Raw genomic sequence first — 115,343 nt, forward strand, 5'->3', positions numbered from 1 at the left:
GAAACGATGCTCACCCGATGGCAATGCTATGCGGCACGGTAGGAGCGATGTCTTCATTTTATCACAGTGATTTGGATGTTTCGGTAGCCGAAGAGCGTGTACGCAGTGCACACCGTTTGATTGCAAAAATGCCAACATTAGTGGCCATGTGTTACAAATACAACGTTGGACAACCGTTTGTTTATCCACGTAACGACCTGAGCTATGCAGCAAACTTTTTGAACATGATGTTTTCAGTTCCTGCTGAAGAATATGCGGTGAGTCCCGCAGTCGAAAGGGCTATGGACAGGATCTTTACGTTGCATGCAGACCATGAACAAAACGCATCAACCTCTACTGTTCGTTTGGCGGGCTCCTCGGGTGCGAACCCTTATGCATGTATCGCTGCCGGCGTTGCTTCCTTATGGGGTCCAGCGCATGGTGGTGCGAATGAAGCCTGCCTGAATATGCTGGAAGAGATCGGCAGCGTGGATCGTATCCCTGAATTTATTGAAAAAGCTAAAGATAAAAATGATCCTTTCCGCCTAATGGGCTTCGGTCACCGTGTTTATAAAAACCATGACCCGCGCGCGACCGTTATGCGTGAAAGCTGCCATGAAGTATTGGATGAACTTAAGATTGAAGATCCACTGTTAGATGTAGCGATGGAACTCGAGCGTATTGCTTTAAACGATGCTTATTTCAAAGAGAAGAAGCTCTTCCCTAACGTAGATTTCTACTCTGGCATCATTTTAAAGGCAATTGGTATTCCTACTAATATGTTTACCTGTATTTTTGCATTGTCCAGAACGGTGGGATGGATTTCTCACTGGCATGAAATGATGAGTGATCCTAAACAGAAAATTGGCCGCCCTCGTCAACTGTATACGGGCGAGAATCAACGTAAATTTACGCCAATCAAAAAGTAAATACGTTTGTAGAGTTAAAAATAGCGCCTAAGAAGGCGCTATTTTTTTACTCGTTATTACTCATCCCTGATAATAGCGAGTAACTCAGCCGTTTTTGTTTCCATAAGCGGAATGTCACCTTTTGACTCCACGTTTAAGCGTATCACCGGTTCGGTATTCGACTTACGTAAATTGAACCGCCAAGAAGCAAACTCAAGACCAATACCATCGGTTTCATCAATATGAGTCGCTTCTTTTTTGTATTTTGCGAGCACTCTCTCAAGCGCCGCGTCAGCGTCCTTAAGTTTGCTATTGATCTCACCAGATGACGGGTAGGCTTTGATCCTCTCAGAAACCATATCGGCAAGCGACTGCTTTTTAGTGCAGACTAATTCGGCAACCAGTAACCAAGGGATCATACCTGAATCACAATAGGCAAAATCTCTAAAATAATGGTGGGCGCTCATTTCCCCACCATATACTGCATCTTCTTTACGCATGCGCTCTTTGATAAACGCATGCCCCGTCTTCGATTTGACAGGGACGCCATTTTTAGCCGAGATAATTGCTTCAGTGTTCCAATATAAACGGGGATCGTAAATTATTGACGCACCCTGCTCTTTTTCTAGAAACGCTTCGGCTAGCAAACCGACAATATAATATCCTTCAATAAACTGCCCCTGGGCATCAAAGAGAAAGCAACGGTCAAAATCGCCATCCCAGGCAATGCCAAAATCGGCGTTATGTTGGATGACCGCATTGGCCGTATCGGAGCGATTCTCGGGAAGCAGAGGATTTGGAATGCCATTAGGGAAATTCCCATCGGGGGCATAATTAACCTTAATAAACTCTATCGGTACACTTCTAGCTTGAAACGCTTTTTCAAAGGCATCTAACACCTTGCCAGCTGCACCGTTTCCCGCATTCACCACCAGTTTCAAAGGACGGAAATGTGAAAGATCCACATACGAGAGTATGTGCTCCACGTATTCTTCGAGCACAGCTTGCACGCTATATTTACCCGTTGCGTGCAACACACGCGTTTTAACGTGAGCTGTACCATTGACAAATGCATCCGAATTGATTTTCTCACCGTCAGTGAAATAGTCTAACCGGCGTGTTACTTCATCGGTGGAATAGGTTTCCGCTTTCTCTTTGATCGCATGAAGGCCCGTATCGCCACTTATCGGCACTGATTTAGCCTTCACCATTTTCATTCCGTTATAATCAATAGGATTATGACTGGCAGTCACTTCTATCCCACCATCGACGTTCAAATGAGAAGTGGCAAAATAAATTTCTTCTGTCCCTGCCATTCCTATATCAATTACCTTTGCACCGCCATCGATAAGTCCCGCCGATAACGCTAATTTCAATGGCGCCGAGGTTTTACGAATATCTCCTCCTACCACAACGGAGTTGGCATTGAGTTCTTCAGCAAACGCGCGACCTATGCGATAGGCAACCTCTTCATTAAGTTGCGAGTTTAATTCTCCGCGTACGTCATACGCTTTAAAACATGTTATTGCTTTATTCACCCACTACCCCTTAATTCGTGCGGCCATAGCGATCAGAGAAACGCACGATGTCATCTTCTCCAAGATAAGCCCCTGATTGAACTTCAATTAACTCAAGTGGGATTTTTCCTGGATTTTCTAAAGCATGGACATCCCCTATGGGAATGTATACCGATTCGTTTTCAGTAACTAATTTAGTGGTTTCTCCCACGGTCACTTTCGCCGTACCAGAAACGACGATCCAATGTTCAGCGCGATGATGGTGCATCTGTACAGAAAGCTTTTCACCGGGTTTAACCGATATTCTTTTTACCTGAAAGCGGGCCCCGTTATCAATGGAATCGTAACTGCCCCACGGGCGAAAGACTTCGCGGTGAAATTCAAATTCGGGGCGTTTTTCCTTTTTAAGCCGGCTGACGACATTTTTAATTTCTTGTACCTTATCCTTATGGGCGACCATCACCGCATCTTTCGTTTCCACCACTACCACATCTTCCAAACCAATTACGGAGATAAGGCGCTCTTCTGCGTTGATATAGCTGTTTTTCACGTTTTCTAATATCGCATCGCCGATAACGACATTTCCGTTAGCATCTTTTTGGTCTGCAGTCTCCCAAAGTGAACTCCAACTCCCAACATCTGACCAGCCTGCGTCAAGGGGAACCATTGCAGCCATCTTGGTCTTCTCCATCACAGCATAATCGATGGAATCGTCAGGGCACTGCTTAAACGTCTCCGGGTCAATACGAATAAAATCCAGATCCTTCGTTTCTGAATCGACCGCCGCGCGGCAGACTTTCAAGATGTCCGGCTGATATTTTTCAAGTTCCTCGATATATCGGCTGGCCTTAAACATAAACATACCGCTATTCCAAAAATACTGCTTCGTAGAAACGTATTTTGTTGCCGTCTCCAAATCTGGTTTTTCGACGAATTCTTCCACCAACATTCCGTTTTCGACAGCACTTCCCGCTCTGATGTATCCGTAGCCAGTATGTGGCACATCAGGCACAATCCCGAAAGTAACTAAGTAGTCTTTTAATGCGAGTGAATTCGCACTCTCGATTGCTTGGTGGAATGCTGAATTATCCTTTATCAGGTGGTCGGCGGCTAACACCAACAGCACAGGATCTTCGCCGTCCTTTATCGCGTGCAATGCGGCTAATGCGATTGCTGGCGCAGTGTTGCGACCCATTGGTTCAAGCAAGATACCACCATGTTGAATGTTTTGCATACGCAGTTGCTCAGCAACTAAAAACCGGTGGTTATCGTTGCAAATAACAATAGGCTTTTCTGCACTGGTACCGCTTAGCCTGGTTATGGTTTCCTGAAGCATCGTCTTGTCAGACGTTAAGGCTAAAAATTGTTTCGGCAGCGCCGCTCGTGATTTTGGCCATAAGCGGCTACCGCTACCGCCAGCTAAAATAACCGGTTTCATCTATTTTCCTTTTAATATTACCGTCGGGCTCAATTTTTGAACCACTTAATTATATAGATAGTATCTTGAATATACTTTGATTTTAAGACTGCACGCAATTCCGCGCCCAATTTTCCTTAAATAAAGGAAAAATGATCAACGTATTTCATGGTTTAGTATTCATTATCATGAAAAATAGTTTATTGATTTGATGTGAAATTTACGTACTCATTTTAAATATTTGCAAGCGCACCTATAAAAACACAAAAAGAAGGCTTTTTATGCACAAACCGTACCTCAAAATATTGGTCCTTATTTGTTTAAGCTTCGGCTTAAATTTGTTCGTTTATGCTCAGAGCGAGTCAAGTTCAGCCCCCACCCTGTCTATTGGTACAAAGATCGCGCCTCCTTTTGTAATGAAGGGCGATAATGATCAACTGACGGGTATTAGCATTGATTTATGGGAACAAATCAATGAACAATTGAACCTTGAATATGAGTTCAAGGAAGCTGACCTAAGTACCTTATTAAAAGGGGTAAACGAACAAACGTTTGATATGTCTATTGCCGCTGTGACAGTAACGGCGGAACGTGAAAAAGAGGTAGACTTTTCTCATCCCTACTTTACGACCGGGCTGGCTATTGCCGTAAAGGAAGCTGATGGGCGATTGATGGCAGCTATCTCCCGATTTTTTTCCTGGGAATTTTTTGTGGCATTGGGCGGTTTATGTTTATTGTTATTCGTCGTTGGCACCCTACTTTGGGTATTCGAACGTAAACATAACGTTGAACAATTTGGCGGCGGAACGTCAAAGGGGTTAGGTTCAAGCTTTTGGTGGGCGGCAGTTACCATGACTACGGTCGGGTACGGTGACAAAGCCCCCATTACCCTCGGAGGTCGCGTCATTGGTTTTATCTGGATGTTCGCTGCAATCATCCTAATAAGCAGTTTTACCGCGGCTATCGCTACCAGTTTAACGGTGAGCCAGCTTTCAGAATCCGTTACGGGGCTTGAAGATCTGCCCACGGCGAAAGTCTATACCATTGAGAATTCAGCAAGCGCCAGATTTCTTGATGCTAATAATATCAATTATAGAAAAGCTGAAAATCTTGATAAGGCACTAACTGCACTTTCTGAAGGAAAGGTGGATGCGGTAGTTTACGACAAACCGATCCTTCAGTACCTGGTTAAAAACCACTTTGCTGATGATTTATATATCTTGCCCGAAATTATAGAAAGGCAAGATTACGCCATTGCGCTTCCCGAAAATAGCCCAAGGCGCGAGCAAATAAACACTGCGCTGTTGAGGGTGATAGAAAGCGACAAATGGAAATCTACCATTAATGAATATTTGGGTACCAAGGAATAATCCAGAGCAAAACTGCCTCCGCGCGGCCAGCGCTCAATAGTTAGAGATGATTCCGGCCGTGCGGGCGATCCAGCTGTAAATCGGGCCCCACTGAAACAATCTGGGTCGGATTTATCATGGTATGGCTAAAGTAGTAATGATGTTTGATATGCTTGAAGTTTACCGTGCTAGCAACATTTCTATATTGATACAACTCTCGCATATATCCTGATAGCGCCGGATAATCGGAGATACGTTTAATATTACATTTGAAATGACCGTGATACACCACATCGAACCGAATTAAAGTGGTAAATAATCGCCAATCGGCTTCAGTCAGGATATTTCCTACAAGATAACGCTGAGCAGATAGTCTTTCTTCTAAATAATTTAACGTATCAAATAGTTCTGTGACTGCCTCTTCATAAGCGTCTTGCGTAGTCGCAAACCCCGCTTTATATACACCATTATTTATTTTGTCGTAAACGCGTTCATTTATTTGATCAATCTCTGCGTGGTATTGAATGGGGTAAAAGTCCTGGTCATTCCCAGTAATCTCGTTAAAAGCTGAATTGAAAATGCGAATAATGTCAGCAGATTCATTATTTACTATCGACGCGGTTTTCTTGTCCCATAAAACAGGCACCGTAACGCGAGTCGTGACATCCGGAACAGCTCGCGAGTAAAGCTGACGCAAAAAAACGAAATCAAATAATTTATCCTTAGTCGCCCCCGGAAAGGGAAGAAAAGTCCATCCATCTTCCAACATTTCTGGACTAACGACCGAAACATCGATCACATCCTCTAGCTGCTTCAGTTGTCTGAAGATTAAAGTGCGGTGCGCCCATGGACAAGCCAACGACACATATAAGTGATATCGCTTTTGTTCGGGTTTATAGGTGGCATCAGCTTCGTTGCTAATCCACTCTCTAAATTGTGAAGCTTGCCGTTTGAATTTCCCTTCATTGCCATCAGTATCATACCATTTATCTTTCCACTCACCCTCTACCAACAAGCCCATTTATTTCTCTCCACACTTTGAATTAGTTCAATGTAGCATAACGAAAACCAGTTGCAGGATTAGATACTTGAACAATCCGTTCTATTATTTAGAACGTCATTGCAAACAATGCCACAACTTAACCCAATTGGCTGACTATCGATTTTGCTATGGGTATTGCGCTGGTTGCTGCAGGTGAAGGGGCGTTTCCAACATGAAGGGCTCTGTCACTTTTGACAAATTTAAAATCGTGCACCAGTTTACCATTCAAAGAAACAGCCTGAGCTCTTATGCCCGGCCGGTAAGGTAAAAGATCATCTACATTGATCATTCGACAGTAGCGATTTATCTGTTTTACATATTGCTGCTTACTCAGACTTGTTATCAACTCTGACACTACACTACGTTTATATTGCCAAAGTAATTTATACAATCCGGGAAAAGACATCATCCTCCACCACTCTTGTGGGCAAATATTCAGGCCCGCATACGCTTCTCTGCCAGCCGCTAACACCGCATTGGGTCCCACGGTGGTATATCCTCCAATCATTTTTGTCAGGTGTACGCCTAAAAAAGGCATGCTCGGGTCCGGGACAGGATAGATTAGCCGTTGCGACACCCCGTCAAAGCGCGAGTTTAGGCGATAATATTCGCCTCTGAAGGGAACGATTCTGAAATCACAGGACAACCCTTGCAGATGAATTAATTCATCTGCAAAAACACCAGCGCAACTGATTAGATAATCCCCTTTAATAGTTCGTTGCCGCCCATTATTTTGTATAGTGACGGCGATATTGTCAGGCTCTTCGTTAATTTGGCACACCCTGGATGAATAAAGAAAAGTGACAGGTGCTTTGCCAGTTGCATTCTCAAATAAACAATCCGTTACCTGCTTAAAATCTGTAATACCCGTTTGCTTCACCCACATCCCAGCAACACCATTGATATGCGGTTCTTTTCGTACAATTTGCTTAGCGGTTAACATTTGCGGATTTAAGCTATTTTTTGTGCAGCGCTCGTAAAGGTGGGCCAAATGCTTTTCTTCTTGCTCATTGGTCGCAACCACGATTTTTCCACATTGCTCAAATGGAATAGAGTATTGCTTACACAAACTGATTGTGGCATCTAATCCTTCTCGGCAAAATTGTGCTTTTAAGCTACCCGGTTCATAATAAACCCCGGCATGAATGACGCCCGAGTTCCTCCCGGATTGGTGGTATGCGGGACCCGCTTCTTTTTCAATTACCACAATAGATTTACGAGGAAATTTGCAGGCTAATTCTCTTGCGACCGCAGCACCTAAGATACCTGCACCGATAATGATAAAATCAAACTGTGCCTTCACTTATTACACTCGAAAACTGATAGATTGAAATAATTCGGTTAGAATACCGCCCTACTGACATTTTCGTTTAATTTTCTGGAATTTTTCTTTTTGTATGAGTGAATCACAACGCTTTGGTGGTATAGGGCGTTTATACGGCCAATCTTCGCTAGCGACTTTTTCAAAAGCTAATGTATGTGTAATAGGAATAGGGGGGGTTGGTTGCTGGTCAGCAGAAGCCCTTGCTCGCACAGGCATTGGACACCTTACCTTGATTGATTTAGACGACATTTGTCTAACTAACACTAATCGCCAACTGCATGCCCTAACTGATACGGTCGGCTGTGCTAAAGTAGACGTGATGGCGCAACGCATCTCGCTGATCAATCCAAACTGTGTGGTAACGCCAATTGAAGATTTTGTTACCCCGGACTCGGTAGCTCAGTACCTCTCCTGTTTTGATGCAGTAATTGATGCCACCGACAGCGTAAAAGCAAAAGCGTCAATTATTGCCCACTGTAAAAGAAATAAGATACCTGTAGTAACGGTTGGCGGCGCAGGAGGGCAACTCGATCCCGCGCGGATCACGCATGGTGATCTGGCTAAAACGACGCAGGATCCACTAGCTGCAAAGGTACGCAGTGAATTACGTCGTAATTATAACTTTTCTACTAATCCTAAGCGTCGGTTTGGGGTTGAGTGTGTCTATTCCACCGAACAACTGAGATATCCCCAACCTGATGGACAGGTATGTTTTAACAAGTCTACAATGAATGGAGCGACTCGTTTAGATTGTGCGGGAGGCTTTGGTGCAGTGGTGACAGTGACGGCAACTTTTGGCATGATTGCCGCAGCTCGGGTGATCAATCGTTTAAGTGGAGTTAAGTGATCATTTCATCCATACTAAGAAATTATGCAGTACTAGGAGAAACACGTGCAACAACACGAACTTGATCAGTTGATGAAAGAATGCGCCAGTGACGCAGTGCAGACAGCGCAAGAGGAATTTAATGTAAAACTGGACCTGACTCAAGAGAGTTTAGGGAGTGTTGACAATGTGTTGCTTTCTTTTGTGGATAAATATCAAGATAAGGCACTGGAAGACAATGCGGTTTTTACCATTTGTAACATCTATGGGGCTTATATTGGTGAAGTATTCAAAAAAATAGCTGGGGGCACCTGGCGGTACGATCAAAGTAATCCTGATGCCCCATTTGTGGTACTTGACGTGGGCGAGCGCTCATATGCATTTTCCGGTATCTGCTACGAAAGATTAGTCAATAATAGTGCTATCAGTGTCAAAAACTATTTTGAAAAAGCACTGGCAAATCAAACTCAGTAACCTATTTCGCTGTGTCTGGATTGATGTGTCGCCAATCGCTAAGCATCAATCCTATATGTAAACTCCGCAACAGTAAGAGTCCCAGTAAGAGATTTAGGACGAGCCTATAGGCTTGCAGTAAAGCAAATTCCCAGTCTCGATGATTTAACTGCCAAATGGTCGAGACAAATGACAATGCAATGCCGGTAAACATTAGGGGCATTATGGCTTTCGACCATCGACCCCATCCTTTTCTCCATAAGCGACCGCGATTGCCTAGTAGCAATAAAGTGATAATAAATGGGACGGTAACGAGCAACTGAATCACCAACAGCTGACGATTTGGATAGAACAGATTAAGCAGTAAGGTAGTATGCTCCCTCAGTGCAAGGGAAAATATAACAACCACCCAATCTATGCACACGCATAGTAATAACCAGTAGAACCATTTCGGTGGCTTTATGACGCCGCCCTCATCATAACAATGTAGCGGCAACAGCAAACGGCGACTCACTCCGCCCATTCCAAAGCAAAGTGGTGACTGGTTATATCCATCTTATGACGCAAATAGAATCGATGTGCCGCAAACCGTTGCACGCCAGAATCAAGATGCAAACTCTTACAGCCATTCGCTTTCGCATATTCTATGCAGAAGTTTAAAAGACGCTCTCCCACTCCCTGCGAACGCATTCCTTCACGGGTAACGAAATCATCAATATAAAAGTGCTTACCCCACGCGAGCTTTTCCCCAACAAGACCACCTGCAACAGCCACGCACACTTCGTTTTCAAACGCACCAAAAAGCACATATCCATTAGCTTGCTGGCGTAAAATCTGCTCTATAACCTTGTCTGCGGTAAAGGCGGGGCGCAATTCAAGCATAACCCTGGCCGCCTTTTTGAGGGCAGTTTCCGATTCAATACGTTCAACGATAATCATTTAACTATTCGGGCACCTTATTTATAGCGTAAGTTCGCAATTGTAACTACTTCAAGGGATAATGACAAAATACGATACTGTTCGATTTTTATACACTGACGTGCTGTATTTATCGATGCGCTCGTGTATAATCCGCCGATTTTTACACCCATCACCTTAACCATAATTGTCAGCGAGGCATAATGACAGTCAAAACATTTACCCCAAACCAAACCACCACACTTGAAACTCCTGTAAAAGTGTTGGAAGAAAGTCGCAACGTAAATGTTGACGCGCAAGGTACACGGATTGGTTTTGTTAGTCTTGGCTGTCCAAAGAATCTGGTTGATTCAGAGCGTATTCTGACGCAGTTACGCACTGAAGGCTATGATGTGGTGCCTACTTATAATGACGCAGATTTAGTCATTGTTAATACGTGTGGGTTCATTGATTCAGCCGTTCAGGAATCACTTGATACCATTGGTGAAGCGCTTGCAGAGAATGGCCGCGTCATAGTCACGGGCTGTCTGGGTATAAAAGACGACGAAATCCGCGAAGTGCATCCAAATGTATTAGCGGTGACCGGCCCTCATGCCTATGAAGAAGTTGTGAATCAAGTTCACACACATTTACCCAAGCCCGCACACAACCCCTTTTCTGATCTTATACCCGATCACGGCGTGAAACTCACACCCCGGCATTACGCTTATCTAAAAATTTCTGAAGGGTGTAACCATAGATGTACCTTTTGTATTATTCCATCAATGCGTGGCGATTTAGTGAGCCGCTCAGTTGGCAGCATTCTTGATGAAGCAAAACGTTTAAAGGCTGCGGGGGTAAACGAACTGCTCGTTATTTCTCAGGACACAAGCGCTTATGGAGTGGACTTAAAGCACCGTACAGGATTCTGGGATGGCATGCCTGTTAAAACACATATTCAGCAACTCAGTGAAAAGCTAGGCGAGTTGGATATGTGGATACGCTTGCATTATGTTTACCCTTATCCGCACGTAGACGATCTTATTCCATTAATGAATGAAGGAAAAATATTACCGTATCTGGACATCCCCTTTCAGCATGCTAATAAACGCATTCTTAAACTGATGAAACGCCCAGGCAGCGCGGATCGTACCTTGGAACGTATAAAAAAATGGCGCGAGATCTGTCCGCAGTTGATTATTCGCTCTACGTTTATCGTTGGTTTTCCGGGTGAAACGGAAGAAGACTTTGAAGAATTGTTGGACTTTATCAAAGAAGCACAGCTTGACCGGGTTGGATGTTTTGCATATTCACCTGTTGAAGGCGCTAAGGCTAACGATTTACCGGACCCCATTGCTGAAGATGTAAAGCAGGAGCGCTTAGCGCGGTTCATGGAAGTACAAAGTGAAATCAGTAAAGCGCGATTACAACAACGTATTGGTAATGAGTATCAAATTGTCATCGATAGCGTAGACGCTGAAGGTGCGGTGGGCAGAACGTACGCAGATGCACCCGAAGTAGACGGCGTAGTACATTTAAACGGTGTATATCATCTAAAGCCTGGTGATAAAGTGTGGGCGGAAGTGATTCATTGCGATGAACATGACTTATGGGCGATATTGTCTGAGAGCGATGATGAAGATGAAGTGGACGAATAAAGTTTAAGTGTATTAGCCCATATCTAATCTGACACTTTTGATCGAGAGTTTCGACCTAACCTGACAGGCAGCTACAGACAAGGAACGAACGGTCAACGTTGAGCTAAAGGGCAAAGACACAATGCCATAATCGCGAAGCGGCATTGTGTTTTTATCCCAGCGACCCGCATTGTGGGGCGCGTTTTAAGCGTGTTGTTATACGCCGTCAATACGCCATGTGGAAACGTATAAACCAAATTTTGACTCCTTCACACTCAACCTCACTCTAGCTCTCGTGGTTATACTTGAAAATTCATTTGCCTCAATGCAGAGCTTTAACTCATTGAAAATTCCATTGTTAAATTCCTCACTAACCAAATACTTAGTACACCAAGTTCTAACACTTTTGCTGTACTTGACGGTCATTAATACCTCTTTATCAGGTTTAGCAATTCCATATAAATGAGTCAAAAGTAAGCCAACTCCTGAATTTAAAGCTTTATGTGCGTAGAAAAAAGAAAAGAGAGGGCAATAAATAAAAACAACAAAAATGCTAGCAACTAACTTCTTTTTGTACTTTACCTCTTTGTTTTTTGGTAGCCATACAAAGAACTGATACCTGAAAAGTAAATATGATATGAGAGAGGCGACTACTACCCCGAAAACTGTATCGTATTTGTCAAAATAACCAAAATATATAAAACTTTGATTAAATCCATAGAAGCCTAATAGACCTATAGTAGACACCAAAAAAATCAGTAAAAATTTTTCGAATTTGCTCATTTTTCAACTAAGGCTTATAACGCTTTGAATATGGGGCAAATGCGAGTGCTTTGGCCGAAGGCCAGCGAGTATTTGTCCCAGTGAGGTTACGAATTTTATTATTCATTTGTTATATGCCCGAACTAAACTCTGAACTTCGTAAATATTGCTCTCGCAACCAAAAGTACAATTGAATAAATACAAACTAAACTCACAAGTATTCCCGACAATCCCAAGACAACGATATGCGCTGGCATTTCCCTTAACGGTTTGTCAACATCAACTCCTAATACATCTCCCACATAGTGAATAAAATACACTAATGAGAAAGAGGCTAAAGATATAAGAATCGTATATACGATATTACGGATTACCTTAGCCTTGGAGTTAGGGGTTGCGTCAAATCTAAAGTTAAATTTATTCAAGTTTTTACGAATCCCTGTAGGGCATATAACACCCGCATAACGGGCAAAAATACGTAGGCTATAATACCGAGATAATTGGACTCCCCCAACTCGGTGAGCTGGGTTAATATTTTAGTTCTCACACAAAAATATTATGGAGTCCAACATGTACAATATAATCACAGGTGTTGATTTAGCGAAAGAAGAAATTCAGGTTTGCGTTTGTAAACGCTACAAGGTGCAGTCTAATCAGGCGATGATACCGACAGAATTCGGTTCTTGGCTAGCCTTGTCTAAACCAATGATAATTGTCTTTGAAGCATGTAGTACATCAAACTATTGGAAGCAAAAAGCACTGGAATATGGGCATGATGCTCGATTAATTTCAGCAAAGTTAGTTGCCAGTGTGAGGCAAAACCAAAAAACAGATAAAAACGATGCCTTAGCGGTTGCACAAGCGGCGCAACTTACTGATGTTTCGTTTATTAACGGCAAATCGAAAGAGCAGCAAGAGTTACAAACCCTGGTTCGCCTACGGGAGCTGGCCGTTAAACATAAAGTCGCCATGCAGCAACAAATCAAATCCTTATTGTTAGAGTTTAATATCCGGGTGTCTTCCAGTCAGGGTGGGCTAAGCGGCGTTGTTGAAGGTGTTTTGGAAGATGCTGAAAACGGCTTTTCAATGGTTTTTAGGCAGGCCCTCAATACAAGCTGGCAACAACTCCAACGGGGTATCGAATCGATAAAACAGTACGATCTGTACTTGGAAAAAGCAGCAAACCAACACAAAACGTGCAAATCGTTACAAGCCCTAGAGGGCGTTGGCCCGTTAAACGCCGTTAAACGCCGTGAATCTCTACATGGCACTGGGCTGTGGAGAGATGGGGCAATTTGAAAAAGGTCGCGATGCGTCTGCGTGTATTGGTTTAACGCCTATTCAGCATTCATCAGGCGGTAAAGTGAAACTAGGCTCGGTGGGCAAGTACGTTAAAAACAATATGCTCCGAAGTTACTTAGTTAGCGGTGCGATGTCGGCGGTTAATCAGGCGATGAGAAGACCAGCAAAAACTAAAAAAGAGTTGTGGATCCAGCAAATGGTTGAACGAAGGGGTAAGCGCTGTACAGCGGTCGCATTAGCGAATAAAACAGTCAGAACGGCATTCGCTATGTTAGCAAATGGAACAGAGTACAAAGCAGAATTATTGACTGCTTAATCGAGGTTTTGGTAACAACAAATATGCTCAATAAAAGATGAAAATCAGCTTGTTTAGTCAGTGCTTCGCTCAGAGTTTCGAGCTCGCTATCGAGATTTGACAACAAGTCCGCGTAAATATCATAGAGCCTGGGATAGCTTCCCTATTAGAGCTCGTACATAAGCACGCATTTATTCTTCAATTGACCATTAATGTTGTTGACAAAGGGGGAGTCCACATAAGCGAAGCGAGAGCCTTAAGTGGTTTGTTAGGTTTCATTCCTAGCAACTAACTTTGTTATCCTGAATCCACAATGACCACCGTATTGCAATGTAATTTGGCTTTCTATCGTATCTGTTGAAATTATATCTACAGTAGCAACCTCTTCTTCAAAGTCGATATTTAGCCCAGCTATCAAAGCAGGACTATCGTCGTCTAGCATCACTAAAAAAGCTGAATCTAACTCCGAGCCATTTATTTTTTTTTGTGTTTCAAGCTTGAACGTAAACTCGCCATCCCCCCCAAAATCCTCAACGGTTACTTTAACTAAATGACCGAGTTCTTCGCTAACGTCGCTTCCAAGGCAAACCGAAGTGCCATGAGCAACCTCTGATAAAAACAAAAAAGCTGTTAAAAGAAAATACCGCATTAGAGGACCTTTGAAAGCTAACGCCGCGCACATGGGCGACCAAATAAGCGCAGCGTTTTGGGCGTCCCAGCGACCAGCGGGAGCGAATGTTGCGGTTTGTTAAGTGTGGCTAGCACTTTGCCCATTAGTAGACACCAGCAGATGCATCAATGACGAATTGAGCTTTGTTTTCAACGCACCATGCCTCAAGCTCCAGCCTTAAATGAGGCCAAAGATTCTGTGCCCAACTTGGACCTTTCTGTTCCCACGCTGAGTGTGTTGGAAGATAAGCAGTAAGGATTCCCATGGGAAGCTCAAGAATAAATGAACCGCCTGGACCAGTAACGACTAGCTCTTCTTTCCATCTTGGCTGAAACTTGAAAATGCTCATCGAAAATTACACTTAACATCTTATTATGTAGACCTCACAGTAACACGCATAGACTTTCACTGCTGGTCTCCACAATTCTTTATTGATATCACTAGCTTACTTTAAAAATTCAGTGTTTTACCATCAGAATTTCTGCGTATTACTGAGACTTCTCAGTAAGCCCGGCCTCAAAAAAATGTTAATCTTATATTTTTCAATTAGTTATATATATTTAACACTCATTATCTGCACTTAGTGAGACTTCACAGTAATTACATACCCAAATCTGAACCCAAAACCATACCTAGTAAAGGCTACAGCGCACTCATGACGATTTTATAATGCGTATTACTGAGAACTCTCAGTAATTACACACAAAACAAAATTGGATGTATTTCATGGCACAAAGTCCGTTTCTAGAAACTATACGCAAAATAATGAGGACCAAACATTATTCTATTCAGACTGAGAAGACTTATCTTCTATGGATAAAGCGATTCATTCTTTTCAACCAAAAACGTCATCCGAATGAATCGCCACTAGTTAAGTAGACACATCATAACCATACTTTGGGGTGGAACTGAAACCTATTTTCTAATGGCTGCTTCACGTACACAAGGGACTGTCAGAATTGATTCAGCTCTTTAGTTGAAAGTGTCAGTTCAAATGATGACTAATTCAGTTTAAGTCATTATTTATATAGATAATACGGTGCGGTATTGCACCGTATTATCGACGGATAAATTTGGTGAATTTAAGGGACAAATTTCACCACGGCAGCTTTTGTTTTTCTGGCCCCCGGCTGTGCCGCTCCGCCTATAATCCAGATTTCGCTATTCCAATAAACAGCTCCAAGTCCATGTGTTGCCATAGGCATACTACTGACCACTTTCCATCTATCCCGTTTAACTTCGTACCGTAACACATCAGAGTAAAGGCCCCCGCCATTATCAAAATATTCGCCACCGAATACATAAATATACTGGGTGTCTGTTGCACAGGCTATCCCCCCACGCGCTTCTGGCATAGGCGCCAACTTCTTCCAACGTTTGGTTTTATCATTGTAAACTTCATGCACATCCACGTTGCCGCCGTTAACCGTCCTGCCCCCTATAACATGCCAATCATCGTTGATCACGACTGAACAAGCGCTATTACGTGAGGTAGGGACTGGAGCTAAGCGTTTCCAAACGCCGCTTTTTTCGTCAAAAAAGGCGTGCCAATCGGTGTCGATATGGTCACTCCATCGCCCATTATCTTCAGCTTTAAGTGTTCGGCCCGAGGCAAGATGAATATTTCCGTTCAACACTGCAGAGACCGTTTCAGATAATTTAAGCGGCAAAGGATTGCGTTTTTCCCATTTGCCTGACTGGGTACGCAATACCATGACGGTATCAGTATTGGTCCACTGCCCTTTCTCTGACTCGACAAAACCGCCGAATGCCCATATAGCGTCACTTTGTTGTACCAACATGACGTGGTGGCGTGGCTCAGGCAACGCTGGCAGGGTGGACCAGCTTTTTGATTCGTGTTCTAGCTGGTAAACGTCAGCGGAAACCGAGAGCTTTTCTCTTTCCCCTTCTGCGAGACCACCTGCAACCACAAGACGATTACCCCACAATGCAGGATATATTTCCTGGAGGGGGCTGGGCATGTTTGGTGCGCTTTCCCATCGGTAGGGCTCAGCAGATATGGATACTGCGATGTTGAAGAATAATAGAGCGACAGTCCAGTTCTTCACCATGGCAACTTATCACCATTTGAATGGCGAAACTGGCCGCTATTGTCAAGACTCAGCTCATCAATGCGGGCGGCGAGTCTTTCTGCAGCAGTTCTAGCGCTAATGTCACCATTGCCGTTGACCATCTCTGTCTGTACAAAGCCGGGATGAAAAATGCCCACAGCGATATTGTATGGGCGTAAATCATGCGCCAGAGAAACTCCCATCGCGTTTAGAGCCGCTTTAGACATTCGATAACCATAATAGCCTCCGGAACCATTGTCTTCCATAGAGCCCATTCGGCTAGTGATCAAACACACTTTACTGCTCTCATTAAGACATGCGCGTAAGGTTTGGGTAACAAGCAGAGGACCTAACGCATTAATGCGGAACTGGTAGTCGATGGTATTAGGATCCCAGTCATCTAATGACTCTCTGCCAAGTACGCCCGCATTGTTAATTAATATATCGATTTTTAACTCTTTTAATTGCGCCAGTTTGTCGCCTAATAGATCCGGCTGAGCAAGATCGACTCCAGCGATAACAGTACAGCCACTCTGCCGCAATTCATCGCTACTATTTCTGCAAACACCGAATACTGAATGACCTTGTGCTATATAATATTTGACTAAGGCCAGCCCTATGCCTCTATTTGCACCAGTAATAACTACATTCATATTTTCACACTTCCTTTTTATGCACTTGTCTGCAATCTCTGTACTAATTTGGATAAATCTTCCGGTGTATCGATACCGGTTGGAGGAGTTTCCTTAGCGATGTCCACATGAACTACGTCGTTATACCAAAGCGCACGAAGTTGCTCCAGCGATTCCATTTGCTCCAACTTCGTCGGCTGATAACTGATGTACTGCTTTATATAACCTGCTGTATAGGCATATAACCCTATGTGACGCAAATAGAGTGTCGTGTCAATTTCACGTGTATCCGCGTAGTCTGTACCGCGTACAAACGGAATGATCGCTCTGGAAAAATACAACGCTGTACGATCTTCCGCCAACACCACTTTGACACAATTTGGATTTACTACCTCTTCCGGATCATTGATTACACAGGCTAATGTGGCGATAGCGGGTTTGTTTACCGCTAAATTCTCCGCAACTTGCCTGATATTTTGGGCAGGAACAAACGGCTCATCCCCCTGCACATTGATAATAATTTCAGCATCATCAATGCTAAGTATGGATATCACCTCTGCCAGCCTCTCAGTCCCAGACGTATGTACTACAGAGGTCATGCACACTTCACAGGCCTGTTGAGCAACCTGTTTGATTCGCTCATCATCGGTGGCGACAATTACCCGCGAGGCGCCCGCCTCTTTTGCTCTGTCAACGACATGCAATATCATGGGTTTACCACCGATATCTGCCAGTGGCTTACCAGGAAAACGCGTTGAACCAAATCGCGCTGGGATAATAACGGTAAATTTCATTTCGCCGCCTTTACCTGATTGATTCTAAATCATCGAGGGACAGTTGTTTTGCCTTCTCTTCAATCAATACCGGTATGCCATCTTGTATAGAAAATTGCAGGCGGTCAAATCGACAAACCAACGCTTGGCCGTCAGTTAATAAAATAAGTTTTCCTTTGCATACGGGGCATGCAATTACATCCAAAAGTTTCTTATCAAACGCCATCTTGCGACCTTAATTGTTTAATCGGTTGGGGTAAGGCTTTTTCAAGTTGTAAGTAAAACGAATCGGGAAGCTGCGCCACAATGGGTAAGTACCAACATTGATCATGCCCGATACTTTTTACCTTAACTGCATCTTTTTCCGTCATCAATACGACTCCATTGGGTATGTCAGCTCTTTCAAAGCTATGGTGATCATTAAAGCTGACTTTTTTCTGCGCATGGAGATTATGCTGGGCCAGATAGTTAAAAAAACGTTCGGGAGCACCGATACCGGCCAGAGCGGTAAATCGCGCATAATCTTCACGGAATTTATCAATACTTATAATGTGACTGCTATCCATCACACTCACACAGTTTTGCGCAAGCAAAGACATAGGATACTGCGGCACAGAAACGGAATTAAGTATACCTGCTTGCCTCTCCCCGTGATTATTAAGAATAATGGCATCTACGGTGTTTAATCGCCACTGCCCTTCTCGCAAGGGGCCCATGGGTAACAATTTGCCGTTACCTACACCGCGATTATCCATCACCACCAGCTCGAAATCCCTTTTTAAGGCATAATGCTGAAGGCCGTCATCACATAGAATGACATCACAGTTAAACTTATCTTTTAAATATGCCGCCCCTCGCGTACGGGTCGGATCTATCACCACAGGAACGCCAGTTCTGTTTGCGATAAGTTTAGGTTCGTCGCCAACCAAATACGCAGGATCTGTTGCGTTTACGCTATGCGGAAATGAGGTCGCATTTCCCCCATAACCTCGGCTTAGCACCCCTACTCGTATATTTCGTTGCTGGAACCAATTGGCAAGCGCAATGACTACAGGTGTTTTACCATTTCCACCCACAGAGATGTTGCCAATTACAATGATAAAAGCATCAGGTTTTGAGGAAGATAAAATCCCGCTACGATAGCACCACCGGCGAAGGCTTGAAAGTAACCAGAAAAGGATGGCTAAAGGCAGTAAACCCCATACCCACCATGCTCCTTTGTACCACGCCTGCGACAGCTTGCTCACTATTTCTCACCAAATTGAAGAGCGTGTAACTGAGCGTAATGACCCTCTTTGGCTAACAATTCATCGTGCTTTCCTCGCTCGATAATTTCTCCCTGTTCAACCACCATAATTAAGTCAGCTTTTTCGATGGTGGATAAGCGATGCGCTACCACTAAACTAGTACAGTTTTGTTGTAACTTCTCGAGGGCATCCTGAATTAACCGCTCAGACTCAGTATCGAGCGCTGACGTAGCTTCATCGAGAATGAGAATCGGTGCATTTGTTAATACTGCTCTGGCAATTGCAATTCGTTGTCGCTGCCCACCAGAAAGCATCAATCCATTTTCACCCACAATCGTGTCGAGCCCCTCTGGCAGCTGAGTTAAAAATTCATCCACATGAGCAATCTGCGCAGCACGCTCAATCTCAGCCCTGCCAACCTCGCTCGTAGTCCCATAAGCAATGTTATTAGCAATGGTATCGTTAAATAAAACTACATGTTGAGAGACTAATGCGAATTGTTGACGAAGATTTTTTAAGTCAAAGTCAGTAATAGGTTTACCATCAAGAAGTATTTCACCCTGTTGAGGGTTATAAAAGCGGGTTAGTAATGATGAAATGGTAGATTTACCGCTCCCTGATCGCCCTACTAACGCCACTGTCTGGCCAGGCTGAATGGTAAAACTGACATCTTTTAAAGCTAGTGTAGTTTTTCCAGGATAGGCAAATGACACCCTGTTAAACTCAATTTCACCCTTAACTCGAGACACTTCATTTGCCCCGTTATCGATTTCATCGTGTTCATCCAGAATGGCAAAAATACTTGTACAGGCTGCCATCCCTCTTTGGAATTCATTATTTACCGTAGTAAGTTGTTTCAGAGGTTTAAGAAGCATCACCATACACAATACCACATTGGTAAAGACCCCAGCGGTAAGCCGTTCTACCATTTCGGGGGTGCTCGCGATATAAAGAACAACCGCAAGCGCAATAGAAGCAATCACCTGAATGGACGATACACTCAATATTTGGGTGACCGCCAACTTCATATTTTGCTGTCGGTTAACATTGTTTTTCTGTGCAAAGCGGGCCTGCTCGACTTTTTGCCCGCCGAACATTAACACTACTTTGTGACCTTTCACCGCTTGCTCTACAGCTGAAGTCAAATTTCCCATAGCTGTTTGTATACTTCTACTCACCACCCGAAAACGTTTACTCACATATGCCACAATTACGGCTACGACAGGCCCTATGAGCAGAAATATAAGTGACAGTTGCCATGAATAATAAAACATTACGAATAACAGACCGATGACCAGTGCGCCCTCACGAACAAGGGTAAGTAAAGCATTGCCGGCTGCATTAGCAACCTGTTCGGTGTCATATGTGACCTTACTGATAAGTGCGCCAGTAGAATGTTGATCGTGAAATGAGACCGGTAAATGAATATATTTTTCGAACAATTGCTGGCGCATGCGCATTACTACTTTCGCGCCTATCCATCTTAGGGTGTACGTTCCCATGAAATTACACAGGCCGCGGACGATAAACAGCGGCACAATTGCATAAGCCGCCAGACGTAAAAATTCGTGATCGTTTTTACCAAAAGATTCATCTATTAGCGTTTTAGTTTGACCAATAACGAATGTATCTACAGCGGAATATCCGATCATGCCGATAATGGCAACAAAAAAGGGTAATTTGTATTCGCGCAAATAGTTTAAAAATCGTTTTAACTGCGCTGCGTCAGGGTCTGCTGGCTGCATGTAAACTCACCTGTAACAATCAATGCGGCTATTGTAGCTCGTTAAGCGGCAAATCCCTAGGTTATGGTGCTAATTTGCGAGTAATTCAATACATTAGCGGTATTGAAATTGGCATCTCTTCATCTGATTGCTGTAAATACCAGCGCTTATGAAAATTATCTCTAAAATTTTTCACTCGCATTTCACGCTTATCCAACACTATCTGCAAATAACCGTGCGCAGCTGTATTCAATTGTTTCGATCCTGCTCTCTTATAGCGAGAGATCACTTCATCGGCAGGAAAACCCCACCGGTTCCTAAACCCTGTGGTATGGATCACCCACCTGGGGGATACGGAATTTACAAAAATCTGAGTAGATGACGTGGCGCTGCCGTGATGCGGCGCAATAAGTATATCGGATCTTAGATCGCGATGCTGATAGAGCATTCCATACTCAGCCGTACTTTCAATATCGCCTGGAATTAATACGGTATACTGAGTATCAGATATTTTAAGTACACAGGAAAAATTATTGCCTCTTGAGGCAGGCGCATGGGGCCATAACGCTTCAATCGACAGCCCCCTCCAGAGCCACTGCTCACCAGCAATACAGCCCGACTGGCTAGAGTAGATGGTTGGTTGGTTGCCATTTTGCTGTGCAAAATAGTGCACAAAGTCCTCCTTGCCCCCTGCATGATCATTGTCGCTGTGGCTGATAAACAGAGTTTCCACCCGTTGTATGTTAAGTGCTCGCAAGGCGGGTATAACCGTATTTCTCATCATGCTAAAACGCCCTTGAATACCAGCCCCTGTATCGAATAGAACAGCCTCTTCTCCGCGGGAAATAGCCAAGGATGTCCCCTGTCCTACATCGAAAACATGTAGTTTCCAGTTGTTGGCAGATGGCGGAATTAAAAGACTTAGCGAGGGGAAAAGACACACAATCTGCACCGTCTTTTTGTAAGGGACTGGTGGTAAAAATATTAATACCACACACAATAATAAAAATATGACGGCTGCCAAGGGTACCGATAAACTATCATTTGCTATGGCAAAAGTAGCGATATACGACATCAGTTCAAAAATCCAGGTCATCATCTGATCCGCAATACGCAACAACCCTTGCTCAGCAAAATCATTAAAATAGTCAATTACGAGGGCAAGCAAAAAAAAAGGGAGAGTGAACGAAATTAATGGGACCAATAGCAAATTGGCTACGGGAGCAACCCAACTGAATTGTCCAAACCAAAGAATGGTCAAAGGCAACATAAGCCCACAAAGACAGAACTGCATGATCAGTAACTGTTTTATTTTATCCCCCATACGGGTAGTCACTACATTAAAACGCCAGAGCAGAAACCAAATTGTCATTACTGCACCAACACTTAGATAGAATGAAGCACTGAATAGGGAGAAAGGAAAAATAACAATACAACTTGCCACCATAATCAGGGCTTTATCTAATCTACCCCAGCTGATGCGAGTAGTTTGCAGTAACAGATACAGTGAAATAAGTAACCATGCGCGTATCACCGGCAACGCTGAGGTTGCCAGCACCGCATACCCACCAGTAAAAATAATAAGCGGCCAAAGTAGACATGTGGTGAGGTTGAAGCGCGGGGAAGTTGGAAACGCACATTTTTGTATAAGTGTAAGCAGTGCAGCAAGTGATCCGTAACACCAAGCAAATATAACCCCCATGTGTAATCCTGAGATACTGAATAAATGTGCCGTACCCGTGAGCTGTAATATTTCCCAATCTTGCCTGGATATTTCATCTCGGTTACCAATAAGTAGGGCTTTTAACCACCGCCCGTTCTCAAAATAGGGTTGGCTTAAAAATTCTGATAATCTGCTGTGTAGAGAAAATGAGGGGGCGATAACTCGTATATGGTCAGGTTGTGTAATATTACCGGTGGCTACAATTGCCTGGCTTAACAACCATTGTTGTTTAAGGGCACTACCTGGATTTGCCAGCCCGTATGCAGGTTTTAATTTAGCTTTAAGGGTAACCTGTTGATGCCGTCGTAAGCGGATTCCTGGCTTATACCAATATAACAGAACATTCGGTGCGAAAAGGGTCGGTTTATTATCGATGAAGTCGACCTCCATCGTTATTTTTCCGATGGCATCTTCCGATGAAGTGCTTATTATCTTACCGCTCAATATGACATCGTGTTGATATTTGCTCACGGTGTGTTGCCAACTGGTGTACCAATGCCCTACACTCGCCATCCAGATGGTGCCTAACGCTAGACCGTGGACACACACTAAGACCATATTGACCAAACCATGATTAATTTGAAATCTTTTTAGTCCGAAAAATGGTACACAAGCATATATTGGACGTTTCAGGATAAATAAAGAAGCACTGCTGATGACAAAGAAGAGCAAACAACTAGGTAAGGATGGTAGTACCGGCCATACGGTGGCGGACAGTGCTCCTGCACAGAATCCAATCAGCCATCGTGCTATATTTTGCATCCCTTCGCTTATCTCCTGGATATGTGGTTAAGAAGTCGCTATGCCAAGAAAATTTATTCAACGATTTTTACCTGATCATCAGACCATTAAAAATCAACGTGCTTTACAGATGTTCGGCAGTATTCTTCACGAACCTAATTTATGGCATTTAAATAGAAGGTCTGCGTCGCGGGCATTTGGCATTGGCCTATTTTTTGCCTTTTGGCCTGTACCTTTTCAAATGTGGTTAGCCGCGGCTACCGCCATCCCCGTCAGGGCGAATCTACCCCTGTCCGTGGCCACGGTGTGGATAACCAATCCATTCACTATGCCGCCTATATTTTATGGTGCTTATAAAGTTGGAACTACTGTACTTGGGGCACGGGAACAAAAATTCGATATTCAGTTCAGCCTCGAATGGTTAATGCAAAGTCTTGGAACTATTGGCCCTGCGTTACTGTTAGGTAGTTTGATATGTGGGGTGTTCTTTGGAGTATTGGGCTATTTTGGGCTCAACTGGATATGGCGGTTTTCAGTACAAAAGTCATGGGATGCGCGCAAACTCAGACGGCTTGCGCGAAAAAAAAATTAATTCACTAATTGGTGTTGGCGAAGTAATTCCAGTAATTTATCTTCGTCCCACACATCCACCCCTAACGATTGCGCTTTCGTAAGTTTGGAACCAGCTTTGTCGCCTGCCACGAGTACGTGAGTATTTGTCGAGATTGATCCTGATACTTTCGCGCCAAGGGTTTGTAAATGAGCTTTGGCATCATTCCGAGCCATTGAGGTTAGTGTCCCTGTTAATACCCACGTTTGCCCTGCCAGCGGGGCATCCTCCAGTTCGACTCTTTCCACATCTGGCCAGTTGACACCTACGGCAATCAAGCGTTCGATGACATCATTATTATGCTCTTCCGCAAAGAAATTGACGATATGCTGAGCCACTACTGAACCAATATCCTGCACACTGATCAGCGCCTCCTGTGTGGCACCTCTAATTGCCTCCAGACTTCCAAAATGGGTAGCCAAATTTTGTGCGGTGGTTTCGCCCACTTCTCGAATCCCTAGGGCGTATAGAAAGCGAGGTAACGTGGTAGTTTTCGCTGCATGTAGCGAAGCTAATAAATTTGCCGCTGACTTTTCTGCCATACGTTCCAGACCCACCAGTTTTTCCATAGTTAAATGGAAAAAGTCTGCCGGGTCCTTAACCAGATCAGCTTCTACTAATTGCTCTACTAATTTATCGCCAAGACCATCGATGTCAAACGCCTTACGCGAAGCAAAGTGCTTAAGTGCTTGTTTTCGCTGGGCAGCGCAATATAAGCCCCCCGAACATCTGGCGACGGCTTCCTCAGGAAGTTTCTCAACTTTGGAACCACATACCGGACATACAGAGGGGAAGTGGATGGGTTTAGTGTGGTCTGGACGGTTTTCAACTACCACAGAGACCACCTGGGGAATCACATCACCCGCACGACGAATTACCACTTGATCGCCAATTCGTACACCCAACCTGATGATCTCATCATCGTTGTGTAACGTGGCGTTAGATACCGTTACGCCGCCTACAAATACAGGTTCCAGACGGGCAACAGGAGTAATCGCACCGGTACGGCCTACTTGAAACTCTACATCGTGCAATGTGGTAATTTCTTCTTGCGCTGGGAACTTCTGAGCAATGGCCCAGCGTGGCGCACGCGAGACAAAACCTAATGTGTGCTGCAACGTGATTTTGTCCACTTTGAATACCACACCATCAATATCGTATGGGAGCTTCTCCCTTGATTTGAGGATTTGGTGGTAATATTGCAGACAGCCCGTTGCTCCCGTTGCAGTACCTATTTCGGGACACAATGGCAGGCCCCACTCCCCTAGCAATCGTAACCGCTGTGAATGAAACTCAGGTAAAGAATAGGAATCGGGTAGAACAACCCCTAAAGAATACGCGTAGAATTGTAGTGGACGTTTTGCTGTAATGCGTGAATCCAATTGCCGCAAGCTTCCTGCCGCTGCATTTCGCGGATTAGCAAACACTTTGGCGCCATGTTTTTTTTGACTCTCGTTTAGTTTGATAAAGCCCGAACGAGGCATAAACACTTCGCCTCTCACTTCTATACGTTCTGGCCAGTCACTTCCCCTAAGCGAAAGCGGTATATTGGCTATAGTACGCACGTTTGCAGTAATATTTTCACCCACACGGCCATCGCCCCGCGTGGCTGCTCTTACTAACTTACCCTTTTCGTATAGTATGCTAACCGCAAGTCCATCGAGTTTGGGTTCGCAACTGAACGTTAATTCAGTGTCTTCTTTCAAACGATCGTGCAAACGTTTTTCGAAGGCAAGCAGTGATTCTTCGTCAAATGCATTGTCCAGCGAAAGCATTGGGACCTCATGCTGAACCTGACTGAATGAGGAGAGCGGCGCCGCGCCTACTTTTTGTGAAGGCGAGTCGTCTGTCACCAAATGTGGATGCGCTTTTTCTAACTCAAGAAGTTCGTTGAATAAACGATCATATTGCGCATCCGGCACACTCGGATCATCCAGTACATAATACTGGTAGTTATACTCATTTATCGTTTGACGCAGTTCTAAAATTCTGGATTCAGAACGTGAAGAATCATTCATTACAATACCGACTTAAAAAATTTTCAGTGAATATCCAGGTAAATGACTAGCGTTTTACCATGCGCAAGCGCTCAAATTCGCGAATACGTTCTATATACTGCTGTAATCCCTGCTTAGTCATCACACTTCTACGACCGTCCAGCACCTGAGCACCGAATTCATCCGCTATTTTTCGCGCTGCATTATGCATCATATTGAATACTTGATGTGCATCGCCCTCAATAGGAAGAATCATAAATAGCGAGACCCCTTGCGTGGTAAAGGTTTCTAGATTATCAATGTCAAATACCCCGGGCTTAAACATATTTGCCAGTGAGAATAGTACGGGCCCTTTTCCATTGGAATTAACATGGCGATGAAAAATATCCTGCTCACCAAATTTGAAGCCCAGCGTTAATAGCATAGGTAGCAACGCTGCGCCTGAGATGGGTGCATCTTCAGCAGCTTTAACATTCAATACCAATACTTCTTGCTCTGGCAATGTGGATTGCTGACTAGCATCATGCCCCGCGCTTTCTACCTCTTCAGGGTCTGCATGATCATGCGATTTCTCAGCGGAATCATCGAAATCAATACGCATCTGATCATCGCCAAACTTCGGTTCCTGACGCCCTTTTTTAGTAGAAGGTTTACTGCGTTTACGTGACATAAACCGACGAGCTTGCTCGGTAAGGCTTTCACCCTCTGCCTGTTCTTTTTCGTTAGCCTCATTCATATGTATGGGAGCAGGTTGAGAATCTAAACTAAAGTCATCGACCTCTGCTTCCTGCTCGCGCATTTTCGGAGCGGGTGTAGAGTGTAGATCAGGCGTAGAATTTTCAGTATTTTGGTTATGCGCTGCTTCTTTTTTTAATAAAAAACCGGGCGGTGCGGGAATATCATCTTTTTCACTTTCTCCTGCATGACGCGGGTTTTGCATGTGCGGTTTCGGGTTTGACACCACCGAACCATATAGTTTTATTTCAGGCTCTGCAGTGGCAGGTTTCGACGCTTTTTCGGCGGGTGGTTCCATCTCCTGCTCGCCAGATAGAGCTTTATCGCCTTCTTTTCCTTCAACAATACGTGATGAGGGATCATCTGCATTTGGTTTAACCACACGCACTTTACCCACTCCTAGCTCATCGAAGTCTTCTCCCTGTTGAGAAGCGCGAATTGATTCGCTGCGGCGCCCCATATCTTCTTCGCGCCATGCCCCTTCATCCGCATTAAGTTCGTCATCATCGTCAATGTCCCACGAGCGCGGCTCAAGACGGGATTTCTTCTCTTCTGGCTTACTTTGTTTACGAATTTTCCACATGCCATGCGCAAAAATGGCAATTATAAATAGTGTACCAGCGATTAATAAAGACAGGCGTAATTCATCTTGCATTGACTTTGATTGCCCTTTGTTATGTTTCAGCGAACGAGATGGCTTCATCCACATCTACCGCGACCATTCTCGAAACCCCGGGTTCCGCCATAGTAACACCAGTAAGGTGGCTAGCCATTTCCATCGCTATCTTATTATGGGTAATGTAAATAAATTGAACCGTTTGAGACATCTCTGAGACCAGATTACAGAACCGGCCCACATTAGCATCGTCAAGCGGTGCATCAACCTCGTCCAGTAAACAAAATGGTGCTGGATTGAGTCGAAATATAGCGAATACCAATGATAAAGCGGTTAGCGCTTTTTCTCCACCGCTTAACAGATGAATTGTACTATTTTTCTTGCCCGGCGGTCGCGCCATAATTGTGACTCCGGTTTCAAGATAATCATCATCGGTTAATGCCAGATACGCAGAGCCACCTCCGAAAACCTTTGGAAACAGCGTTTTAAGGTCATTGTTAACTTGCTCAAAGGTTTCTGCAAAACGTTGGCGCGTTTCCTTATCAATTTTTCTAATCGCGCTTCTCAAAGTATCAAGGGCATCATTAAGGTCTTCGAACTGCGTATCCAAATGATGTTTACGTTCAGACTGAACCTCAAATTCATCCACTGCTGCCAGGTTTACCGCACCCAGTCGACTTATAGCAGCTTGGGTGGATTCCAGTTCACTTTGCCAGGTTGATTCTTCCGCGTGCTCGTCCAGGGTCTCCAGCACAGCTTTAAGGTTTTGTCCTGTGTCCTGTAGTTGCTCTATCACCGCAGCAGCGCGCACGCGATAGCCTTCAACTTCTAATCTTAGACTTTCTAGCGTGGCTTGGCGCTGATTAATCTGCTCCATAATTCCGTGTTGGCCTTGCTTTGCTTCCTGAAGCAATTTATGCATTTCGTTCAAGTCGCTTTGACGTTGACTAATTAACGCTTCGAGCTCTTCACGCATAGTCAACAATTCTTGAAGCTGTGCTTGTTGCGTCGCCATTGGTGCCGAAAGGTTTTCTCTTTCATTTTCCAACGATGCGCACCGATTACGCAGATTCTCCCGCTGCATCTCGTTACGCGTAACCTGTTGAGTATAAAGTTCGTACTGACTTTTCTGCTGTTGTAACGATAATTCAATTTGATGCCGCTGGCTTATTTGTCTTTCCAGATTCTGTCTGATATCTACAATGGCAGCTTCAATCAACTCACGTTTCTCGTCATTCTTTTGATTCTGCTCTTCAAGTTCAACTTGCTTTAACGACGCTTCTTCAAGTTTTATCGACACTTCTTCCTGTTGCAATTTTTCTTCTTCCAGGCGCTCTTGTTGCCGGGTTAACTCGTCGGTTAACTTACGCCGCCGCTGTTCACTGTTTTCCCACCGCATGCGAGCGAACTTCGCATCATTTTGAAGCGCCTGTTGAGCAGTTAGCAGCTCATTCAATGCGTGCTGACGTTCCGCTAACGTCTCTTCATGAATACTGAGCTGCTGCTGTTGAGCTGCACATTGCTCTTTTTGCTCGCTAAACTTAGCCATCAGTCCCTGCGATTGCTCATTTAATTCGCGCAGTCGGTTTGTTTGCGCAAAAGAACCTTCACCTTGCACTCTATGCTGATTGATCGCCCAGGAATGCGAAAGCCATTGCCCTTGTTTAGTGATGACTGTTTGATGGGGCAATAAACTGTCAAGTTTACGATTAGCCTCTTCTAGCGTATCGACAATAAAGATATGATTGAAAAATTCGTAATGTGGGCCGGCGGTGATCCGTTCAGCTAAACTACCTTTTTCTACGTCCTGCTTAACCGCATCAAACGCCACAACGCGTTGTCCTAGTGGTAAGCTAGCGACTTCGGCGGGTATCGCATGAGATGCCATCGCCTGGCTAACCAATGGCTGTGATAATCCCTCCAACACTACTTCAAAGCATTTTTCATAGCCGGAGGCCACTTCGACCTGCTGCCAGATAGACGTCAAATTCTCATTAGTACCTTGAGCTGCAGCACGTTCGGTTTGCATTGTCTCAATAGCTGAGATGCTAGCTTTCACAGTGTTTATCTGTTCTGAGATAGTGGAAAGGACATTTTGATGTTCAGCTAAGGTAGTCTCTGCCCTTTCTTTAAGCAAAAGCAACTCCTTGACCTGCCCTCGCTGATAGGAAATCTCGCTTTCCTTTTGCGTACATTCAGCCTCAAGTTGGTTAACCTCAGTCTGCAATGTTTGTCCCTCAATCTCACGCAGCTCTTCTTCCACTTCACCTATACGCTGAGTAGTGCGAAGCTGCATGTCCATCAATGCCTGAAGTTGGCTATGGCAGGTTTGTACCTGGTTTTTTAATTGATGATATTGTGCCTCGTGATTTCTGGTATGTTGATTAAACTCTCTCAACTCAGCTTCTTTGCAGACTTTTTGCTCTTCAGCCTGTTCAATTGCCAACGTTAGCATTTCATTTTCAGGTTCCAGCTGCCGAATTAAGTCAGCGGACATATCCTTTGCCTGAGAAGCTTGCGTAATGGCATGGTCAATTTCATCAATTTGATGGGTTAAATCGCTTAATTCAGTCGAAATTTGAGATTTACGTTGCTGACTGTGCAAATTACTTTGCTCAATTCGTGTGATGGCTGTACCGGTGCTAAATCGTTTCTGCTGTAAATCATCTAACGATTGGGTAAGTTCATCTGCTTTTTGCTGATATTTAACTATACCCGCTTCATCACCCCTTTGTTGGGCTATCAACGCTTCTAACTCTGTTTCTTGTTTTTGCTTTTGCTGGTTTAACTTTTCCATTTTTTGAGAATGCTTAAGCCAGCGAATCACGCTAAGCTCGGCTTTTAATGTTCGTTCGCTTGCTTTTAATGTTTTATAGCGATTTGCCGCCGCGGCTTGTCTTTGCAGTTTCTCAATTTGCTGTGCAAGTTCCCCTCGCACATCTTCTAGACGTTCGAGGTTTTCTACGGTGTGACGAATTCTATTTTCAGTTTCTCGTCGTCTTTCTTTATAACGAGAGACGCCCGCAGCTTCTTCAATAAAAACCCGAAGATCCTGGGGTTTAGATTCTATAAGCCGCGAGATCATCCCTTGCTCGATTATGGCGTAACTTCGCGGGCCCAGTCCCGTTCCCAAAAACAAATCGGTTACGTCACGACGGCGACATTTAGTCCCATTTAAGAAATAAGTCGACGTTGCATCACGGGTCACCAACCGTTTAATGGATAATTCATTGTACTTGGCAAATTCGCCCTCGATGCGGCCACTACTGTTATCAAACACCAGTTCTACACTGCATTGGCCAACTGGTTTCCTGGCGGAAGAGCCATTAAATATTACATCCGTCATCGCATCGCCACGGAGGTTCTTCGCTGAGCTTTCTCCCAAAACCCAGCGTACCGCATCGATTACATTGGATTTTCCACAACCATTAGGGCCAACGATTGCCGTCATTTCTCCTGGGAACGGAATGGAGGTGGGATCTACAAAAGACTTAAAACCCGCTAACTTAATTTTCTTCAGCCGCATGCAGACCTCACGGCTTGAACGAGAGGCAAATGTAGTAGAGTATCGATACCTACTTTCGTACCGGTGAATATTGACCGATTAACAATCACAGTTTTTGCGCGCTGAATTTAATAATTATTATCTCGCGACTCTACCAAAACTCATAGCCTGTAACAATTGTGATTTTTTTGGGGGAGGTAAAAGCGGTACAATCTGCTGTGAGTGTTATCAGGAGAATAAAAATGCCAGCGAAAAGTGGGATCAGTTATTTTGTGATGGGATTCGGTCTTATCAAAACAAAAGGGTTGAAACGGTTTGTGTTAATCCCTTTAACGGTTAACTTGATTTTATTTGCGACCGCATTCTATTTCTTGTTTGGACAGATTGAATTAGGGATTACATGGTTAATCTCGAGTATCCCTGATTGGTTAGGGTGGATGAAGGATGTGCTGGCGTTTATTCTCTGGCCTATCGCTGTTATCAGTGTTTTACTTATCTTTGCGCTGATATTTGGAACATTAGCGAATTGGATTGCTGCACCATTTAACGGCGTTCTTGCCGAAAAAGTCGAACGTCACCTTACCGGACAACCCCTTGGAGACGAGGGTGTATTAAGTTTGATCCGGGACATACCTCGCGTACTTGGTCGCGAGCTATCGAAGCTGATGTGGTATATTCCTAGAGCGATTGGTTTTTTCCTCATCTTTTTATTTGTTCCGCTTATCGGTCAGGCAATATGGTTTTTGTTCAGTGCGTGGATGATGGCCATTCAATATTGCGATTACGCATACGATAATCACAAAATCAAATTTTCTTCTATGCGCGACCACCTTGGTCAACATAAAGGTTCGGCGCTGTCTTTCGGTTTTATGGTAAACATTTTCTCTTTAATACCAATAATCAATTTCATCGTTATGCCGGTGGCGATTTGCGGAGCCACGGCTATGTGGGTTGAGAAACTACGCCCCGATTTAGACAGGCGAATTAATCAGACGAGGCCTTAAGGCTAACATTTGAATGGATGGTGGTTTGCTTTGACCGTTCATATTTTCGCAACCAGATATCAGCTTGTGTCGCCTGCCCGTTACGATAAAACGATTGGAATAGGTTCATGTAGATGGGCCTGGAAGCAGTGGGATCTTTCAATTGTTGCTCCCACAGCTTTATATACACAGGAGGAATTTTCCCACTGTCGTGATGTTCCAAAAAGGTAATGTCGTTAGTAGGCTTGTAGGCCTTTATGTCAGCATTTGCACAGGTTTTTGCTTGCCAAATACCTGAGAACTCAGGTTGGTTTTGCCATCGGGTGAGGGTTTCAATTGGCGCATACGTTAATTCACCGTCGAAAATAAGATTGGGGGCTTCCTGGCGATTACAATAACGATTTGCCATTCCATTGGATAATGGGTATTCATCAATAAAACCAGCAAAGTGGGCGAGTTCGTGTACAAACACATCGTAGCTATCTGTCACATCTAAAAACATAACACCATTATTGACATTCGCTTTTCCTGATTGAGAAAAGATAACAGCATGGGTGAGGTCTCTGGTCTTCACAGCAAACGAGAGGGGTCGTATATCACACCCAAGGCGACCACTCTTACGCCAATTTTCGTTACAACTCAGCGTCTCCGCTTTAATCCTTACCGGCCTTTGAACACAGATGGGTAATGCCATCAATCTTTTATCACTAGTGAAATGCTGGTAAATATCGTTCGCTCGTTCGGTGGTAGCAAGAGATGTGGTAAATAGTTGAATACGTTGTAAACATTGTTTATGTGTGGGCCAATCGACCGGCCCAATGGAGTCTACCGTGCGCTGAGGATATTTTTCAATTAAATCTAACCAATGCTCTGCTTCTGGGTGACCCTCTTCGACTGCCCGGAGCAAAACCTCTAAGCCTTGCTTATGTTTCCCTTCATCAATGAGAATTCGGCCAAGATAAAACGCACTTTGGGTGAAAGCACCTTGTGTTTTCTCAAGCAGCGGACGCGCTTTTTTTACGTTACCCTTTAGGAGATACCAATCTGCTAGCGCAGCTTGAGCTGGTAAATAATTATTCGCTGATGCCTTGAGTAACCATTTTTCTCGGACGCTCGCGTTTTCGGTAGTCATCGCAAAGGCCAACTGCGCTTCTGGCACGTTACCTTTGGCAGCCATTTGAACTAGTGTTTGATCCTTATCGTCCTTAGAAAGCAAACGATGTAGCGACCAGGCCGCCCCGGGATGACCCAGTGCAACGAGCTTCTTCAGCCAGTATGTCTGCTTAGTTTTTACTGAATAGTCGATTAACGAAGTTTGTGCTTCAGCGTCGCCTGATTTCGCGGCTAACCAAAGTAGCATGCCTGCCTGAGGGGTTTGACTTGCATTAAAGAATAATTGTGCAGGCCACTGCCCAGTCGAACCTGACAGCAAAAAGCACAAAGCCAAAGCCAAAAAAAATCCGCGCATAAACTAAGACTTTATTCAGCTAAATTATCTGGGTTGCGAAGACGTACAAGTTCAAGTCTGGCGTAACGATGCTCGACGTAATCAAATACATTAGTGCTTAACGCGAGTTTAAAATAATTCGCGGCAATTCCTCGGTTACCTTGTTGGGTATGGAATTTTCCTAGGTAAAAATACGCTTCGCATAATCTGTCAGTAAGCTCTTTCTGGCTCGAAATACCATCGAGTAACGCCGCCAGAACCTGCTGTTCGGTCAGCTCACCCAGGAACAAATCTACTAGTTTTGATGCCCAGTGAAGCGGCTCTAGTTTTTCTCGCATCTTCTTTAATTTGACTTTTCCCGCTTCAGCATCAACTTCCGCGGCAGCAAAATACGTCCATAGAGCCCGAAACGGATCGCTCTCATCGATAGCCAGAAAACGATTGAGATCATCTATCGCCAGATCCGAACGACCACCATAATAGAGGGCAATACCTCGATTTAAAAAGGCAAAGTCGTAGTTAGGATTAATGTCCAATGTAGAGTCAAATGCTTCATAAGCCTGGATAAAGTCCATCTGCTGGATATAGTGGATACCAATAGAATTATAGGCTTCCGCCATATCTGGCTTCAATACCAGAGCCTGGGAATAATCGAACTGAGCTAAACCAGCCAGGCCAACACTGTCATATAACATGCCCCGTTGGTAGTACAATTCTGCTTTATCTTCATCATTAATGGCTTCACTGGCCAGGATCTGATTATAGCGCGCAATTGCCATCTGGGAACGTGGGTTAATAGGTGCGGGCTCTGCGAGTAACAAGTTCCCCATTTCTGCTTTGGAACTACTTGGCGGGTTGGTTTTTGCACAACCCCCTAAGAATAAAATGCTACATAAAAATAAAGTGAGACTTATAGAGTGGCGCATGTTAAAAAGAAATCTCGAAAACAAATGGAAAGCTGCACATTGTAAGCAGCGCAAAGTCGTCACAATCGCGTATTTGATTGTAAAAGTAAAGTATAACACGCTAATTATAAAGTAATATGGATAATCAAACCCTTAAGAACCATGCCCTTTCTGCGCAAGAAAAGGCGTATGCCCCCTACTCCAGATTTAAAGTTGGTGCTGCAATTCTAGGCAATGACGGAAATGTCTATTCTGGTTGTAATGTAGAAAATGTTGCCTACCCCCTTGGCCAATGTGCCGAAGCGACCGCCATCGGTTCGATGGTAAACAACGCCTGTACTAAAATAGACAAAATAGTCATTGTAAGTCCCAATGATATGCTTTGCTTCCCCTGCGGTGGCTGTCGGCAAAAAATCGCCGAATTCGCTGATAAAAATACCGAGATTGTTATGTTTAGCCAGCAGGGTAAAGAAAAAAGTGTTCTGTTAGATGAGTTGTTGCCCTTTGCTTTCAACATGGACTAGTTAACCGTCCGGTTCCCCGCAACGCTCGTGCTTTATATTTTCAATCGCGTTTAGATAGTGGAAGAGGAAGACCCTTTACTGCGTCCGAATCCCACTTACTGACAAAACAGAGTTGGATTTTACTAGTAAAAGTATAAAAGAGTTAAACTAAACAATGGATAAGTCTGCATCTACACGAAGAACGATTTTTCGTATTATCAATGGATTTTCTCGAAAATTAAAAAGTAATAAAAATCGAAACATCACCCCCCAAAGTAAATCAAAATCCAGAGGGTTGGTTGAAAGAATAAGTAGAAAGGAATGCGTCGGTTGGTACATCGCAAAAGATGGAAATTCCCCTGCTCCCGAAAACTTCATCTTGGCCGCGGAAGGGAAAAACTGGATAGAATCAGTCACATTATTTTACCGTAAAGATTTATCATCTATTAATGGCGAAAATAACTACGGATTCAAGATAAAGTTTACTGGTGTACTCCCGAAATCGGCTACGGCTAGTCTCTTTTATTATCGAGATAACACAATATTCCATATTCCCCCTGCTCCCGCGGTAAAAAGTCCAATTAGTAAAGTTAGCCCGAAAACACTTGCAATCAACCGCTTCACTGCGGAACTGATTAGTATCGACTGTGAAATTAAAAAACCCCGTCTGTTAAACGGGCTATTGAGTCAACTTGGAGCCACTAAATGAATTTTTAGTGGCTTTAGCTTTACTATAGCATTGTAACTCTATGTAAAAACAAGGGTTTTAATTTGCGCAACAGATATTAGATGTACGATTAGCCTTGTATTAGAATGACTTATCACCTTAATTGACCAATATATACCATTTACCGCTAGGAAACCCTTTCTTTTATTTATTTGAATATTCCTAATGTTATGTTTTTGAATTAACCTAGATTCTTAAACTCTTTATCAAGGAAGGTTATGTTAAAAAAATTTATTAATGGATTACTGTTTGGAGCAGGGTTTGCAATAGCATTTATTGCTGTTGTTTGGGGGTACTTCCACTTTATCAACATAAAGAATCAAGGTTCAGTAGAAGAGGTCGTTTTGGAAGCTCCACCTGTTACTGAGCGACCTGAAAGGTTTTATGGATCTTCTGCTGTTTTTTCAGGAAGCTTTGTTGAAGATCGTAACAAAATTCTAAGCAGTGGTGACGCGATTATCGTAGGTTCAGTTCTAGGAGAAGGCAAACCAATTCAAGGTGTTAAGTTACGTTTAGGGCTTAATGGTGCAGTAATGAGCCAATGGGCAACCACAGATATTAATGGACGTTATCATATTTCTGTGCCAGCAGGCGAATATCAAATTGACGGATACGAGCTAGACTACGACTCTGCCAATATCGTAATGTCAGGGTTAATAGACTCACCCAGAAATCATACATCAAATGACCTTGTTAGTGCTTCTAGTGACAAGGAAGGTAAAGGCTTAAATTTAAGTTATGTTCGCCCAGTGGTTAAGAGTGTCGCTACAAATACCTTGGTATTAGATCAAAATGCGGATATTTCTTGGGAAAAGTACCCCGAAGCATATTCATACGAAGTTCAGTTTTACGAAAAAACTAATCCTGATAGTTATAGAAGTAAACATATTTTTCCTGCTAGTTTAAAAACTAATGAAAATCACCTAAACATTGGGCAATACACCGATAAATTTCAGGAAGGAAGGTATTATCTATTTGACGTTATAGCGCTAGATGAAAATGGTATGGCTATTTCCGCTTCATACCGAAATTTCACTAGCTATGATTTTATTATCATTCCGAATAGCGATTGATTAGGAACAACTTATATTTTATTCCGATAGACTTTGTCTATTAGCTTTTTATCTAAGCTAAATGAAAGTAAGTCTTCTGCTGTACACGCGCTTGTTTTGCATGGGCTAAACAAGCTTACCCGCCCTTTTAGGTTACCCTTTTCTGTGCACAAAAAAAGAGAGCGTCATGCGCTCTCTTTCCTACTTAAGTCAGTCGAAATTTAGTCTTCTTTAGGTTGCTCCGGAGCAGCCGGCTTTTCCAGCAACTCCTTTATGCTTAGGCGAACACGGTTCTGGCGATCAATTTCCATTACCTTTACGTCTACCATTTGGCCTTCAGATAGATAATCCGCCACTTTGTTAACACGCTCGTGAGCGATTTGTGAAATATGTACTAGCCCTTCTTTCCCAGGTAATACTTCCACAAATGCACCAAAATCAACAATGCGAGTAACCTTACCGTGGTATGTTTTACCCACTTCGATCTCAGCTGTAACCGCTTCGATCATACTGATGGCCATCTCCGATTTTGCACGTTCGGTGGCAAAGATCTTAATGGTACCGTCATCTTCGATTTCGATATTAGTGTCTGACGCCTCGGTAATCTGACGAATCATCGCGCCGCCTTTACCAATAACATCACGAATTTTATCTTGATCAATTTTTATCGTGTATATGCGTGGCGCAAATTCACTTAACTCGTCTCGATGTCCGCCAATGGCTTCATCCATCACTTTTAATATATGTAAGCGCGCTTCTTTAGCTTGCTTCAAAGCGACTTGCATGATTTCTTTAGTGATACCTTCGATCTTGATGTCCATCTGGAGCGCGGTGATACCATCGGTGGTTCCGGCAACTTTAAAGTCCATGTCACCTAAATGGTCTTCGTCACCTAAGATATCTGATAGCACTACAAAGTTTTCGTCGCTCTTAACTAAGCCCATCGCGATACCGGCAACGGATGCCTTAATCGGTACACCAGCATCCATCAGCGCCAATGAAGTCCCACACACAGAAGCCATGGAAGAAGAGCCATTTGATTCAGTGATTTCAGACACTACGCGAACCACGTAAGGGAAATCAGCTTCATCTGGCATAACCGCTTGAATACCACGCTTAGCTAAACGCCCATGGCCTATCTCACGGCGCTTTGGAGAACCAATCATGCCGGTTTCGCCCACACAGTATGGAGGAAAGTTATAGTGAAGCATGAAACGGCTATCGCGTTTACCTTGTAGTTCGTCAATCATCTGAGCATCACGCTCTGTGCCCAACGTAGCTACTACAAGTGCCTGTGTTTCTCCGCGAGTAAATACGGCTGAACCGTGTGCTCTGGGAAGAATGCCAGTGGATACGTCCAACGCGCGGACCATCGCTGGTTCACGGCCATCTATGCGCGGTTGACCGTCTAGGATCCGTGAACGTACTACATCACTTTCCAGCTCATGGAGCATGTCTAACGCTTCTTTTTGATCCTGCTCAGAATCACGCTCGATAATTTCTGCCAAAGCTTTTTCAGTAACCGCAGTGACCGCATCTTTGCGCTGCATTTTATCTGAAATTTGATACGCTTCTGTCATACCTTTTTCAGCAAGTTCTTTTACTAAAAGCTTGAGCTGAGTATTTTCTTCTTTAGGCTGCCAATCCCACTTGTCATTGCCAACCATATCTGCAAATTCAGAAACGGCATTGATCACCGTTTGCATTTGCTCATGGCCGAACATTACCGCACCAAGCATGATATCTTCTGAAAGCACGGAAGCCTCAGATTCAACCATAAGTACTGCATTTTGGGTACCTGCAACAACAAGATCGAGTTGGCTGGTTTCTTGTTCAGTGGTACGGGTATTTAATAAATACTCACCATCCGAATAACCTACACGTGCAGCACCGATCGGGCCATTAAACGGCATACCGGAGATCGCTAAAGCAGCAGAGGTGCCTATCATCGAAATGATATCTGTAGGAATGTCAGGGTTCGCAGAAACGACCGTTACCACTACCTGAACTTCATTTTTAAAACCATCTGGAAATAATGGACGGATTGGGCGGTCAATAAGACGTGCGGTGAGTGTTTCACCTTCAGAAGGGCGACCTTCTCGCTTAAAAAATCCACCTGGAATTTTTCCCGCTGCGTAGGTTTTTTCCTGATAGTTTACAGTTAACGGAAAGAAGTCCTGATCTGCTTTGGCTTCTTTTTTGCCTACAACTGTCACTAAAACAGCCGTATCATCCATGCTTGCCATAACGGCAGCGGTTGCTTGACGGGCAATAACCCCCGTTTCAAGCGTTACAGTATGCTGACCATACTGAAATGATTTAGTAATAGGAGTCACTATTTGTCCTTTCTATTCAATTCTATTTTTGTTTCGCTTTTCAACGCGGCCGATAGTATAGCCGCGAAAAGAAGCTAATACCATTATGAAATCAAAATGCCGCTGCAGAAACCATGTTTTTAATCACCGTAGCGTTTCTCTAGCATCTTTTTACTTTTTACTTTTTACTTTTTACTTTTTAGGCTGATGTTTGATCGACATGTCTTAATTTATCCTCTTGTTCTTGCTGCTCTTGCAATTCTTTAAACCACAGACTCATCCAGTCGGCACTAATTTTTTGTTGTAGAGAATACGCTTGATCGGTAGGGCAGAATAACGACACAGTTACAATCAACTTAGCATATTCATTAGTTTCGACCATCACATCCGGATCGATGGAAATAAATTCTGCATCCAAACTACGCTCAATCAATCCCTTATACCGTTCTGCCACATCACGGAAATATTCACAATGAGCCCGTGCCCTGGCAATAAACGCAGGTAGCAACTTGTAGGCATTCACGGTAGGCTCATTCGTTAACGAAAATGTATGCATGGTGTAACGACGTAGGAAGTTTAGATTTCTTACCGTTTGCGTTACCAATTGACTATTTGGCACGTAAATATGCTTACCCGTGTACGAAAAAGATTCCGGATCGACTTCCAGCAAAGCGGTCTTAGCCCAATCCATCTCCACCACTTCACCCAGATTCTGATTCATTTGTATCCAGTCACCTACCCTGAACGGTCTGGCCCCGAGATAATAAATGAAGCCCATAAAACATTGGATAAACTCTCGGGTAGCTAACACAATTGCCACCATAAAGGCAGCAATTGAAATCGCCAAAGACTGAATTTCCGAGCCCCATACAATCATCAGGAGGATAATGAGAAACGCATTGCCCAATTGCGCAAGGATGGTAATCTGATGCCTCGTGTCTTCTCCTTTTCGATTACTTCTTTTTTTAATAATCTTAAGGATCAGACGCTTTACTAGAAGAAAAACAACTATTAATAACGCAGAGGCGAGCAATTTATTTGTCACCAATATTGCTACCACTTCACTCCACACTGCGTTAATTTCTGTCACTCACCCACTCCTTAATTAATAAAAAAACACCGGAAATATTTTCCGGTGCTTAACATTATGAACAAGGTAAGCTATTGATACAATACACATCAGTTACGATCTGATTTGCCCTTCTCCATTGACCAGGTACTTTTCAGTGGTAAGGGACTCCAGCCCCATCGGACCATAGGCATGTAGTTTGGTGGTGGCGATTCCAATCTCTGCACCTAAACCTAATTGACTGCCATCCGAGAAGCGGGAGGATGCATTCACCATTACCACCGACGCATCAACCGTTCGTTGGAAACGCGAAGCTGCAGCCCTATCTTCGGTACAGATAACTTCCGTATGGTTACTCCCAAAGCGAGCAATGTGCTGAAGTGCATGATCCATATCATCCACCACGCGGATAGCGATTTCCAGGTCAAGATATTCCTCACCGTAACCGGACTCATCAATGATGTCGGCATCGGGAAACCATTCGCTTGTGCGTTTATCTACGTGCAATTTAACCTTATGTTCGCGAAGTGCCTCTGCCACTTTTGGAAGAAAATCACCGGCGATCGCCTGGTGAACCAATAACCCCTCCAGCGCATTACATACACCAGTGCGCTGAGTTTTGCCATTTAACAGCAAGTTCATTGCCTTATCCAAATCGGCATCTTTATCTACATATAAATGACACACTCCTTTGAAATGCTGGATTACCGGCACTTTTGCGTTGTCAGTTACATAATTAATCAACCCTTCACCGCCACGCGGTATTATCACATCAATGTAATCGCGTTGATTCATCAATTCCTGCATTAAACCACGATCTGGATTTGGCACGACTGTAATTAACGCCTTAGGTAAATTGTGTTTCTCCAGCACATCCTGCAGTAAGCCCGCGATGACCAAACTGGTGTCTAGGGCTTCTTTACCGCCACGTAGAATAACCGCGTTTCCTGATTTAAAGCACAAGGCACCTGCATCGGCCGTCACGTTAGGACGCGCTTCATAAATCATGCATACCACCCCTAACGGGATACGCATCTTCTTAATATCCAATCCATTAGGTCGTTTGCCAAATTCACGTGTGGCACCGACGGGATCAGGCAACTCAACAATAGTTTCAATCCCCGCCGCCATATCTTCGATGCGCTGTTCATCCAAAACCAATCTGTCCACCATAGATGCTTCCAGATTGTTTTCTTTGGCGCGAGCGACTTCCTTTTTGTTCACTTCGATGATTTTTTGTTTGTTCGCACGAATGGCATCAGCCATGTCCTGCAACACTTCATTCTTTTTACTTTCTTCCAAGACAGCCAGCTCGTAAGCCGCTGATTTGGCTTCTTGCGCTAGTTGTGTAATTAAACTCATTCTTTCTCCAAATTTGCTATATGCTTATTAGAAATAATTGGCCCAGTTTTTTTCTCAAATTCCTGAGCAAATTCTTCATTGTCTTGCTTGGCTATAAAATTCAACAAGCAGCTACTGTAATTTGAGCGCGCTTTGACTAGTTTTGTACCATCATCCTTTCTTACCAAAATGGTGTCACCTACCGAAAACTCACCTTTGACGTCAATAATTTCACTGCTGGTCAACTGTTCGGCTTCACTTTCAAGCGAGGCGGCAAAATCACTTTCAACGATAACTTCACCTTGTGCATTAGACGTATGACGCATCCAATGAATATTTTCTTTCATAGGCTTATCGTGTGCCTGAAAATGGGTACCAGGGTTCTTCCCATCCAGTAACAGATTAAAGGTTGTTTCGGTAAAGCCATTGACGATAAAGGTATCAATTCCATGCGAAACAGCTTTTTCTGCTGCCTCGATTTTAGTCCGCATGCCGCCAGTGCCTACACCACCTGCAACTGCGCCACCGGCCATGTCATAAATACTTTGGTCAATGTTGTCCACCCAGGATAATAGTTTTGCATCATCGTGTTCATTTGGATTTTTGTCATACAATCCATCTACATCAGAACAAATAATAAGCGCATCAGCATCGGCGGCAGCAGCAACCATCGCCGATAAATTATCATTATCGCCAACCTTAAGTTTATCCGTGGTAACCGTGTCATTTTCATTGATTATGGGCAGTATCTCATGCTCCAACAAACTGAAAATAGTCTCACGAATACTGATATAACGCTCTCTGTCGCGCAGGTCAGCATGGGTTAACAAAATTTGCGCGGAAGGAAAGTCAAATAATCTATCCCATGTAGCAATCATTTCTGTTTGCCCCGCTGCTGCCATCGCTTTTTTAACTGCGATTTCAGATTTCTCATGGTCGCTGAACTGATGTGCACCGGCTGCCACTGAACCAGATGACACCAGCACCACCTGTGTGCCCATCGCTCGGCATTTAACGATAAACTGGGCGATACTCAATAAATAGTGGCTGCTACAGCCAATCTTGTTGGGAGAGATCAGTGCGCTCCCTACTTTGACTACCACACGTTTCCAATTATAACTCATGTATCTCACTCACCTTACGTTTAACTTTTTTGATCTGCCATTTCCTGAGTAGCCTCTGAAAACATCTGTATAGTTTTAGGGCCAGGCTCTGTATCGAGTTTTGACACTCCCCACAGCGTAAGCGAACTTACAAGAAACCCAGGAACGATTTCGTACATCACACTGCTTAACGTTTGCCCGTCTGGTAATAGCGGCACATAAATCCAAACCAGAACGGTGGCCGCACCGGAAGTGATGCCCGCTAACGCAGCTTTGTGCGTCAGGTCCTTTTTATACAGGCAAAACAGTACTAACGGACCAAAAGCTGCACCGAACCCTGCCCACGCATTGCTGACTAACGACAAGATGCTATTCGATTGATCCATGGCCAACATTAACGCTGCAATTGCCACGCCAGCCACACCGAACCGCCCCATGGTCACGGTTGCCTTCGCACTGGCTTGTTTGGTGGATACCACGTTCAAAATATCTTCCGTCAACGAACTTGCTGACACTAATAGTTGCGATGAAATCGTGCTCATAATCGCTGCTAAAATTGCGGCCATTAAGAAGCCACTAATTAACGGATGAAACAATATTTGCGAAAAAATAATAAATATCGTTTCTGGGTCAGCCACATCTAAATTAAATTGATTAGCATAGGCAATACCAACGAACCCGGTTGCTAACGCGCCAATAATAGTAACGAGCATCCACGACATGCCAATGTTCCGTGCAGTAGAAACCGCGCCAACGGAGCGAATCGCCATGAAACGAACGATGATGTGAGGCTGTCCGAAATAGCCAAGGCCCCAGGCCACACTGGAAACTAACCCCACTAACGTTAGCGACTGCCACGTCTCACTTAAATTTGGTATTGATTCAAATGCCGCGGCATTTAGTTGTTCGACACTGTCGAACTGAGTAAAAGCCACCACAGGAACTAACACCAGGGCCACAAACATAATGCAACCTTGGACAAAGTCGGTGAGACTCACCGCAAGAAATCCACCTAACAAAGTATAGGACACCACAACACCAAGTGTGATCAAAAGTCCTAACTGATAATCCAATGCAAAGGCACTTTCAAACAACTTGCCCCCAGCGACAAGGCCAGCTGAAGTGTAGAGCGTAAAAAAGAGCACAATAATTACTGCTGAAACGATTCGAACACTTGCATTTGCTTGACCAAATCGCTTGGCAAAAAATTCAGGAACTGTAAGCGAGTCGTCGGCGACCTCCGTATACACACGAAGCTTCGGTGCGACGAGCAAATAGTTCACCAGGGCGCCTGCCACCAAGCCAATGGCGATAAACATAGCGTCAAACCCGGCCACAAACATAGCGCCAGGGAGACCCATTAACATCCAACCACTCATGTCCGATGCACCAGCGGATAGTGCGGTGACCTGAGGGCTGACCTTACGTCCCCCGAGAATATAACCGGAAATATCGCTTGTTGACTGTCGATATGCGAATAAGCCAATACCCAGCATCGCAACAAAATACAATGCCAGTGAAATGTAGCTCTCTGCTTGCATAAAAGAAAAATTACCTCAGTTACTAAAATATAAGATGTTCAAAGCAGTTTTACATCGAACACCATTAATTCGAACACTAATTATATTCATATCTTACGTTAGAATGCAACTGAGGGAGTTTATCAACTAGTACTTATCTTACTTAGATATGTAATCCCTTGCCTGTCATATCAAGGATTACTCGATTACAGAGACCTAGTTATATAACTAATATTTTCAATCACTTACTTTTACAGAACGCCAAAAGTGAGAAGTGGCGAGAAGCTTGAAACAGCACGTAGGAAATTATCTAACGTATAAAAATAATGACTATAAGGCAAAATACCCTCCCGATTCATTGAATTGCAATAATTTGACTAAGAAGCCTTTCAGTCGCGGAAACTGCGTTATCATGCAGAATATTTTCAGGTGCATATTCAGCTACTCTGCGAATAATAGTTTCTCTCTCAGAACGGCTTTCAACCACTTCATATAGTTTCGGGTGAAGGTAATATTGTTGGCAGACTGCAGGTGTATTTCCCAGCATCGAAGCCACGTGCTTGGTAAGTGTTGTGGACCATTTTCGACGTGGACTTTGGCTGACCATTTCTTTTATCGAAGGTAAACTGAACAATCCAAAGCGACAAGCGGCCCAGGTTCTGAAATCTTTACAAGAGTAGTCATTGCCCAAATGCGTATGGATAAAATGATTCACATCATCGCTATCCACATCATGCCAACGCCCCTCATCATCCATAAATCTGAACAACGCATACCCTCTTTGCTCGGCACTTTGCGAGACCAAATCAGCTAGTTGAGGGTTTTCTATTTCAACGTTCCTATCTTTATTATGCTTTCCAATAAAATTTAACCTTACCGCCCCACCATCTGTATAAACATGTTTACGTCTGAGAGTGGTGATACCATAGGTATTGTTCTGCTCTGTATATTGTCGATTACCCGCCCTCAGCCCTGTATGATCTAGTAATAACGTCACTAAGGATAAGGTTTTATCCATTGTCCATTGTTGTTCATGAACATGACTCCAACAATACTTTCTGAATTCAGGCAAACCACTACCAAAATCGCTCAGCTTCGCAAATTTTTCCTGCTGACGAGCTTTATGCCAATTTTCATGGTAAAGATATTGCTTGCGCCCTTTGGTATCATATCCCACAGCTTGCAAATGCTGTGTAGGCGAACGACTTATCTGAACATTTTTCCAAATAGGTGGAATGACAAGCCCGTCAATGCGTTTCAACAGTTTTTTATCGGTAACTTTTTTCCCAGATTCGTAAAAATATTCGAACCCTTTTCCACGGCGTTTCCTAAGAATGTCTAAAGAAACTGATTCCATATTAATGCGACCCATGTCATTCCCCGTCAAATTCACTACTTCTTACTGCCCTGATACACTATCCGTTTACAAATTTTTGGCCATTCCCCCCTTATTTTTGTCCTTGCCTATGACAGAAAATGAGAAATTATTGCAGGCCATCTCGAAATTTATTCCTGCTATGCCTCATTCTTGCAGGTCAAGACCGGGTGTTTAAAATAAAATCTTTTAACTTTTAGGCGGTTATCTGTTTAAGGTTTGAACAGGTACGATGTTTGAAGGATATAAACAGTTAATAAGCTAAAGTTGACTAACAGATGCCCCTTTGTTCATTCTATTCATGTGAAGGCTGCAAAATAATTAGCAACTTGCGTTAAGAGAAAAGGAGGATGCATGAGTCATAAGGCAGAACATCACGATACGCTCAAGGAAACGTTAGTTGATTCCAATCACCTACAGATCGCTGCCATTTACGATACCGCTGAAGATGCCCGACTGTCAGCCGAAGAATTGAATCACGACACCGGCATTGATCGGAATCAAATTGTGGTGATAGACCCCAATGATGCTCATTATAGTGAGAAGCTGGAAGGTTCCAGCCGGACAATTGGCAAGTCAATGTGGAACTCTCACTTATTACTTGGCGGCATTGGATTATTGGCTGGCTTGATCGCCGCATCTTTACTGGTTAACTTCGGACCGGCCCTTACCCAACAGAACCCATTTTTCACTTATATTGCCTTGATTAGCCCCGGGCTCTTTATCGGTTTGTTTGCAGCGGGTTTATTTAGTTTACGGCCAGATCGTACTGAAATCATCGATACCGTTAGGCACGCGATAAAAACGCGTCATTATGCCTTAGTTATAAACCTGAAAAAAAATCAATCCGCAGCCAAGGTGACACAAGTTCTAAGACGCAAGAGTTCACAAGTGGTCGAAGCTATCCACTAACCCCACAGGGTGAAGGAAATACGTGTTATAAGCGTGCTTTTCACCACTCGATTGGCTTTTTATCTCGGAAAAATCCACCATTGGGGCCATCCTGCTCCAGCGAACCTAGCCACAGAGCGGTTTCCGCTCCCTGTTGCGGTGAGCGAGGTGCATCTTTCCCGCCCATGCGCGTGTGCACCCATCCTGGACACATGGCGTTTATTTTAACATTACGGTTTTCTGGTACGATATTAGACAAGTTTTTAGTCAGTGCGTTTAACCCCGCTTTACTGACTGCATACGCCAAAGGCCCTTCCATCCCTTCTGTGAATGCTCCCCACCCTGACGATATATTAACGATACGACCGTAGTTTCGCTCCAACATCCCTGGCAGTAGCAACTGACATAATAAAAAAGGCCCTTTAACATGAACCTGTAGAGACTTTTCAAAGTCTGCTTCTGCCAATTCTTCAAAAGATGAATCAATGAGAATGCCAGCGTTGTTAACGAGAATATCAATATCCCCATAGACTGCTTCAGCCCGCACAATACACTCTTTAATGGTACCTGGATTGGTCAGATCGATTTCGAGCACTTGAACATCATTGCCAGGAATTTCATTTCGTGCAGACTCTCCCTCCGACTCATCTCGCACTCCCATTAACACTTTACATCCCCTGGCAGCAAAACCTTTGGCTATTTCCAGCCCTATTCCGCGATTAGCACCAGTCACTAAGACAGTTGAAGTCATATTGATTCCTTCGATTTTACCTTACTAAGGATTTGGTTTAAGAAGTTCACCAGCTCAATAAGCACTGGTAGCAAAAAAGCCCAGATTATTCCTAAAATCACAAATGTAGTCAGTGGGGAATAAGAAAATTGCACCGCATCAAAATGGTGTCCGGCGAAATAGCTAACCGGACCGGCTATCGCACCTACCCCCATTTGAATAACGCGACTTTTAAGCCATATAGACAAACTGTGGTAAATGGAAAGCGCAAATGCAGCCCATAGCACGACTAACCAAAGGGGAATTAAACCCACTGAATATTGCTGGGAAAAAACAAAAACATTTGTCACAGCGAGAATGTTGTCAATTACGCAACCGACTAATACTCCCAACACCATCACAACGGTATCGGTTTTTTTAGTTTTGGTGATAAGAAAATGCAGAAAGAAGAGGGCCAAGATCCAATAGATAAACCTCATTTGATAAACCACTGCTAAAAACCATACAACTTGAAACCACGCTACGTTAAATAGTAAAAAGTGTCGGCTTTGTGGTGTATGTAACATTTCCCAGCCCATTTTTCTGCCAATAGAATTCTGACGAATCTAAATTTATCTACATCATCTTGCTACGAAACTGAACTAACATGGTTCAATTCACAGTAGTAATAAGGGCATGGAAAGAAAGGAGAAATATACGTGAAGATGGTGAAGTACTATCTTATAGGTGCTCTAGTCGCTGCTTTGTTCGCCTGGTTTTCGCCGTGGCTAATTCTAAGTATTGTATTTTGGTGGATTGCACTTTCCCTCACCGTCGTCAGTAGCGCCTATATTTTTGGGTATCCTTCCTTATTTCGTAAAAGGAATGATGGCAGTATTCCTTTTTATGTCAGATGGATGTTCATTCCCTTCTTACTAGGTACGGATGCCTACAATAGCTGGGCACGTAAACATGATAAAGTCCCCCCGATTCAGCAAATCGATGACCACCTGTTTCTGGCTTGCAGGTTATTTAACAAAGACATAGAAACACTTAACCAACTGGGTATTACCGCCATTTTAGACGTCACTGCTGAGTTCGATGGTCTGGATTGGACGGCACACCAGGCAGATTGTGACTATTTGAATATTCCTGTTTTAGATCATACCAGTCCAACACTTGAGCAATTAAACACCGCAATAAACTGGCTCGATCAACATATTAGCGAGGGAAATAAAGTCGTCGTTCACTGTGCGCTGGGTCGTGGCCGCTCGGTGTTAACCTTAGCAGCCTATTTGTTAACGAGAGATGACAGCTTATCCGTGATGGATGCAATGAATAAGATACAGTCGGTTCGCAGCACCGCACGTTTAAATAAAAGACAGTTAAAGTCGTTGACTCAGATCAAGCAAGGTGGTCGGCTAAAATTGCTTAATTCGCTTATCCTTGTAGCCAATCCGGTGGCTGGCGGAGGTAAATGGGAAAGAGAAAAAGAAAACATCTTAGCTCAGCTAAATCCACATTTTCGCGTCAGTGTTTTTGAAACCAAAGAAGATTTATCTGCTACCACATTAACCAAAAAGGCTATCCAAAAGGGCGCAGATATTGTCGTTGCTTGTGGCGGCGATGGGACGATTTCTGAGGTGGCAAGGCAGTGCCTTGAAACAAACACGATCCTTGGAGTAATTCCTTTAGGAACAGCGAATGCTCTCAGTCAGGTATTGCACGGCGTATTTCAGCAAATCGACCCGTTCGATACGGCATGTCAAACCATCATCGAAGGCAAAGTTACCAAAATTGATACAGCATTATGCAATGACAAGCTGATGCTTTTAGCCGCAGCCGTTGGTTTTGAAGAGAAAATGATAGCCACCGCAGACCGTTCACAGAAAAACGAAGGCGGACAGATGGCTTATCTTAAAGGTCTATGGGATGCCATAGGCAAAAACGAAACCCTTCATCTAGAAGTGAAATTTGACCATGAACCAGTAGAGTCTCTGGACACTCCCAGCTTAGTGGTTGCGAATGCAGCTCCTATCACTACCGCCCTAGCGCAAGGGGGCGATGAGCCTGATTTAACCGATGGTAAATTAGATATTACCTGGCTCACTCCACAGGAAAACTCTGATCAGCAGCTATTATCCTTAGCCGAACTGGTATTCAGTGATGCAGAAACAAAAAAGGATTCCCCCAGAGTGAATCATAAACAAGCATCTGAAGTTGAGATATCGTTTGCGCGGGAACGTGAGTACGCATTGGATGGAGAAATTTTTAAGGCAGAAAAAATCCATATTAAAATTCTGCCGAAAAGCTTAAAGATCTTAAGCGATGGGCAATTGAACTCGTAAATATTGAGTGGTAGTACACTGCATTGGGGGGACACCGTACGCCAAATGGCTGTCCCGTTGGTTAACTTCATGCTAAAGGAACGTTGGTATGGCGTACACATCAAATTTGGATGAATTTAAAGCGTGGATTACCCAACGCTATCCAGAGCAGAAAGAATATTTACAAGCCACTTTCGATATAGCGAAAGATGTTATTCCCGTATGTAACGCAAATGAAAAATACAAACAATGGGAAGTATTTAAGCGCCTATGTGAGCCAGAACGCATCATTTACTTTAGCGTTTCATGGCTGAATGATAACCACGAAATTGAAATCAATAAGGGGTGGCGTGTTCAGCACAATGGCTTAATTGGCCCATATAAAGGTGGCCTACGGTTTCACCCCACCGTAAATGAGTCGGTGTTAAAGTTTCTGGCCTTTGAACAGTCATTCAAGAATGCGTTGACAGGCCTACCTATTGGCGGTGCCAAGGGCGGGTCGGACTTCAATCCGAAAGGGCGAAGTGACTATGAAGTCATGCGATTTTGCCAGGCCTTTATGCAAGAGCTACAGAGACACATTGGCCCTTACACTGATGTTCCCGCGGGTGATATCAACGTGGGAAGTCGCGAAATAGGATATTTATACGGCGAATATCGGAAAATAAATAACCGCTTTGGCGGCGCCATCACGGGTAAAGATATTGAATTCGGTGGTAGCTATGTGCGTACTGAAGCGACAGGTTTCGGCTTGGTTTACTTTCTTGACGATGTGTTAAAACAGGCTGGGACAAGTATAGAAGGTAAGCGTATAGCTGTATCTGGAGCCGGCAACGTCGCATTACATACTGCATTAAAAGCGACTCAGCATGGTGCAAAGGTGATTTCCTTATCCAATAGTCGCGGCACGTTATTTTACGAAAAAGGCTTTAGCGAAGAGGATTTAAAATGGGTCATCGATCACAAAGGAAAACCTGACAACATTTTGCTATCCCTCAATAAAAAAATAAAAGGCGCTTGGGAGGCAAACGCGACGCCATGGAGTGCCGAAGTCGATATCGCTCTGCCCTGTGCGACGCAAAATGAGTTAATTGGAAAAGATGCGAAATTATTGATAAAAAATGGCTGTAAATTTGTTCTCGAAGGGGCCAATATGCCTTGTAACGAAGCTGCGCAGAAAGCATTTACGGAATCCAAAATAGTGTTTGTTCCGGGAAAGGCGTCAAATGCGGGTGGAGTGGCGCTCTCTGGCCTTGAAATGGCACAAAACGCTACGTTTCATAAAGCGACGTATGAGGCGATGAATTCAGCTCTACAAGAAATTATGGCGAACATTCATCAGCAGTGTGTGAAAGAAGGTGACGAAGGGGACTTCATCAATTATGCAAAAGGCGCAAACATTGCTGCATTTAGACGGCTGGCCGATGCCATGGTAGCCCAGGGAATATAAGTAAATTATTCGCAAGTGCAAGAAAAATATGCCATAACCTGTGTAAAAAAAGCGCACAAGTTGACTTGCAATCTGTTCCCGTTCAAATAGCTTTCTTTTTTGCTATGTATAACATGGACTTAGAGAGTTTAGTTTTCTGGAATGAATATCGCATCAGATAAAGTAAGTTGGATGAGGAGATATTCCATGAAAATTTTTGAAGCGCTAAGACAAGACCACGAAAAACAACGTCTATTACTAAAGATTTTGGCCGAAACGAGTGGTGACACTCCTGCTAGAAGAGAATATTATGCTGAATTAAAAGAGCAGTTGGAAACCCATGCTACAGCAGAAGAGCGCTATTTTTATTCTCCACTGATGAAGTCTGATAACACAGTAGAACTTTCTCGTCATGGTGTAGCCGAGCATCATGAAATCGATGAGCTTCTCGAAAAACTTGACAATACTGACATGAGCTCACCCGCTTGGTTACGTCACTTAAAAACGTTGCAAGAGAAAGTTGAACATCATCTTGCGGATGAAGAACGCGAATTTTTCCAAGTTGCAGGCAAAGTTTTAAACGAATCACAAAAAGAAAAATTAGCTAACAATTATCAGCAAGAGATGCGGGCTGAGCTTCACCATTAATGCTTCTACCGTTATAGACGGACTTCCTTTTTCTTAGTGGGTACTGGTACCGGTGCCCGCGACATTCCTCTGAATCATCCCCTTCGGTAAATCTCACGGCGCTTCTAATACCAAACATCAGTGCGGAATGGTATTAGCCAGGATTACGCGAACGTTAATTGATAAGCAATTTCCTTTTTAACAGGTCTATTTAGCTATATCTGTCGTTTAAAGCTTAAACATTCATATTTCAATAAATTAATGCGCTTAAACAAATTCAAGACTCGCCTCCAGACAATGTGGGAAGGTGTCAGTACTAGCTATTGGTTTATACCTGTAATCATGATGATAGGTATGACTATACTCTGTTTAGCATGTCTATTCGTCGTCCAGCGTTCGCAATTGCCTGAATTTATAATTGATTTTATTCCAACTGTTAAAGAAGTCGGTGCCAGGCAATTACTTTCGACACTGGCCACTGCCATTATCACTGCGACAAGTATCGCTTTTTCGATGACCATTGTGGTACTGACGATGGCGTCGGCTCAATTCGGCCCTCGCCTATTGCGTACCTTTATGTTAGACAAAGCCACGCAAAGCGTATTAGGCATTTTAGTGTCGTCTTTCTTATTTTGCATAATTGCGCTTCATCACCTGGGAGAAATTCGCGATGATGCAGACGCTTTGTCCATTATTTCAACTGTGACACTTACCATCGGCATATTGAATTTGTTAGCGCTCATCTTTTTCATTCATCATCTCTCTAACGCCATTCAGGCGGAAGAGGTAATTCACAAAAGTTTTGAAGATTTTAAGCTAAACCTTTCTTCTTTGCTTCCTAAACCTGAGAAAGAGAGTAACGAACAACCGGTCCCGGAGCGGATTCTTCCCAAAGCTGAGTTTCAAATATCTTATTTTTCTGAGTCGGGCGGTTATGTTCAAACGGTTAACTACGATGAATTTCTTAAATCTGAAATCAATGGCGTATGCGGTTTTGAGATTTTAGTCAGGAGCGGTGATCACGTCATGCCTGGAGATGAAATCGTCGTCATCCATTCAAATTATGCGTTAACCGAAGATGACCTCACAAGTTTAAACGGTTTGATTCTGTTGGGGCATCGAAGAACACCTGTACAAGATCCTGAATTTGCGGTTAGACAGCTGGTGGAAATAGCACTGCGTGCACTATCACCTGGAATAAACGACCCATTTACGGCAATCTCTTGTCTAGACAAGCTTACGACGGCATGTATTTTAATGAGTCGTCGTCCTTTTCCTTTTAACACTATTCTCAATACTAAAGGCCAAATCTGGTTGAAACGCCGAACCTTCAACTTGTGTGGTGTTATCAATATGTCATTTAATCAAATACGTCAATCTGGGAAAGCCCACGTAGCGGTCGGCTTACATATTCTAGATTGTTTACATAAACTGTCATGCCATCTGGATAAGGAATATGAATCTACTATTCAGCAACAAGCTAATGCGACTTGTGAACTATTGTTAGATGCCAGACCATCGCTGGTAGACAAAGAAAAAATTAGCCAACGGATGGTAAACTTTGACGTTCACGAGACGGTGTTTGCACCGCGTAATCGCGCTAAGGAAAGGTCTGGAGGAGCCAATTAGATATTGGCCCCCTCGACACCTGCAATCATCATCGTGTAACAATGATGTATATGGCGTGAATTATACCTGGAATATAACCCAATAACGTCAGTATCACGTTGATCCAGAAATGTTTACCTAAGCCCACTTGTAAGAAAACTCCAAGCGGAGGCAATAATATCGAGAGAATAATGCGTATTATATCCATTTCGAAATCCTCAATTAGTATTAACTATGTGTTTTACAACATGGACGATCGTCCATCAGCACAATAATGCGAGCTTAATAGCGATCACTACACTTTATTCTGCAAGTTACTTGCCAAACTTCCATTGAAAATTATTGGTGGTAGGCTTTGCATTAGTTGAGCGCATATTTGTATGAAAAAAGAGAGCGGTTATTAGCCGTATATCTATGAGATAAAAGTGGCTCCTCCTCCCGCATAACAAACCGTCAGTCCTTATGCCGCCAAGGAGAGGCTAACAAGCATGCTCACCTTGCTGTAGCATGACATTTTGTTTATTGCTACCTATAGATGCGTTGGTTGTAAGAAATAGCCTTATCCTAATTTGAGCGATAATAAGGTTTTCAACTTAGGGGGCTCACGAGAAGATAGGCAATTCATTAGTCAGTAATTGCAATTTTGAATATAGAATCGTGCAAAACTTTCAAATTTCGTTTCGCTGCTTCACAGCTATTTAGCACACATTCGCTGCGCCCATTAAAAAAACCTAATGGTCCAGCGACCAGCAAAAATGAATTTATATCCCAATGTAGTGCAAATGAAACGATATGTGCAGCAAGAGAAATGATTAAACTACGTAGTCAGAAAAAAGCCCCGCGCATTACAAGAATCTGCACTATAGCTATCTTCCCCTAGCGGGCCTAAACGACTGGTTGAAGAAACTCAAGTCAATACTTGTAAGCCAGTGTGGAACTTCTTTCTTATGCTGCGTCCATTTACCTTAGCGAGCCTGCAATCAATTCATATAAAAAATCAGTACAGATTGATATCAGTTTTAAGCTGGCTTACCAACACGTATTCAAAAAGGGAATGAGCACCGAGCACTCTTTCGATTCATCTATAAATTGAGGTAATTAAAATTAATCGTTTTGGGGGTTGTTTAATGCGTCTGAGCAAAATAAAAAAGTCGAATACGTTGTTATAGACGGCCCTTCAATCTATAAGCGGGAATTTCATCAAATTGGATCCACTGCTTATGCGACAGGATCGATAAACTGAAAGAGTAAATACGAAAAAAGCTGCACTCTGTGCAGCTTTTTTTAAAATATGGTGCGGAAGGCGGGACTTGAACCCGCACGAGCTATGCTCACCACCCCCTCAAGATGGCGTGTCTACCAATTCCACCACTTCCGCTAAAATTTACTTGTCACCGTTTTTTTCGTTTTCAGTTTCAGAAACTGGCACGTCAGATTGCTGTTGATTTCCAACGGGAACATCTGAATCCTGTTGATCCCCTACAGGAACATCAGAATTATTTACTGGAATAGTCGATTCTTCATTCGCAACCGAACCCTGTTGTACGGCAGGCACATCTAAATTATCCCACTCGTCTTCTGTAGACTCTCGGTTTGCAGTCAGGTTACCTAGTATCAAACTGATTAGAAAAAATAAGGTCGCAAGCACACCCGTGGTGCGCGTCATAAAATTACCCGATCCACTTGAACCAAAAACCGTATTTGAACCACCCGCACCAAACGATGCGCCCATACCAGCTCCTTTGCCTTGTTGGATCAGAACAAATCCAATCAACATAAGTGCAACAATCAGGTACGACACTAACAGCACTTCGTATAACATAAATACCTCGTCAGTTTGCCGCTTGGCAAATTGCAATAAAATCTTCTAACTTAAGACTAGCACCACCAATCAGGCCGCCATCCACATCGGGTTGAGAGAAAAGCTCTTTGGCGTTATCGGCTTTAACACTTCCGCCGTAAAGCAAACGCATCCCATCACCAAGCCCCGCCGCGTGTTCATTTAACGTGCGACGTATAAATGCGTGCACTTCCTGAGCTTGTTGAGGTGTAGCCGTTTTACCCGTTCCAATCGCCCAGATTGGTTCGTATGCAATGACACATTGCGCCAGCGCCTCAACACTGAGCAAATCTGTTAATGCGTTAATCTGCTCTGCAATATAGGTCTCAACAGTCTGCTGCTCGCGAACATCTAACGGTTCGCCTACACAAATAATGGGCACCAAACCATGTTCAACTGCTTGTTGCGCTTTTTTTGCAACAAGCTCACTACTCTCCTGCTGGGATTCTCTCCGCTCAGAATGGCCAACAATTACGTGGCTTGAACCTACCTCTTTAAGCATAGCTACTGATAATTCACCAGTATGTGCACCATTTTCAAGGTGGCTTACATTCTGCGCACCAAGACTGAAATCATGGCCCGAAAATAACGGCAAATATACTGATGGAGGACAAATTACTACGGAGCACGTTAACTGTTGTGTTTTTAGCCCCTTGGAAAACTGCTCGACCAAGTAACGGTCTCCATTCATCTTCCAGTTTCCAGCCACCATAGGTATGCGGTTGTTTTCCATTTCTGTTCCAGCCTTAGCCCTATTTAAGCGGGCGTGATATTAACGATTTCGGGATTAATATACAAGTATAAAAACGCTTTTACATAAACATGCGCGTTAACTGGCTACTTTACGTACAGCATCTGCAATGCACTGAGACCACTTGACGGATGCAGCTTCATCTTCTGCTTCAACCATCACTCGAATTAATGGTTCGGTTCCACTTTTACGTAACAAAACCCTACCTGTTTTACCGAGCGCTTTTTCGGCGTCTACCGTGGCAGATTTAACGTGTTCGTCATCCAGAGGATTTTTACCATCAGGCGCATAACGCACATTAACCAATTGTTGAGGATATTTTTCAAAGCCACTACTTAACGCATGCAGGTCCATAGTAGATCTGATCATGGCGATTAACACCTGTAAACCAGCAACTATCCCGTCACCAGTTGACGCAACATTTAAATTTAATATATGGCCGGAACTCTCCCCGCCAATACTCCAGCCTTTTTGCTGCAATAACTCCATGACGTAACGATCACCGACTTTACTTCTAGCGAAAGGTACTCCCAACTTATTAAGCGCATTTTCAAGCCCCAGATTACTCATTAAGGTTCCTACCACGCCACCTTGCATCCTACCGTTCTTAAGTGCATCTCTGGCAATCATGAAAAGGATTTGATCACCGTCGATGATATTACCCAATTGGTCCACCATCATTATCCGATCACCATCGCCATCCAAGGCGAACCCAACATCAGCTCCTGTTTCCAGCACTTTATCTACCAATCCCTGTAGTGATGTGGCACCGACATTTTCATTGATATTGAGACCATTAGGAGCCGTGCCAATTTCAATAACCTCTGCACCTAGTTCATCTAACACATTGGGAGCGATATGGTACGTAGCGCCATGGGCACAATCGACTACTATTTTTAATCCGTGCAGGGATAGCTCAGAAGGGAATGTCCCTTTACAAAACTCAATGTACCGTCCTGCTGCATCGCCAATCCGGGTAGCTTTTCCTAATTTATTAGAAGCTACACACGTCATGGGTTGATCCATCATTGATTCAATGGCCAGTTCGATATCATCATCTAACTTGAAGCCATCAGAGGAAAAGAATTTTATTCCATTATCATAATAGGGGTTATGCGAGGCACTAATAACTATTCCTGCTTCAGACCGAAACGTTTTAGTCAGATACGCTATTGCAGGGGTGGGCATCGGCCCGAGCAATCCTATATTGATTCCTGCGGCCGACAATCCCGCTTCCAGTGCAGATTCCAACATATACCCCGAAATTCTGGTATCTTTTCCGATTAATACTTTGTTTGTTCCCCTGCCCGCTAGTACCTTACCCGCGGCCCAGCCTAATTTTGTTACAAATTCAGGGTTAATTGCACTCTCACCCACTTTTCCGCGGATACCATCAGTACCAAAATATTTACGATGTCCCATCAGGATTCCTTAATCTCTTTATTTTTCTAAGGCATTTAAATAATTAACAATTTTTATGGCGTCACACGTTTGTTCAACATCGTGTACACGCAATATCTTTGCGCCATTTAGTGCTGCGATTGTAGCGACTGCAACATTGCCTGCCAATCTCTCGTTTACTTCACGTTGAAGTAATTTACCTAGCATTGATTTATTAGACATTCCTACCAAAAGAGGTAAACCCTCTACTGAAATATGGTTAAGTTCTTTTAATAACTGGTAGTTATGCTGTAGTGTTTTTCCAAAGCCGAAACCGGGATCCAATAAAATGTTTTCTTTTTTTATCCCCGCCTTTACACATTCTTCCACCCGTTGCTTAAAAAACTTCCGGATCTCCTTGACGATGTCAGCGTATTGAGGAGCGTCCTGCATCGTTTGGGGGTTTCCCTGCATATGCATGAGACAAACAGGAATACTAAGTTTTGCGGCCGTTTCTAATGCGTTGACATTTCTTAACGCATAAACATCGTTAATCAACGTTGCGCCTGCATCCACCGCTTCTCTCATCACAAGCGCCTTATTGGTATCTACTGAAATAACACAGTCCGTTTCCTTTTTAAGCGCTTCAATAATAGGAATAACCCGGTCCAGTTCTTCTGCTTCACTGACAGTATTAGCGCCGGGACGGGTCGACTCACCGCCCACATCAATAAATGATGCCCCATTATCAATCATTCGACGCGCATGGCTAAGTGCACTGTTTAAGGAATTAAAACGACCACCGTCAGAAAATGAATCAGGTGTAACATTTAAAATCCCCATAACATGTGGAGTAGAGAGATCGATGTGTTTATCTTTGAACTTCATAACGAGGAAAGGTTGAGGCTAGAAAAATTCACAACAAAACAAAAAACGCCAGAAAAGCTTCTGGCGTTTCACTTATTTATCAACTAGGAAGGTCACCAGGTTTACCAACCGAGGGCTTATCCACTCCATCATCGGTTATTTCACCTTCACGCTGTGGCGTTCCGCCCGTGGGCTTATCTCCACCACTTGGCGTGCGATCATCCCAATCAGCCGGAGGCCTGACTTCACGTCGTGCCATCAGGTCATCTATCTGTTTAGCATCAATGGTTTCATACTTCATTAACGCATCTTTCATTGTATGAAGTATATCAACATTTTCTTCAAGAATGCGTTTCGCACGTTCATAATTTGAATCTATGATAGCTTTAATTTCTGCGTCAATTGCTCTGGCTGTATCGTCAGACATATGAGATGCCTTCGACATAGATTTGCCTAGAAAGACTTCGCCTTCTTCTTCAGCATAAAGCATTGGTCCCATTTTAGTTGAGAGACCCCATTGCGTGACCATTTTACGGGCGATGTCAGTGGCGCGCTCGATATCGTTGGACGCTCCAGTCGTGACTTTCTCATCGCCGAAGATGATTTGTTCAGCGATACGTCCTCCGAACAGACTGGAAATCATGCTTTCAAGGTGCTGCTTGGAATGACTGACTCGATCTTGTTCCGGTAAATACATAGTTACACCTAAGGCTCTGCCCCTAGGAATAATTGAAACCTTGTACACAGGATCGTGCTCAGGCACCAACCTGCCAACAATAGCATGACCTGCTTCATGATATGCAGTCATCGCTTTTTCTTCTTCAGACATAACCATAGATTTACGCTCAGCGCCCATCATGATTTTATCTTTAGCTTTATCGAATTCTTCCATGTTAACTAGACGTTTATTCGATCTAGCTGCAAATAAAGCAGCTTCGTTGACCAGGTTTGCTAAATCAGCCCCTGAAAAACCTGGGGTGCCACGCGCTATAACCGATGGCTCAACATTATCAGCGATCGGAACCTTACGCATATGTACTTTAAGAATTTGCTCTCTGCCCCGAATATCAGGCAATCCAACTATAACCTGCCGATCGAAACGACCCGGTCTTAATAATGCTGGGTCAAGAACATCGGGACGGTTAGTAGCTGCGATCACAATGATTCCTTCATGCCCCTCAAAGCCATCCATCTCAACTAACATTTGGTTTAAGGTTTGTTCTCGCTCGTCGTGACCGCCACCAAGGCCGGCCCCGCGTTGACGCCCTACAGCATCGATTTCATCGATAAATATAATGCACGGCGCCGCTTTCTTAGCTTGTTCAAACATGTCGCGTACACGTGATGCACCCACGCCTACAAACATTTCTACAAAATCTGAACCAGAAATCGTGAAGAACGGAACTTTGGCTTCACCTGCGATCGCTTTAGCGAGTAATGTTTTACCTGTTCCGGGCGGGCCCACCATTAATACGCCTTTTGGAATTTTCCCACCGAGCTTTTGAAACTTACTTGGATCTTTAAGAAAATCTACCAATTCCGATACATCTTCCTTCGCTTCGTCACAGCCTGCTACGTCGGCAAAGGTTGTTTTAATCTGATCTTCACCCAGTAATCGCGCTTTACTTTTACCAAATGACATCGCGCCTCGGCCACCACCGCCCTGCATTTGTCGCATGAAAAATATCCACACAGCAATAAGCAATAGCATTGGGAACCAGGAAATGAATATTGACGTTAAAATAGAGGGCTCTTCAGGGGGTTCGCCCAAAATACGCACATCTTGCTTCACCAGATCTGAAACCAGCTGATCATCAAAATAAGGAATATAGGTGACGAAGGACTCACCATTTCTTTTTGTTCCGCGAATTTCACGGGCGTCACTATTGATGCGCACCTCACGAATATTCCCCTGATTCGCTTCTTTAAGGAAGGTGGTGTAATCCGTTTGTGCGCGGGTGGATTCATTTGGAGAAAAACTCTGAAACACCGACATCAACACTACAGCTATGACCAGCCATAAGATTAAATTTTTTGCCATATCGCTCAATGCTATTAACCTCTGTTAAAAACAACTCGGTGTGTAATATCTCACAGCAATATTCTTACCATAATTTCGTTACACCGCGTTGCATTTAGTAATGCGTTACCTACCAAAAGGGTACTACACTTTATTTTCACACGCTACCAATTACCAAGCCAATCTCGTACTTCGTAAACGATGGGTAACGCAATCGACAAGTTAACTTTCCTGTTCCGAAGTTCCTGCTCATTCAGAGAGTCTTCGCCAGCTACTTTAAGATTGTGGCGCTTTTTTCAATTACAACCATTACGGATAAAATAATACTGACTACAACGGTTTATCTTATTCTAGGCTGTCATAGTCATTCGCCTACCAAGCCACCGTCGCTAGACAACAAAGTGTGACTAGCCTTGTCTAGCCGGCTGAAGGCTTTTTCAGTCGATATTTCAGAGGCTATAACTCGCAACATCAAAAGTAGCAGTATGCAGGGTGGCTTCACTATTATGCCTGTTTACTCCTAACCACAATACATCAAAGCGCAAGTTAAGGTATACGCATCAACTCGACATCCTGTTTACTCTGACATTAAAAGAAATGTACAAAGGAAACGGTGTGTAAAAAGTCCATAGCGCATAGCCCTTTTTACCGGGAAGTTACCTACCATCAGCATCTAATTTTTGTCTTTAGCCAATAAACTGGTTAGGATTGTGGAACAGAAGGCGCTAGAATACGTTATCTCGTGTCTCATCCGTTACTTTAATTGTAAGAATTTATAAAAATGAAACTTTCAACAAAACAAAAACAGTTTCTAAAAGGACTGGCCCATTCTCTTAAACCAGTTGTTCAGCTCGGCGCCAATGGGCTGACCGAAGGCGTGGTTGCTGAAATTGAAAATGCATTAAATCATCACGAATTGATAAAAGTAAAAGTCCCTTCTGATGACCGTGAAGAAAAAGCGTTAATTATGGACGCGATAGTACGTGAAACAAACGCCGCTAAGCTTCAGGTTATTGGCCATACGCTGGTCATCTATCGTCCTAGCGAAGAGAAAAAAATTCAATTACCTAAATAAAATCCAGAAATTGCGATGTTTGGCATACGCAATCACCCTAGTTAGCCCTAAAGAAAGGAAAAACAATGAAATTAAACGGAGCAACGGCCATTGTAACAGGTGGCTGTTCTGGTTTAGGCCATGCTACAGCCATCGCATTACGTGAAGCTGGTTTAAACGTTGCGTTATTTGACCTAAACGAAGAACTCGGGAGTCAGCGAGTTGCTGAGTTAGGAGCCAATAATACTCTTTTCTGTCAAGTCGACGTGCGAGATGAGACTTCTGTTTCACAAGCATTAGAAAGAGTTGCAGCCGAGTTCGGTGATATCCACTTGTTAGTCAATTGCGCCGGTATCGCACCCGCCAAACGTTTACTCGACAAGGAAGGAAAGCCCGCCCCGTTAGACGGTTTTCAGACTACCATAGACATTAACTTGGTTGGCAGCTTTAACGTAGCCAGATTAGTCGCAGCCAAAATGGCATCGCAATCTCCCCAAGGGGAAGCGAATGAACGTGGTTTAATTATCAACACTGCATCAGTTGCGGGTTATGAAGGGCAAATCGGGCAAACCGCTTATGCAGCCAGTAAAGCCGGAATTATCGGTTTGACACTGCCAATGGCCCGCGACTTAGCCCCCTTGGGCATCAGAGTGAATACTATTGCACCAGGTGTGATGGGAACGCCGATGCTACTGGCCATGCCCGATAAAGTGCAAGATGCCCTTACTGCGAACGTTCAGTTTCCAAAGCGTTTAGGCTTACCCGCTGAATTCGCCAAACTTGTTGTGCATATGATGGATAATGCCTATCTCAATGGTGAAACGATTCGTTTAGATGGCGCATTGCGCATGCCGCCTAAATGACGTGAAAAGAAAGAGGGTCAGCGTACCCTCTTCTATTCACCACCGTTTACTGTTAGCGCAATGTTGTAAAGCCGGTTAACAGCATGATAGTTGATGGTATTTTTAGGATATCGTCCTTTACTGTTGATCACCCCAGCTTCTTTATTCATAAGTAAGGTAAGTGCCTGATCTACCGTTTCAACCGTGTAAACCCTGAATTGTTCTTTTTTAACCGCATCGATTACCGCCTTGTCTAATACGAGATTAATCGCATTAGACTTAGGGATCACCACCCCCTGCTGACCATTCAGGCCGCGGTGTTGGCATAAATCAAAGAAGCCTTCGATTTTTTCGTTTACACCGCCCACCGCCTGCACTTCGCCATACTGATTGATCGAGCCTGTCACCGCCAGATTTTGAGTAGCAGGGATTTCGGTTAACGCCGATATCAGTGCAATCAGTTCGCCTAAGGAAGCACTATCCCCATCAATATGACCGTACGATTGCTCTAATGCTATATTGGCAGACAAGGTTAAGGGAAAGTGTTGTGCATACTTATTGCCTAGGTAGCCGGTTAACAGCATTACGCCCTTAGAATGGATGGATTGGCCTAACTCCACCTCTCTTTCAATATCAACCACCCCACTTGCTCCAGCGTATACCGTTGACGTGATACGCGCGGGTGTACCAAAGGTGGAATCGCCTATATCTAAAACGGTTAACCCATTGACCTTGCCAACCGCATTCCCCTCAGTAGCAATTAGCACGTGTCCTTCTTTAATATCATCCAGCAGGCTTTGACTAACGCGGCCGGTGCGGCGTTTTTTTGCTTCCAGCGCGGTGGTCAGATGTTCAAGTTCAAGTTTATCGGTAAGGGCTTTATCGCAAAAATATTTTGCTTCATGGATCAATTCAATGACATCAGCGAAATGCGCAGACAAACGTTTTTGATGTTCAGCCATACGTAACGAATATTCAACTAAGCGCTGCATGGCTGGTAGAGAAATTTCACTAATCCCTAATTCGACAAGCTCACGTTTAACTCTGCCAATAAAGTCAAACTGCGATTGACGGCTTAGGGGAATATCCGGATCAAAATCTACCAATACACGGAATAACTCCATAAACTCTTCGTCGTAATCTTGCAAGGTATAGTACAGTTCACGAGAACCAAAAAGCACGATCTTCACGTTAAGGTCGACGGGTTGAGGATTTAACGTCATGGCGTTAACCATTCCCACATCTTGTTGGGGCAACTCCATTTTTAACGAACTGGATTTAATGGCCAGTTTCAGTGTTTCCCATACATAAGGCTGCTCAATTAACCTCTCGACATCGAGTAGTAGATAGCCCCCGTTGGCTTTATGCAAGGCCCCTGGGCGAATCATTCGGTAATTGGTATACACATTTCCGTGAATACTGGTGTATTCCATTTTGCCGAACAAATTTTGATAATTAGGATTGGGTTCGTAAATAATTGGCGCGCTGGCATTTATCTCGTGTCCCATCAAGACATTGGGAAGATAAAGCTCTTCGAGTAACGCGCGGCGTTCTTGTTCATCGAGTTTATCTTCTTTATTTTCTTCGATAAGGGTGGAGACAATTGTATCGATCAAATGGCCTTTCATGCGCCGGAGATACTTTAAAATTGCCAAGTTAGAAGCATACTTATGCTCTAGCGTTTTCAATAACGGTTTAATACAACTTTCAATTGTCTGGCGATTAAGTTCGCGCAAGCGTTCTGAATTCTCTCGTTTCCAGGCAGGTAAACTTAATAAGCTTTCGCTTAAGCGGTTCTCCAATTCATCGATGAGTTGATAAAAGTAAGTGCGTTTTTCGTCACTTAAATTAGTAAATTCTGTATCGGTAATAGTTGAGCCATTTACTATAGGGGCGAAACTGATGGTGCCCCCCTCTTCCAGTAACGCAACCTGATTGGCCTTTGCGAAACGCTCAACTGAATCTATCGCCTGATCATAACGCTGGTCAAATTCTCGTCCAATAGCAGCTTTTCGGCGCTGGTAGCCAGGGTTGTCAAAGGCTGCAGGAAACGTATCAAGAAGCTCGTCGATTAAGTGACTGACATCTTTTACGAAGGCGCGCGCGCCGCCAGCCTGCATTCTTACCACAAACGGCTCACGTTCTTCATCAAAATTATTGATTAGGCACCAGTCGTCGGGGTTTGGCAGACTATTAGCGTGGCGCTGGATATAGTCACGAACCAGCGTGTAGCGACCCGTAGCAGCTTCTCCCATCACGTAAAAATTGTAGCCCCTTGCTTTCATCCCAAGTCCGAAGGTGAGTGCTTCGCGAGCACGCTCCTGCCCTATAAAGGTCGCGCTGATAGATTGATCATCTTCCAACGCTTGCTTGATTTTGCTGCGGTCTATTTGCGGGGATAACTGCTTCGAAGTAAGAGGCAAAATTGCTTGGATGCCTGACATATTCTGTTCATTAGATTTCTTTGTATTAAGTGAAACGTGATTAGGCGTCACTGTCAAACACTTCCTAGCGCTCCAATGCAAAAAATTGTACTTGCTGAATAAAGCGCTATATAACTAGATTATTCTGACACGCGCCGCTATTGGCAAAAATCAAGCATGTGAATCACTTTTTATGTTAAGGAAAAATATCATGATAAAAGTCATATTACTTGCATCAAGCCTGCTTCTTACAACCGTTCAAGCTAAGGTCCTGCACGCGGACGACGCGGGTTTCATTATTGAAAACGAAATAATAACGGCCCTTCCCGCTAAAAAAGTGTGGCATGCACTCGTTAATGATGTCGATGAATGGTGGCCAAAAGATCATAGCTGGTGGAGAGGAACCTTTACCATTGCTCCCTCTGCGGGAGGGTGTTTTTGCGAGAAAAAAGGAAAACAGCAAGCTCAGCACATGCAAGTAACTTTTGTCGATCCAGCAAAAATACTGAGAATGACTGGTGGACTTGGACCATTGCAGGGCATGGGAGTGTATGGTGCATTAAACTGGCAGTTTGAAAAAGTAGAAGAAGGTACCAAAGTCACTCTTACCTATCATGCTCAAGGTTATCGTCCTGAAGGATTCACAGAATTTGCACCGGTAGTTGCGAAAGTTCAGAACCAACAGCTTAATGCATTAAAAACATTCATTGAGGCGAAGCGCAAGTAATAACATCTCATCGATCCGACATTCTTACGCTGAGGAAGAAAAGGCAAGCCGCTATTGTGGTACACGGTGGGCTTGAGGTATTCTAGTAGACCATTATTTTTAATCCATTCAGTCTATAAGCGGAAGCCTTTTTTTCATGGCCGAAAAACAGTACAACCCAAAACATATTGAGCAGTCAGTCCAACAAAACTGGGAAGCCAATCAAACATTTAAAGCAACAACCCAACCTGAAAAAGAGAAATTCTATTGTTTGAGTATGTTCCCGTACCCTAGTGGACGATTGCATATGGGGCATGTACGAAACTATACCATTGGCGACGTTATCAGCCGCTACCAGCGTATGCAGGGGAAAAATGTTCTTCAGCCTATGGGCTGGGATGCTTTTGGTTTACCTGCAGAAAATGCGGCTATTAATAATAATTCAGCCCCCGCAAAATGGACTTACGCCAACATCGACTACATGAAAGGGCAACTTAAATCTTTGGGTTTTGGTTACGACTGGAGTAGAGAAGTTGCTACGTGTAAATCGGACTACTACCGGTGGGAGCAGTGGTTTTTTACCCGTTTGTATGAAAAAGGCTTAGTTTACAAAAAGAACTCAACGGTAAACTGGGATCCTGTCGATCAAACCGTATTGGCAAATGAACAGGTCATTGATGGTCGCGGCTGGCGCTCAGGAGCACTGGTAGAGCAAAAAGAAATTCCTCAGTGGTTTATTAAAATCACTGACTATGCAGAAGAACTGCTGGCTGATTTGGAAGAGCTCCCAGAGTGGCCCGACCAAGTTAAAGCGATGCAGGCTAACTGGATTGGCCGCTCCGAAGGGGTAGACATTACCTTTGACATGGTTGAACAGGATACCCCAATAGATTCGATTACAGTTTATACTACCCGACCAGATACGGTATTCGGTGTTTCTTATCTGGCGGTTGCTGCGCAGCATCCTTTAGCAGAGCATGCTGCAAAGTCTAACCCTGAACTTGCTGCATTTATCGACTCGTGCAAAAACACAAAAGTGGCGGAAGCTGAACTTGCCACAATGGACAAACAGGGCTATGCGACCGGTTTTTCAGTTGTTCATCCATTAACGCAGGAATCCATTCCCGTGTGGGTGGCTAATTTTGTGTTGATGGAATACGGGTCTGGTGCGGTGATGTCAGTGCCTGCGCATGATCAGCGCGATTGGGAATTTGCTCACCAGTATTCTTTACCATTGAAACAAGTTATCACCTCTGTCGATAGTAAAAATATTGACTTAAGCCAATCTGCCTTTACTGAAAAAGGTGAGCTTATAAATTCTGACAAGTTTACCGGCCTGGCATTTGAGGACGCGTTTGATCAGATAGCCAGTGAACTAGAACAGATGGGTCACGGTAAGCGTAAGGTGAATTACCGCCTTCGTGATTGGGGTGTGAGCAGGCAGCGTTACTGGGGCGCACCAATTCCGATGTTGAATTTGGAAAACGGTGAATCGGTGCCGGTACCAGCGGATGAATTACCTGTCGTACTACCGGAAGATGTCATCATGGACGGGGTCACCTCCCCCATCAAAGCCGATACAGAGTGGGCTAAAACGACTTATAACGGGGACGTGGCCTACCGTGAGACGGATACCTTTGATACGTTTATGGAATCCTCTTGGTATTATGCGCGCTACACCAGTGCGATGGAAAGTGAGGGGATGCTTAACCCTCAGGAAGCCAACTACTGGTTACCCGTCGACCAATACATCGGTGGCATAGAGCACGCCATCCTGCATTTACTTTATGCCCGCTTCTTTCATAAATTGCTCCGTGATGAGGGGTTAGTGACATCAAATGAGCCGTTTAAAAAATTACTATGTCAGGGCATGGTGTTAGCAGACTCTTTTTATAGTGAAGATGAGAGCGGAAAGAAAACCTGGCACGCACCCGCTGATGTGTCGACAGAAAAAGATGACAAAGGGCGTATTGTCAAAGCGTGGTTAAGCGCAACCAACGAGCCAGTCATCCATGGCGGCATGACGAAGATGTCGAAATCGAAGAATAATGGCATCGATCCGCAGCAGGTTATCGACCAATATGGGGCGGACACCGTGCGGTTATTTACTATGTTTGCAGCTCCGCCGGAACAAACGCTTGAATGGGTAGACTCTGGGGTAGAGGGAGCTAACAGGTTCCTGCGTCGCGTATGGAAGCTGGTTCATGACCACTTGGCAGACGCAGCTGTTACTTCGTTAGATTTTTCGTCATTAGATAATGCACAGAAATCATTACGACGTGAGGTCCACAAAACAATTGAAAAGGTCACGGATGATTTAGGCCGTCGACAAACCTTCAATACTGCAATTGCGGCAATTATGGAGCTACTTAATCACTTACAAAAAGCCCCTAACGAAAGCACAGCAGATCGCATGGTTATGCGTGAGGCGGTCGAATCAGTAGTATTGTTGTTAAACCCTATTACGCCGCATATTTGTCACCAGTTATGGCAGGACTTAGGGTATCAATCGCCGATAGAAGAAGCAGAATGGCCTAAAGCGGATCCTTCAGCATTAGTTGAAGATGAGAAATTGATTATCGTTCAGGTTAATGGAAAACTACGCGCTAAAATAACCGTCCCTGCCCAGGCAAGTGAAGATGCAGTTAAAGAGCAAGCAATGAAGCAACCTAATGTGACACAGTTTACTGATGGGAAAACAATAAGAAAAGTCATTGTCGTCCCGGGCAAATTGGTTAACATCGTGGCGAACTAATGAATTTTTCACGAATAGTCGTTGCTGTTTGTCTCTGTTTATTTTTAATCGGCTGCGGTTTTAAATTAAGGGGCGATCATAGTCTTCCAGCAGGCTATGAGTACCTGCACGTTCAGGCGGTTCAAAGTCAAGCTCCGCTTAAGCGGGCATTGCTTAAACGCATGGAGATTCACAACATAGGGGTTATCGAGGGGACACAATATGATAAGCATCCTTACACAATAACCCTACACTTAGCCCCAGAAAAGCTTGAGCGGCGTTTACTGTCTGTGTTTTCCACCGGACAGGTCGCCGAGTACGAGCTTATTTTAGGGGTGCCCTACTCTGTGCGGTTCGGGAACAATGATATGATTGATGCCTATTTTGAAATAGTGCGTGATTATCAGGATGATCCCGACCAAGTATTGGCTAAATCCAGAGAGCTTGAGCTAGTACTTAGCGAAATGCGCCGTGAAGCGGCAGATAGAATCATTCGCCGCTTATCCAGTCAAGCTTCGGTCACAAAGTAGTCGACATACCAGATGCAAGTGTACCCCAATCGTTTTAATGATGAGCTAGCCAAAGGTCTTAAGCCTTTTTATTTGCTATTTGGTGATGAACCTCAACAAAAAATTGAAATGATCGATGCAGTACGCGCGCAATCCAAACTTGCCGGATTTGAAGAGCGAACAACATTCGTTGCTGACGCTGATTTTGAATGGTCTCAATTAATAGAGGCTACTCAGACGCTGTCGCTTTTCGCCAGCAAACAGCTGATTGAACTTGAATTACCCACCGGAAAACCGGGGTCAGAGGGTAGCAAAACGTTTACTATGCTTGCAGAGCACACTAACGACGACGTAATTGTGGTAATTCACGGTCCTCGTGTCGGCAAGGATGTGCAAAAGACCAAGTGGTTTAAAGCACTGGACGCAATTGGCGTGCATAGCTTGTGCTACCCGCTTGAGGGAAAAACATTAAGTCAATGGATTAATCATCGTTGCACGTTGGTCAACTTGAACCTGGACAATGCGAGTATCAAACGTCTCGCTGACTTTTGCGAAGGAAACTTGCTTGCTGCCAGACAAGAAATTGATAAACTTTCCCTGCTCTATGCAAACACGCCAGTAACCTTGGACTTATTGGATAAAGCGCTGGTTGATCAGTCCCGGTTTAATGTCTTTCAACTCGTTGACGTGATATTGCAAGGCGATAAGCAGCGCTGTGTGAAAATGTTACTACGCCTTGAAAGTGAAGGCATTGAACCGAATATTATTATTTGGGCACTCATCCGAGAGTGGCAAACATTGTCGGCACTCGATCAATTGCGCAATACTCATCAACCCATTGTGTGGCAAAAATTTGGCATTTGGAAAAATCGGCAGCCATTCTATCAATCAGCTCTGAACCGTTTACATAAAGGGCATCTCGAAAGCATTCGCGAGCAGTTACAGCAAGCAGATTTGCTATTCAAGCAAACGAGTGTGAATAAGCCTTACATAAAGCTATGTCACCTCTGTATGCTTTTTTTAGCTATGCCTGTACAACAATATCAGGTGGCAGAGTAAGTGACCGGCAGTTCTTCTTCCATTGCCATTCTGGGGGGGACGTTCAATCCACCGCATTTTGGTCATATCCAACCGGCCTTGACAGCTATTGATTCATTGGGTGTAGACAAACTGGGATTAATGCCTTGCAAAGTGCCCCCGCACAAAATGCTTTCAGAAATAGATGAAAAGCACAGAATTGAAATGACGAAGTTAGCCTGTCAGCTTGACTCCAGAATCTACCCTGAGTTGTGCGAACTCACGTTACCGCCTCCCTCCTACAGTGCTAACACACTGCAAGTTCTGCGTAGCCTTCATCCAAATACCGCGCTTTACTTTCTGATGGGCGAAGATTCGTTTAATCAGCTTACCTCCTGGTATAATTGGCGCGCGTTGACAAATTATTGTCATATTGTAGTAATGCGTAGAAAAGGAAATAATTCGCCTTTACCACCAGAACAATTAAGGTGGATGGAGGGAAAGTGCGTTAGCAGAGAAAACATAGCTAATGAGTCAGTGGCGGGCAATATAATTTTTCTCGAGACGCCGTTTTTCGAGATTTCTTCCACTCAGTTAAGACAAAGCTTAATGGATTATTTTACTGCGAATCCAGTGGCGGCTAGGTCCAGCGAGAAAGAAATAATAAAGTGGTTACCTAAACCAGTATTCAACTATATTAAAATTAACCGACTGTATCATTCAGTCACTATATAGATAGAGGAGCAAAATTGGAGAGTCAACAACTCAAGCAATTCGTGAAAGACAAGATCGAAGATATGAAAGGCCGTGACGTGTTAGAGCTAGATGTTCACGGTAAATCCACTATCACCGACACCATGATCATTTGTTCTGGAAATTCCAAACGTCATGTTATCTCAATAGCTGACAAAGTATTGGTAGAAACCAAACAAGCGGGCCACCCACCACTTAATGTTGAAGGTAAAGAAAGTGGTGAATGGGTACTGGTTGACCTGGGCGATGTCATCGTGCATGTTATGCAGGATGAAACCCGCGATTTTTATCAATTAGAAAAACTGTGGGCGTAACGAACCTGTATTTAAACTAACTAGGTAATACACAAACGTGCGCATTCAAATCGTCGCTGTTGGTACGAAGATGCCCGATTGGGTTAATCAAGGAGTAAATGAATTTTTACGCCGGTTTGGCCCAGACATAGATGTGTTTTTTACCCCCGTTGCCGCGGGCAAACGGGGTAAAAATGCTGATATCTCCCGTATTTTAAAAGCGGAGGGCGAGGCTATGCTATCTCATGTAGAGAAGAATCACCGCGTCGTTACTCTAGAAGTGAAAGGTAAACCTTGGTCCACAGCGAACCTGGCATCGCAACTTGAGAACTGGAAAATGGATGGCCGTGATGTCAGTATGCTTATTGGTGGGCCTGAAGGCCTTTCGCCCGAATGCATTGCTGCGTCCGAGCAAAAATGGTCACTTTCTCCCCTGACTCTACCCCACCCGTTAGTCAGAATTATTGTGGCTGAAAGCTTATACAGGGCCTGGACCGTTACTCAGAATCACCCATACCACAGAGAGTAGGTTGAGATAATGAGAAAACGCCAGACTATCCGTGATCACAGCGCCGAAGCGAATCTATTTGCCCGCCGGGCTACCGTGGCTATTCTTATTGTATTTGTGATGTTGGGCATTATCGTCAGTAACCTGTATGTCCTTCAAGTAGAACAATACGAAGATTTTCAGACGCGCTCAAACGGCAATCGCATTAAAGTTCTGCCGATTGCACCTAACCGGGGCTTAATTTATGATCGTAATGGTGTGCTATTGGCAGAAAACCGCCCGGTTTTCAGCTTGGAACTTATTCCAGAACAGATAGACAACCTCCCCATCACGCTGGGAGAACTGACAAAACTGCTGCCAATCAGCGATGAAGAAATAGAAAATTTCTTTGCCACTCTCCGCGGTCAACGTCGATTTAAACCTGTAGCGCTGAAAACCCTTCTAAATGAAGAAGAAGTGGCACGGTTTTCAGCACAAAAGCATCGGTTTCCGGGCGTTAGCATTGAAGCAAGGTTGTCGCGTCATTATCCTTTCGGCAGTACTCTGACTCACGTATTAGGTTATGTTGCCAAAATTAACAAAACCGATTTACAAAAAATTGTTGAAGCAGGTCAGGAAGCTAATTACGCCGCCACATACGATATAGGCAAATTAGGAATCGAAAAATTTCACGAGGATTTACTGCACGGTACGGTGGGATTTCAACAGGTTGAAGTGAATAATCAGGGACGGATTATACGTGTGTTGGATGTGGAGCCTCCACAGCCTGGCAAAGACATTGTGTTGAATATCGACATTGAGTTGCAATTAGCTGCGCAACGCCAGCTTGAAGGTCAACGGGGCTCGATTGTGGTAACTTCACCACAAACGGGGGGCGTTTTGGCATTGTATAGTAGCCCAAGCTACGACCCAAACTTATTTGTCCACGGGATCAGCCGCACCAATTATTCCGCTTTACTCAATTCCCAAGATCGGCCGCTAATTAATCGGGCAACCCAAGGACAATATCCCCCCGCGTCAACGGTTAAACCCCACTTGGCGTTGTTAGGATTGGAGCAGGAAATTATTACCGCCAATACCACAATAGTTGATCATGGCAGGTATCGCTTGCCCAACGTGGATCATGTCTGGCGCGACTGGAAGCGCTGGGGGCACGGCAAGGTAAACGTGACCAAAGCCATCGAAGTATCTTGTGATACTTTTTACTATGATCTCGCATATCAGCTGGGTATCGATCGGATCAGTGAAGCGATGACAGAATTTGGCTTTGGCGATTATACCGGAATAGATCTGTATGAAGAATCTGACGCTAATATGCCTAGTCGGGGCTGGAAACGAGCCCGCTTCAATCAACCCTGGTATATAGGGGATACCATTCCAGTAGGCATAGGGCAAAGTTTCTGGACAACTACCCCTATTCAACTGACCCACACGGTAAACACATTAATTAATCGAGGGGAACGATACGTACCCCAAATAATGCGTGGATTTATGAGTGAATTGGGCACCATTGAACTGGAGCCGTTGAAATCACTGCGCCCCATAGTCGTCAACGAGCCCAAAAATTGGAATATCGTGCTAGATGCCATGTACGGTGTTGTGAATCGTGAAGATGGTACAGCAAAGGCAGCATTCAAAGACACACCTTACATTTCCGCAGGCAAAACGGGCACTGCCCAGCTATTTTCTGTAGGACAAAATGAAAGTTACAAAGAGGAAGATGTGGCGGAAAGGTTAAGAGACAATGCCATGTATGTTGGTTATGCGCCTTACGAAGCACCAGAAATGTCGATCACCGTAGTGCTTGAGAATGCGGGTGGCGGCAGCAGTAATGCTGCCCCCATAGCACGTAACATGATGGATTTTTACTTTCGTAACCATTCGTTTGCCCCGCAGTTATCGCAATCTGACAAAGAAGTAATCAGAAAACATGAAACGCACGCAGATTAAGCCCAATCAGGTCACCTTTTTACAACGCATTCACGTGGATGGACCACTCGTTTTGGGCTTGCTCGTTTTGATGGCAGTCGGCCTGGCAACTTTATTTTCTGCAACCGGACAAGATCCAGACCAGTTACAACGTCAGTTTATGCGAATGAGTGTGGCGCTCGTTGTCATGATGGTAATGGCCCAGGTGCCCCCCCTGGCATATAGAAGACTTTCTATTTACGCTTTTGCAATCGGCATCTGTATGCTGATTGCTGTATTGCTTTTTGGCGATATGGGCAAAGGAGCTCAGCGATGGCTTGATCTTAAGGTTATTCGCTTCCAGCCTTCTGAGATGATGAAGCTCGCTGTACCCATGATGGTGGCGTGGTACATCAGTAATTTCAACCTGCCGCCTAAAACCAATCAGGTTTTTATTGCTTTTGTGATTGTTGTTGTACCCACAGTATTGATTGCCAAACAGCCCGATTTAGGCACCTCATTGCTCATTGCAAGTTCCGGCATCTTTGCAATTTTCTTAGCCGGGATGAGCTGGCGATTAATTGGCTTTCTAACTTTGTTAGGTGGGGCCTTTCTGCCCATAATGTGGTTTTTCCTGATGAAGGAATACCAAAAACAAAGAGTCATTACCTTCATGAACCCCGAGAGCGATCCATTAGGGGCCGGTTATCATATTATTCAGTCAAAAATTGCCATTGGTTCAGGCGGATTGCACGGAAAAGGATGGCTTGAAGGTACCCAATCACAATTGGAGTTTTTACCGGAGCGCCACACCGATTTTATTTTCTCAGTTTTCAGTGAAGAATTTGGACTGATTGGCGTACTGGGCCTGTTAGCTATCTATTTATTTATTATTACCCGAGGCCTGATTATCGCAAACCGCGCGCAAGATGCTTATAGTAAGCTGCTTGCAGGTAGTATCACCCTCACCTTCTTTGTTTATGTATTCGTTAATATGGGAATGGTATCAGGACTTTTACCGGTAGTGGGTGTTCCATTGCCCTTAGTCAGTCATGGTGGGACATCAATGGTGACATTAATGGCAGGATTTGGCATTCTGATGGCAATAAGTACACAAAAAAGATTACTTTCACGATAATGCGCTACGTAGTTGTTATTTTGTTAATCCTTACCGTTGCAGGTTGTCAAACGGCTCCCCAGGGGCGGTATAAACAGCGACATGACTCTGCTCCACGATTTCAGCATAAGGAAATATCGATCGTAGATGCGGTTCCAAAATATGAACCCTATCGAACCTATAATAGCCGCCCTTATGAAGTGTTGGGAAAAAGATATTTCCCCTTGCAGACGGGTAAAGGCTTTGAACAGGAAGGGTACGCGTCGTGGTACGGGCAAAAATTTCATGGTCACCTTACTTCAAACGGCGAAACCTACAACATGTTTGCCATGACTGCTGCACATAAGACATTGCCACTGCCCTCGTATGTGCGCGTCACCAATCTAGAAAATAACAAGCAAGTGATCGTAAGGGTAAATGACAGGGGCCCCTTTCATTCGGAACGCATTATTGATCTATCCTATGCTGCATCGCACAAACTAGGTTATCAGAGCAAGGGTACTGCCAAAGTTCGTCTTGAAGTGATTCATTTTGACGAGCAGAATAATGTAACCGTCGGCAATCAACCCACTGTCACCTACGCAGAATACGCAGGGATTGCTACGCCTGTTGACCCACCAGAAGAAAAAACCGAGTTAACTTTCACCTCAGGGCTGTACATTCAGGTAGCGGCTCTGACCGATATTGAGCGTGCGCGTTCTGTATCGACCGTACTTTCTTCGCTTTATCAGGTTCCTGCTGAAATGCCGTTAGTGGATAATGTGTATAAGCTACGTCTGGGCCCCCTGACAGACCGCTTTCAGGCTAAAATGTTGCTAGCTGAATTGAAGAGGAACGGCTACCCAGGGGCATATACGGTAGAGATGGCTTTGTAAAGGACAGTTGCTAGCGGTCAGAACCCTGGTTCAAATGTGTCGATTCCATGGCTTTATGGTGGAAAATTGCCTCTTTATCTATTAAAAGCTAAACTTTTTCGGTAAAACCTAGTCGTACAACCGACCTTACGATAGAATCCAACCATTATTATCGTTACGATTACACGATTGAAAAATATTATTATGCTAAAAAAGAAATTACGCGCTAACTTATTTCCACTAATCAGCACGATGTTGATGGCGAGCTGGTTTACTTTTACCGCTTCGGCCGCAGTGGTCATACCGCCTGCTCCCAGTGTCGATGCTAAAGGCTTTGTGTTAACTGATTTTGAGACAGGTCACGCCATTGCAGAGCAAAATGCGGACATGCAACTCGCGCCCGCCAGTTTGACCAAAATGATGACTGCATATGTTGTGGGAAAGGAGCTAAACGAAGGTAACATCGCTTTATCTGACAAAGTGACTATCTCAGAAAACGCCTGGGCAAAAAAGTTTCCCGAATCATCAAAGATGTTTATTGAAGTGGGCACACAGGTCACAGTTGACGAACTGTTACACGGCATGATTATCCAGTCAGGTAATGATGCATGTGTTGCTTTAGCAGAGCATGTGGCTGGGTCTGAAAGTGCATTTGCCAGCATGATGAATGCGCACGCCGCAAATCTTGGTATGACAGGCTCTAATTTTGTTAATAGCCACGGACTGCATGACCCAGACCACTTCACCACACCAAGGGATATGGCAGTCCTGTCAAAAGCATTGATTGAAGAGACCCCTGATGTATACGCGCTTTTCAAACAAAAAGAATACACCTTCAATGGTATCAAACAATACAACCGAAATAGTCTGTTATGGGATCAAAGCTTAAATGTCGACGGCATTAAAACTGGACATACATCAGATGCTGGATACAGTCTGGTTACTTCTGCACAGCAAGGAGATATGCGTCTGGTTTCGGTAGTAATGGGTACTGACAGTGAGCGCTCCCGTAAGGTAGAAAATAAGAAGCTGTTACGCTACGGCTTCCGCTTTTACGAAACCGTCACCCCATACAAAGCCGGTGAAAGTTTTGTGTCGCATCGTATCTATATGGGTGACAGAGAGACGGTAGATTTAGGAATTAATCAGGCAACGCCTATCACCATACCCCGTGGGCAAGCTGATAACCTCGAAGCCAACTTTGAATTGAATAAGAAACTTGAAGCCCCTCTCGCCAAGGGACAGGTTGTAGGAACGCTCTACTTACAGCTAGATGGTGAAGACGTAGCGCAGTACCCCTTGGTGACTCTACAGGAAGTCAAAGAGGGCAGTTTCTTCGACCGTATTATCGACTATATTATGTTACAACTTGGCTGGGGTGAATAAGCCTTCTTAATAACATGGTTGGTTGATGTGAAACGGCGGCAGGATTTGCTATAATCCGGCCGCCGTTTTTTGTTTAACACAATAAAGTTTTGAAGGATATCTGATGGATACCCGTTTCGATGAATTATTAGACTTCCCCACCTATCAGACGTTTAAAGTGATGGGTGTCGCTGATGATGCCCTTCCTGGCGAAGTGGTCAGCTGTTTACAGCGCTTAGCGCCCGGTGATTATTCGCCAAGCGTAAAGCCTAGCAGTAAAGGAAATTATCACTCAGTCTCCATTAGCGTTCGGGTTACCAGCAAAGAGCATATGGAAGAAATTTATACCGAATTAGCTAAAATTGAACTTGTCAGGGTTGTATTGTAGTGACGGCAAAATCGTTGCCTGTTGTTATCAGGCATTTACATCGCCAACCGTACTTAAAAGTATGGCAAGCAATGCAGGCATTGACTGATCAACGGGATGCCAATACGGCTGACGAGATCTGGTTGGTTGAGCATGAGCCTGTTTTTACTCAAGGCCAAGCGGGGAAAGAAGAACATATCCTAATGCCTGGCGATATTCCGGTAGTTAAAGTTGATCGTGGTGGTCAGGTGACCTACCACGGGCCGGGTCAATTAGTCGTATATCTTATGATAGATATCAAGCGTGGTAGATTGGGGGTCCGTCATTTGGTGAATGCGATGGAGAATGCCGTCATCAATTTACTTGCCGAGTATCACATTCAGGCACAAGCTAAAAAAGATGCCCCAGGTGTCTATGTAGAGGATAAGAAGGTCTGTTCCGTTGGCCTTCGCATTCGTCGAGGGTGTTCTTTTCATGGACTTGCCTTAAATGTTCATATGGATTTGAGCCCATTTACACGCATTAATCCCTGTGGTTATGCAGGCCTCGAAATGGTAGATTTACATACGTTAAATGGTCCGTCTTCGTTGACACAAACGGCTCCCATTTTAATTAATAAGCTTTTAGGTGAATTGAATATCACTGAATCAATAGATAAAGAAGGTTTCGATGAGTAGCGCCCGTCCAAAAGCAGGAGTGAAACTCCGCGACGATGAAAAAGTAAAACACATCCCAGTTACTATTATCCCTACGGAAAAGGAGCAAATGCTTCGTAAACCCGAATGGATAAAAATAAAACTTCCGCGTACCACCGACAAAATTGACCATATTAAGGCGACATTGCGCAAGAATAATCTTCATTCTGTTTGCGAAGAAGCCAGCTGTCCTAATCTGGCAGAGTGTTTTAATCATGGTACGGCGACATTCATGATTTTGGGAGATATATGTACGCGCCGCTGTCCGTTTTGTGACGTTGCGCATGGAAAGCCCTTACCACCGAGCGCAGAAGAGCCTGAAAAACTCGCTAAAACCATAGCTGAGATGAACCTTAAATATGTGGTGATAACCTCTGTAGATCGCGATGATCTACGTGATGGCGGGGCTCAGCATTTTGTAGATTGTATTAATGCTATTCGAGAGCACAGCCCTAGCACAACCATCGAAGTACTGGTGCCGGACTTTAGAGGAAGAATGGATCGTGCGCTGGAGATCTTCAAAAACGGTGTACCAGATGTATTCAATCATAATTTAGAAACCATTCCTCGTTTGTATCGAGAGTGCCGCCCTGGAGCAAATTATCAATGGTCGCTGGATTTATTGAAAAAGTTTAAAGAACAACATCCAGACATCCCCACTAAATCCGGCTTGATGATGGGTATGGGAGAAGAAAATGAAGAAATCAAAAAAGTCTTGGAAGACTTAAGAACCCACAATGTTGATATGCTGACATTGGGTCAATACTTGCAACCCAGCCGCCATCACTTCCCGGTAAAGCGTTATGTGCCACCGGCAGAATTTGATGCGCTTGGTGATTTTGCTAAAGAAATTGGCTTTTCTCATGCCGCTTGTGGGCCGATGGTGCGCTCTAGCTACCATGCCGATCGGCAGGCCGCTGGCCAAGAGGTTAAATAGCAGCACAGGTAAGTACCAATTATAAGGCCTGGTTTGAGCTCACGTGCCCCCGTAAAAGATGGGCTCATTTCTACTTGGTTACCCAAGCCGGAGGTCGATATTGACGAGAGGGTCTTGTGGCTCCGTGCTATGCGCTACATACAGCAGGTTTTAGCTGTCCCTTGTCTGAACTAAGGGCAAGAAATACCCCTAACGGACGAGTAGTCGAAAAACAAGTAAACAAGGCCTTCTTTAAACGAAAGCCGCTCATGAAAAAGATGTAGACATTAAGTAAGTCGCGCAATTTGTTAGAAGCAGGCAGTATGTGCCTGCTTCTGACCTTTTACCCTTGCGATTCTATCCACCGATTAATTTTTTCCGTTAGAAGCGGCATAGGTATACCTCCATCGATAAGTACTTGCTTGTGGAAGTCGCGTATATCAAATTTTTCACCAAGTTTGTTTTCAGCCTCTTCTCTTAATTGCCTGATGTGACGTTCACCTACTTTATAGGCCAAAGCCTGCCCTGGCATCGATATATATCGCTCAACCTCCGCAACAACATCAGATTCTGACATAGAAGAATTATTGACCATGAAGTCTATCGCTTGCTGACGTGTCCACCCCTTAGCATGTAGGCCGGTATCCACTACTAAACGCATAGCGCGTAGTTGTTCATCCACTAACCTTCCATACCATTGCAGCGGGTCTTCAAACATCCCCATTTCCTTACCTAGGCTCTCAGCATAAAGTGCCCAGCCTTCTGAAAACACAGTGTAATTATTGAACTTCCTAAATTGCGGTAACCCCTCTACCTCTTGCTGTATCGCTATTTGAAAATGATGGCCTGGCGCAGCTTCATGAATACTCAATGTCTCCAGAAGAAATTTAGGTTGGGCTTTTAAGTTATGCGTATTGATATAAAATATGCCCGGTCGAGAGCCATCCGGGGCTGGCGGCTGATAACTCGCCCCTGCTGCAGATGCTGCGCGATAAGACTCAACTGCCCTCACCTCGTATCCGGCTTTGGGAAACAAGCTAAATAATTCAGGTAAACGCGCATCAATTTTCTGTTTAATATTGGTATAAGCATCTATGACGGCCTCCTCAGAGTCGAAATAGAACTCATCCGAGGAGCGTAAATGTTTGAAGAATGCTTGCAGATCACCTTCAAATCCAACTTCTTCTTTGACAGCCCTCATTTCCTTCAGAATCCGCTTCACTTCGTTTTGACCGAATTCGTGAATTTCCTCAGCGGTTAGGGGTAATGTGGTGTGGGTTTGAATTTGATATTCATACCACCGCTGACCATCAGGTAAAGCGGACAACCCCACCGAAGAACGCGTATCATCCATATAATCATTTTTCATATATTGATAAACGCGATCATAAGCAGGAATAATGACTTCATTAATAGTCTTTACGTACTCTTCCTTGAGCGTTGTCTTCTCCTCTTCTGAAATGTTTTCAAGTGTATCCAGTTTTGTTAGCGGTGCGAAGAAAACGCTTTGACTAACATCGTCGACTACATGCGATGAAAGTTGCGGCAACACTTTTTCAGCGATAGGCTTGGGTAATACCACCCCCTTATCCACTCCCTTTTTCATGTATACAATCGTACTATCCATGAAGTCGGCGAATCCCTTAGCGCGCTGCATAAACTCGCGATAGTCCTGCGCGGTATTGAAAGGTTGGGCAGATTGTCCTGAACCCAACATAGCGAAATACGTATGCGCTCCTCCCATCTGCGAAAGCGGCATATATTCCTGATGGAACTCCATGCGGGCTAATGCATGTTGTCTGTCGTATTTGAAAATCTCATAACTTAACCAATTCTGACCCGTCAGCTTACTGGGATCTAACTGGTTTATTTTTTCAAGATAGTTTTTCTCAAAGGCTTTAACATCTGCCAGAAATTGCTCAGAAAGCGGAGGGTTAAATTCATCATCGTATTTATGAACCCCTACAAACGTCGCCATAAGAGGGTTAAGTGCAAGCGCTTCATCGAAATACTGTTGAGTAATTTCATCCAATTTTTTAGCTTCACTTGTGCTTTCTACAGCAGATACTGGCTCCATCGGACTCTGATTGGAAGCGGTTTGACAGGCTGTGAGCGGGAGCAGCGCAGATACTACCGTTAAAGCAAGGAGGTTTTTCTTCATGAATGATCCTTAAAGTAATCCAGTTAGCGAACAGGTGAACGCAATGTTCTCCATACCGAAAATAAAGTCGAAGGGTATTCATTCATTAAAGCATGAAAAAATGCAAACCCCCATCGAATAATTGTGAAAAAACATGTCGGAAAACGAATATTTATCAATCATATAGCCCTACTGCTTAATGACATCGCGGGATAAGCTGGTAAAATATGTAAAAAGCCTGGGAATGAGTTAATGAGAAAGCACATCTATGTAGCCTATACAGGCGGTACGATTGGCATGCGCCCTTCCAAACAAGGATATGTTCCTGCGGCCGGATATTTATCCGAAACCCTTGCTAAAATGCCTGAGTTTCACCGTGCTGAAATGCCCAAGTTCACGGTTCACGAATACGAACATTTAATCGATTCCTCTGATATGTCGCCTTCCGACTGGCAACGCATCGCCGATGATATAGCAGAACATTATGTGCAGTACGACGGCTTTATAATTTTGCACGGCACTGACACTATGGCTTATACGGCCTCTGCACTTAGTTTCATGCTGGAAAACCTGGATAAGCCTGTGATTGTTACCGGCTCGCAAATACCCCTCGCGGAATTACGTTCGGATGGGCAGGTTAACTTACTTAACGCATTGTATATAGCAGCCAATTACCCAATCCCAGAAGTGAGTTTATTCTTTAACAACAGGCTACTGAGGGGTAACCGAAGCCGAAAAGTTGATGCAGACGGTTTTAATGCATTTGATTCTCCTAATTTCCCTCCTTTGCTTGAAGCAGGTATCCATATCAGAGTTAAAGCAGGCAGGGTTGCGCACAGTACCAATGAAAAGCTAGTGGTTAGCCCTGTATCCTCCCAGCCCATTGGCATGGTGAGTTTATATCCGGGTATTTCGGCTGAAGTTATTAAAAACACCTTACAACAACCTGTAAATGCACTGATATTGTTAAGTTACGGTGTCGGTAATGCCCCGCAGCAACCTGCCTTGCTCAAGCAATTAAGGTATGCCCAGGAAAGAAAAATTGTGGTGCTAAATTGTACCCAATGTCTACGTGGAAAAGTCAATATGAGTGGCTATGCGACAGGAAACGCGTTACAGGAAGTAGGCGTATTGTCCGGTTCTGATATGACGCCTGAGGCTGCATTGGCAAAACTGCACTACCTGTTAAGCAAATCGCTGAACTTTGCAACGTTGAAAGCGCAATTAGTTGCCAACTTGCGCGGTGAATTATCAGAAGAGCAACCGTAATGTATTCAGGTCAACTTAGAAAAATGTCTGTCGCGGCCAAGCCTAATGGCGTGGCTCAATATACGCTTCAGTTAGGGAACGATAAGCTCAATATTAATGAGTTTATCGGCAAGGGAGTTACGCTCAAGTATACGGGTGAGATACATTGCGTGCACTGTCAGGCTAAAACCAATAAAAGCTTTAATCAGGGTTATTGCTACCGATGCCTCATTACCCTTGCCCGTTGTGATAGCTGCATTATTAAGCCCGAACTCTGTCATTACCACGAAGGTACTTGCAGAGAGCCAGAATGGGGCCAGGAGAACTGTTTCGCGCCGCATTTTATTTATCTTGCCAATACCGGTAACCTGAAAGTGGGTATTACCCGCCATGTAACATCGGGCGTCTCAAGCCGCTGGATAGATCAAGGCGCGACTCAAGCGATTGCTCTGTTGCAAGTGAATGACCGACTAACCAGTGGGAAAGTAGAAATGATTTGCAAGCAACACGTCGCAGACAAAACCAACTGGCGAACCATGTTGAAAGGCGAGCCAGAAAGAATTGACATGCACCACGCAAGACGTGAGTTACTTGAAAAAATCAGCACTGAATTATCACTATTGAGTCATGACCACAGCGCATTTGACTATGTGCCTCTTGAAACTGATGCCATTGAGATTTCCTTCCCTGTGCAGCAATACCCAGCTAAGATTAAATCTATTAATCTCGATAAAACAGCTACTTTCGAAGGAGAGCTAAAGGGAATAAAGGGACAATATTGGTTATTGACAGACGACCGTGTGATCAATTTTAGAAAATTTGCTGGATATCAGGTAGAACTGGAAGTGGATAACTGAATCCGCTTCGAGCTGTAAAGTGGATGAATACCTTTTAACAGGTATTCACCTTATCCCATGAACTATGCGACATTGGTTAATGGTAACATTGCCGCGGGCTTAAATGATTCTACCTGCTTGATAAAGTCTGCGATATGTTCATCATAGTCGCGCTGCAATGCCAGCCATAGTGTGGGACTGGTTTTCGTGTACCGCCCTAATGCGACTGCCTTTGGATAATCTACGTCTAGCAGGCCATGACTAAATTCCAGCGCCATTGTGGTACTTATTGACATTGCGGAAGCAAGTTCTGTTAAGGTCGCTTTGCCTTTAAGTAGATACTTGTCTTGAAAATACTGCCCTGGATGGGGAGGATGTGATAGAGACTGCACACTAAATTCCTTCACTGCTGATTACCCATCTGACGTCACTGCGTCATCGAGTAAGATTACTTCTACAAACCTACGTAGTTCAGCAACAGCTATGCCAGTAAATTATTAATACTTTGTCACGGAGGCAATTCCTCTACATTTCATATAGTTATAAGAACATGGTAAGTAAGGAGACCTATTACTCTGCCTTTACCCATAAACTCGTTTGCAATTTTTACTGTGTAAGGCCTGTGACTCTGTATCAATTTCACGCCAAAGTTAGACTAAAGTCTAACTTCTGACCTGCCTTATCAGTGGTAATTAATGGCGACATCGCATCAAAGGACGTGAGTGGGAGCGATAGTCTACACATTCAAGAAAATAAACTTTTCGCGTGTTGGTATTTCCCGTTATCCAAAAATGTATGGTTTGCGTCACGGTTAACGAACTGATTTTATACTTTGGACAACAAGAGGAAATGTTTACGGCTTAGCCAACTATTTGAATGGATAAGATCGGGTTTACATAGAACAAAGTTTAGTTAACGAAATTTAGACGCGATCGCCAAAAATTAAAACGAAAGCTATCTTAAATAGTATTAGCGTGGTTTGTAATGCTACCAGGCGCCCTGCACCATAAGGACTGGCTATATGTGTTTACCTGGCTAACTGTGAGTTCACCGGACGAGGTGTTAAGCGCACATTAGTTCTCACATTCACCTTCTTCATACATTTTTATCAGCTTCGAAACCACTCGATTTTGTGCTACTTTTCTATATTAGAGGTTTATTAAAGCTTATGCCGATGCTTTTATCCGGCCATGTACGAATAAATGATACCTATTGCACGCAAAGTAGCATGAAAGCTTTGCTATTGAAGCCGTGATAAGGGAATCATTTGTTCAGGAACAAGATAATTAAGATTAGCACCAGACTATTTGTTGCTCCCGCGGAAAGTAATCCAGCGTTAGACCTCCTCGCCTTCCATTCTTGCAGCCAGATCATCGAGCTGTGAGGCTACATTATCGAACTGCCCTTGTTTATATTTATAATTTACCCGCACATGATGGTCGGTTTGACCAAATTTAACCTTCAATTCCTCAGCATCCAAATGGGCTACCGTATTCAAGAACCGATAGGCGAGTTGTTCTGAAGGAAATTTATATTGAAGCTGAATATTCATGGCGTTACCGTTTCCAAGTCAGCAATTGTTTTATGTACACAGCGGCTTAGACGTTCAAAAAGAATATCTTCTTCGTCGGCCAGTGGGCCACACATAATCCATTGCCCCAATACTGTCTCAAAATCGGCGACATGATTTTGCTCCATTTTCGCGGCTAACTGTTCGAGGTTTATTTGCTTACGCTCGTCTTGCGCATCCTCCGGACTATCTATCCCGGTTATCCACTCTAATGTGGTAGTTAAGTACGCTCGGCTCTTGCCCACAGTTTGCCTTTGATCGGTAAACCAATTTTGCTGCTTTTTATCCAGTTTTTCCCATACTTCTTTCGGAATGGAAAAGTTGGGAGAATTAATTCCCTGATAAACTGGGATAGCGGTTAATAACGCGTTCAATTGCTGTTGTTTGCCAATATTTTGTTTTCGCTTTTCAACGTGTCGTGCTGTTTTAACTAACCCTGCCCAGGCGTTTTTGATAGCTTTGTCATTATGTAATCCAGTGGCTTCAATGGCTGATTCAAGCTCACCAAGCGTTTGTTGACTATCTGAGGTATCTTTTTCAATAAGTGTGTGGTTGAAAGATTGAATTTGCCCCAATAATGACGCTTTTTTCTGCGCGTAGTCATCCTTTATTTGATTTTCTCTTGCTTTGACCCGGGTGAAAACTTCATCGTTAACGGCACGAAAGGCTCGCCATAACTTATTTTCATCCTTTTTACCGGCATAACCAATCGCTTTCCATTGTAATTGAGCCTGTTTGGCAGACTCAGCCGCCTCATCAAGGTTTTCATTATCCCTCTGAGCTTTAATTTGCTCTATTAACTGTTGTTTACGACGGCGATTGTCTTGATACCAATGACTGACTTTTGAGGAAATTGGTCTAAGCACCTCTTCCCAATTTCGTTTCATCTTATGCCAAGTTTCGCTGTCGAGCCGCCCCTCTTGGCGCCAACGGGTCACAAGCTTCTCATACTGCGCGGCTAGCGACTCTATATCAGTATTAATATCAATATCGCGCGCTTCTTCAATAAGCTGTTGACGATTATGTCTAGTTTGTTCGCGAAGCTTTTCTTGTTCTTCATAATGCAGTCTGCATGGCGCAAAGGCCCGTTCGATCAGCTCATCAAACTGCATAGCTTGTTCATCATCTTTTTCAGGGGAGCCAAGACTTTGCCATTGTTTCCGTAAATACTTCACTTTTTCGGCACGCTCTTTTATGGAGCCAATAGGCTCTGCTATAAGCGCTTTTGCCTGTTCGATGAGTTCAGGTCGACGCGGTTTTGCAAGGTAATTTTTCCATTCTTCTAACCTTTGGACACTCTCACGAACCGTCTCAAAACGATAAGCCAGAGAAGTACGCTGTTTCTCAGATAATTTTTTCAGGTTCGCTTCCAACTTGGTAAATTTAACAATGGCGGCGTTAAATTTACCTTTATCGATTAAGCTGGCAATTGCATTTATCTGCTGACGGCAGGTTTTTCCCAACTCAGCTTGCCGTGAGTCCGCTTCATCAACTTTCTTTTTCCATCGTTTAGAAATGGAACGCCATAAATGACTGAGGTCAGCAGGCATACCAGGAAAGGACTCTGCTAATTTCGCCCAACTTTGCCTTAATTGCTGCTGACGCTCTAATTTTTCATTAAAAGCGATGTCTTTATTTTCAATTAACGCTGTTGACTGATGAATGATCTCTTTGGCTTGGGCGTAATTGCCGCGCAAAGCTGTGATGTTAGCCACTGTATCGGTCACCTTATCGGCTACCGCAATAAACTTCTGCTGAGGAAAATCATCACTAAAAGATTCCGCTTGCTGAACTTCCTGATAGAGGTGGTCGCGTTTATCTTCCGCTTCCTTAATGGTTTTTTGTAGTGAAGATTCCTCAACCACTAATAATTCATCTAATAGCGTGGCCAAATCGTCATTTAAGTGATGCAGACTTGATAGCCGATGCGCTTGTTCCAACGCTTGTTGCTGGCGTTCCCACTCGGGTGCCAGGTTAGTTAAAACTTTTTCTACTCGCCCATTAATGCGACTATATTTCTCTTCAATCTCATCTTTCTGAACGTTTGATAAAACATTAAAGTCCTGACTGAGCTGCTGATATTCTTCTACAAGCACTCGACGCTGATTCGTAATATTTTCATAATCAGTGCGCTCTGCCAGCGCTTGTAGCTTAGATAATACAAATGTAGTTTGCTGTATCACTTTGACCGGTTTCTCTTGGTCATGTTTTAACTGTTCCAGTCGCCGTTTTATCGCATCAGCAAAGTCTTTATCGGTCGTTTTAGCTTTGAGCTTTTGTAGTACTTTTTTATCGTGCGCTGATGTTAACCAGATTTTCTGCAAACTGGGTGTTGCGTACTGGTTGATGAATTTCAACGTAAACGATGAGCTATTTATTTTTTCCAACAAGCTTAGAGTGATTTCATCAGATTGCGTTTGGGGATGTTGGTTAAGATACTGAATTCGAAGCTCGTTATTTGCGCTCTCCATTAAATAGGCTGTGCATTCTTTCTCTGCGAGTTTGAAATGACTTTGACCCAGTATTGCTTCTTCAACAAAACGCTGTGACTCACGTTTAACAAAAGGATCACGCGCAATTTGAGCCATTTTCTGCCACAACGCAAATGAGGAGAGTTTTCGCAATGCGGCTAAGGAGACATGTGGGTCTTCATCATTGAAAGCAAGTTCGTGTAAAGCTTGCTTGTCCTGCGGCGTTGAGGGGTCTAGCGAGTCAATAGCAACAATACGTTTCTGTGGATCAGCACTTTTATGCGATGAAGAAAATAGACGCTTAAAGATCTTCATGTTTAAACCGCGCGATAGAGTCTGGTTGCGAGGGAGACAGCTCGCGTCTAAATTCTTGTTTAGATTTATGAACTATTTCCCCATGTTCATTTACTGTCATGTGCTCTGCTGATCTGGCAATTTTCGCCTGATACAGCATAACTGCTTGCATACAGCTCTCAAGCTGCGGTTCGGAAAGACGACTGCCATCGCCCCATTTACCCGTCTCTACAGCCTCCTGAATACGCTCAAAAACCTCAGGGGTCATCGCCGAAAGTAAAGCATCTAAATTCATGATGAAAATCGTTTGATGATTAAAATACGAATGCGATTTACAATGTACCAGACAAAGCCTACCACAGACATGAGCACGGCAATATTATAATGCAGCTCATCCTGCCTTGCGCCTCCCCAATACATGAAGGCAAACCCTGCGACGAACAATAACATCGCGATCATGGATTGGGTTTGGATACTATTCAGCTTTTTAAACCGATTAAGCTGCTTTTTTCTAACGATATCTTCATCGGTAGCTTGACCTAAGTTAAAGCCACAATGTTGGCAGGTGTCCGCCTTATCTGAAATTTTTTTGGTGCATGAAGGACAATCAATGAGTGCCATACCTTCTCCTATGTTGACTAAATTATAAAGGTAGTGGTAACGGACGTATAGTTGTACTTTTCACCCTAAGTATTATCTAAATGAGACTTAGGATGTTTCGTTTAGCTTTGACAAACAGTTCTTAAACGGGCTGGAGGACCTACCACTAGATGGTCCTACAGCACACGCAGACGATAACTATTTACCGTACTTCTTCCAATACTCGTTGACTGTTTGTTTCATTTCCTTACTTAAGAGCATGATGCCAAATAAGTTAGGTAACGTCATTACAACGATGGCGACAGCGGAAAGCGCCCACACCAGGGTAGTATCAGAAAACGAAGCCCACACAAAACCAGCTACATAGATAACTCGGTAAGGCATAACTGATTTAGGCCCAAACAGATACGTCATCGCTCGATCACCATAATAAGACCAGGCTATGGCAGTCGAGAAGGCGAACAACATCAGCCCGATAGACACAATATATTGTCCATATTCGCCGAAATACCCACGCGTAAACGCAATAGTCGTTAGCGGAGCCGAGTGCACTAAAGACTTTCCGCTGACAATTAAGTTGTCCTTAATTGGTTTCCCGTTTTCAATTTTCAACGAGCCTGTGAATGGGTCATCTCCCCCAAATGAATATTTGACATCCTCAGCAATCGAGCGGGCATTAATCAAGGTAAACCCTTCACTTACTGCTACCCCATTGACGACCGATATCGTGCCGGTGAAAGGCTTAACCTGACTATCAACCCGTTCATTGACGAGAGCATAAAGTTGAGCGACATCATCTTCATTAGTTTCTTCGTAGGCTCCTTCAATGAACAGCATATCGGAACGATCAAAAACATTTTCATGTTTTTCTTTCCAGACCCCAGAAGATAGAATAACCAGACCGGTAATAGTACAAATCAAGATCGTGTCAATGAACGGCTCAAGAAGCGACACCATACCTTCCGACGCTGGTTCTTTTGTTTTCGCAGCGGCGTGAGCGATTGGCGCAGAACCTTGACCTGCTTCGTTGGAAAACAAGCCCCGGTTCACACCACGATTAAAGGCGTAGGCTAACGACGCACCTAAAAAGCCGCCAGCAGCGGCTGAGCCGGTAAACGCGTCGCCAATAACCGCCATGAAAGACGGCCCAATATTTTCAAGATTTGCGAAAATAACCGCTAATGCACCAATAAGGTAAATGACTGCCATCAGCGGCACAACTTTCGCCGTTACCGCCGCAATACGCTTAATTCCGCCAAGAATCACCAGGGCCAGTAAAATACCTAAAACACTCCCTACTAACAGGGGATCTACACCAAATGTAGCTTCAAGACTGCTTGCAATACCATTACTTTGCGGTAAGTTACCGGTGCCAAAAGAACTGATAACCGTTGCCACGGCGAATGCCACTGCCAGCCATTTCATGTTGAGGCGACGGTCCATATAATACATGGGACCACCAGCCATAGTTCCGTCTTCTGTTTTGACCCGATATTTATGCGAAAGCGTTACTTCTACAAATTTCGTCGTCATTCCGAGAAAAGCTGTTGCCCACATCCAGAACAATGCAGCCGGTCCACCTAAAAATATAGCGAACGCAACCCCACTAATATTACCTGTTCCCACAGTGCCAGAAAGAGCGGTAGTTAAGGCTCTGAAATGGGTGGTATCGCCCGGATCACCAGCGTGATCAAATTTGCCCGTTACGACCAACCAAGCGTGTTTGAAAAAACGAATCTGGGGAAACTTTAAATAAATCGTAAAAAACAAACCCACACCAAGCAGAACAAATGGAAACCACCCTGCGCCGCCGAGCATCGAATCCAGTAAAAGCAAGAAACTATATAAACTCTCCAACTTGAGTCCCTCTTCTTATTATTTATTGTTGTAGTTAAAAAATAATTATTATTTGGTTAATTCACGAACTACCGCACCGATTGCAATCAACAGGTCTTCACCAAGTTGCTGACAACGCGGCACTGACCACCCATAGTCAGCGTCTGGTAAATTTTTGTTATCCTTAAACGGCATCTCAAAAGTATATGCCATGCACCTGAATTTCTCTGCCACCGCACTGGATGCAACAGTTAAATTCGCCTGTCCTGGTTCATCTTTAGGGTAACCAAATTCGTCTTGAAATTCGGGTGTAACATTTAATAAGGCGTTTTTAAATGTATCTTCAAGGTGTTTAAGCGCATCATCGTAACTGGGGATGCCTTCGCTACCTGCGACAAAGTTGTAAGGTAATGCTTCATCGCCATGCAAATCAAGATAGATATCTACGCCTGAACGCTGCATAGCATCTAACACATAATATACTTCCGGGCTTTTTTCCAACGAGGGAGTTGCCCATTCTCGATTAAGGTTGCTACCGACGGCATTAGTGCGCAAGTGACCTCGCGCGCTTCCATCGGGATTCATGTTGGGAACTACATAGAAAACGGCTTGTTGAAGTAATTGACGCGCTACCCCATCCTGATCATCCAGTAGGCGATAGACTAAACCTTCAGCACACCATTCCGCCATGGTTTCACCCGGGTGTTGGCGAGCGGTAATCCAAACTTTCTTTTTCTCAGGGCTTTCCTCGCCAATGACCAACATAGACAAATCGCGGCCATCTAATGTTAGCCCTAACAACCTGTGTTCACACTGCGGAAAGACTTGAGCATCATGAATAAAATCAAGGTGGCGTTCATAGCTATATGGAATGAAATACGCAAAGTAGACCGATGGTTCCTCAAGATTAATGGAGAATGTGAGATTGTTCCCATCAAACTGAGACCCCACTCTGAACCATTCCTGTCGATCGTAGGAGGCCAAAACGTTATATTCTTTCCAACCATCAGGGTAAGCGGACTTGGCTAGATCAGTAAGAGTAATTTTATGTTCGACAAATTGCTCGGAGAAGAGACGAAAATGAAACCATTGATAAAACTCTGACTGATTGTCTTTGTTGATGGATAAAACGATGTTATCGGGAGATTCGGCTTGAATGACACGAATATTGCCACTGTCGAATTGACTTGAAATATGCATAAGCCCTGCCTTTTTCCTTGTTTTAATTGCGCGGTAATTTAGCACATTCTTATCTCACAATGCCATGCTATACAGGGAATAATACTTCGCCTAAATGCACCACGTACACTGAAAGTCTGCATACATAGCTGTTTCCGAATCAATTAAAGCAGCCCTAGAGTCGAAAAAGCCGACATCATAGGGTCGGCTTTTAATCAGAGTACTTAGTTAAGTGTGCGTGTTATGCTGGCAATGTAGGGAATGTCAAACCCGCCATATCCATCACACATCGCATTACCTGGCAGCTATAACCAAACTCGTTATCATACCAAACGTAAAGCGTGATGCGGTTGCCCGCTACGATAGTCGCCTGTGAATCAACCACTGATGCAGCACGAGACCCAACTACATCTGTCGATACAATTTCAGTGCTTGCGGTGTAGTCGATTTGGTGTTGCAAAGGTGAGAACAGAGCGGTATTACGCAGGAATTCATTAACCGCTAATTTATCAGTTTCTTTTGCTAAATTAAGATTCAGGATAGCCAGTGAAACATTCGGGGTAGGAACACGAATCGCATTCCCAGTAAGCTTACCTTCCAATTGGGGGTAGGCCTTCGCAACAGCCTTAGCAGCACCAGTTTCAGTGATAACCATATTCAATGGGGCACTGCGACCACGGCGCTCCGCTTTGTGGAAGTTATCGATCAGGTTTTGATCGTTGGTATACGAATGCACGGTTTCCACATGGCCATTCTCAATTCCATATTCTTCATCCAACGCTTTAAGCACAGGTGTAATGGCATTGGTGGTACAGCTTGCTGCAGAGATAATCGTATCTTCCGGTTTGATATCGTCATGATTAACGCCGTGTACGATATTCTTAATGTCACCTTTACCCGGCGCAGTCAGAATCGCTTTTGCCGTGCCCTTTGCTTTAAGATGTAAGCCTAAACCTTCACGGTCACGCCACTTACCCGTGTTATCGACCACGATGGCATTTTCGATACCATATTTGGTGTAATCAATTTGATCAGGGCTGTCTGCGTAAATAACCTGAATAAATGCGCCGTTAGCCTTGATAGCCTGACGCTCATGGTCAACGGTGATGCTGCCATTAAAAGGGCCATGCACAGAATCCCGGCGTAACAAACTAGCCCGCTTCTCGAGATCGCCCTCTTTACCACCTCGTACAACGATGGCGCGAAGACGCAGTTTGTTATTCATTCCGTTTCGTTCGATAAGCAGGCGCGCCATTAAACGGCCTATACGCCCAAAACCGTATAAGACAACATCTTTAGGTTGCTGGTCATCCCCGCGACCATCAATCGTTGACAATTTATCATTCAAATAGGCCTGAAGATCATCCTGGTCCACTGCGCTACCATAATGAAAATCAAAGGCCAACTTACCGATATCAATTTGTGCTGGCGCTAATTGCATCTTACTGATAGCTTCTAAGATAGGAAAGCTTTCACGTAGTCTCAGTTTGATACCTTCGTGTAAACGAACTTTACGGTGCGCTTTAATTACATCAATTGCACTGGCGTTTAAAAGTGGACGACCGTATACGGAAATTTCAACGGCGTGATTGCGGTATAATTTACCGATCAGCGGCAACATCATTTCAGCGTATTCCTGACGTTCCTGCCAGCTATTTTGCAATTCCTGTTCAAACTGTTGGTTCATGCTTCTGCCTTCGATTCAAAAGAAAAATTTTCAACGCATCAGAAAAGATTGTAGGGTAAACTTATTATCCCCTCTGAAGACGAGCGGTATTGTAATTAAACATGATGGGATCACCAAATTGTTGAGAAGTTTCAAAAACAAGAATAAACACCGTATTTCAACCTGGAATGTTGGTAATTTTTCGACACTTTTAAAAAGGGTGGTCATCGTTTGTGGGGCCCTTTCATCCCTGTCCGGATGCGAGGAAATCTTTGCGCCCAACATTGCCGATATCTGTAATGATAATCCTCATTTATGCAATGACTTAAATACAGACAGTTGGTGCCGTTCAGAAAAAGCTGAAATTGTTAATCATAGGTTCAGGTATCAGCAACAGCTTACTTCACAGCAGCAATACAACTTAATGATATTATTTGAAAATTACAAAGCGTGCATTACCAAAGCGTCAGGAATCGAACATATTAAATACCGCGAGAAAGAATCTGAAAGGATGAAAGGGGTTATCACCGCGCAGCGTGAGCTAAAACGCTTATCCAGAGCCACCAGAAATGATCCTCATCCCCTCCTTTCTTATTACCATTGGTCACGGTATGGCGATGAAAAAGCATTAGAACGCTTTATGACCGCCAATCGAGAAGGTAAATTAAATACACCTGAATTACTGATTGCCCTAGCCAGCGTACAAGTCAAATATGATTTGGAGCAAACGAGGAAAACCTTGTTCCAAGCCCTAAGCCTCTATAAAGACGATAAAAACATTGATGTCGAGGTATTCCCGACTTTAGTGACTATTGCTCTGGAACAAGAAAAATATGCGCAAGCTTATTTGTGGTCAATCGTGGCGGAAGAGTATAAAGCGCAGATAGCAACTAATGACAAACTAGTATGGGCAAAGCGATTTAATTTAGACACGAACCGACTTGAAGAGATTGCCGACGAGGTTATAGATGCTCTCGATGAGGGTAATTTTGATGCTAGAAAGTTTGCGCTCAATCGAATTTAACGAAAAAAGATAATCGCAATTCAATACAAAACAGACCTGTTTCTGTAATAAAATTTCATGTCCACTTCGTGCAATAAATTTTTTACACTACTTATTACTTTATATAATGGATGATTCAGCTTCCCACTTGGAAGCTTACGCAACCTGAGAACCGTTTGTGGTAAAATGCTACCCTTTTATTTGCTTCTCCCCTGCCGGGTTGAATGATAAAGAGACAGAATTTACACAATAACGTTGTCCAGTCGGTTGAGGTCCATCAGGGAAGACATGGCCTAAATGCGCATCGCACCTTTTACAATAAATTTCCACACGATGCATACCATGACTATCGTCCTCACGAAATCCGACATTTTCTGCTTCTGCCTGATCGTAAAACGAAGGCCAGCCACACCCCGTATCATATTTAGTTTCGGATTTAAAAAGGGTAGCTTCACAACATTTACATACGTATTCGCCCTCTCGCTCTTCATTCAGCAAGACTCCCGTGAAAGGGTGCTCCGTGCCCCCTAAACGACAAATACGATATTCATCTTTTGAAAGTTTGTTTTTCCAATTGTGGTGTGTCATCGCACATTCCTGCTAACTCAATAACTATTTTTTGATAGCTACCTGTGGACGAGCAGGATCACTCCAGTTAATGTGAAACTTTTTACCTGCCAGTTTATCCAGGCGTTGATAGGTATGAGCACCGAAATAGTCCCGTTGTCCTTGTAACAAATTGGCCGGCAATACCGCTGTGCGGTAAGCATCATAATAACTAATTGCTGACATCATCGCCGGGCAAGGGATACCGTTTAAGGTAGCTTGCGACACAGATTGTCTCCAGTCAGCTTGGTATTTAGCAATTTGCTCAGAAAAATACGGTGCAAGGAGTAAATTAGCCAAATTTTCATCTTGCTCATAAGCTTTCGCAATCGATTGCAAAAATACAGCGCGAATAATGCAGCCTGCTCGCCAAATTTTGGCAATCTCAGCAAAGTCCAGCTCCCAGCCATGTTCTTTCGCGGCCGTCGCCATTAGCTGAAAGCCTTGCGCATACGCGCAAATTTTAGAGCAATACAGCGCATGTTCCAGTTGTGATATAGCCTGGGTTTTGGCGGCATCTGATAATGGCTGCTGTGTTGGTCCAGCCAGCTGTTGACTGGCGGTGACACGCTCATCCTTTAAGCTGGATATACTACGCGCAAATACAGCAGCGGTAATAGTTTGAGCAGGACTGCCCACTTGCAGGGCGCTAACCGCTGTCCATAATCCCGTTCCCTTTTGGCCTGCCTTATCAAGGATTACATCAACCAGGGGTTGGTCTGTCTCTGGATCCTGTTGCTCCAACACTTCCGCACTGATTTCCATCAGATAACTGTTAAGTTTGCCTTGATTCCACTGTCTGAAGGTATGTGCAATTTCATCAGGGCCCATGGCGAAGGCCGTCCGCATTATGTGATACGCTTCACAAATCAGCTGCATATCGGCATATTCAATACCGTTATGCACCATCTTGACATAATGCCCTGCCCCCACCGGCCCGATGTAGGTGGCACAGGGTTCGCCTTCTTTTACTGGTTTGCCAGGGGCGTAAGACTCAATGGGCTTACCCGTATTTGGGTCGACCTTGGCCGAAATGGCTTTCAAAACCGGCTCGATGCGTGTCCACGCGTACGGATTGCCCGAAGGCATTAGTGAAGGGCCGAATCTGGCACCCACTTCGCCACCTGAAACCGCGGTGGAAAAAAAGATAAACTTTCCTTTGTATTGCTCTTCACGCTCGACGGAGTCGGTCCATAAACTATTACCCGTATCAATTACGATGTCATCTGCCTGTACCCCAGCATCAATCAGGTGATGGCAGACATGGTCTACAGGCGCACCAGCGGGAACAGAAAGAATAATAAGATGAGGGGATTTCAGCTTACTTAAAAGCTCTGTGTAGGAGTTACAGCCTTCCACCCGTGGCGGCTGGTCACCTCTTTCGGAAGCGTCCTGGGCAAGAATGGCATCAACCTTATTCTGATCCAGATCGAAACAGGCAACGCGATAACCATGATCAGCCAGGTTTAACGTCAGGTTACTTCCCATTACGCCTAAACCAATAAACCCAATATCACACTGTTTATCGCTCATTCTCTTTCCACCGTTTTGTCGCATATGCATTTGATGGGGGCGCATGATACCACTGCTTTCTCAGAAGAACAGTATTACATGGTAAATTTAAACTAACTTTAGTCGCACTTGCCCTCATTACATGCCCGACGCCTGCCAGGAAAAAACAGCCAAGCTTTTTCCAGCCTGCAAAAATACGCGCTGAATACAAATCTGAGGTTGTTCAGAAAGGGAGCAATAGCGCGTATCCAATCGTAACGCCCAGCCTCCCTTTTGCTCATCCATGGGCAAATTAAACCGTACATCGTTATCACTTGCATTGAAGCCGATAAACCAATGCTCATACGGTTGGTTCGGTAAGGGTTCACCAATAATTTCTAATCCAAAAGCTTTGTTATGGGTGGCTTGCCAATCTGCAGACGCTTTGTCGCTGCCATCAGGTTTATACCAATTAATTTCCTTAATATTAACGGCGCGTTGAAACGAATCATCCTTCATCAATACCTGAGACAACAGCCTGCTTTGCTGACGCAGTGCGATCACATATTGGCAGAACGCAAAAAAGTCTTGCTTACGTTTATTTAACTCCCAATCGACCCAACTGATTTCGTTGTCTTGACAATATGCATTGTTATTACCCTGCTGACTACGGCTCAATTCGTCACCGCCCAGCACGTGCGGCGTCCCTTGCGCTAACAACAGAGTGGCAAATAAATTACGCTTTTGTCGTTCCCGTAATGAAAGAACTTTTTCATCTGTGGTTTCCCCTTCCACCCCGTAATTGGCAGACAGATTATGCCCATGGCCATCCTTATTCGATTCCCCATTTGCCTCATTATGACGCTCAGCGTAACTCACCAGATCTTGTAAGGTAAATCCATCATGGTAGGTAATGTTGTTTACTGAAGAGTTCGGATGGCGATTACCTTTCACGAAAACATCTCGGGAGCCCATCAGACGTGTGGCAAAATCAGCCGTTTTACCATCATCGCCCCGCCAGAACGCCCTTACGGTGTCCCTGAACTTATCATTAACTTCGAGCCAGGGAGGAGGGAAACTTCCTAATTGATAGCCATCAGGACCGATGTCCCAAGGCTCAGCAATGAGAATGCAGTTTTTCAGCAGGGGATCTTGATGAATTGCCCTTAACAGGCCTGAATTTGGCGAGAAGTGCTGCGGATCTCGGCCTAAGCAGGCTGCCAGATCGAAGCGGAAGCCATCAATGCCGATCACATCTACCCAAAATCGCATGGCATCCAGGATCATTTGGGTCATCATAGCAGAGGCGGTATTCACCGTATTGCCGCAGCCCGAATGATTGCTAAAAATCAGCCTTCCCTGTTTAGACTGTTCGATTAAATAACTTTGTTCGGTCGACAATCCCTTAAATGACAGGATCGTGCCTCCTTCCCCACCTTCAGCAGTATGATTGAATACCACGTCTACAATTACTTCCATTTCTGCTGCGTGATAGGCATCCACCATGTGACAAATTTCGGTCAGCGCATCCTCTCTGCCATAACGTGGTTCCGGCGCAAAAAAGTTAACCGGATTATAGCCCCAGTAGTTAGTTAATCCCTTTTCTACAATGTAGGGCTCAGGCATAAAAGCCGCCAGGGGCATAAACTGCACAGTGGTGACACCTAACTCTTTAAGGTGCTTAATAATTAATGGATGGCACGCCGCGCTATAGCTACCCCTTGCTTCTTCAGGAAGGTCTTTCCTTAATTGCGTAAGGCCTTTTACGTGCGTTTCGTAAATCACTCTTTGGTGAGGAAGTAAGTTTGGTCGCTGAATTGTTCTTCGGTAGTCATCCTCATTGATCACTACCGACTTGGGGATCATAAATTGAGAATCATGAGAATATTGACGCGCATTCCACACCACCGGACGGCTCAGTTTTTTTGCATAGGGATCGATTAACAACTTTTCGACAGGGGCACTGTGTAATTCACCATCCCCCTTTTCTACCCTATAGGCGTAATACTGCCCAGCTTTGATCCCTGCTATCTCAGCATGCCATATATTGCCGGTTTTGCCTGGTAACGGTATTTCGTTAATGGGTTCTTCTGTGTCACTTCTATATAAACATAATATTACGGCATGCGCATTCGTACAAAAAACCGCAAAGTTACAACCCGATTCAGTCAGGGTCGCTCCCAGATGCCGCGCATTACCTACGTTAACCTGCACGTTCGCTTCCATCGTCATATATTAGTTTTTACCTTCCCACATAATAAATAAGGTAGCTAAAGGCGGCAACGCAATATCTACGCTAAAGGGCTGACTGTTCCAGGAATCGTGCGTCGCATGAGTATGCGCTGGTATGTTGTACCCACTACCCCAGTATTGTTTTTCGTCAGAGTTTAGTAACAAACGATATTCGCCAGCATCTTCTACCCCTAATCTGAAAGGTTGGCGGGGTAAGGGGGTAAAGTTACATACGACATACACCTTTTGCGTCCCCCCTGCACTTTTGCGCACAAACGAAAGCACACTTTGTGCATTATTTTGATGATCAATCCAGTTGAATCCTTCAGGCTGATGGTCGCATTCAAATAACGCCTTTGTCGTTTTGTATATTTTATTCAGATCGCGGTAGAGAGCATTTACGCCGCTATGTTTTTCATATTCAAGTAAATGCCAGTCAATAGAGCAATCATGATTCCACTCTCGACTCTGGGCAATATCATTCCCCATGAAATTAAGCTTTTTGCCGGGGTGTCCAAACATAAATGCAGCATAACATCGTAAATTGGCCGCTTGCTGCCATTCGTCTCCCGGCATTTTATTTAATAAGCTTCCCTTACCGTGGACCACTTCGTCATGGGAAATGGGCAAGACAAAATTTTCAGTAAAAGCATATACCATGCTGAAAGTAATATCATCGTGGTGATAACGGCGATACGCTGGATCTTTACTGATAAAGTGCAGCGAATCGTGCATCCAGCCCATATTCCATTTAAAACCAAAACCCAACCCATTTTCGTATACCGGGCGGGATACATTGGGAAAAGACGTGGATTCTTCGGCGATGGTCATCGCATGGGGAAAGTGTTTGTATACCTCTTCGTTCATCCACTGTAACAAACTAATCGCTTCATAATTTTGATTCCCCCCATCCACATTAGGGATCCACTCTCCGTCCTTTCTGGAATAATCCAAATATAGCATGGAGGCCACAGCGTCCACCCGAATGCCATCTACGTGGAATTTATCGAACCAATACATCGCGTTGGCCACTAAAAACTGTCTGACCGGCCCCTTGCCAAAATCATAAATGCATGAATTCCAATCGGGATGCCATCCTTTTCGAGGGTCCGCGTACTCATATACACAGGAACCATCAAAACGTGCAAGTCCATGTCCATCTTCAGGAAAATGGGCGGGTACCCAGTCGATAATTACCCCAATCCCCTGTTGATGACAACTATCCACAAAATACTTAAACTCATCAGGATCGCCAAAGCGACTGGTGGGCGCGTACATGCCCACGGGCTGATATCCCCAGGAACCGTCAAACGGGAATTCCGAAATGGGTAGCAATTCTATATGCGTATAGCCCATCTCTTTAACATAGGTAATCAAATCGTGGGCCAGTTCCCGATAGCTTAAATAGCGCTTTTCTTCTTTATTTTCAGGTCGTTTCCAAGAAGCCAGATGCACTTCGTAGATACTCATCGGGGTTGAATAATGATCGCGACTATCCGATGCGAACCATGCGTGGTCCTGCCACTGATATTGTTCGTGGTCATATATTTTCGACGCATGCGACGGATATTGTTCGGCATGAAAACCTAACGGATCGCTTTTATGCGGTAACGTATTCCCATCGGCATCTTTTATCTGATATTTGTATCTTTCCCCTGGCTGCAACTGAGGTACAACAAGCACCCAATAACCCAGGTCAGTTTTCTGCATGGGATGAATACGCCCGTCCCACTGATTAAAATCACCGATCAAAGAAACCGCAGAAGCATTCGGTGCATAAACGGCAAACCGCACAGCTTGTAGTTGCTTGGTCGGGGTTTCAATCGTAATTAATTGCGCGCCTGCTTGCTGATAAAGATTTTGTGGTTGATGATCAATAAAATGCACCGCATGAAACGCCTCATCCTTGAACTGATAGGGGTCGATTACGCTGCATGTCTGACTATTTCGGGTAATATTAAGTTGATAACAACCTGTCGTTGTCAACCGCTTGCTTTTACCCCTGAACAGCCCCTTCGTTGAGGTAGGCTTTAAGGTGCAGATAACCGCATTGGAGCCGAGCTTACTTATGCTGATTTTTTCTGCATCAGGCATCCAAGCTGTGACGCTATGCTCCGCCTCGTTAGTGTGACGACCTAAGACGTTAAAGGGGTGCGCACAACACGCTTCGTTCAGTTGTTCCTCTATCAGCATATGCTGCTCCTATAAAAAATCCGCAGCAAAGCCGCGGATCTTAGGTTGACGGCGTTCGAAAAAACTTAGTCTTCAGCTTGTTTACGAGCGTGTGTTAACTTGGCAGCCAGGGACCGAATCGAAGCATTGTCAAAAATTTCCTCAAGGGTATGGGTTAACTTTCTGCGCCAGTTTGGATACTCATTAAACGTGCCCGGTATATTGACAGGTTTGTCCATTTGTAGCCAATCTTCAAGTTGCAAACTTAACAATGCACTGGATCCCTTGGCCATATGAGTCTGAATTCCAAAGTTCAGTGTTTCTGTCATACCGGTAAAATTCACATCACGCCCCACACTGTCATCGACGCTATTATGACCGTGTAACGAATCTAAAATAGCCTGTTTATTGTCATGTCGGTCTTGATAAAGAGTACGTAATATTTCTTCCGTCGGATACAAACCTAACTCTTTACCCAATTCCAAATCTAGACAATGCCAGTAACCGATAAGCGTCGGCATATCGTGCGTGGTCAAGGTAGACATTGACTGAACGGGATAGTGGGAGGGCGAAAAGAAGCCACCGTCTTCCGCTTGTTCAAAGAAAAATACGCGATAAGAATACACACCATTTTCAGCCAGTTTTGTACGAATCTCTTGGGGTACTGTTCCTAAATCCTCCCCGATGACAAGGCTTTGATTACGATGACTTTCCAGCGCAAGAATACCTAGCAAATCATCAACCGGGTAATACACGTACCCCCCGTCTTTCGCATTATCACCTTTTACGACCCACCATAAACGAAGTAGTGCCATCACATGATCGATTCGCAACGCACCTGAAGAAGCCATGTTAGATGCAAACAAGTCAATAATCGGCTGGTACTGCTGCTCATAGAGTTTCACTGGATCCATGGGCGGCAGTCCCCAGTTCTGACCAAGGGGACCTAATATGTCTGGCGGCGCACCAACGCTGGCATCAACACAGTAAAGATCTTTGTTTCCCCAAATTTCAGCGCTGCCTTCGCTTACACCCACAGCAAGGTCACGATACAAGCCAATGAGCATACCGCTCTCCTGAGCGACATTACTTGCTTTTTCTAATTGAAGAGCTGCTTGCCATTGCAGGAATAAATAAAATTTTACTTCTTTAAGATTATCTTTTTTAAACTTAGCTACAGCAGGCTTATGATATTCCTTGTATTCATCAGGGAAAACTGGCCAGCCCCAGGACGCGCGACCAGACTCCTTAAGGTGTGCTTGCATGGCATCATAGACGGCCAACATATCCAAGCTTTCCCCGCCTTCTTCAATAAACGCTTTAAACGCTTTATTTTGTCTAGAATTTTTATTTAGATAACGGGTGTAGTATTCATCAAATACGGCTTTAAGCGCTTCAAGTTTTAATGCTGATACCGCTTGATAATCTACAAAATCGACACTCCTAGCGTGTTGCAGGCGTTGCTTGAAATCGTCCGTTGAAACAAGGCGCTGGACACGTTCTGATTCGTACCCTTCTATCGCAGTCACATCAAGGTAAAGGTAGTTCAGCCATTTACGTGAAGAAGGACCGTAAGGACTGCAGGCATCTGGGTTGGCAGGATAAAGCGCATGGATCGGATTAAGGCCAATAAAGTCTGCGCCATTAGTCGCTGCTTCTTTAATTAATTTACTTAAATCTGTGAAGTCGCCGATCCCCCAGTTTTTAGCGCTCCTTACACAATATAACTGAACACTCAATCCCCAGATTTTCTCTCCTTGCTGGATGGGCTCAGGCGTAAAACACGCTTTCGGGGCAACGATCAAACGCATAGATGCCAGCGTATTTTTCTTAGGGGATGATAATGATACTGTGTGATAACCAAGCGGTACGCTATTGGTCAATTCAATAGCGTACTCATGAAACTCTTCGTCGTCCACATGGGCAACATTGATCAATTCTCCATCTACCGGTGTAAAAATCTGATGATGACGTTTGCCATTTTCTGTCTCTACAATAAACGTAAATGAATCGTTAACATTAGAAATGGGAAGGCGTACTGTAAGAATTACAGGTTCATTAAGACGGATTACCTGAACCGGATTTAGCGGTGATAACCAAACTGACTGAGCTTCCTGTTCAATTTGTTCGGCTATGACCGCCTCACTTTCGGTGTTGTATCCCAACACGTTCAGCAACTTGGTTTTGCTGGATTCTGCAATGGTTGCGGGCTTACCCCACGCGTCGACATAATGTGTTTCTATGCCTCGCATTTCAACCAGTTTTTGCAAAACGTGCTCTGTCATGATGATTTTCCTGTTTTAATATTTTCGCTGCGGCTGTAATGCAAACAATAACCATCACCGATAAAGTGTGGTGAAGACACAACAGTGCAGACTACAAATTGTTAACATTATTGTTGAAAGTGAGTTGCAACGAAACTGAATACGATTGCATAACTTATTTCCGTAATTTTGCAACATTTTAACAGATAACTTTGATCATCGTCTCATTATGATCCATAATTTACGTAATTTATTTTCATAAAAGATTGAGGGATGTTATGACTATTCGTGTTGGTATCAACGGCTTTGGCCGTATCGGTCGGTTGGTGTTACGTGCGGCAATGGAACGTTCTGATATTGAAATCGTTGCTGTAAACGACTTACTAGAGACTGATTATATTGCCTACATGTTGAAATATGACTCTACTCATGGAAAGTTCCGTGGCACCATTGAAGTTGACAATCACAACTTAATTGTGAACGGTCAGCGTATCCGGGTAACTAATGAAAAGGACCCAGCCAAGCTTAAATGGGACGAGGTTGAAGCTGATGTGGTGGTTGAAGCCACCGGCCTGTTTCTTACCAGTGAAACGGCAGAAAAACATCTGCAAGCAGGCGCGAAGAAAGTGGTCATGTCAGCGCCGTCAAAGGACAATACGCCCATGTTTGTAATGGGTGTGAACGAAAAAGATTACGCTGGCGAGCGCATTGTTTCTAACGCATCTTGTACGACTAATTGTCTAGCTCCGCTGGCAAAGGTACTTAACGACAACTTTGGTATTAAAGATGGTTTAATGACCACTGTTCATGCCACCACTGCTACACAAAAAACGGTTGATGGCCCTTCACATAAAGATTGGCGTGGAGGCCGGGGTGCTGGTCAGAATATAATCCCCTCCTCAACGGGTGCTGCCAAAGCTGTAGGGAAAGTGATACCTGAACTTAACGGCAAGCTGACAGGTATGGCGTTTCGTGTGCCTACCCCTAATGTATCGGTGGTGGATCTTACGGTTAATCTGCAGAAGCCTGCCTCTTACGATGATATTTGTAAAGTGATGAAGGCAGCAGCAGAAAACGAACTTAAAGGTATCTTGGCGTACACTGAAGAGGCGGTTGTCTCAACAGACTTTGTTGGTGATGCGCATACCTGTGTATTTGACGCGACAGCAGGTATCGCGTTAACCGATACCTTTGTTAAATTAGTAGCGTGGTATGACAACGAGTGGGGTTATTCAAATAAGGTGTTAGATTTAGTTAAACATATTAGTCAGTAATCCCCTGACTTTGTCTGATCTGTAAGATAATTAATTATGTACTGAAAGGTGTGATTTGTGTCGCACCTTTTTTATTTTCAAGGCACAATAGAATTTTATAATTAAAATAACTGGTTAGGATTATGTCTATTGCTCCCAGTATAACGATAAACGAAACTTCAGGGATTACATTTCTAAACGTAGATAACACCTTTGCCACGGCACAAATCAGTTTGTACGGTGGTCACATCCTCTCCTTTATACCAAAATCAGATGGTATTGAACGTTTGTGGGTAAGTCCACATGCCTATATGAATGGTGAAAAACCGATTCGGGGAGGTATTCCTATCTGTTGGCCATGGTTCAGTGACGATCATGGTAGAGAAAAAGGGGCGCTTCCTGCGCATGGTTTTCTGCGTTCACAGATCTGGCAATTAAAGTCATCCGAAGACACAGAAAATGGAACGGTTATTACTTTAGCTCCAGCTTTCACACGCGCAGATGGATTCGAATATGACTGTCAGGTAACCTTGAAAATAATTATAGGGAAAAAGCTTAGCGTAAATTTGACCACCCATAATACTGGGATTATTCCCTTCACTTATAACACAGCTTTACATAGCTATTTTGAAGTGCAGGATATTAACCAAGTCGAATTGAAAGGTTTAAAAGGAAACTACAGGGATAAAACGGATGACTTCGCTGTGAAAGAAACCCCCATCCCTTACCGCTTTAGTCAGGAAACTGACCGTATCCATGAGCATGCGGCTAAAGAAATTGGGTTATATGATAAAGAGGCAAAACGTATACAAATAAACTCAGCAGGTCATGACTCCATCGTGGTATGGAACCCGTGGCAAAGCGCCGCGTCAATTTCTGACATGGATGCCTTTGCATACAAGCAAATGATTTGCGTAGAAACGGCAGTCACCTCAGGTCAGGAAATACAGCCTGGTGATCAGCATACCCTAACACAGATTATCTCTTAGAAAAGTCAGGGCGGCGCGTCGCTACTGCCGCCCTGTGACGCCTTATTTCGTTACGGTAGCGCCTGCCACTGCCTCTTTCGCTAATTGGGTAATCCTATCCCAGTCACCGTTAATAATCGCATCATCAGGTGCCACCCATGATCCCCCCACACATTTGACATTTTTAAGAGCCAAATAGTCTTTAAAATTGTCTGGACCGATGCCGCCGGTGGGACAGAATACGACATCAGGGAAAGGGCCACTAATTGATTTAATGGCTTTTACCCCTCCAGACGCTTCGGCAGGGAAAAACTTCAGATGTGTATAGCCCGCATCTTTGCCTTTCATCAAATCGGAGGTCGAAGAGATGCCAGGAATGAGAGGAATCTCGCCTTCCTGGCCAGCTTTTAGTAGTTCAGCCGTCATCCCCGGACTAATAGCAAATTTTGCTCCTGCTTGGGTAACTTCCTTCAACTGTTGTGCATTCGTCACCGTACCTGCACCAATCAATGCCTCAGGTACCTGTTCCGCAATCGCTCGGATTACATCTAACGCAACAGGGGTACGCAACGTAACTTCAAGTACTTTAATACCGCCCGCCATCAGTGCATTAGCCAGCGGAACTGCTTTGTCCACATCATGGATCACTAGAACGGGCACAACAGGACCGGACGCAAAAATTTCAGCCGGGGTTAATTTCCAGTTTGATGTCATTTCGTTGAACTCACAATGTGTTGTTGTAGATATGCAGCTGCACCCAATAGACCATGATCAGGTTCAGCAATTAGGTAAGTAGGAATACTTTTTACATAGTGCTTCATGATCCCCTTTGCTTCAAAACGTGCTCGGAAATCGCTTTGTTGAAGAAAATCTGCAAAGCGGTTCGCAATACCCCCGCCTATAAATATTCCCCCAGTGGTCGCCATGTTGAGTGCAAGATTTCCTGCAAAACTCCCCATTATGCGACAAAATTGCGTGAGCGTCGCTTCACACGTATCACACTCACCAGATAACGCAGCGGTGGTAATATCGGCTGGATCATTAAATTTCGCTTGGGTGTTTCGATGTAATGACAACGCATTATAAATATTTACAATTCCCCGCCCCGACATTACCTCTTCCGCAGACGCTCTACCATGTAATTTTTGTAAATGACGCCAGATGATAATATCGGTTTCATCAATAGGCGCAAAATCGACATGACCGCCTTCACCATCTAAAGTCTGCCAACCCTTGCTGGTCATGGTGATATGTTCAACACCTAAGCCTGTACCAGGACCAAATACAGCGATATTTCCATTATCTTTAGCGGTACCCTCCCCTATCTGTATCACTTGCTCATCCTGCAAGACAGGTAAAGAATGGGCCACAGCGGTAAAATCATTAATGACGTAAAGAGCGTGCAGCTTAAGTTGAGCTCGCAGTGCACGTTGCGAAAACGCCCAGCTATGATTAGTCATGGCAACATGGTCACCGGCAACCGGGCAAGCAATGGCAATACATCCACAGGTAAATTTAAACTCTGCCAGTTCATCAAAATAGTGCTGAATAACGAGGTCGATGCTGGCAAAGTCACGGCAAATATACTTCTTAATGTGCGACAGGCCATCAGTAGTAACCCGCGCAAGACGTATATTTGTGCCGCCCACATCGGCTACAAACTGTTCACTCATTTCGCTTGCTCCTGAGTGAAAAATAGTGAGCATGCCCCTTCTTCGGCGCCGGTTAACACTGCACGTGTACCCGCGAACAATTCTCGTCCCATACCTTTTTGATGATGTAGTAAAGTGGCTTCTTTCGGCTCACGATTTTCCAGCTCACTCTCCTCAACACATAACGTTAACTCACCAGTTTGCGTGTTGAGCTCTATAATATCGCCTTCCTGAACTTTCGCGAGTAAGCCCCCATTGTATGCTTCAGGGGTGACATGAATCGCTGCAGGAACCTTACCAGAGGCCCCTGACATGCGTCCATCGGTCACCAATGCGACCTTATGACCGCGGTCCTGCAACACGCCTAATGGAGGTGTCAGGCGATGGAGCTCGGGCATGCCAATCGCAGAAGGACCTTGGAAACGGACCACAACAATACAGTCTTTATTTAACCTGCCACTACGAAACGCTTCATCTAATTCGAATTGATCTTCGAACACTACTGCGGGTGCTTTAATATGGACATGGGGCGTACGTAATGCGGAAGTTTTTATTACTGCACGACCGAGGTTACCTTTCAATACACTTAAACCACCATCAGGTTTAAATGGTGTTTCCACTGAGGTGAGTACCTCTTTATCGTAAGATTCAACTGGTCCATCTTTCCAAACCAGTTCGCCGTCCTGTAACTGGGGCTCTTTGGTATATCGGCTGAGTCCTTCACCACAAATCGTTCTGACGTCTTCGTGCAGTAAGCCAGCATCTAATAACTGTCTAAACAACAATGCCATGCCCCCAGCAGCAACAAAATGATTAATGTCTGCTGAGCCGTTTGGATAGATACGGGTTAACAAGGGTACGGCATTGGAAATATCTGAGAAATCATCCCAGTTGACAATATACCCCGCGGCGCGGGCGACCGCGATCAAATGCATGGTATGGTTTGTCGAGCCCCCGGTTGCCAATAAACCGACTAACCCGTTAACAATGGCTTTGGCGTCCACAATGTGTCCGATTGGGGTATAGTTGTCTCCTAAATCGGTTAACCGGGTCGCTTGAACGGCGGCCGCTCGTGTCAGGGCTTCGCGCAATTCGGTGCCCGGGTTAACAAAAGACGAACCGGGCAAATGTAATCCCATCATCTCAACCACTAATTGATTCGAATTTGCTGTGCCATAAAAGGTGCAGGTGCCGGCCGAGTGGTAAGATTGAGATTCAGCCTCCAGCAATTCTTCACGGCCTACTTTACCTTCGGCAAAGGCTTGTCTCACGCGGGCTTTTTCTTTATTCGGTAGCCCTGAAGGCATAGGGCCCGCAGGAACAAAAACCGTGGGAAGATGACCAAATGCCAGGGCCCCCATGAGCAGCCCGGGTACAATTTTATCGCAAATACCCAGCATCATCGCGGCGTCAAACATGTTGTGAGATAAAGCAATAGCTGCACTTTGCGCGATAACATCCCGGCTCATCAGGCTTAAATCCATTCCGGGACGGCCTTGTGTAACCCCATCACACATCGCTGGGACGCCACCTGCGAACTGCGCGACACTACCTACCTGACGGATAGCATCTTTGATAATCGCTGGATAACTTTCATACGGTTGATGTGCAGAAAGCATATCGTTGTATGATGAAACAATTGCCACATTCGCTTTTGTCATGCTACGAAGGTCAGATTTATCCTCTGGGGCACAAGCTGCAAAGCCATGGGCGAGATTTCCGCATGAGAGAACGCCACGATGCGGGCCTTCATGGCGGGCATGCTCAATTTTGTCCAGATACGCTTGACGTGTTGCTTTACTACGCTCAATTATTCGCTGAGTAACATCAGCCAGTTGTGAGTTCATTTTCATATTCCTACGGCGCCCACATTAAGGTTACTGGGGCACGGTTTACAACAGCTGTGATAGGTTTCTCTCGCTCAGTGTGATTCTGCATTGCATCCTGCAAAACCGCTTTTTTCTTGTCGCCTGTTAAATGAAGGAATATATTTTTGCTATTTAACAAAGCAGGAAGAGAGAGGGAAATACGTTGATGGGGCGCAGTGTTGGGTTGTACCGCAAGGCAGACCCGACCACTACTTAATGACAATCCTTCATCAATTTGCTCTGAACAGGGAAACAGGGATGCGGTATGTCCATCTTCACCCATCCCAAGGATAAGAACGTCAAAAGGTTGAGATAGGGAAGAAAGCCTTGCTTCCGCTTCGGCAATACCCTCAGACGCATCACTGTGATGACTATAAAGAGATACGAAGTGGGCTGACGAAGCTTTATTTTGTAATAAATTTTCTTTTACCAACCTGGTATTACTATCCGCATGACTTTCGTCGACCCATCGTTCGTCTGCCAAGGTAATATCCACTTTAGACCATGCTAAATCACGCAGACTAAGCTCTTTAAATAGCGGCACAGGCGTGGAACCGCCACTCACTACTAAGGATGCACGGCCACTTTTTGCGATACCCTTTTCTAGGATATTCAAGATTTCGTCAGCAAATGCTTTCACCAACGCAGATTTATCGGTAAAGGTTTGAGTTGATAGTCCCATATTATTTCTTCTTAACTATTTTACTTTCGTACCAGCTGCGATTTTCTCTGGCCAATAAACCTATAGACTCTACCGGCCCCCAAGTTCCTGCCTGGTATGGCTCTGGCGGTTCATTAGAACCTCTCCAGGCTTCCAGAATCGAATCAACCCAGGTCCAGGCTTGTTCAACTTCGTCGCGCCGAACGAACAGTGCTTGATTTCCCAGCATCACCTCTAATAAAAGCTTTTCGTATGCATCCGGTATCCGCTCTGCTGAAAACGCTTCTGAAAAACTCAAATTAAGTTTTGATTTTTGTAAATCCATTGAACCTGAGCTGGTTAAGCCCGGTACTTTATTCATTACCGTGATCTCAACCCCTTCATCAGGCTGGAGACGGATAACCAGTTTATTAGGCGGCAAGCTCTGGAAACTGTCTCCAAATAAGTTATGTGGCTGACGCTTGAAATAGATCACCACTTCACTGACCTTTTTAGGCATACGTTTACCTGTACGCAGGTAGAATGGCACCCCTGCCCAACGCCAGTTATCAATATTCGCTTTTATGGCAACAAAGGTTTCGGTTTGGCTTTTTTGGTTAGCATCGTCTTCTTCAAGATAACCCGGCACTTCTTCGCCCTTCACAAAGCCAGCGGTGTACTGACCTCGCACGGTAGTCGAATTGAAATTTGAACTATCTATAGGACGTAATGCTTTGAGCACTTTGAGCTTTTCATCGCGGATACTATCGGCATCGAGAGTCGTGGGAGGCTCCATTGCCACCAGACTAAGTATCTGTAACAAATGGTTCTGCACCATGTCACGCATTTGCCCTGCGTCATCAAAATATCCCCAGCGCCCTTCTATACCAACCGATTCAGCCACACTGATTTGCACATGGTCAATACAATTATGGTCCCAGTTAGTGGCGAATATAGAGTTGGCAAAACGCAGTGCAACCAGGTTTAAGACGGTTTCTTTACCCAAATAATGATCGATACGATAAATTTGAGATTCACTGAAGTATTCGGCCACTTGGTCATTAATAATATTTGATGATTCAAGGTCATGACCAATCGGTTTTTCCAACACCACTCTGACACTGCTATCAATAATATTGCTGGAATGCAGGCCTCGGCATATGTCTCCGTAAATTGATGGGGGCGTCGCTAAATAACATACCATTGTGCGGTCTGGATTAACGTGCTCATCAAACTGTTGATAACTGGCAATGTCCTTCATGTCGACACAGACATAATCAAGACGAGCTGAAAGCCGTGACCAGGTATCTTCACACAAGTCTGCTTCACCAAATTTTTGAATGTTCTTCTTCACTTCCTGCTGAAATGCTTCCACATCCATCGATTGTCTGGCGACCCCTACGATTGAGGTTTCCGGGTGTAGAAGCTGGGCTTTTTCTAGCTGATAAAGCGAAGGTAAAAGTTTGCGGCGGGAAAGGTCGCCCAGTGCTCCAAATAAAACGAAATCACAAGGCTCATTGGAATTTTCCATTACCATAAAAGGTCACCCTTAATGTGTTTGGTACTATGCGCGATCATAAGTCGCATATCAAAACGTGCCATTAGTAAACAACAAATGTAGTAAAATTACAAGCAATCTACAAAAACCCTGTTGAGGTATTACTGCAGGAGCAATCCGGGGGTAAAAAATCACTCTTTTTGTCAAAAAATTACAATTTACTTGTCACCATGCTGACATTCAGTACACTAGTTGCTAATGCCATATATCGTAATGCATAACTGATGCTTTAGTCATATGAATATATTAGAAAAAATTGCACAAAACAAAACCGCCTTTAGTAAATCGGAACGCAAGGTTGCTGAAGTTATTCTGTCTAATCCGCAAACGGCTATCCATTCGAGTATAGCAACATTGGCAAAAATGGCAGATGTCAGCGAACCTACTGTAAATCGGTTTTGCCGAAGGCTGGACACCAAAGGTTATCCGGACTTTAAGCTACATTTAGCGCAAAGCCTTGCTAATGGCACTCCGTATGTAAACAGGCATGTGGACGAAAGCGATACCCCAGAAGAATATACCAACAAGATTTTTGAATCGACGATGGCTTCGCTGGAAGTGGCCCGCCAATCCGTTAACATTCACACCGTCAATCGGGTGGTAGATTTGCTTACGCAAGCTCAACGTATTTCTTTTTTCGGCTTAGGCGCTTCTGCGTCGGTCGCCCATGATGCGTTAAACAAATTTTTTCGCTTCAATGTTCCTGTTGTCTATTTCGAAGATATCCTGATGCAAAGGATGAGTTGCATGAATTGTAACGAAGGCGATGTAGTGGTGCTGATTTCACATACCGGGCGCACAAAAAGTCTGGTAGAGATTGCGCAGATTGCGCGTTCCAATGACGCTACAGTGGTGGGCATTACCTCCGAAGATAGTCCGCTGGCGAATGAATGCACTTACGTACTTTCTCTGGAAGTGCCAGAAGATACCGATATGTATATGCCAATGGCATCGCGGATAGCTCAGCTAACGTTAATCGACGTGCTTGCGACCGGTTTCACCCTGAGGCGTGGTAACAAATTCAGAGAAAATCTTAAGCGAGTTAAGGATACCCTGCGCGGTTCTCGCTACGACAAGAAGTCAGACTAGTTACATCAGACCACATCGTATGAATCCTTCTTCCCCAGCTGGCCTCAGAAGAAAAACGGACTTCACTAAACAAGCTATACTTTCTGCAACGTTAAACGCGTTGCAGAAGTCATACCTCTGCACTCTATCCTAACTTTAACGCTTTTAACTTTCACTTTTGTACGTTAATCCATTACCATTAAGTAATTATATTACGTAAAATAGTTACAAACATTCCCTTTTGGTGGTGCACTGGGGATCTAAAACAACAATATAAGCGACAAGAATTTATGACAAGACGAACCAAAATACTTGCAACATTAGGTCCGGCGACTGATTCATTGGAAAAAATTCAGGCGATTATTGCCGCAGGCGCCAATGTAATGCGTATGAATTTTTCCCATGGCCAAGCAGAAGACCATATTGAACGCGCGAATCGGGTTAGACAGGCAGCAAAAAACTTAGGTGTTCATGTCGCTATTTTAGGCGATTTACAAGGCCCTAAAATTCGGGTGGCGCGTTTCAAAGAAAATTCCATTATGCTCCAGGAGGGTGACGAATTTGTGCTGGATGCTGAGTTAGGCAAAGATGAGGGCACTCAACATGCGGTAGGCATAGATTATAAGGCGCTGCCAGACGATGTATGTGAGGACGACTTATTGCTGCTGGATGATGGTTGTATTCAACTCAAAGTCAAACGAGTTGAAGGTCGAAAAGTCATCACTCAGGTAAGCGTGGGAGGAAAACTCTCCAACAATAAAGGTATTAACCGTCAAGGCGGAGGATTGTCAGCCGAAGCATTGACCGAGAAAGACAAGCAAGACATTAAAACAGCAGCACAAATGGGAGTAGATTACCTGGCAGTGTCGTTTCCTCGTTCAAGTGACGACTTGAATTATGCGCGTAAACTGGCGGAGGAGGCGGGTTGTCATGCCAAAATCTGTGCGAAAGTAGAACGAGCGGAAACTGTTGCCACGCCTGACGCCATTGACGACATCATCAGTGCTTCGGATGCGGTGATGGTAGCACGGGGTGATTTAGGTGTAGAGATTGGGGACGCTGAGTTGGTGGGTGTGCAAAAGAAACTTATTTCCCGTTCCCGCCAATTGAACAAAGTGGTTATCACGGCAACCCAGATGATGGAGTCGATGATTTCCAGCCCAATGCCGACCCGCGCAGAGGTGATGGATGTTGCCAACGCTGTGTTAGATGGTACAGATGCGGTAATGCTATCAGCCGAAACCGCAGCAGGCAGCTTCCCTGTAGAAACAGTGAAGGCCATGGCCCGCGTCTGCGAGGGCGCTGAAACACACCCCAGTGTGAAAATATCGAAACACAGAATGGACGATGTGTTTTCCACTGTCAGTGAGACGGTTGCCTTGTCAGCGGTATATGCCGCGAACCATTTGCCTAGCATACGTGCCATTGTTGGGTTAACCGAGAGTGGTAACACGCCAAAGCTTATGTCACGCATAACGACGTCCCTTCCTATCATTGCTATGTCTCGACATGTGGACACGCTCAATTCGATGGCATTATACCGCGGTGTGATACCCGTCTATTTTGACTCCCGCCACAGCGAACCCGGTCAGCTCAAATACGATGTTATTGCTGCATTAAAGGAACAAGAGCTGATAGCCAGCGGGGACAGCATTATCATGACGTATGGTGATGAGATGGAAAAGGTGGGCGCCACAAATGCCTTCAAGATTGTAAAGGTAGATTAAAAATAAGAAAGGAAGGGATTGGCGAGGCCTTCCCTTCTGCATTTTTTAGCTAATGCTCATGACCAGTGAGTGAAAAATTGAGCGGCATCTTTAGGTTGGCGAACAGGCGCTTCCACCACTGCAGTTCCTAAGTACAAAAAGCCTACAATTTCATCCTCTTCATTTAAATCGAGACCTTGTTTTACCTTATCACATTGCGCGTAACTACCGGTTCTCCAAATTCCTTGAAAGCCTTGTGCAACTGCAGCCATTTGCATGGCCACAACGGCGCAGGCGGTTGAAGCCACCTGTTCTACTCGCGGTACTTTTTCATGTTCTTTTACCTTGGCAATAGCGATTATTACCATCGGTGCTCTTAGCGGAAGCTGAGGAGCCCGCTCAATTTCCTTTAATGATTTATCTGATGCGATGGCAGATTGTTCGAAGATCGCACCTAGTTTATTGAGTCCCCCTCCTTCACATACGATAAACTTCCACGGCGTCAGACCTGCATGATCTGGTGCCCTAAGCGCCGCGTGTTTGATGTTTTCCAAAGCTTCCCCTTGGGGAGCAGGTGCTCCAAGTCGCGGTTGTGAAGTTCGGTTTAGTAAAAGAGTAAGTGCATCCACAGTAGGTCCTCAACGAATCAAGATAAAGTCGATCCTACGTTTATTCATTTGAAAAGACCATCGAATCTAGTACCTACGGCACAGGTTTTTGGCGTGCCAGTAAATGATCTACACTTACGTATTTCCCACCCCCATAGAACAGGAGGATGAGCAACATTAAGAAATAGGTAGCGGCGAATTCAATTCCATTATTAAGAATGACAAAGTTTCCACTTTGGGTTAACCAGTCGTAGCGGCCATATTCTTGTAAGATGGATTTTGCCATTTCAAGTCTATCTGCAGAGGCCATCACTGAACCATCATAAAAAAGCGTACCGTCCGCAAACCAGCTAGATGTATCCGCAATAGCCAGCCAACCATTTTTAGCGTGCACCGTAATCATAGCTACCAGCATTGTAATACTCAGTGGAATACTAACCAAGCGGGTGAAAAGCCCTAATAAAAGCATAACCCCACCAACCAATTCTGCTGCTATTGTGAGGGTAACGAGAACCGCGGGAAACGGTAGTCCAAGGCCCCACTCCTGATTTCCAAACCATGCGACCGTATCGGAAAAGCCAATAACTTTTGTCCATCCAGCCTGAATGAAGATCGGCGCCAAGTACAGCCTGAGCAGCAGCAATGGAGCCCCGTCGAAATGCGTTAATGCTTTTTTGAAGCTGGTATAGGCTCGAATGACCATTCTTTTTATCTCATATTTTAAGTTTGCTTATAGGTCGCTTCTGCAGCCGTAAAAAGGAAGTACTTAACTCACGATTGCAGAAAGCGAAAAGCAAAAAGTTAAAAATTACTATAATTATGAACGAGGATACGAAAATTAACTTTCAAAATATTATGCAGAAAAAAAACGGTTCGCCATTCGTTCGCCTGATGCAACAAGGCCACAGCAAGGTTAAGTATTCCAATAAGAAAGCCAGGATGCTGATGCTGTTTGGCGATAATGAGCATCGTCAAATAGCTGCGTTGATTAAGAAGTGGCTTGACGAAGATGAACAACAAAAATAGAAGGGGTAGACAGACGCGGCCCAATCCCTCACAAAATATTACAATTTAGGTTCGCCATTCTTTTCATTTCAGATAACATACATCCTATATTTGTACGAAGAGGTATTGTATTGCGTATGAGCACTGGCAGCAATTGGACAAAATCCCTGTTTGTGGGGATTTGGACGGCATTAAATTTTTGTCGGAAACTATTCTTCAATATTATTTTCATTGTCATTATTGTCGGCATTATTGCCATCTTTTCTAGTGACAAAGATCCCATTATGGTGAAACACGGAAGTGCTCTATACCTTAATTTAAACGGTAATTTAGTTATCGAAAAAGAAGCCGTAGAGCCGTTAGAACAATTTATGCAAGAAGCTTTTTCGGAAGAAGAAGAGAACCCTGAGATTTTAGTTCGTCATGTAGTAAAAGTAATAGAAAATGCCAAGCAAGATAAACGTATCAAAGCATTAATTTTAGATTTACACGGCTTACGTAATGGCGGTTTGGACAAACTTCGCGAAGTAGCCCGCGCAATAAATGACTTCAAAGCCTCGCAAAAACCTGTGTATGCCATTGGTGATTATTATACGCAAACTCAATACTATCTGGCTGCCCATGCCGATCATGTTTACCTCAATCCAATGGGCGCGCTATTGATTGAGGGTTACGGTCGTTACTCTCTATATTTCAAGGATATGCTAGAAAAACTGAAAGTAACCACGCATATATTTCGCGTTGGTACTTACAAGTCAGCAGTAGAGCCGTTCTTACGTAATGATATGTCTGAAGCAGCAAAAGAAGCCAATGAGCAATGGCTGAACGCTTATTGGGAGCACTATAAAACCGACATTGCTGCGGCGAGAAACATGAGCAAAGATAATTTCGATGAAAAGCTGGATGTCCTCGTTCAAAAGTTTGAACAGTCAGGTGGAGATTTTGCTCGTTATGCCTTAGAAAACGGCTGGGTTGACGCATTGCGTACACGCGAGGAAGTACGTCTGGAACTCGTAGATTTAGTAGGCAGTGATGAAAATGAACTAGGTGTGAATGTGACACCGTATGATGTCTACTCGAAAATCGTCAACAACCCAATGCACGGTATGCAGAGTAATATGGATAAAGTTGCTATCGTGGTTGCCAAAGGCCCCATATTAGATGGTGAACAACAGGCAGGTACTATCGGGGGTGATAGCACCGCTAGATTACTCCGGATGGCCAGGCTGGATGAAACTGTAAAGGCAGTAGTACTGCAGGTTGACTCCCCCGGTGGAAGTTCTTTTGCCTCTGAAATAATCCGTCAGGAAGTGTTAGAACTGCAAGCGGCTGGCAAACCCGTTGTAGTATCTATGAGCACTTATGCAGCGTCAGGCGGGTACTGGATTTCAGCTAACGCAGATCGCATCATAGCATCACCTAGCACGATAACAGGTTCAATTGGTGTATTTGGTATGTTTATGACGTACGAAAACTCACTTGAATATCTTGGCATCAATTCTGATGGTGTAGGCTCTACAGAATTAACCGGATTTTCAGCCATGCGCGCTTTAGATCCGCGGTTTGGTGATATTCTGCAACGGAATGTAGAAAGCAGTTATCAACGCTTCATCAATATGGTATCAGAGGCAAGAGATATCCCGGTGGAAAAAGTCGATCAAATGGCTCAAGGACGTGTCTGGATTGGCGAAACTGCACTGGAATTAGGTTTAGTTGACCAACTTGGTGAACTTCAGGACGCAGTGGCGGTAGCGGCAGAATTGGCATCGCTCGAGACGTTTGATACGCATTATGTAGAGCGCCCAT

At 44.2% G+C, this 115,343-nt stretch carries 98 protein-coding genes, 1 tRNA gene and 1 pseudogene (2 of these 100 only partly in view); 42 read left to right on the forward strand and 58 right to left on the reverse strand.

What is annotated here, in order from left to right; genetic code table 11:
* Window positions 1-908 carry the 3' portion of a citrate synthase gene (locus tag OPS25_RS08640; RefSeq protein WP_265617290.1) on the forward strand. Its footprint begins 373 nt before the window's first position, so only the last 908 of its 1,281 coding nucleotides appear in the window; its start codon lies beyond the left edge, outside the window; the stop codon is at window positions 906-908.
* Window positions 909-964: 56 nt separating this feature from the next.
* On the opposite strand, the gene OPS25_RS08645 is transcribed toward OPS25_RS08640, so the two are convergent.
* Window positions 965-2,425 carry a phosphohexomutase domain-containing protein gene (locus OPS25_RS08645; protein ID WP_265617291.1) on the reverse strand — a complete coding sequence of 487 codons (1,461 nt, stop codon included), beginning with the start codon at window positions 2,423-2,425 and terminating at the stop codon, window positions 965-967.
* A gap of 10 nt (window positions 2,426-2,435) precedes the next feature.
* Window positions 2,436-3,842, reverse strand: a complete 1,407-nt coding sequence (locus OPS25_RS08650) for a mannose-1-phosphate guanylyltransferase/mannose-6-phosphate isomerase (protein WP_265617292.1) — start codon at window positions 3,840-3,842, stop codon at window positions 2,436-2,438.
* 260 nt (window positions 3,843-4,102) lie between these two features.
* Between OPS25_RS08650 and OPS25_RS08655 the strand changes: the two genes are divergently transcribed.
* A complete protein-coding gene (locus tag OPS25_RS08655) occupies window positions 4,103-5,191 on the forward strand; it encodes a transporter substrate-binding domain-containing protein (protein WP_265617293.1) in 1,089 nt (362 codons plus the stop codon).
* Window positions 5,192-5,231: 40 nt separating this feature from the next.
* Here OPS25_RS08655 and OPS25_RS08660 read toward each other — a convergent pair whose 3' ends face one another.
* Both OPS25_RS08660 and lhgO read right to left on the reverse strand, forming a co-directional pair.
* Window positions 5,232-6,191, reverse strand: coding sequence for a glutathione S-transferase family protein (locus tag OPS25_RS08660; protein ID WP_265617294.1), 960 nt, complete (start codon window positions 6,189-6,191; stop codon window positions 5,232-5,234).
* A 118-nt stretch (window positions 6,192-6,309) separates the two neighbouring features.
* A complete protein-coding gene (gene lhgO, locus OPS25_RS08665) occupies window positions 6,310-7,515 on the reverse strand; it encodes an L-2-hydroxyglutarate oxidase (RefSeq protein ID WP_265617295.1) in 1,206 nt (401 codons plus the stop codon).
* Window positions 7,516-7,609: 94 nt separating this feature from the next.
* On the opposite strand from lhgO, the gene tcdA reads away from it, so the two are divergent.
* Together tcdA and OPS25_RS08675 are read left to right on the forward strand one after the other, a co-directional pair.
* A complete protein-coding gene (gene tcdA / locus OPS25_RS08670) occupies window positions 7,610-8,383 on the forward strand; it encodes a tRNA cyclic N6-threonylcarbamoyladenosine(37) synthase TcdA (RefSeq protein WP_265617296.1) in 774 nt (257 codons plus the stop codon).
* A gap of 45 nt (window positions 8,384-8,428) precedes the next feature.
* The gene (locus OPS25_RS08675; protein WP_265617297.1) at window positions 8,429-8,836 is read left to right on the forward strand and encodes a hypothetical protein; all 408 of its coding nucleotides are present in this window, start codon (window positions 8,429-8,431) and stop codon (window positions 8,834-8,836) included.
* Window position 8,837: 1 nt separating this feature from the next.
* Here OPS25_RS08675 and OPS25_RS08680 read toward each other — a convergent pair whose 3' ends face one another.
* Both OPS25_RS08680 and OPS25_RS08685 read right to left on the reverse strand, forming a co-directional pair.
* On the reverse strand, window positions 8,838-9,329 hold the full coding sequence (locus OPS25_RS08680; RefSeq protein ID WP_265617298.1) for a DUF2919 family protein: 492 nt from the start codon (window positions 9,327-9,329) through the stop codon (window positions 8,838-8,840).
* Window positions 9,326-9,754, reverse strand: coding sequence for a GNAT family N-acetyltransferase (locus OPS25_RS08685; RefSeq protein ID WP_265617299.1), 429 nt, complete (start codon window positions 9,752-9,754; stop codon window positions 9,326-9,328). Before OPS25_RS08685 ends, OPS25_RS08680 begins: the two co-directional genes overlap by 4 nt.
* Before the next feature lie 182 nt (window positions 9,755-9,936).
* On the opposite strand from OPS25_RS08685, the gene rimO reads away from it, so the two are divergent.
* Window positions 9,937-11,370 (forward strand): 30S ribosomal protein S12 methylthiotransferase RimO, encoded by a 1,434-nt coding sequence (gene rimO / locus OPS25_RS08690; RefSeq protein WP_265617300.1) that lies wholly within the window; start codon window positions 9,937-9,939, stop codon window positions 11,368-11,370.
* Window positions 11,371-11,565: 195 nt separating this feature from the next.
* Here the strand turns inward: rimO and OPS25_RS08695 are convergent, their stop codons facing one another.
* Window positions 11,566-12,132 (reverse strand): hypothetical protein, encoded by a 567-nt coding sequence (locus OPS25_RS08695; RefSeq protein WP_265617301.1) that lies wholly within the window; start codon window positions 12,130-12,132, stop codon window positions 11,566-11,568.
* A 549-nt stretch (window positions 12,133-12,681) separates the two neighbouring features.
* Here OPS25_RS08695 and OPS25_RS08700 point away from each other — a divergent pair.
* Window positions 12,682-13,729 (forward strand): annotated as a pseudogene (locus OPS25_RS08700) (IS110 family RNA-guided transposase).
* 247 nt (window positions 13,730-13,976) lie between these two features.
* Here the strand turns inward: OPS25_RS08700 and OPS25_RS08705 are convergent.
* Both OPS25_RS08705 and OPS25_RS08710 read right to left on the reverse strand, forming a co-directional pair.
* Window positions 13,977-14,357: a hypothetical protein gene (locus OPS25_RS08705; protein WP_265617303.1), complete on the reverse strand. Its 381-nt coding sequence runs from the start codon at window positions 14,355-14,357 to the stop codon at window positions 13,977-13,979.
* A gap of 124 nt (window positions 14,358-14,481) precedes the next feature.
* Window positions 14,482-14,727 carry a hypothetical protein gene (locus OPS25_RS08710; protein ID WP_265617304.1) on the reverse strand — a complete coding sequence of 82 codons (246 nt, stop codon included), beginning with the start codon at window positions 14,725-14,727 and terminating at the stop codon, window positions 14,482-14,484.
* 377 nt (window positions 14,728-15,104) lie between these two features.
* On the opposite strand from OPS25_RS08710, the gene OPS25_RS08715 reads away from it, so the two are divergent.
* Window positions 15,105-15,257 (forward strand): phage integrase N-terminal SAM-like domain-containing protein, encoded by a 153-nt coding sequence (locus tag OPS25_RS08715; protein WP_407080224.1) that lies wholly within the window; start codon window positions 15,105-15,107, stop codon window positions 15,255-15,257.
* A 203-nt stretch (window positions 15,258-15,460) separates the two neighbouring features.
* Here the strand turns inward: OPS25_RS08715 and OPS25_RS08720 are convergent, their stop codons facing one another.
* From OPS25_RS08720 to OPS25_RS08750, 7 genes are all read right to left on the reverse strand, one after another.
* On the reverse strand, window positions 15,461-16,450 hold the full coding sequence (locus tag OPS25_RS08720) for a Kelch repeat-containing protein (protein WP_265617305.1): 990 nt from the start codon (window positions 16,448-16,450) through the stop codon (window positions 15,461-15,463).
* Entirely contained in the window at window positions 16,444-17,103 is a 660-nt protein-coding gene (locus OPS25_RS08725) for an SDR family oxidoreductase (protein WP_265617306.1), read from the reverse strand. The genes OPS25_RS08720 and OPS25_RS08725 overlap by 7 nt, the downstream gene beginning before the upstream one ends.
* Window positions 17,104-17,120: 17 nt before the next feature.
* The gene (gene kdsB, locus OPS25_RS08730) at window positions 17,121-17,876 is read right to left on the reverse strand and encodes a 3-deoxy-manno-octulosonate cytidylyltransferase (RefSeq protein ID WP_265617307.1); all 756 of its coding nucleotides are present in this window, start codon (window positions 17,874-17,876) and stop codon (window positions 17,121-17,123) included.
* A 10-nt stretch (window positions 17,877-17,886) separates the two neighbouring features.
* Complete coding sequence (locus tag OPS25_RS08735) at window positions 17,887-18,081, reverse strand: Trm112 family protein (protein ID WP_265617308.1); 195 nt, start codon at window positions 18,079-18,081, stop codon at window positions 17,887-17,889.
* Complete coding sequence (gene lpxK / locus OPS25_RS08740) at window positions 18,071-19,102, reverse strand: tetraacyldisaccharide 4'-kinase (protein ID WP_265617310.1); 1,032 nt, start codon at window positions 19,100-19,102, stop codon at window positions 18,071-18,073. The genes OPS25_RS08735 and lpxK overlap by 11 nt, the downstream gene beginning before the upstream one ends.
* Window positions 19,102-20,847 carry a lipid A export permease/ATP-binding protein MsbA gene (gene msbA, locus OPS25_RS08745; protein ID WP_265617312.1) on the reverse strand — a complete coding sequence of 582 codons (1,746 nt, stop codon included), beginning with the start codon at window positions 20,845-20,847 and terminating at the stop codon, window positions 19,102-19,104. The genes lpxK and msbA overlap by 1 nt, the downstream gene beginning before the upstream one ends.
* 85 nt (window positions 20,848-20,932) lie before the next feature.
* Complete coding sequence (locus tag OPS25_RS08750; protein ID WP_265617313.1) at window positions 20,933-23,311, reverse strand: DNA internalization-related competence protein ComEC/Rec2; 2,379 nt, start codon at window positions 23,309-23,311, stop codon at window positions 20,933-20,935.
* A 40-nt stretch (window positions 23,312-23,351) separates the two neighbouring features.
* Here OPS25_RS08750 and OPS25_RS08755 point away from each other — a divergent pair, with 40 nt between their 5' ends.
* Complete coding sequence (locus tag OPS25_RS08755; protein WP_265617314.1) at window positions 23,352-23,882, forward strand: DUF2062 domain-containing protein; 531 nt, start codon at window positions 23,352-23,354, stop codon at window positions 23,880-23,882.
* Here the strand turns inward: OPS25_RS08755 and ligA are convergent.
* From ligA to smc, 3 genes are read right to left on the reverse strand one after another with little or no spacing between them, the layout of a single operon-like run.
* Complete coding sequence (gene ligA / locus OPS25_RS08760) at window positions 23,879-25,918, reverse strand: NAD-dependent DNA ligase LigA (RefSeq protein WP_265617316.1); 2,040 nt, start codon at window positions 25,916-25,918, stop codon at window positions 23,879-23,881. The two genes, OPS25_RS08755 and ligA, sit on opposite strands and share 4 nt — an antisense overlap.
* Window positions 25,919-25,964: 46 nt before the next feature.
* A complete protein-coding gene (zipA, locus tag OPS25_RS08765; RefSeq protein WP_407080225.1) occupies window positions 25,965-27,335 on the reverse strand; it encodes a cell division protein ZipA in 1,371 nt (456 codons plus the stop codon).
* Entirely contained in the window at window positions 27,307-30,774 is a 3,468-nt protein-coding gene (gene smc, locus OPS25_RS08770; RefSeq protein ID WP_265617318.1) for a chromosome segregation protein SMC, read from the reverse strand. The genes zipA and smc overlap by 29 nt, the downstream gene beginning before the upstream one ends.
* Before the next feature lie 221 nt (window positions 30,775-30,995).
* Between smc and cysZ the strand changes: the two genes are divergently transcribed.
* A complete protein-coding gene (gene cysZ / locus OPS25_RS08775) occupies window positions 30,996-31,757 on the forward strand; it encodes a sulfate transporter CysZ (protein WP_265617320.1) in 762 nt (253 codons plus the stop codon).
* On the opposite strand, the gene OPS25_RS08780 is transcribed toward cysZ, so the two are convergent.
* Window positions 31,738-33,204, reverse strand: a complete 1,467-nt coding sequence (locus OPS25_RS08780; RefSeq protein ID WP_265617321.1) for an SEL1-like repeat protein — start codon at window positions 33,202-33,204, stop codon at window positions 31,738-31,740. The two genes, cysZ and OPS25_RS08780, sit on opposite strands and share 20 nt — an antisense overlap.
* An 11-nt stretch (window positions 33,205-33,215) precedes the next feature.
* On the reverse strand, window positions 33,216-34,109 hold the full coding sequence (nlpI, locus tag OPS25_RS08785) for a lipoprotein NlpI (protein WP_265617323.1): 894 nt from the start codon (window positions 34,107-34,109) through the stop codon (window positions 33,216-33,218).
* Between the two features lie 116 nt (window positions 34,110-34,225).
* Here nlpI and cdd point away from each other — a divergent pair, with 116 nt between their 5' ends.
* From cdd to OPS25_RS08800, 3 genes are all read left to right on the forward strand, one after another.
* Window positions 34,226-34,612, forward strand: a complete 387-nt coding sequence (gene cdd / locus OPS25_RS08790) for a cytidine deaminase (RefSeq protein WP_265617324.1) — start codon at window positions 34,226-34,228, stop codon at window positions 34,610-34,612.
* A gap of 154 nt (window positions 34,613-34,766) precedes the next feature.
* Window positions 34,767-35,300 (forward strand): hypothetical protein, encoded by a 534-nt coding sequence (locus OPS25_RS08795; RefSeq protein ID WP_265617326.1) that lies wholly within the window; start codon window positions 34,767-34,769, stop codon window positions 35,298-35,300.
* Between the two features lie 236 nt (window positions 35,301-35,536).
* Window positions 35,537-36,391 (forward strand): carboxypeptidase-like regulatory domain-containing protein, encoded by an 855-nt coding sequence (locus tag OPS25_RS08800; RefSeq protein ID WP_265617328.1) that lies wholly within the window; start codon window positions 35,537-35,539, stop codon window positions 36,389-36,391.
* Window positions 36,392-36,591: 200 nt separating this feature from the next.
* Here OPS25_RS08800 and pnp read toward each other — a convergent pair whose 3' ends face one another.
* The 6 genes from pnp to OPS25_RS08830 form a co-directional block, all read right to left on the reverse strand.
* Window positions 36,592-38,706, reverse strand: coding sequence for a polyribonucleotide nucleotidyltransferase (gene pnp / locus OPS25_RS08805; protein WP_265617329.1), 2,115 nt, complete (start codon window positions 38,704-38,706; stop codon window positions 36,592-36,594).
* Window positions 38,707-38,884: 178 nt separating this feature from the next.
* Window positions 38,885-39,775: a mechanosensitive ion channel family protein gene (locus OPS25_RS08810; protein WP_265617330.1), complete on the reverse strand. Its 891-nt coding sequence runs from the start codon at window positions 39,773-39,775 to the stop codon at window positions 38,885-38,887.
* A gap of 93 nt (window positions 39,776-39,868) precedes the next feature.
* Window positions 39,869-41,116, reverse strand: coding sequence for a glutamate-5-semialdehyde dehydrogenase (locus OPS25_RS08815; RefSeq protein ID WP_265617331.1), 1,248 nt, complete (start codon window positions 41,114-41,116; stop codon window positions 39,869-39,871).
* Window positions 41,113-42,219 carry a glutamate 5-kinase gene (gene proB / locus OPS25_RS08820; RefSeq protein WP_265617332.1) on the reverse strand — a complete coding sequence of 369 codons (1,107 nt, stop codon included), beginning with the start codon at window positions 42,217-42,219 and terminating at the stop codon, window positions 41,113-41,115. The genes OPS25_RS08815 and proB overlap by 4 nt, the downstream gene beginning before the upstream one ends.
* Before the next feature lie 20 nt (window positions 42,220-42,239).
* Window positions 42,240-43,739, reverse strand: coding sequence for a sodium/proline symporter PutP (putP, locus tag OPS25_RS08825; protein WP_265617334.1), 1,500 nt, complete (start codon window positions 43,737-43,739; stop codon window positions 42,240-42,242).
* 334 nt (window positions 43,740-44,073) lie between these two features.
* Complete coding sequence (locus tag OPS25_RS08830) at window positions 44,074-45,090, reverse strand: DNA topoisomerase IB (RefSeq protein WP_265617336.1); 1,017 nt, start codon at window positions 45,088-45,090, stop codon at window positions 44,074-44,076.
* A gap of 357 nt (window positions 45,091-45,447) precedes the next feature.
* Here OPS25_RS08830 and OPS25_RS08835 point away from each other — a divergent pair, with 357 nt between their 5' ends.
* A complete protein-coding gene (locus OPS25_RS08835; RefSeq protein ID WP_265617337.1) occupies window positions 45,448-46,005 on the forward strand; it encodes a hypothetical protein in 558 nt (185 codons plus the stop codon).
* A gap of 40 nt (window positions 46,006-46,045) precedes the next feature.
* Here OPS25_RS08835 and OPS25_RS08840 read toward each other — a convergent pair whose 3' ends face one another.
* Together OPS25_RS08840 and OPS25_RS08845 are read right to left on the reverse strand one after the other, a co-directional pair.
* Window positions 46,046-46,735 (reverse strand): SDR family NAD(P)-dependent oxidoreductase, encoded by a 690-nt coding sequence (locus OPS25_RS08840; protein ID WP_265617338.1) that lies wholly within the window; start codon window positions 46,733-46,735, stop codon window positions 46,046-46,048.
* Entirely contained in the window at window positions 46,732-47,292 is a 561-nt protein-coding gene (locus tag OPS25_RS08845; RefSeq protein WP_320411953.1) for a DUF2878 domain-containing protein, read from the reverse strand. Before OPS25_RS08845 ends, OPS25_RS08840 begins: the two co-directional genes overlap by 4 nt.
* Before the next feature lie 120 nt (window positions 47,293-47,412).
* Here OPS25_RS08845 and OPS25_RS08850 point away from each other — a divergent pair, with 120 nt between their 5' ends.
* The 4 genes from OPS25_RS08850 (at window position 47,413) to OPS25_RS08865 (ending at window position 52,705) form a co-directional block, all read left to right on the forward strand.
* Window positions 47,413-49,041 carry a diacylglycerol kinase family protein gene (locus OPS25_RS08850; RefSeq protein WP_265617340.1) on the forward strand — a complete coding sequence of 543 codons (1,629 nt, stop codon included), beginning with the start codon at window positions 47,413-47,415 and terminating at the stop codon, window positions 49,039-49,041.
* 88 nt (window positions 49,042-49,129) lie between these two features.
* Complete coding sequence (gdhA, locus tag OPS25_RS08855; RefSeq protein WP_265617342.1) at window positions 49,130-50,470, forward strand: NADP-specific glutamate dehydrogenase; 1,341 nt, start codon at window positions 49,130-49,132, stop codon at window positions 50,468-50,470.
* Window positions 50,471-50,656: 186 nt separating this feature from the next.
* Window positions 50,657-51,097 carry a hemerythrin domain-containing protein gene (locus tag OPS25_RS08860; RefSeq protein ID WP_265617343.1) on the forward strand — a complete coding sequence of 147 codons (441 nt, stop codon included), beginning with the start codon at window positions 50,657-50,659 and terminating at the stop codon, window positions 51,095-51,097.
* Window positions 51,098-51,373: 276 nt separating this feature from the next.
* Entirely contained in the window at window positions 51,374-52,705 is a 1,332-nt protein-coding gene (locus OPS25_RS08865; RefSeq protein WP_265617578.1) for a DUF2254 domain-containing protein, read from the forward strand.
* A 28-nt stretch (window positions 52,706-52,733) separates the two neighbouring features.
* Here the strand turns inward: OPS25_RS08865 and OPS25_RS08870 are convergent, their stop codons facing one another.
* The 7 genes from OPS25_RS08870 to ftsH all read right to left on the reverse strand — a co-directional run bounded on the left by OPS25_RS08870 (window position 52,734) and on the right by ftsH (window position 59,572).
* Window positions 52,734-52,892, reverse strand: a complete 159-nt coding sequence (locus tag OPS25_RS08870; protein WP_265617345.1) for a YqaE/Pmp3 family membrane protein — start codon at window positions 52,890-52,892, stop codon at window positions 52,734-52,736.
* A 1,084-nt stretch (window positions 52,893-53,976) separates the two neighbouring features.
* Window positions 53,977-54,062: transfer RNA gene (locus OPS25_RS08875), tRNA-Leu, on the reverse strand.
* A 6-nt stretch (window positions 54,063-54,068) separates the two neighbouring features.
* Complete coding sequence (gene secG, locus OPS25_RS08880; RefSeq protein WP_265617347.1) at window positions 54,069-54,506, reverse strand: preprotein translocase subunit SecG; 438 nt, start codon at window positions 54,504-54,506, stop codon at window positions 54,069-54,071.
* Between the two features lie 10 nt (window positions 54,507-54,516).
* On the reverse strand, window positions 54,517-55,257 hold the full coding sequence (tpiA, locus tag OPS25_RS08885; protein ID WP_265617349.1) for a triose-phosphate isomerase: 741 nt from the start codon (window positions 55,255-55,257) through the stop codon (window positions 54,517-54,519).
* 96 nt (window positions 55,258-55,353) lie between these two features.
* Entirely contained in the window at window positions 55,354-56,697 is a 1,344-nt protein-coding gene (gene glmM, locus OPS25_RS08890; RefSeq protein ID WP_265617351.1) for a phosphoglucosamine mutase, read from the reverse strand.
* A gap of 18 nt (window positions 56,698-56,715) precedes the next feature.
* Window positions 56,716-57,543 (reverse strand): dihydropteroate synthase, encoded by an 828-nt coding sequence (folP, locus tag OPS25_RS08895; RefSeq protein ID WP_265617353.1) that lies wholly within the window; start codon window positions 57,541-57,543, stop codon window positions 56,716-56,718.
* Between the two features lie 79 nt (window positions 57,544-57,622).
* Window positions 57,623-59,572, reverse strand: a complete 1,950-nt coding sequence (gene ftsH, locus OPS25_RS08900) for an ATP-dependent zinc metalloprotease FtsH (RefSeq protein WP_320411954.1) — start codon at window positions 59,570-59,572, stop codon at window positions 57,623-57,625.
* A 751-nt stretch (window positions 59,573-60,323) separates the two neighbouring features.
* Here ftsH and yhbY point away from each other — a divergent pair.
* Together yhbY and OPS25_RS08910 are read left to right on the forward strand one after the other, a co-directional pair.
* A complete protein-coding gene (gene yhbY, locus OPS25_RS08905) occupies window positions 60,324-60,617 on the forward strand; it encodes a ribosome assembly RNA-binding protein YhbY (RefSeq protein WP_265617357.1) in 294 nt (97 codons plus the stop codon).
* 65 nt (window positions 60,618-60,682) lie between these two features.
* Window positions 60,683-61,459, forward strand: a complete 777-nt coding sequence (locus OPS25_RS08910) for an SDR family NAD(P)-dependent oxidoreductase (protein WP_265617358.1) — start codon at window positions 60,683-60,685, stop codon at window positions 61,457-61,459.
* A gap of 32 nt (window positions 61,460-61,491) precedes the next feature.
* Here OPS25_RS08910 and OPS25_RS08915 read toward each other — a convergent pair whose 3' ends face one another.
* Window positions 61,492-63,882 (reverse strand): Lon protease family protein, encoded by a 2,391-nt coding sequence (locus OPS25_RS08915; RefSeq protein WP_265617359.1) that lies wholly within the window; start codon window positions 63,880-63,882, stop codon window positions 61,492-61,494.
* Between the two features lie 190 nt (window positions 63,883-64,072).
* Between OPS25_RS08915 and OPS25_RS08920 the strand changes: the two genes are divergently transcribed.
* The 14 genes from OPS25_RS08920 (at window position 64,073) to lipA (ending at window position 77,624) form a co-directional block, all read left to right on the forward strand.
* A complete protein-coding gene (locus tag OPS25_RS08920) occupies window positions 64,073-64,588 on the forward strand; it encodes an SRPBCC family protein (RefSeq protein WP_265617361.1) in 516 nt (171 codons plus the stop codon).
* A 136-nt stretch (window positions 64,589-64,724) separates the two neighbouring features.
* Window positions 64,725-67,322, forward strand: coding sequence for a leucine--tRNA ligase (gene leuS / locus OPS25_RS08925; RefSeq protein WP_265617363.1), 2,598 nt, complete (start codon window positions 64,725-64,727; stop codon window positions 67,320-67,322).
* A complete protein-coding gene (locus OPS25_RS08930) occupies window positions 67,322-67,831 on the forward strand; it encodes an LPS-assembly lipoprotein LptE (protein WP_265617364.1) in 510 nt (169 codons plus the stop codon). Before leuS ends, OPS25_RS08930 begins: the two co-directional genes overlap by 1 nt.
* Before the next feature lie 12 nt (window positions 67,832-67,843).
* Window positions 67,844-68,869 carry a DNA polymerase III subunit delta gene (gene holA, locus OPS25_RS08935; protein ID WP_265617365.1) on the forward strand — a complete coding sequence of 342 codons (1,026 nt, stop codon included), beginning with the start codon at window positions 67,844-67,846 and terminating at the stop codon, window positions 68,867-68,869.
* Window positions 68,870-69,562, forward strand: coding sequence for a nicotinate (nicotinamide) nucleotide adenylyltransferase (nadD, locus tag OPS25_RS08940; RefSeq protein ID WP_265617367.1), 693 nt, complete (start codon window positions 68,870-68,872; stop codon window positions 69,560-69,562).
* A 14-nt stretch (window positions 69,563-69,576) separates the two neighbouring features.
* Entirely contained in the window at window positions 69,577-69,894 is a 318-nt protein-coding gene (gene rsfS, locus OPS25_RS08945; RefSeq protein WP_265617369.1) for a ribosome silencing factor, read from the forward strand.
* A 37-nt stretch (window positions 69,895-69,931) separates the two neighbouring features.
* On the forward strand, window positions 69,932-70,402 hold the full coding sequence (gene rlmH / locus OPS25_RS08950) for a 23S rRNA (pseudouridine(1915)-N(3))-methyltransferase RlmH (RefSeq protein WP_265617370.1): 471 nt from the start codon (window positions 69,932-69,934) through the stop codon (window positions 70,400-70,402).
* Window positions 70,403-70,408: 6 nt separating this feature from the next.
* Window positions 70,409-72,331, forward strand: coding sequence for a penicillin-binding protein 2 (gene mrdA / locus OPS25_RS08955; protein WP_265617579.1), 1,923 nt, complete (start codon window positions 70,409-70,411; stop codon window positions 72,329-72,331).
* Entirely contained in the window at window positions 72,312-73,427 is a 1,116-nt protein-coding gene (gene rodA, locus OPS25_RS08960) for a rod shape-determining protein RodA (protein ID WP_265617371.1), read from the forward strand. Before mrdA ends, rodA begins: the two co-directional genes overlap by 20 nt.
* A complete protein-coding gene (locus OPS25_RS08965) occupies window positions 73,427-74,281 on the forward strand; it encodes a septal ring lytic transglycosylase RlpA family protein (protein ID WP_265617372.1) in 855 nt (284 codons plus the stop codon). Before rodA ends, OPS25_RS08965 begins: the two co-directional genes overlap by 1 nt.
* A 237-nt stretch (window positions 74,282-74,518) precedes the next feature.
* Window positions 74,519-75,646, forward strand: a complete 1,128-nt coding sequence (locus OPS25_RS08970; protein WP_407080230.1) for a serine hydrolase — start codon at window positions 74,519-74,521, stop codon at window positions 75,644-75,646.
* Window positions 75,647-75,746: 100 nt separating this feature from the next.
* The gene (gene ybeD / locus OPS25_RS08975) at window positions 75,747-76,013 is read left to right on the forward strand and encodes a DUF493 family protein YbeD (protein ID WP_265617581.1); all 267 of its coding nucleotides are present in this window, start codon (window positions 75,747-75,749) and stop codon (window positions 76,011-76,013) included.
* On the forward strand, window positions 76,013-76,669 hold the full coding sequence (gene lipB, locus OPS25_RS08980; protein ID WP_407080226.1) for a lipoyl(octanoyl) transferase LipB: 657 nt from the start codon (window positions 76,013-76,015) through the stop codon (window positions 76,667-76,669). The genes ybeD and lipB overlap by 1 nt, the downstream gene beginning before the upstream one ends.
* A complete protein-coding gene (gene lipA / locus OPS25_RS08985) occupies window positions 76,662-77,624 on the forward strand; it encodes a lipoyl synthase (protein WP_265617373.1) in 963 nt (320 codons plus the stop codon). Before lipB ends, lipA begins: the two co-directional genes overlap by 8 nt.
* Window positions 77,625-77,946: 322 nt before the next feature.
* Here the strand turns inward: lipA and OPS25_RS08990 are convergent, their stop codons facing one another.
* Window positions 77,947-79,764 (reverse strand): DUF885 domain-containing protein, encoded by a 1,818-nt coding sequence (locus OPS25_RS08990; RefSeq protein WP_265617375.1) that lies wholly within the window; start codon window positions 79,762-79,764, stop codon window positions 77,947-77,949.
* Window positions 79,765-79,995: 231 nt separating this feature from the next.
* Here OPS25_RS08990 and ansA point away from each other — a divergent pair, with 231 nt between their 5' ends.
* Together ansA and OPS25_RS09000 are read left to right on the forward strand one after the other, a co-directional pair.
* The gene (gene ansA, locus OPS25_RS08995; protein ID WP_265617376.1) at window positions 79,996-81,012 is read left to right on the forward strand and encodes an asparaginase; all 1,017 of its coding nucleotides are present in this window, start codon (window positions 79,996-79,998) and stop codon (window positions 81,010-81,012) included.
* Window positions 81,012-81,848 carry a DUF2797 domain-containing protein gene (locus OPS25_RS09000; RefSeq protein ID WP_265617378.1) on the forward strand — a complete coding sequence of 279 codons (837 nt, stop codon included), beginning with the start codon at window positions 81,012-81,014 and terminating at the stop codon, window positions 81,846-81,848. Before ansA ends, OPS25_RS09000 begins: the two co-directional genes overlap by 1 nt.
* Before the next feature lie 62 nt (window positions 81,849-81,910).
* On the opposite strand, the gene OPS25_RS09005 is transcribed toward OPS25_RS09000, so the two are convergent.
* The 8 genes from OPS25_RS09005 to OPS25_RS09040 all read right to left on the reverse strand — a co-directional run bounded on the left by OPS25_RS09005 (window position 81,911) and on the right by OPS25_RS09040 (window position 91,464).
* Window positions 81,911-82,219, reverse strand: a complete 309-nt coding sequence (locus tag OPS25_RS09005; protein ID WP_265617380.1) for a helix-turn-helix domain-containing protein — start codon at window positions 82,217-82,219, stop codon at window positions 81,911-81,913.
* A 944-nt stretch (window positions 82,220-83,163) separates the two neighbouring features.
* The gene (locus OPS25_RS09010) at window positions 83,164-83,379 is read right to left on the reverse strand and encodes a hypothetical protein (RefSeq protein ID WP_265617381.1); all 216 of its coding nucleotides are present in this window, start codon (window positions 83,377-83,379) and stop codon (window positions 83,164-83,166) included.
* Complete coding sequence (locus OPS25_RS09015) at window positions 83,376-86,183, reverse strand: DUF349 domain-containing protein (RefSeq protein WP_265617383.1); 2,808 nt, start codon at window positions 86,181-86,183, stop codon at window positions 83,376-83,378. Before OPS25_RS09015 ends, OPS25_RS09010 begins: the two co-directional genes overlap by 4 nt.
* Window positions 86,170-86,457: a YeaC family protein gene (locus OPS25_RS09020; RefSeq protein WP_265617385.1), complete on the reverse strand. Its 288-nt coding sequence runs from the start codon at window positions 86,455-86,457 to the stop codon at window positions 86,170-86,172. Before OPS25_RS09020 ends, OPS25_RS09015 begins: the two co-directional genes overlap by 14 nt.
* The gene (locus OPS25_RS09025) at window positions 86,454-86,783 is read right to left on the reverse strand and encodes a hypothetical protein (RefSeq protein ID WP_265617386.1); all 330 of its coding nucleotides are present in this window, start codon (window positions 86,781-86,783) and stop codon (window positions 86,454-86,456) included. Before OPS25_RS09025 ends, OPS25_RS09020 begins: the two co-directional genes overlap by 4 nt.
* Window positions 86,784-86,960: 177 nt before the next feature.
* Window positions 86,961-88,580, reverse strand: coding sequence for an alanine/glycine:cation symporter family protein (locus OPS25_RS09030; protein WP_407080231.1), 1,620 nt, complete (start codon window positions 88,578-88,580; stop codon window positions 86,961-86,963).
* An 87-nt stretch (window positions 88,581-88,667) separates the two neighbouring features.
* Window positions 88,668-89,798: a M14 family metallopeptidase gene (locus OPS25_RS09035; RefSeq protein WP_265617389.1), complete on the reverse strand. Its 1,131-nt coding sequence runs from the start codon at window positions 89,796-89,798 to the stop codon at window positions 88,668-88,670.
* A 220-nt stretch (window positions 89,799-90,018) separates the two neighbouring features.
* Window positions 90,019-91,464, reverse strand: a complete 1,446-nt coding sequence (locus tag OPS25_RS09040; protein ID WP_265617390.1) for a glyceraldehyde-3-phosphate dehydrogenase — start codon at window positions 91,462-91,464, stop codon at window positions 90,019-90,021.
* Window positions 91,465-91,585: 121 nt separating this feature from the next.
* Here OPS25_RS09040 and OPS25_RS09045 point away from each other — a divergent pair, with 121 nt between their 5' ends.
* Window positions 91,586-92,467 (forward strand): DUF2989 domain-containing protein, encoded by an 882-nt coding sequence (locus OPS25_RS09045; protein ID WP_265617391.1) that lies wholly within the window; start codon window positions 91,586-91,588, stop codon window positions 92,465-92,467.
* Between the two features lie 168 nt (window positions 92,468-92,635).
* Here the strand turns inward: OPS25_RS09045 and msrB are convergent, their stop codons facing one another.
* The 5 genes from msrB to malQ all read right to left on the reverse strand — a co-directional run bounded on the left by msrB (window position 92,636) and on the right by malQ (window position 101,232).
* Complete coding sequence (gene msrB, locus OPS25_RS09050; RefSeq protein WP_265617392.1) at window positions 92,636-93,034, reverse strand: peptide-methionine (R)-S-oxide reductase MsrB; 399 nt, start codon at window positions 93,032-93,034, stop codon at window positions 92,636-92,638.
* Between the two features lie 24 nt (window positions 93,035-93,058).
* On the reverse strand, window positions 93,059-94,585 hold the full coding sequence (gene gndA / locus OPS25_RS09055) for an NADP-dependent phosphogluconate dehydrogenase (RefSeq protein WP_265617393.1): 1,527 nt from the start codon (window positions 94,583-94,585) through the stop codon (window positions 93,059-93,061).
* 117 nt (window positions 94,586-94,702) lie between these two features.
* The gene (glgX, locus tag OPS25_RS09060) at window positions 94,703-96,775 is read right to left on the reverse strand and encodes a glycogen debranching protein GlgX (protein WP_265617394.1); all 2,073 of its coding nucleotides are present in this window, start codon (window positions 96,773-96,775) and stop codon (window positions 94,703-94,705) included.
* A 3-nt stretch (window positions 96,776-96,778) separates the two neighbouring features.
* Window positions 96,779-98,968 carry a 1,4-alpha-glucan branching protein GlgB gene (gene glgB / locus OPS25_RS09065; RefSeq protein ID WP_265617395.1) on the reverse strand — a complete coding sequence of 730 codons (2,190 nt, stop codon included), beginning with the start codon at window positions 98,966-98,968 and terminating at the stop codon, window positions 96,779-96,781.
* A 65-nt stretch (window positions 98,969-99,033) separates the two neighbouring features.
* A complete protein-coding gene (gene malQ, locus OPS25_RS09070) occupies window positions 99,034-101,232 on the reverse strand; it encodes a 4-alpha-glucanotransferase (RefSeq protein WP_265617396.1) in 2,199 nt (732 codons plus the stop codon).
* A gap of 257 nt (window positions 101,233-101,489) precedes the next feature.
* Between malQ and gap the strand changes: the two genes are divergently transcribed.
* Window positions 101,490-102,485 carry a type I glyceraldehyde-3-phosphate dehydrogenase gene (gene gap / locus OPS25_RS09075; protein ID WP_265617397.1) on the forward strand — a complete coding sequence of 332 codons (996 nt, stop codon included), beginning with the start codon at window positions 101,490-101,492 and terminating at the stop codon, window positions 102,483-102,485.
* Between the two features lie 122 nt (window positions 102,486-102,607).
* Window positions 102,608-103,453: a D-hexose-6-phosphate mutarotase gene (locus OPS25_RS09080; RefSeq protein ID WP_265617398.1), complete on the forward strand. Its 846-nt coding sequence runs from the start codon at window positions 102,608-102,610 to the stop codon at window positions 103,451-103,453.
* Between the two features lie 42 nt (window positions 103,454-103,495).
* Here the strand turns inward: OPS25_RS09080 and OPS25_RS09085 are convergent, their stop codons facing one another.
* From OPS25_RS09085 to zwf, 5 genes are read right to left on the reverse strand one after another with little or no spacing between them, the layout of a single operon-like run.
* A complete protein-coding gene (locus tag OPS25_RS09085; protein ID WP_265617399.1) occupies window positions 103,496-104,146 on the reverse strand; it encodes a bifunctional 4-hydroxy-2-oxoglutarate aldolase/2-dehydro-3-deoxy-phosphogluconate aldolase in 651 nt (216 codons plus the stop codon).
* On the reverse strand, window positions 104,143-105,105 hold the full coding sequence (locus OPS25_RS09090) for a glucokinase (protein WP_265617400.1): 963 nt from the start codon (window positions 105,103-105,105) through the stop codon (window positions 104,143-104,145). Before OPS25_RS09090 ends, OPS25_RS09085 begins: the two co-directional genes overlap by 4 nt.
* Window positions 105,102-106,931: a phosphogluconate dehydratase gene (gene edd / locus OPS25_RS09095; protein WP_265617401.1), complete on the reverse strand. Its 1,830-nt coding sequence runs from the start codon at window positions 106,929-106,931 to the stop codon at window positions 105,102-105,104. The genes OPS25_RS09090 and edd overlap by 4 nt, the downstream gene beginning before the upstream one ends.
* Before the next feature lie 10 nt (window positions 106,932-106,941).
* Entirely contained in the window at window positions 106,942-107,634 is a 693-nt protein-coding gene (gene pgl / locus OPS25_RS09100; protein WP_265617402.1) for a 6-phosphogluconolactonase, read from the reverse strand.
* 1 nt (window position 107,635) lies between these two features.
* The gene (gene zwf / locus OPS25_RS09105) at window positions 107,636-109,129 is read right to left on the reverse strand and encodes a glucose-6-phosphate dehydrogenase (RefSeq protein ID WP_265617403.1); all 1,494 of its coding nucleotides are present in this window, start codon (window positions 109,127-109,129) and stop codon (window positions 107,636-107,638) included.
* A 258-nt stretch (window positions 109,130-109,387) separates the two neighbouring features.
* Here zwf and OPS25_RS09110 point away from each other — a divergent pair, with 258 nt between their 5' ends.
* Both OPS25_RS09110 and pyk read left to right on the forward strand, forming a co-directional pair.
* A complete protein-coding gene (locus OPS25_RS09110) occupies window positions 109,388-110,239 on the forward strand; it encodes a MurR/RpiR family transcriptional regulator (protein ID WP_265617404.1) in 852 nt (283 codons plus the stop codon).
* A 269-nt stretch (window positions 110,240-110,508) separates the two neighbouring features.
* Complete coding sequence (gene pyk / locus OPS25_RS09115; protein WP_265617405.1) at window positions 110,509-111,945, forward strand: pyruvate kinase; 1,437 nt, start codon at window positions 110,509-110,511, stop codon at window positions 111,943-111,945.
* Window positions 111,946-112,001: 56 nt separating this feature from the next.
* Here the strand turns inward: pyk and OPS25_RS09120 are convergent, their stop codons facing one another.
* A complete protein-coding gene (locus OPS25_RS09120) occupies window positions 112,002-112,553 on the reverse strand; it encodes an NAD(P)H nitroreductase (protein ID WP_265617406.1) in 552 nt (183 codons plus the stop codon).
* 73 nt (window positions 112,554-112,626) lie between these two features.
* The gene (locus OPS25_RS09125; protein ID WP_265617407.1) at window positions 112,627-113,235 is read right to left on the reverse strand and encodes an HvfX family Cu-binding RiPP maturation protein; all 609 of its coding nucleotides are present in this window, start codon (window positions 113,233-113,235) and stop codon (window positions 112,627-112,629) included.
* A gap of 152 nt (window positions 113,236-113,387) precedes the next feature.
* Here OPS25_RS09125 and OPS25_RS09130 point away from each other — a divergent pair, with 152 nt between their 5' ends.
* Both OPS25_RS09130 and sppA read left to right on the forward strand, forming a co-directional pair.
* Complete coding sequence (locus tag OPS25_RS09130) at window positions 113,388-113,558, forward strand: hypothetical protein (protein WP_265617408.1); 171 nt, start codon at window positions 113,388-113,390, stop codon at window positions 113,556-113,558.
* A 116-nt stretch (window positions 113,559-113,674) separates the two neighbouring features.
* Window positions 113,675-115,343: the 5' portion of a signal peptide peptidase SppA gene (sppA, locus tag OPS25_RS09135; RefSeq protein ID WP_265617409.1), read on the forward strand. Its footprint extends 194 nt past the window's final position; only the first 1,669 of its 1,863 coding nucleotides appear in the window; the start codon lies at window positions 113,675-113,677; its stop codon lies off the right edge, out of view.

The sequence above is a fragment of the Alteromonas aquimaris genome, assembly GCF_026183695.1.
GTDB lineage: Bacteria > Pseudomonadota > Gammaproteobacteria > Enterobacterales > Alteromonadaceae > Alteromonas > Alteromonas aquimaris.

Bases quoted from the DNA above. Each gene is read 5' to 3' on its own strand.
- OPS25_RS08795 (WP_265617326.1), top strand. From the start codon at position 34,767: ATGGATAAGTCTGCATCTACACGAAGAACGATTTTTCGTATTATCAAT.
- nlpI (WP_265617323.1), bottom strand. From the start codon at position 34,109: ATGCGCCACTCTATAAGTCTCACTTTATTTTTATGTAGCATTTTATTC.
- OPS25_RS09040 (WP_265617390.1), bottom strand. From the start codon at position 91,464: ATGAACCAACAGTTTGAACAGGAATTGCAAAATAGCTGGCAGGAACGT.
- edd (WP_265617401.1), bottom strand. From the start codon at position 106,931: ATGAACTCACAACTGGCTGATGTTACTCAGCGAATAATTGAGCGTAGT.
- OPS25_RS09125 (WP_265617407.1), bottom strand. From the start codon at position 113,235: ATGGTCATTCGAGCCTATACCAGCTTCAAAAAAGCATTAACGCATTTC.
- rimO (WP_265617300.1), top strand. From the start codon at position 9,937: ATGACAGTCAAAACATTTACCCCAAACCAAACCACCACACTTGAAACT.
- holA (WP_265617365.1), top strand. From the start codon at position 67,844: ATGCAAGTGTACCCCAATCGTTTTAATGATGAGCTAGCCAAAGGTCTT.
- putP (WP_265617334.1), bottom strand. From the start codon at position 43,739: ATGCAAGCAGAGAGCTACATTTCACTGGCATTGTATTTTGTTGCGATG.
- OPS25_RS09130 (WP_265617408.1), top strand. From the start codon at position 113,388: ATGCAGAAAAAAAACGGTTCGCCATTCGTTCGCCTGATGCAACAAGGC.
- OPS25_RS09035 (WP_265617389.1), bottom strand. From the start codon at position 89,798: ATGCATATTTCAAGTCAATTCGACAGTGGCAATATTCGTGTCATTCAA.
- OPS25_RS09020 (WP_265617385.1), bottom strand. From the start codon at position 86,457: ATGAATTTAGATGCTTTACTTTCGGCGATGACCCCTGAGGTTTTTGAG.
- OPS25_RS08750 (WP_265617313.1), bottom strand. From the start codon at position 23,311: ATGCAAAATATAGCACGATGGCTGATTGGATTCTGTGCAGGAGCACTG.
- pgl (WP_265617402.1), bottom strand. From the start codon at position 107,634: ATGGGACTATCAACTCAAACCTTTACCGATAAATCTGCGTTGGTGAAA.
- glmM (WP_265617351.1), bottom strand. From the start codon at position 56,697: ATGGGACATCGTAAATATTTTGGTACTGATGGTATCCGCGGAAAAGTG.
- OPS25_RS08695 (WP_265617301.1), bottom strand. From the start codon at position 12,132: ATGAGCAAATTCGAAAAATTTTTACTGATTTTTTTGGTGTCTACTATA.
- OPS25_RS09015 (WP_265617383.1), bottom strand. From the start codon at position 86,183: ATGAAGATCTTTAAGCGTCTATTTTCTTCATCGCATAAAAGTGCTGAT.
- lipA (WP_265617373.1), top strand. From the start codon at position 76,662: ATGAGTAGCGCCCGTCCAAAAGCAGGAGTGAAACTCCGCGACGATGAA.
- tcdA (WP_265617296.1), top strand. From the start codon at position 7,610: ATGAGTGAATCACAACGCTTTGGTGGTATAGGGCGTTTATACGGCCAA.
- OPS25_RS08845 (WP_320411953.1), bottom strand. From the start codon at position 47,292: ATGGGCTGGGAAATGTTACATACACCACAAAGCCGACACTTTTTACTA.
- OPS25_RS09080 (WP_265617398.1), top strand. From the start codon at position 102,608: ATGTCTATTGCTCCCAGTATAACGATAAACGAAACTTCAGGGATTACA.
- OPS25_RS08655 (WP_265617293.1), top strand. From the start codon at position 4,103: ATGCACAAACCGTACCTCAAAATATTGGTCCTTATTTGTTTAAGCTTC.
- OPS25_RS08720 (WP_265617305.1), bottom strand. From the start codon at position 16,450: ATGGTGAAGAACTGGACTGTCGCTCTATTATTCTTCAACATCGCAGTA.
- glgX (WP_265617394.1), bottom strand. From the start codon at position 96,775: ATGACGATGGAAGCGAACGTGCAGGTTAACGTAGGTAATGCGCGGCAT.
- OPS25_RS08660 (WP_265617294.1), bottom strand. From the start codon at position 6,191: ATGGGCTTGTTGGTAGAGGGTGAGTGGAAAGATAAATGGTATGATACT.
- OPS25_RS09110 (WP_265617404.1), top strand. From the start codon at position 109,388: ATGAATATATTAGAAAAAATTGCACAAAACAAAACCGCCTTTAGTAAA.
- gndA (WP_265617393.1), bottom strand. From the start codon at position 94,585: ATGAGCGATAAACAGTGTGATATTGGGTTTATTGGTTTAGGCGTAATG.
- zipA (WP_407080225.1), bottom strand. From the start codon at position 27,335: ATGAAGCCATCTCGTTCGCTGAAACATAACAAAGGGCAATCAAAGTCA.
- OPS25_RS09010 (WP_265617381.1), bottom strand. From the start codon at position 83,379: ATGAATATTCAGCTTCAATATAAATTTCCTTCAGAACAACTCGCCTAT.
- gdhA (WP_265617342.1), top strand. From the start codon at position 49,130: ATGGCGTACACATCAAATTTGGATGAATTTAAAGCGTGGATTACCCAA.
- OPS25_RS08830 (WP_265617336.1), bottom strand. From the start codon at position 45,090: ATGGGTCGCATTAATATGGAATCAGTTTCTTTAGACATTCTTAGGAAA.
- OPS25_RS08715 (WP_407080224.1), top strand. From the start codon at position 15,105: ATGGCACAAAGTCCGTTTCTAGAAACTATACGCAAAATAATGAGGACC.
- OPS25_RS08910 (WP_265617358.1), top strand. From the start codon at position 60,683: ATGAAATTAAACGGAGCAACGGCCATTGTAACAGGTGGCTGTTCTGGT.
- OPS25_RS08915 (WP_265617359.1), bottom strand. From the start codon at position 63,882: ATGTCAGGCATCCAAGCAATTTTGCCTCTTACTTCGAAGCAGTTATCC.
- OPS25_RS08710 (WP_265617304.1), bottom strand. From the start codon at position 14,727: ATGAGCATTTTCAAGTTTCAGCCAAGATGGAAAGAAGAGCTAGTCGTT.
- OPS25_RS09030 (WP_407080231.1), bottom strand. From the start codon at position 88,580: ATGCTCGGCGGCGCAGGGTGGTTTCCATTTGTTCTGCTTGGTGTGGGT.
- OPS25_RS08705 (WP_265617303.1), bottom strand. From the start codon at position 14,357: ATGCGGTATTTTCTTTTAACAGCTTTTTTGTTTTTATCAGAGGTTGCT.
- OPS25_RS08965 (WP_265617372.1), top strand. From the start codon at position 73,427: ATGCGCTACGTAGTTGTTATTTTGTTAATCCTTACCGTTGCAGGTTGT.
- OPS25_RS08815 (WP_265617331.1), bottom strand. From the start codon at position 41,116: ATGAGTTTAATTACACAACTAGCGCAAGAAGCCAAATCAGCGGCTTAC.
- OPS25_RS08970 (WP_407080230.1), top strand. From the start codon at position 74,519: ATGGCGAGCTGGTTTACTTTTACCGCTTCGGCCGCAGTGGTCATACCG.
- proB (WP_265617332.1), bottom strand. From the start codon at position 42,219: ATGAGTTATAATTGGAAACGTGTGGTAGTCAAAGTAGGGAGCGCACTG.
- smc (WP_265617318.1), bottom strand. From the start codon at position 30,774: ATGCGGCTGAAGAAAATTAAGTTAGCGGGTTTTAAGTCTTTTGTAGAT.
- folP (WP_265617353.1), bottom strand. From the start codon at position 57,543: ATGAAGTTCAAAGATAAACACATCGATCTCTCTACTCCACATGTTATG.
- tpiA (WP_265617349.1), bottom strand. From the start codon at position 55,257: ATGGAAAACAACCGCATACCTATGGTGGCTGGAAACTGGAAGATGAAT.
- msbA (WP_265617312.1), bottom strand. From the start codon at position 20,847: ATGCAGCCAGCAGACCCTGACGCAGCGCAGTTAAAACGATTTTTAAAC.
- cdd (WP_265617324.1), top strand. From the start codon at position 34,226: ATGGATAATCAAACCCTTAAGAACCATGCCCTTTCTGCGCAAGAAAAG.
- OPS25_RS08685 (WP_265617299.1), bottom strand. From the start codon at position 9,754: ATGATTATCGTTGAACGTATTGAATCGGAAACTGCCCTCAAAAAGGCG.
- glgB (WP_265617395.1), bottom strand. From the start codon at position 98,968: ATGCTGATAGAGGAACAACTGAACGAAGCGTGTTGTGCGCACCCCTTT.
- OPS25_RS08735 (WP_265617308.1), bottom strand. From the start codon at position 18,081: ATGGCGTTTGATAAGAAACTTTTGGATGTAATTGCATGCCCCGTATGC.
- OPS25_RS08990 (WP_265617375.1), bottom strand. From the start codon at position 79,764: ATGAAGAAAAACCTCCTTGCTTTAACGGTAGTATCTGCGCTGCTCCCG.
- OPS25_RS08860 (WP_265617343.1), top strand. From the start codon at position 50,657: ATGAAAATTTTTGAAGCGCTAAGACAAGACCACGAAAAACAACGTCTA.
- leuS (WP_265617363.1), top strand. From the start codon at position 64,725: ATGGCCGAAAAACAGTACAACCCAAAACATATTGAGCAGTCAGTCCAA.
- OPS25_RS08840 (WP_265617338.1), bottom strand. From the start codon at position 46,735: ATGACTTCAACTGTCTTAGTGACTGGTGCTAATCGCGGAATAGGGCTG.
- malQ (WP_265617396.1), bottom strand. From the start codon at position 101,232: ATGACAGAGCACGTTTTGCAAAAACTGGTTGAAATGCGAGGCATAGAA.
- zwf (WP_265617403.1), bottom strand. From the start codon at position 109,129: ATGGTAATGGAAAATTCCAATGAGCCTTGTGATTTCGTTTTATTTGGA.
- OPS25_RS09025 (WP_265617386.1), bottom strand. From the start codon at position 86,783: ATGGCACTCATTGATTGTCCTTCATGCACCAAAAAAATTTCAGATAAG.
- yhbY (WP_265617357.1), top strand. From the start codon at position 60,324: ATGAAACTTTCAACAAAACAAAAACAGTTTCTAAAAGGACTGGCCCAT.
- rodA (WP_265617371.1), top strand. From the start codon at position 72,312: ATGAAACGCACGCAGATTAAGCCCAATCAGGTCACCTTTTTACAACGC.
- OPS25_RS08725 (WP_265617306.1), bottom strand. From the start codon at position 17,103: ATGAATGTAGTTATTACTGGTGCAAATAGAGGCATAGGGCTGGCCTTA.
- OPS25_RS08800 (WP_265617328.1), top strand. From the start codon at position 35,537: ATGTTAAAAAAATTTATTAATGGATTACTGTTTGGAGCAGGGTTTGCA.
- OPS25_RS09085 (WP_265617399.1), bottom strand. From the start codon at position 104,146: ATGACATCAAACTGGAAATTAACCCCGGCTGAAATTTTTGCGTCCGGT.
- OPS25_RS08650 (WP_265617292.1), bottom strand. From the start codon at position 3,842: ATGAAACCGGTTATTTTAGCTGGCGGTAGCGGTAGCCGCTTATGGCCA.
- OPS25_RS08870 (WP_265617345.1), bottom strand. From the start codon at position 52,892: ATGGATATAATACGCATTATTCTCTCGATATTATTGCCTCCGCTTGGA.
- OPS25_RS08865 (WP_265617578.1), top strand. From the start codon at position 51,374: ATGTGGGAAGGTGTCAGTACTAGCTATTGGTTTATACCTGTAATCATG.
- cysZ (WP_265617320.1), top strand. From the start codon at position 30,996: ATGCCAGCGAAAAGTGGGATCAGTTATTTTGTGATGGGATTCGGTCTT.
- ansA (WP_265617376.1), top strand. From the start codon at position 79,996: ATGAGAAAGCACATCTATGTAGCCTATACAGGCGGTACGATTGGCATG.
- secG (WP_265617347.1), bottom strand. From the start codon at position 54,506: ATGTTATACGAAGTGCTGTTAGTGTCGTACCTGATTGTTGCACTTATG.
- kdsB (WP_265617307.1), bottom strand. From the start codon at position 17,876: ATGAAATTTACCGTTATTATCCCAGCGCGATTTGGTTCAACGCGTTTT.
- OPS25_RS08920 (WP_265617361.1), top strand. From the start codon at position 64,073: ATGATAAAAGTCATATTACTTGCATCAAGCCTGCTTCTTACAACCGTT.
- OPS25_RS09000 (WP_265617378.1), top strand. From the start codon at position 81,012: ATGTATTCAGGTCAACTTAGAAAAATGTCTGTCGCGGCCAAGCCTAAT.
- OPS25_RS08930 (WP_265617364.1), top strand. From the start codon at position 67,322: ATGAATTTTTCACGAATAGTCGTTGCTGTTTGTCTCTGTTTATTTTTA.
- ligA (WP_265617316.1), bottom strand. From the start codon at position 25,918: ATGAATGATTCTTCACGTTCTGAATCCAGAATTTTAGAACTGCGTCAA.
- gap (WP_265617397.1), top strand. From the start codon at position 101,490: ATGACTATTCGTGTTGGTATCAACGGCTTTGGCCGTATCGGTCGGTTG.
- pyk (WP_265617405.1), top strand. From the start codon at position 110,509: ATGACAAGACGAACCAAAATACTTGCAACATTAGGTCCGGCGACTGAT.
- OPS25_RS08780 (WP_265617321.1), bottom strand. From the start codon at position 33,204: ATGCGCGGATTTTTTTTGGCTTTGGCTTTGTGCTTTTTGCTGTCAGGT.
- OPS25_RS08755 (WP_265617314.1), top strand. From the start codon at position 23,352: ATGCCAAGAAAATTTATTCAACGATTTTTACCTGATCATCAGACCATT.
- OPS25_RS09090 (WP_265617400.1), bottom strand. From the start codon at position 105,105: ATGAGTGAACAGTTTGTAGCCGATGTGGGCGGCACAAATATACGTCTT.
- msrB (WP_265617392.1), bottom strand. From the start codon at position 93,034: ATGACACACCACAATTGGAAAAACAAACTTTCAAAAGATGAATATCGT.
- OPS25_RS08835 (WP_265617337.1), top strand. From the start codon at position 45,448: ATGAGTCATAAGGCAGAACATCACGATACGCTCAAGGAAACGTTAGTT.